This is a genomic window from Massilia aerilata, assembly GCF_042656905.1.
In the GTDB taxonomy this organism is placed as follows: Bacteria; Pseudomonadota; Gammaproteobacteria; order Burkholderiales; family Burkholderiaceae_D; genus Telluria; species Telluria aerilata.
The window spans coordinates 1-111,457 of sequence record NZ_JBHSMZ010000014.1 but is presented as its reverse complement, the minus strand read 5'-3'; the positions used below and the strand labels follow the sequence as shown (position 1 = coordinate 111,457).

Annotated in this window: 124 protein-coding genes (1 of these 124 cut by a window edge); 92 read left to right on the top strand and 32 right to left on the bottom strand. The window is 57.9% G+C overall.

The features are described from left to right. A protein-coding gene (locus tag ACFPO9_RS17335; protein ID WP_379772642.1) for a M74 family metallopeptidase crosses the window boundary here: on the bottom strand, window positions 1–339 show its 5' portion. 192 nt of this gene lie to the left of the window's left edge; the window shows 339 of its 531 coding nt (coding positions 1–339); its start codon is at window positions 337–339; its stop codon lies off the left edge, out of view. Between the two features lie 10 nt (window positions 340–349). Next, window positions 350–841, bottom strand: coding sequence for an Hcp family type VI secretion system effector (locus tag ACFPO9_RS17330; RefSeq protein ID WP_379772639.1), 492 nt, complete (start codon window positions 839–841; stop codon window positions 350–352). A 286-nt stretch (window positions 842–1,127) separates the two neighbouring features. Between ACFPO9_RS17330 and ACFPO9_RS17325 the strand changes: the two genes are divergently transcribed. From ACFPO9_RS17325 to ACFPO9_RS17300, 6 genes are all read left to right on the top strand, one after another. Beyond that, the gene (locus ACFPO9_RS17325) at window positions 1,128–1,691 is read left to right on the top strand and encodes a hypothetical protein (RefSeq protein WP_379772636.1); all 564 of its coding nucleotides are present in this window, start codon (window positions 1,128–1,130) and stop codon (window positions 1,689–1,691) included. Between the two features lie 130 nt (window positions 1,692–1,821). Further along, a complete protein-coding gene (locus ACFPO9_RS17320; RefSeq protein ID WP_379772634.1) occupies window positions 1,822–2,115 on the top strand; it encodes a hypothetical protein in 294 nt (97 codons plus the stop codon). A 55-nt stretch (window positions 2,116–2,170) separates the two neighbouring features. Continuing rightward, window positions 2,171–2,521 (top strand): hypothetical protein, encoded by a 351-nt coding sequence (locus ACFPO9_RS17315; protein WP_379772631.1) that lies wholly within the window; start codon window positions 2,171–2,173, stop codon window positions 2,519–2,521. A gap of 9 nt (window positions 2,522–2,530) precedes the next feature. Then, window positions 2,531–2,995, top strand: coding sequence for a hypothetical protein (locus ACFPO9_RS17310; RefSeq protein ID WP_379772629.1), 465 nt, complete (start codon window positions 2,531–2,533; stop codon window positions 2,993–2,995). A gap of 248 nt (window positions 2,996–3,243) precedes the next feature. Next, a complete protein-coding gene (gene parM / locus ACFPO9_RS17305; protein ID WP_379772627.1) occupies window positions 3,244–4,398 on the top strand; it encodes a plasmid segregation protein ParM domain-containing protein in 1,155 nt (384 codons plus the stop codon). Between the two features lie 12 nt (window positions 4,399–4,410). Continuing rightward, window positions 4,411–4,842: a hypothetical protein gene (locus ACFPO9_RS17300; protein ID WP_379772625.1), complete on the top strand. Its 432-nt coding sequence runs from the start codon at window positions 4,411–4,413 to the stop codon at window positions 4,840–4,842. A gap of 607 nt (window positions 4,843–5,449) precedes the next feature. Here ACFPO9_RS17300 and ACFPO9_RS17295 read toward each other — a convergent pair. Then, the gene (locus ACFPO9_RS17295; RefSeq protein ID WP_379772623.1) at window positions 5,450–6,352 is read right to left on the bottom strand and encodes a ParB/RepB/Spo0J family partition protein; all 903 of its coding nucleotides are present in this window, start codon (window positions 6,350–6,352) and stop codon (window positions 5,450–5,452) included. Continuing rightward, window positions 6,345–7,142, bottom strand: a complete 798-nt coding sequence (locus tag ACFPO9_RS17290) for a ParA family protein (RefSeq protein ID WP_379772620.1) — start codon at window positions 7,140–7,142, stop codon at window positions 6,345–6,347. The genes ACFPO9_RS17295 and ACFPO9_RS17290 overlap by 8 nt, the downstream gene beginning before the upstream one ends. 617 nt (window positions 7,143–7,759) lie before the next feature. On the opposite strand from ACFPO9_RS17290, the gene ACFPO9_RS17285 reads away from it, so the two are divergent. Further along, window positions 7,760–9,049 carry a replication initiation protein gene (locus tag ACFPO9_RS17285; protein ID WP_379772618.1) on the top strand — a complete coding sequence of 430 codons (1,290 nt, stop codon included), beginning with the start codon at window positions 7,760–7,762 and terminating at the stop codon, window positions 9,047–9,049. Window positions 9,050–9,096: 47 nt separating this feature from the next. Here the strand turns inward: ACFPO9_RS17285 and ACFPO9_RS17280 are convergent, their stop codons facing one another. Both ACFPO9_RS17280 and ACFPO9_RS17275 read right to left on the bottom strand, forming a co-directional pair. After that, a complete protein-coding gene (locus ACFPO9_RS17280) occupies window positions 9,097–9,981 on the bottom strand; it encodes a hypothetical protein (protein WP_379772615.1) in 885 nt (294 codons plus the stop codon). After that, window positions 9,978–10,979 (bottom strand): tyrosine-type recombinase/integrase, encoded by a 1,002-nt coding sequence (locus ACFPO9_RS17275; RefSeq protein ID WP_379772612.1) that lies wholly within the window; start codon window positions 10,977–10,979, stop codon window positions 9,978–9,980. The genes ACFPO9_RS17280 and ACFPO9_RS17275 overlap by 4 nt, the downstream gene beginning before the upstream one ends. A 489-nt stretch (window positions 10,980–11,468) precedes the next feature. Between ACFPO9_RS17275 and ACFPO9_RS17270 the strand changes: the two genes are divergently transcribed. Both ACFPO9_RS17270 and ACFPO9_RS17265 read left to right on the top strand, forming a co-directional pair. Next, window positions 11,469–12,956 carry a hypothetical protein gene (locus ACFPO9_RS17270; RefSeq protein ID WP_379772610.1) on the top strand — a complete coding sequence of 496 codons (1,488 nt, stop codon included), beginning with the start codon at window positions 11,469–11,471 and terminating at the stop codon, window positions 12,954–12,956. Between the two features lie 292 nt (window positions 12,957–13,248). After that, a complete protein-coding gene (locus ACFPO9_RS17265) occupies window positions 13,249–13,515 on the top strand; it encodes a hypothetical protein (RefSeq protein WP_379772608.1) in 267 nt (88 codons plus the stop codon). Here the strand turns inward: ACFPO9_RS17265 and ACFPO9_RS17260 are convergent, their stop codons facing one another. After that, window positions 13,516–13,770, bottom strand: a complete 255-nt coding sequence (locus ACFPO9_RS17260; RefSeq protein WP_379772606.1) for a hypothetical protein — start codon at window positions 13,768–13,770, stop codon at window positions 13,516–13,518. A 155-nt stretch (window positions 13,771–13,925) separates the two neighbouring features. Here ACFPO9_RS17260 and ACFPO9_RS17255 point away from each other — a divergent pair, with 155 nt between their 5' ends. From ACFPO9_RS17255 to ACFPO9_RS17180, 16 genes are all read left to right on the top strand, one after another. Then, a complete protein-coding gene (locus ACFPO9_RS17255; RefSeq protein WP_379772604.1) occupies window positions 13,926–14,618 on the top strand; it encodes a hypothetical protein in 693 nt (230 codons plus the stop codon). A 57-nt stretch (window positions 14,619–14,675) separates the two neighbouring features. Then, window positions 14,676–14,834 carry a hypothetical protein gene (locus ACFPO9_RS17250; protein ID WP_379772601.1) on the top strand — a complete coding sequence of 53 codons (159 nt, stop codon included), beginning with the start codon at window positions 14,676–14,678 and terminating at the stop codon, window positions 14,832–14,834. A gap of 31 nt (window positions 14,835–14,865) precedes the next feature. Then, window positions 14,866–15,030 (top strand): hypothetical protein, encoded by a 165-nt coding sequence (locus ACFPO9_RS17245; protein ID WP_379772598.1) that lies wholly within the window; start codon window positions 14,866–14,868, stop codon window positions 15,028–15,030. A gap of 143 nt (window positions 15,031–15,173) precedes the next feature. After that, on the top strand, window positions 15,174–16,469 hold the full coding sequence (locus ACFPO9_RS17240) for a metallophosphoesterase family protein (RefSeq protein WP_379772596.1): 1,296 nt from the start codon (window positions 15,174–15,176) through the stop codon (window positions 16,467–16,469). A gap of 66 nt (window positions 16,470–16,535) precedes the next feature. After that, complete coding sequence (locus ACFPO9_RS17235; RefSeq protein ID WP_379772593.1) at window positions 16,536–17,024, top strand: hypothetical protein; 489 nt, start codon at window positions 16,536–16,538, stop codon at window positions 17,022–17,024. Window positions 17,025–17,054: 30 nt separating this feature from the next. Continuing rightward, window positions 17,055–17,651, top strand: coding sequence for a hypothetical protein (locus tag ACFPO9_RS17230; RefSeq protein ID WP_379772591.1), 597 nt, complete (start codon window positions 17,055–17,057; stop codon window positions 17,649–17,651). A 190-nt stretch (window positions 17,652–17,841) separates the two neighbouring features. Beyond that, entirely contained in the window at window positions 17,842–18,324 is a 483-nt protein-coding gene (locus ACFPO9_RS17225) for a hypothetical protein (RefSeq protein WP_379772588.1), read from the top strand. An 81-nt stretch (window positions 18,325–18,405) separates the two neighbouring features. Next, the gene (locus ACFPO9_RS17220) at window positions 18,406–18,798 is read left to right on the top strand and encodes a hypothetical protein (protein WP_379772585.1); all 393 of its coding nucleotides are present in this window, start codon (window positions 18,406–18,408) and stop codon (window positions 18,796–18,798) included. A 195-nt stretch (window positions 18,799–18,993) separates the two neighbouring features. Further along, on the top strand, window positions 18,994–21,423 hold the full coding sequence (locus ACFPO9_RS17215; RefSeq protein ID WP_379772583.1) for a hypothetical protein: 2,430 nt from the start codon (window positions 18,994–18,996) through the stop codon (window positions 21,421–21,423). A gap of 206 nt (window positions 21,424–21,629) precedes the next feature. Then, window positions 21,630–22,487: a hypothetical protein gene (locus ACFPO9_RS17210; protein ID WP_379772581.1), complete on the top strand. Its 858-nt coding sequence runs from the start codon at window positions 21,630–21,632 to the stop codon at window positions 22,485–22,487. A gap of 17 nt (window positions 22,488–22,504) precedes the next feature. Beyond that, complete coding sequence (gene ssb / locus ACFPO9_RS17205) at window positions 22,505–23,083, top strand: single-stranded DNA-binding protein (RefSeq protein ID WP_379772579.1); 579 nt, start codon at window positions 22,505–22,507, stop codon at window positions 23,081–23,083. Between the two features lie 141 nt (window positions 23,084–23,224). Then, a complete protein-coding gene (locus ACFPO9_RS17200) occupies window positions 23,225–24,364 on the top strand; it encodes a DUF7146 domain-containing protein (protein ID WP_379772576.1) in 1,140 nt (379 codons plus the stop codon). 270 nt (window positions 24,365–24,634) lie between these two features. Next, window positions 24,635–24,937: a hypothetical protein gene (locus tag ACFPO9_RS17195; protein WP_379772574.1), complete on the top strand. Its 303-nt coding sequence runs from the start codon at window positions 24,635–24,637 to the stop codon at window positions 24,935–24,937. Between the two features lie 133 nt (window positions 24,938–25,070). Beyond that, window positions 25,071–25,199 (top strand): hypothetical protein, encoded by a 129-nt coding sequence (locus ACFPO9_RS17190; protein ID WP_379772571.1) that lies wholly within the window; start codon window positions 25,071–25,073, stop codon window positions 25,197–25,199. A gap of 125 nt (window positions 25,200–25,324) precedes the next feature. Next, on the top strand, window positions 25,325–25,588 hold the full coding sequence (locus ACFPO9_RS17185) for a hypothetical protein (RefSeq protein WP_379772569.1): 264 nt from the start codon (window positions 25,325–25,327) through the stop codon (window positions 25,586–25,588). Window positions 25,589–25,653: 65 nt separating this feature from the next. Beyond that, the gene (locus tag ACFPO9_RS17180) at window positions 25,654–26,151 is read left to right on the top strand and encodes a glycine zipper 2TM domain-containing protein (RefSeq protein WP_379772566.1); all 498 of its coding nucleotides are present in this window, start codon (window positions 25,654–25,656) and stop codon (window positions 26,149–26,151) included. A 387-nt stretch (window positions 26,152–26,538) separates the two neighbouring features. Here the strand turns inward: ACFPO9_RS17180 and ACFPO9_RS17175 are convergent, their stop codons facing one another. From ACFPO9_RS17175 to ACFPO9_RS17165, 3 genes are read right to left on the bottom strand one after another with little or no spacing between them, the layout of a single operon-like run. Further along, window positions 26,539–27,093, bottom strand: a complete 555-nt coding sequence (locus ACFPO9_RS17175; protein ID WP_379772563.1) for a hypothetical protein — start codon at window positions 27,091–27,093, stop codon at window positions 26,539–26,541. A gap of 7 nt (window positions 27,094–27,100) precedes the next feature. Next, window positions 27,101–27,454, bottom strand: coding sequence for a hypothetical protein (locus ACFPO9_RS17170; protein ID WP_379772560.1), 354 nt, complete (start codon window positions 27,452–27,454; stop codon window positions 27,101–27,103). 8 nt (window positions 27,455–27,462) lie between these two features. Then, the gene (locus ACFPO9_RS17165; RefSeq protein ID WP_379772558.1) at window positions 27,463–28,455 is read right to left on the bottom strand and encodes a hypothetical protein; all 993 of its coding nucleotides are present in this window, start codon (window positions 28,453–28,455) and stop codon (window positions 27,463–27,465) included. A gap of 633 nt (window positions 28,456–29,088) precedes the next feature. Here ACFPO9_RS17165 and ACFPO9_RS17160 point away from each other — a divergent pair. The 4 genes from ACFPO9_RS17160 (at window position 29,089) to ACFPO9_RS17145 (ending at window position 33,572) form a co-directional block, all read left to right on the top strand. Then, a complete protein-coding gene (locus ACFPO9_RS17160) occupies window positions 29,089–30,354 on the top strand; it encodes a TraI domain-containing protein (protein WP_379772555.1) in 1,266 nt (421 codons plus the stop codon). Between the two features lie 33 nt (window positions 30,355–30,387). Then, a complete protein-coding gene (gene traD, locus ACFPO9_RS17155; RefSeq protein ID WP_379772552.1) occupies window positions 30,388–32,265 on the top strand; it encodes a conjugative transfer system coupling protein TraD in 1,878 nt (625 codons plus the stop codon). A gap of 166 nt (window positions 32,266–32,431) precedes the next feature. Next, a complete protein-coding gene (locus ACFPO9_RS17150; RefSeq protein ID WP_379772550.1) occupies window positions 32,432–32,953 on the top strand; it encodes a hypothetical protein in 522 nt (173 codons plus the stop codon). 4 nt (window positions 32,954–32,957) lie between these two features. Beyond that, on the top strand, window positions 32,958–33,572 hold the full coding sequence (locus tag ACFPO9_RS17145) for an IncC plasmid conjugative DNA transfer DtrJ family protein (RefSeq protein ID WP_379772547.1): 615 nt from the start codon (window positions 32,958–32,960) through the stop codon (window positions 33,570–33,572). 32 nt (window positions 33,573–33,604) lie between these two features. Here the strand turns inward: ACFPO9_RS17145 and ACFPO9_RS17140 are convergent, their stop codons facing one another. Then, window positions 33,605–34,060, bottom strand: coding sequence for a hypothetical protein (locus tag ACFPO9_RS17140; protein ID WP_379772544.1), 456 nt, complete (start codon window positions 34,058–34,060; stop codon window positions 33,605–33,607). 29 nt (window positions 34,061–34,089) lie between these two features. Further along, window positions 34,090–34,707, bottom strand: a complete 618-nt coding sequence (locus ACFPO9_RS17135) for a hypothetical protein (protein WP_379772541.1) — start codon at window positions 34,705–34,707, stop codon at window positions 34,090–34,092. A gap of 386 nt (window positions 34,708–35,093) precedes the next feature. Here ACFPO9_RS17135 and ACFPO9_RS17130 point away from each other — a divergent pair, with 386 nt between their 5' ends. From ACFPO9_RS17130 to ACFPO9_RS17050, 17 genes are all read left to right on the top strand, one after another. Then, window positions 35,094–35,561, top strand: coding sequence for a hypothetical protein (locus ACFPO9_RS17130; RefSeq protein WP_379772539.1), 468 nt, complete (start codon window positions 35,094–35,096; stop codon window positions 35,559–35,561). Window positions 35,562–35,573: 12 nt separating this feature from the next. Beyond that, the gene (locus ACFPO9_RS17125) at window positions 35,574–36,008 is read left to right on the top strand and encodes a hypothetical protein (RefSeq protein WP_379772536.1); all 435 of its coding nucleotides are present in this window, start codon (window positions 35,574–35,576) and stop codon (window positions 36,006–36,008) included. Between the two features lie 21 nt (window positions 36,009–36,029). Continuing rightward, entirely contained in the window at window positions 36,030–36,989 is a 960-nt protein-coding gene (locus ACFPO9_RS17120; protein WP_379772533.1) for a DUF932 domain-containing protein, read from the top strand. Between the two features lie 209 nt (window positions 36,990–37,198). Beyond that, the gene (locus ACFPO9_RS17115) at window positions 37,199–38,623 is read left to right on the top strand and encodes a recombination directionality factor (protein WP_379772530.1); all 1,425 of its coding nucleotides are present in this window, start codon (window positions 37,199–37,201) and stop codon (window positions 38,621–38,623) included. A gap of 543 nt (window positions 38,624–39,166) precedes the next feature. Then, window positions 39,167–41,047 (top strand): PRTRC system ParB family protein, encoded by a 1,881-nt coding sequence (locus tag ACFPO9_RS17110; protein WP_379772528.1) that lies wholly within the window; start codon window positions 39,167–39,169, stop codon window positions 41,045–41,047. Window positions 41,048–41,117: 70 nt separating this feature from the next. After that, the gene (locus tag ACFPO9_RS17105) at window positions 41,118–41,624 is read left to right on the top strand and encodes a PRTRC system protein E (RefSeq protein ID WP_379772525.1); all 507 of its coding nucleotides are present in this window, start codon (window positions 41,118–41,120) and stop codon (window positions 41,622–41,624) included. Window positions 41,625–41,636: 12 nt separating this feature from the next. Next, complete coding sequence (locus tag ACFPO9_RS17100) at window positions 41,637–41,846, top strand: PRTRC system protein C (RefSeq protein WP_379772522.1); 210 nt, start codon at window positions 41,637–41,639, stop codon at window positions 41,844–41,846. 311 nt (window positions 41,847–42,157) lie between these two features. After that, window positions 42,158–43,276, top strand: coding sequence for a hypothetical protein (locus ACFPO9_RS17095; protein WP_379772520.1), 1,119 nt, complete (start codon window positions 42,158–42,160; stop codon window positions 43,274–43,276). 3 nt (window positions 43,277–43,279) lie between these two features. Then, window positions 43,280–44,053 (top strand): PRTRC system protein B, encoded by a 774-nt coding sequence (locus ACFPO9_RS17090; protein ID WP_379772518.1) that lies wholly within the window; start codon window positions 43,280–43,282, stop codon window positions 44,051–44,053. Beyond that, window positions 44,050–44,652, top strand: a complete 603-nt coding sequence (locus ACFPO9_RS17085; RefSeq protein WP_379772515.1) for a PRTRC system protein A — start codon at window positions 44,050–44,052, stop codon at window positions 44,650–44,652. The genes ACFPO9_RS17090 and ACFPO9_RS17085 overlap by 4 nt, the downstream gene beginning before the upstream one ends. Window positions 44,653–44,656: 4 nt before the next feature. Beyond that, window positions 44,657–45,463 (top strand): PRTRC system ThiF family protein, encoded by an 807-nt coding sequence (locus ACFPO9_RS17080; RefSeq protein WP_379772512.1) that lies wholly within the window; start codon window positions 44,657–44,659, stop codon window positions 45,461–45,463. Window positions 45,464–45,599: 136 nt separating this feature from the next. Beyond that, a complete protein-coding gene (locus ACFPO9_RS17075; protein ID WP_379772510.1) occupies window positions 45,600–46,634 on the top strand; it encodes a phosphoadenosine phosphosulfate reductase domain-containing protein in 1,035 nt (344 codons plus the stop codon). A 376-nt stretch (window positions 46,635–47,010) separates the two neighbouring features. Next, complete coding sequence (locus ACFPO9_RS17070) at window positions 47,011–47,265, top strand: hypothetical protein (RefSeq protein WP_379772507.1); 255 nt, start codon at window positions 47,011–47,013, stop codon at window positions 47,263–47,265. Window positions 47,266–47,275: 10 nt separating this feature from the next. Further along, a complete protein-coding gene (locus ACFPO9_RS17065) occupies window positions 47,276–47,407 on the top strand; it encodes a hypothetical protein (protein ID WP_379772505.1) in 132 nt (43 codons plus the stop codon). A 164-nt stretch (window positions 47,408–47,571) separates the two neighbouring features. After that, window positions 47,572–48,543 carry a hypothetical protein gene (locus ACFPO9_RS17060; protein WP_379772502.1) on the top strand — a complete coding sequence of 324 codons (972 nt, stop codon included), beginning with the start codon at window positions 47,572–47,574 and terminating at the stop codon, window positions 48,541–48,543. 119 nt (window positions 48,544–48,662) lie between these two features. Beyond that, complete coding sequence (locus tag ACFPO9_RS17055; RefSeq protein WP_379772499.1) at window positions 48,663–51,770, top strand: SNF2-related protein; 3,108 nt, start codon at window positions 48,663–48,665, stop codon at window positions 51,768–51,770. A 10-nt stretch (window positions 51,771–51,780) separates the two neighbouring features. Further along, window positions 51,781–52,032: a hypothetical protein gene (locus ACFPO9_RS17050; protein WP_379772497.1), complete on the top strand. Its 252-nt coding sequence runs from the start codon at window positions 51,781–51,783 to the stop codon at window positions 52,030–52,032. 289 nt (window positions 52,033–52,321) lie between these two features. On the opposite strand, the gene ACFPO9_RS17045 is transcribed toward ACFPO9_RS17050, so the two are convergent. The 4 genes from ACFPO9_RS17045 to ACFPO9_RS17030 form a co-directional block, all read right to left on the bottom strand. Beyond that, window positions 52,322–54,262 carry a cold-shock protein gene (locus ACFPO9_RS17045; protein WP_379772494.1) on the bottom strand — a complete coding sequence of 647 codons (1,941 nt, stop codon included), beginning with the start codon at window positions 54,260–54,262 and terminating at the stop codon, window positions 52,322–52,324. A 63-nt stretch (window positions 54,263–54,325) separates the two neighbouring features. After that, window positions 54,326–54,856, bottom strand: a complete 531-nt coding sequence (locus tag ACFPO9_RS17040; RefSeq protein WP_379772491.1) for an AAA family ATPase — start codon at window positions 54,854–54,856, stop codon at window positions 54,326–54,328. A gap of 3 nt (window positions 54,857–54,859) precedes the next feature. After that, a complete protein-coding gene (locus ACFPO9_RS17035) occupies window positions 54,860–55,057 on the bottom strand; it encodes a hypothetical protein (protein WP_379772488.1) in 198 nt (65 codons plus the stop codon). Between the two features lie 208 nt (window positions 55,058–55,265). Further along, a complete protein-coding gene (locus ACFPO9_RS17030) occupies window positions 55,266–55,736 on the bottom strand; it encodes a hypothetical protein (RefSeq protein WP_379772486.1) in 471 nt (156 codons plus the stop codon). Between the two features lie 224 nt (window positions 55,737–55,960). On the opposite strand from ACFPO9_RS17030, the gene ACFPO9_RS17025 reads away from it, so the two are divergent. The 20 genes from ACFPO9_RS17025 (at window position 55,961) to ACFPO9_RS16930 (ending at window position 78,568) form a co-directional block, all read left to right on the top strand. Further along, window positions 55,961–56,755 carry a hypothetical protein gene (locus ACFPO9_RS17025; RefSeq protein WP_379772483.1) on the top strand — a complete coding sequence of 265 codons (795 nt, stop codon included), beginning with the start codon at window positions 55,961–55,963 and terminating at the stop codon, window positions 56,753–56,755. Next, entirely contained in the window at window positions 56,752–58,560 is a 1,809-nt protein-coding gene (locus ACFPO9_RS17020) for an ATP-dependent helicase (RefSeq protein ID WP_379772480.1), read from the top strand. The genes ACFPO9_RS17025 and ACFPO9_RS17020 overlap by 4 nt, the downstream gene beginning before the upstream one ends. Window positions 58,561–58,735: 175 nt before the next feature. After that, entirely contained in the window at window positions 58,736–59,722 is a 987-nt protein-coding gene (locus ACFPO9_RS17015; RefSeq protein ID WP_379772477.1) for a CpaF family protein, read from the top strand. Between the two features lie 43 nt (window positions 59,723–59,765). Continuing rightward, the gene (locus ACFPO9_RS17010; protein ID WP_379772474.1) at window positions 59,766–60,080 is read left to right on the top strand and encodes a hypothetical protein; all 315 of its coding nucleotides are present in this window, start codon (window positions 59,766–59,768) and stop codon (window positions 60,078–60,080) included. Beyond that, entirely contained in the window at window positions 60,077–60,406 is a 330-nt protein-coding gene (locus tag ACFPO9_RS17005; RefSeq protein WP_379772472.1) for a hypothetical protein, read from the top strand. Before ACFPO9_RS17010 ends, ACFPO9_RS17005 begins: the two co-directional genes overlap by 4 nt. Window positions 60,407–60,410: 4 nt before the next feature. Beyond that, the gene (locus ACFPO9_RS17000; protein ID WP_379772470.1) at window positions 60,411–62,879 is read left to right on the top strand and encodes a VirB4 family type IV secretion system protein; all 2,469 of its coding nucleotides are present in this window, start codon (window positions 60,411–60,413) and stop codon (window positions 62,877–62,879) included. A 27-nt stretch (window positions 62,880–62,906) separates the two neighbouring features. Next, on the top strand, window positions 62,907–63,638 hold the full coding sequence (locus ACFPO9_RS16995) for a hypothetical protein (RefSeq protein WP_379772468.1): 732 nt from the start codon (window positions 62,907–62,909) through the stop codon (window positions 63,636–63,638). Between the two features lie 58 nt (window positions 63,639–63,696). Then, a complete protein-coding gene (locus ACFPO9_RS16990; RefSeq protein ID WP_379772466.1) occupies window positions 63,697–64,839 on the top strand; it encodes a hypothetical protein in 1,143 nt (380 codons plus the stop codon). 30 nt (window positions 64,840–64,869) lie between these two features. Next, window positions 64,870–65,745, top strand: a complete 876-nt coding sequence (locus tag ACFPO9_RS16985; protein WP_379772464.1) for an OmpA family protein — start codon at window positions 64,870–64,872, stop codon at window positions 65,743–65,745. A 116-nt stretch (window positions 65,746–65,861) separates the two neighbouring features. Then, window positions 65,862–66,575 carry a VirB8 family type IV secretion system protein gene (locus ACFPO9_RS16980; RefSeq protein WP_379772462.1) on the top strand — a complete coding sequence of 238 codons (714 nt, stop codon included), beginning with the start codon at window positions 65,862–65,864 and terminating at the stop codon, window positions 66,573–66,575. Further along, on the top strand, window positions 66,572–67,393 hold the full coding sequence (locus ACFPO9_RS16975) for a TrbG/VirB9 family P-type conjugative transfer protein (RefSeq protein ID WP_379772459.1): 822 nt from the start codon (window positions 66,572–66,574) through the stop codon (window positions 67,391–67,393). The genes ACFPO9_RS16980 and ACFPO9_RS16975 overlap by 4 nt, the downstream gene beginning before the upstream one ends. 3 nt (window positions 67,394–67,396) lie before the next feature. Next, complete coding sequence (locus ACFPO9_RS16970) at window positions 67,397–68,863, top strand: TraB/TrbI/VirB10 family type IV secretion system protein (protein ID WP_379772457.1); 1,467 nt, start codon at window positions 67,397–67,399, stop codon at window positions 68,861–68,863. A gap of 204 nt (window positions 68,864–69,067) precedes the next feature. Continuing rightward, window positions 69,068–69,859 (top strand): toxin co-regulated pilus biosynthesis Q family protein, encoded by a 792-nt coding sequence (locus ACFPO9_RS16965; RefSeq protein ID WP_379772455.1) that lies wholly within the window; start codon window positions 69,068–69,070, stop codon window positions 69,857–69,859. Between the two features lie 3 nt (window positions 69,860–69,862). Beyond that, window positions 69,863–71,647 (top strand): hypothetical protein, encoded by a 1,785-nt coding sequence (locus ACFPO9_RS16960; protein WP_379772453.1) that lies wholly within the window; start codon window positions 69,863–69,865, stop codon window positions 71,645–71,647. A 7-nt stretch (window positions 71,648–71,654) separates the two neighbouring features. Beyond that, window positions 71,655–72,938, top strand: a complete 1,284-nt coding sequence (gene pilO2 / locus ACFPO9_RS16955; RefSeq protein WP_379772451.1) for a type 4b pilus protein PilO2 — start codon at window positions 71,655–71,657, stop codon at window positions 72,936–72,938. Window positions 72,939–72,949: 11 nt separating this feature from the next. Continuing rightward, window positions 72,950–73,393, top strand: coding sequence for a hypothetical protein (locus ACFPO9_RS16950; protein ID WP_379772448.1), 444 nt, complete (start codon window positions 72,950–72,952; stop codon window positions 73,391–73,393). Window positions 73,394–73,445: 52 nt separating this feature from the next. Continuing rightward, entirely contained in the window at window positions 73,446–75,269 is a 1,824-nt protein-coding gene (locus ACFPO9_RS16945) for a GspE/PulE family protein (protein ID WP_379772446.1), read from the top strand. A gap of 111 nt (window positions 75,270–75,380) precedes the next feature. Further along, window positions 75,381–76,481 carry a type II secretion system F family protein gene (locus ACFPO9_RS16940; RefSeq protein ID WP_379772443.1) on the top strand — a complete coding sequence of 367 codons (1,101 nt, stop codon included), beginning with the start codon at window positions 75,381–75,383 and terminating at the stop codon, window positions 76,479–76,481. Window positions 76,482–76,503: 22 nt separating this feature from the next. Then, complete coding sequence (locus tag ACFPO9_RS16935; RefSeq protein WP_379772440.1) at window positions 76,504–77,079, top strand: type 4 pilus major pilin; 576 nt, start codon at window positions 76,504–76,506, stop codon at window positions 77,077–77,079. A gap of 79 nt (window positions 77,080–77,158) precedes the next feature. Next, window positions 77,159–78,568 (top strand): hypothetical protein, encoded by a 1,410-nt coding sequence (locus ACFPO9_RS16930; protein ID WP_379772438.1) that lies wholly within the window; start codon window positions 77,159–77,161, stop codon window positions 78,566–78,568. Between the two features lie 1,642 nt (window positions 78,569–80,210). Here the strand turns inward: ACFPO9_RS16930 and ACFPO9_RS16925 are convergent. After that, on the bottom strand, window positions 80,211–81,254 hold the full coding sequence (locus tag ACFPO9_RS16925) for a CAP domain-containing protein (protein WP_379772436.1): 1,044 nt from the start codon (window positions 81,252–81,254) through the stop codon (window positions 80,211–80,213). A 181-nt stretch (window positions 81,255–81,435) separates the two neighbouring features. On the opposite strand from ACFPO9_RS16925, the gene ACFPO9_RS16920 reads away from it, so the two are divergent. The 3 genes from ACFPO9_RS16920 to ACFPO9_RS16910 all read left to right on the top strand — a co-directional run bounded on the left by ACFPO9_RS16920 (window position 81,436) and on the right by ACFPO9_RS16910 (window position 84,148). Further along, complete coding sequence (locus ACFPO9_RS16920; RefSeq protein ID WP_379772434.1) at window positions 81,436–82,809, top strand: hypothetical protein; 1,374 nt, start codon at window positions 81,436–81,438, stop codon at window positions 82,807–82,809. A 109-nt stretch (window positions 82,810–82,918) separates the two neighbouring features. Next, window positions 82,919–83,635: a DsbC family protein gene (locus ACFPO9_RS16915; protein ID WP_379772431.1), complete on the top strand. Its 717-nt coding sequence runs from the start codon at window positions 82,919–82,921 to the stop codon at window positions 83,633–83,635. 63 nt (window positions 83,636–83,698) lie between these two features. Further along, a complete protein-coding gene (locus tag ACFPO9_RS16910; protein WP_379772806.1) occupies window positions 83,699–84,148 on the top strand; it encodes a lytic transglycosylase domain-containing protein in 450 nt (149 codons plus the stop codon). Between the two features lie 82 nt (window positions 84,149–84,230). On the opposite strand, the gene ACFPO9_RS16905 is transcribed toward ACFPO9_RS16910, so the two are convergent. From ACFPO9_RS16905 to ACFPO9_RS16890, 4 genes are all read right to left on the bottom strand, one after another. Continuing rightward, window positions 84,231–84,644 (bottom strand): hypothetical protein, encoded by a 414-nt coding sequence (locus ACFPO9_RS16905; protein ID WP_379772428.1) that lies wholly within the window; start codon window positions 84,642–84,644, stop codon window positions 84,231–84,233. 76 nt (window positions 84,645–84,720) lie between these two features. Next, window positions 84,721–85,329, bottom strand: coding sequence for a hypothetical protein (locus ACFPO9_RS16900; protein WP_379772425.1), 609 nt, complete (start codon window positions 85,327–85,329; stop codon window positions 84,721–84,723). Window positions 85,330–85,331: 2 nt separating this feature from the next. Continuing rightward, window positions 85,332–86,051 carry a nucleotide-binding protein gene (locus tag ACFPO9_RS16895; protein ID WP_379772422.1) on the bottom strand — a complete coding sequence of 240 codons (720 nt, stop codon included), beginning with the start codon at window positions 86,049–86,051 and terminating at the stop codon, window positions 85,332–85,334. Window positions 86,052–86,060: 9 nt separating this feature from the next. Beyond that, the gene (locus ACFPO9_RS16890) at window positions 86,061–86,429 is read right to left on the bottom strand and encodes a hypothetical protein (protein WP_379772420.1); all 369 of its coding nucleotides are present in this window, start codon (window positions 86,427–86,429) and stop codon (window positions 86,061–86,063) included. A gap of 1,031 nt (window positions 86,430–87,460) precedes the next feature. Between ACFPO9_RS16890 and ACFPO9_RS16885 the strand changes: the two genes are divergently transcribed. Continuing rightward, a complete protein-coding gene (locus tag ACFPO9_RS16885) occupies window positions 87,461–88,687 on the top strand; it encodes a phage integrase N-terminal domain-containing protein (RefSeq protein ID WP_379772417.1) in 1,227 nt (408 codons plus the stop codon). A 64-nt stretch (window positions 88,688–88,751) separates the two neighbouring features. On the opposite strand, the gene ACFPO9_RS16880 is transcribed toward ACFPO9_RS16885, so the two are convergent. From ACFPO9_RS16880 to ACFPO9_RS16870, 3 genes are read right to left on the bottom strand one after another with little or no spacing between them, the layout of a single operon-like run. After that, window positions 88,752–89,867 carry a type IV pilus twitching motility protein PilT gene (locus tag ACFPO9_RS16880; RefSeq protein WP_379772414.1) on the bottom strand — a complete coding sequence of 372 codons (1,116 nt, stop codon included), beginning with the start codon at window positions 89,865–89,867 and terminating at the stop codon, window positions 88,752–88,754. A 49-nt stretch (window positions 89,868–89,916) separates the two neighbouring features. After that, the gene (locus ACFPO9_RS16875; protein WP_379772412.1) at window positions 89,917–90,291 is read right to left on the bottom strand and encodes a hypothetical protein; all 375 of its coding nucleotides are present in this window, start codon (window positions 90,289–90,291) and stop codon (window positions 89,917–89,919) included. A gap of 2 nt (window positions 90,292–90,293) precedes the next feature. After that, complete coding sequence (locus ACFPO9_RS16870; RefSeq protein WP_379772409.1) at window positions 90,294–90,806, bottom strand: TraR/DksA family transcriptional regulator; 513 nt, start codon at window positions 90,804–90,806, stop codon at window positions 90,294–90,296. A gap of 158 nt (window positions 90,807–90,964) precedes the next feature. Here ACFPO9_RS16870 and ACFPO9_RS16865 point away from each other — a divergent pair, with 158 nt between their 5' ends. Then, window positions 90,965–92,230 carry a DUF1173 family protein gene (locus ACFPO9_RS16865; protein WP_379772406.1) on the top strand — a complete coding sequence of 422 codons (1,266 nt, stop codon included), beginning with the start codon at window positions 90,965–90,967 and terminating at the stop codon, window positions 92,228–92,230. Between the two features lie 114 nt (window positions 92,231–92,344). Here the strand turns inward: ACFPO9_RS16865 and ACFPO9_RS16860 are convergent, their stop codons facing one another. Continuing rightward, a complete protein-coding gene (locus ACFPO9_RS16860; RefSeq protein WP_379772404.1) occupies window positions 92,345–92,515 on the bottom strand; it encodes a hypothetical protein in 171 nt (56 codons plus the stop codon). A 65-nt stretch (window positions 92,516–92,580) separates the two neighbouring features. Between ACFPO9_RS16860 and ACFPO9_RS16855 the strand changes: the two genes are divergently transcribed. Further along, on the top strand, window positions 92,581–93,132 hold the full coding sequence (locus ACFPO9_RS16855) for a DsbC family protein (RefSeq protein WP_379772401.1): 552 nt from the start codon (window positions 92,581–92,583) through the stop codon (window positions 93,130–93,132). 6 nt (window positions 93,133–93,138) lie between these two features. Here the strand turns inward: ACFPO9_RS16855 and ACFPO9_RS16850 are convergent, their stop codons facing one another. Next, complete coding sequence (locus ACFPO9_RS16850) at window positions 93,139–93,825, bottom strand: EAL domain-containing protein (protein WP_379772399.1); 687 nt, start codon at window positions 93,823–93,825, stop codon at window positions 93,139–93,141. A gap of 129 nt (window positions 93,826–93,954) precedes the next feature. On the opposite strand from ACFPO9_RS16850, the gene rnc reads away from it, so the two are divergent. Together rnc and ACFPO9_RS16840 are read left to right on the top strand one after the other, a co-directional pair. After that, window positions 93,955–94,623 (top strand): ribonuclease III, encoded by a 669-nt coding sequence (rnc, locus tag ACFPO9_RS16845; protein WP_379772397.1) that lies wholly within the window; start codon window positions 93,955–93,957, stop codon window positions 94,621–94,623. Then, window positions 94,515–95,210 carry a YcbK family protein gene (locus tag ACFPO9_RS16840; protein ID WP_379772394.1) on the top strand — a complete coding sequence of 232 codons (696 nt, stop codon included), beginning with the start codon at window positions 94,515–94,517 and terminating at the stop codon, window positions 95,208–95,210. Before rnc ends, ACFPO9_RS16840 begins: the two co-directional genes overlap by 109 nt. Before the next feature lie 98 nt (window positions 95,211–95,308). On the opposite strand, the gene ACFPO9_RS16835 is transcribed toward ACFPO9_RS16840, so the two are convergent. The 3 genes from ACFPO9_RS16835 to ACFPO9_RS16825 form a co-directional block, all read right to left on the bottom strand. Continuing rightward, on the bottom strand, window positions 95,309–96,307 hold the full coding sequence (locus ACFPO9_RS16835; protein ID WP_379772391.1) for a hypothetical protein: 999 nt from the start codon (window positions 96,305–96,307) through the stop codon (window positions 95,309–95,311). A 213-nt stretch (window positions 96,308–96,520) separates the two neighbouring features. Beyond that, on the bottom strand, window positions 96,521–97,078 hold the full coding sequence (locus ACFPO9_RS16830; protein WP_379772389.1) for a hypothetical protein: 558 nt from the start codon (window positions 97,076–97,078) through the stop codon (window positions 96,521–96,523). After that, the gene (locus tag ACFPO9_RS16825) at window positions 97,075–97,650 is read right to left on the bottom strand and encodes a hypothetical protein (protein ID WP_379772387.1); all 576 of its coding nucleotides are present in this window, start codon (window positions 97,648–97,650) and stop codon (window positions 97,075–97,077) included. Before ACFPO9_RS16825 ends, ACFPO9_RS16830 begins: the two co-directional genes overlap by 4 nt. A gap of 443 nt (window positions 97,651–98,093) precedes the next feature. Here ACFPO9_RS16825 and ACFPO9_RS16820 point away from each other — a divergent pair, with 443 nt between their 5' ends. The 17 genes from ACFPO9_RS16820 to ACFPO9_RS16740 all read left to right on the top strand — a co-directional run bounded on the left by ACFPO9_RS16820 (window position 98,094) and on the right by ACFPO9_RS16740 (window position 108,393). Next, the gene (locus tag ACFPO9_RS16820) at window positions 98,094–98,372 is read left to right on the top strand and encodes a hypothetical protein (protein ID WP_379772384.1); all 279 of its coding nucleotides are present in this window, start codon (window positions 98,094–98,096) and stop codon (window positions 98,370–98,372) included. A gap of 141 nt (window positions 98,373–98,513) precedes the next feature. Next, window positions 98,514–98,951 (top strand): hypothetical protein, encoded by a 438-nt coding sequence (locus ACFPO9_RS16815; protein ID WP_379772381.1) that lies wholly within the window; start codon window positions 98,514–98,516, stop codon window positions 98,949–98,951. A gap of 108 nt (window positions 98,952–99,059) precedes the next feature. Continuing rightward, a complete protein-coding gene (locus ACFPO9_RS16810; protein ID WP_379772378.1) occupies window positions 99,060–99,314 on the top strand; it encodes a hypothetical protein in 255 nt (84 codons plus the stop codon). A 7-nt stretch (window positions 99,315–99,321) separates the two neighbouring features. Continuing rightward, entirely contained in the window at window positions 99,322–99,717 is a 396-nt protein-coding gene (locus ACFPO9_RS16805; protein WP_379772376.1) for a hypothetical protein, read from the top strand. Further along, window positions 99,671–100,108, top strand: coding sequence for a hypothetical protein (locus ACFPO9_RS16800; protein ID WP_379772373.1), 438 nt, complete (start codon window positions 99,671–99,673; stop codon window positions 100,106–100,108). Before ACFPO9_RS16805 ends, ACFPO9_RS16800 begins: the two co-directional genes overlap by 47 nt. A gap of 116 nt (window positions 100,109–100,224) precedes the next feature. Continuing rightward, complete coding sequence (locus ACFPO9_RS16795; RefSeq protein ID WP_379772371.1) at window positions 100,225–100,437, top strand: hypothetical protein; 213 nt, start codon at window positions 100,225–100,227, stop codon at window positions 100,435–100,437. A 220-nt stretch (window positions 100,438–100,657) separates the two neighbouring features. Next, a complete protein-coding gene (locus ACFPO9_RS16790) occupies window positions 100,658–101,839 on the top strand; it encodes a hypothetical protein (RefSeq protein ID WP_379772368.1) in 1,182 nt (393 codons plus the stop codon). 18 nt (window positions 101,840–101,857) lie between these two features. Then, window positions 101,858–102,100 carry a hypothetical protein gene (locus ACFPO9_RS16785; RefSeq protein ID WP_379772365.1) on the top strand — a complete coding sequence of 81 codons (243 nt, stop codon included), beginning with the start codon at window positions 101,858–101,860 and terminating at the stop codon, window positions 102,098–102,100. Between the two features lie 84 nt (window positions 102,101–102,184). Then, complete coding sequence (locus tag ACFPO9_RS16780) at window positions 102,185–102,994, top strand: hypothetical protein (protein WP_379772363.1); 810 nt, start codon at window positions 102,185–102,187, stop codon at window positions 102,992–102,994. A 100-nt stretch (window positions 102,995–103,094) separates the two neighbouring features. Beyond that, complete coding sequence (locus ACFPO9_RS16775) at window positions 103,095–104,294, top strand: hypothetical protein (RefSeq protein ID WP_379772361.1); 1,200 nt, start codon at window positions 103,095–103,097, stop codon at window positions 104,292–104,294. Window positions 104,295–104,345: 51 nt separating this feature from the next. Further along, window positions 104,346–104,567: a hypothetical protein gene (locus ACFPO9_RS16770; protein ID WP_379772359.1), complete on the top strand. Its 222-nt coding sequence runs from the start codon at window positions 104,346–104,348 to the stop codon at window positions 104,565–104,567. 71 nt (window positions 104,568–104,638) lie between these two features. After that, window positions 104,639–104,899 carry a hypothetical protein gene (locus ACFPO9_RS16765; protein ID WP_379772356.1) on the top strand — a complete coding sequence of 87 codons (261 nt, stop codon included), beginning with the start codon at window positions 104,639–104,641 and terminating at the stop codon, window positions 104,897–104,899. Between the two features lie 31 nt (window positions 104,900–104,930). Next, window positions 104,931–105,902, top strand: a complete 972-nt coding sequence (locus ACFPO9_RS16760) for a deazapurine DNA modification protein DpdA family protein (protein ID WP_379772353.1) — start codon at window positions 104,931–104,933, stop codon at window positions 105,900–105,902. A 172-nt stretch (window positions 105,903–106,074) separates the two neighbouring features. Further along, complete coding sequence (locus ACFPO9_RS16755) at window positions 106,075–106,587, top strand: hypothetical protein (protein WP_379772350.1); 513 nt, start codon at window positions 106,075–106,077, stop codon at window positions 106,585–106,587. A gap of 78 nt (window positions 106,588–106,665) precedes the next feature. Continuing rightward, window positions 106,666–106,848 carry a hypothetical protein gene (locus tag ACFPO9_RS16750; RefSeq protein WP_379772348.1) on the top strand — a complete coding sequence of 61 codons (183 nt, stop codon included), beginning with the start codon at window positions 106,666–106,668 and terminating at the stop codon, window positions 106,846–106,848. A 596-nt stretch (window positions 106,849–107,444) separates the two neighbouring features. Further along, window positions 107,445–107,831, top strand: coding sequence for a hypothetical protein (locus ACFPO9_RS16745; RefSeq protein ID WP_379772346.1), 387 nt, complete (start codon window positions 107,445–107,447; stop codon window positions 107,829–107,831). A gap of 37 nt (window positions 107,832–107,868) precedes the next feature. Next, window positions 107,869–108,393, top strand: a complete 525-nt coding sequence (locus ACFPO9_RS16740; protein ID WP_379772344.1) for a surface-adhesin E family protein — start codon at window positions 107,869–107,871, stop codon at window positions 108,391–108,393. Between the two features lie 138 nt (window positions 108,394–108,531). Here ACFPO9_RS16740 and ACFPO9_RS16735 read toward each other — a convergent pair whose 3' ends face one another. Together ACFPO9_RS16735 and ACFPO9_RS16730 are read right to left on the bottom strand one after the other, a co-directional pair. After that, entirely contained in the window at window positions 108,532–110,214 is a 1,683-nt protein-coding gene (locus ACFPO9_RS16735) for a hypothetical protein (protein ID WP_379772342.1), read from the bottom strand. A 44-nt stretch (window positions 110,215–110,258) separates the two neighbouring features. Further along, entirely contained in the window at window positions 110,259–110,582 is a 324-nt protein-coding gene (locus ACFPO9_RS16730; protein WP_379772339.1) for a hypothetical protein, read from the bottom strand. A gap of 25 nt (window positions 110,583–110,607) precedes the next feature. Here ACFPO9_RS16730 and ACFPO9_RS16725 point away from each other — a divergent pair, with 25 nt between their 5' ends. Next, window positions 110,608–110,970 carry a hypothetical protein gene (locus tag ACFPO9_RS16725; RefSeq protein ID WP_379772337.1) on the top strand — a complete coding sequence of 121 codons (363 nt, stop codon included), beginning with the start codon at window positions 110,608–110,610 and terminating at the stop codon, window positions 110,968–110,970. Window positions 110,971–111,156: 186 nt separating this feature from the next. Here ACFPO9_RS16725 and ACFPO9_RS16720 read toward each other — a convergent pair. Continuing rightward, window positions 111,157–111,457: transposase (locus tag ACFPO9_RS16720; protein ID WP_379772334.1), on the bottom strand; the 301-nt coding region annotated here is incomplete at its 5' end.

Sequence of the window (111,457 nt, the reverse complement as noted above, 5' to 3'; positions counted from 1 at the left end):
CGAGCAGCGTGCGGCCTGGCCGGTGAGCTCGTCCTTGCGAACAGGCCGGCAGTCCACCTCAATCCCCTTCTGGTGCGTCTTGTGACGGTCAAACTCGTGCCCACCGTCGATGCTGATATTCCCGATCCCGAACTTGCGGTCGCATAGAGCTTGCCATTCGCGTTCGATCTGGAAGATCAGGGAAAGTAAGTTTGGATGCGCATACTGGGCTAGGTGGCCCGTTCCGGGCACGCCATGCAAGTTACCATAGACGTAGTAGCCGGCGTCTTCTGGTGCTTGCGGCAGCATGAAGTAGCCGCGAGAGTCCTTGGGCTGGATTGGAATGCCATTGGAAGCCATTTGAGGGCCTTTACGCGCACTTCTTGGAGGCGAGGTCCCATCCACCCGACGAGTTGCCACTGGCGCCGCCAGCGATCTTCTGCTGCGTGTACGTCCACTTCACTTTCGAGAAGCACAGGCCGATTTCGTCGTGCAGCTGGCCGCCATCGTGCATTACCTGATCCATATGGGACAGCATGACGTTCTCGAGCTCGACCTGGTAGAACTTCACCGGCTTCCCGTCGCCATCGGCTCGCATAAACTCCAGCTTCGCTTTCGGCATGGTCTTGCCCATGGAGCAGTGCTGCATCAGGACTGGCGAAGCGATATCAACCAGTTTGGACAGGATTAGCGTGCGGTGTTCGCAATGGCCTGCAGTATGGCCCCCGCTGGTCGACACGGTCGCGCTGCGCGGCTGGGTGACGCCCCAGTGTGCCGAGGTAAGCTCGATCCATCCAGCATGCGCCGAGTCGGCGGACTCCCCTTTTATGCCTTCGATCTGGAGGTATGCGTCCGAAGCCATCTTTCTTCTCCTAGGTCTGAAATAGCCTCAAGTTTGCATGGAGAAGGCTGAGCAGACCTTGTATATGCGCAAGCCAACAGGCGTTGCCATATTGCACCTGATATGAAAAGGTGCAATACTTCGGTGTCGCCATGCGGCATTGTTGTACCCGTAACCCGAATAAGCCTGCGCCGTTTTGTACGGCCGCGTAATCCTCAAGCATTTCCACTCGTCCGAGCGCCCTGCTCCAGCGAGTCCTCACCGACTCCCTCTTTTTATCGTCGATCCTCGACATCAGGGAGAACCTATGAACATCATCCATGAAGCCGTAATCGAATCGGCAGTACAGTCGACTCAAGGCACACGGAAAACATCGATGCTCAGCGAGCAAGCTGACAGCGAACCAAGCCAAGCCGAAAAGCTCGGCATTCAGTACGTCCAGTCGTTTCCTTTTGCGCCGGACGCTCGCATCGCAGGGTGTCTAACGAAGGCCGATATCGGCCCGACTAGCTACGGGTTCCTGCACGGCGCAGACTTGCCACCGGGCGAAAACTTCGTAACTTTTGAGGCCATTGGGGTCGACTCTCGCGGGGGCTATGAGATTGTTCGCTCCGCAGCTGGAGTAGCGTACGTCATCGTGACTTACGCACCCCACGCACGTGCACGTGGACTGCATCACTTGAAAGATCACATAGGAGCGAATCCAGACCATTACGCCGCTCGCGCGCTGATTCTCGACAGCCCTTGGCCACACACGCAAGAAATGATTGACCAGCTCGAGGTTGGCTGGAAGCGACGCCTGCAGCCTCATCAGGCTCAGCAACGCCTTGAAACTCTTCATAGGGCACTGGCCGATATGAAGCTGACCTAAAGCAACTTCGCGCCGACTGAACATCAGTCGGCGCCCTTCCCCCCTACCGGTTCACGACATCGAATGTCGTAAGCCCTCCCCGGCCGCCCCATTTTTCAACGCCGATTCCCGGCAATGACTGGAGCGCACAATGAACGCAAATTCCAAGCAACTTCAATCCGGCGATGCGCAGCAACAGCACGACATCGCACTCGAGATGGCCGCGGTCGAAACCTGCCGGCGCTCGCCCAATCTAGATCGCCTCGACACTAGCTTGCTGGTAGCTAAGCTCCACGCTAAGCGCAGTGCCGACGAATTCTGCCTGCCGCAAACCATCTTCCGCACGAGTGAGTCGGCCGGCTGGTGGCACACCAACAGCCTGGCCCGAGTGCTCGAAAAGGCTGAGGTCTTCGCCACGATCCTGCCCACTCGCTACTTCCAATAAACCCATCAATCCCGGGATCGATTCGATCCGTTCGCATCAATTGGGAAACCCAAATATGCAAAACACGCCGCCGGCGTCCACGCCCATGCCAACCCTAGACACGCCACTTTGCGCCCGAGAGTTCCCGGGCTTCGAGCTCGACTTCAAGCTGCCCGAAGGGTTTGAAGACACCTCCTGGCACAACGAGGAAATGCCCTCTTTCGACAAGCCACAGGCGAACGGGACTGTCTTGCGGCTGTGGGTGGATTATGCCGACCGCAGCAAGTCGAGAGCGACCGATGACGAACCCTACTTCCGTTTTTCGCTCGCGCGCTATACCGCGGACATGGACTGGATCGGCCATACCGGGTTTGCCTCCACGCCGGATGAAGCGCTTGAGTTGATTGCGCAAAATGACATCGTCTAGGAGGTAACGATGAGCACCAGTTTCACTGCAATTCGCGCGGACCATGTAGGCGGCCACGTCGCTATGGCGCCGGTACCCTACTTCCCGAGCTGGACCGTGCCGATCGAGGCTCGGACGCGCTTTCAACCCTGGGCGTGCACCTTTCATACAGGCGATGATGGCCCGAGGCCGTTCGTCGCGTTTGGTGGCCAGGCAGGCATGCTGGATGCCGTGTACGCCCTGCTGGGTCCACTGCTGCTCAAGATGCATGGCGGCCTGTTTGAGACGTTGGCCGAGCGTGTGGACTTCGAGCTCGACGCCACACCGCTGCAAGGTGCAAGGCTCGCCTCCGTCGCTCACGCGCTCGAGGCGTTCATATCCGAGCCCTCCTTCACCGTCGACTGTTACCTGGTCGGCGTAGATCCTCACAATGCACGCCTCCAGCTGGCGGCGATGCAGATGGCCATTGAGAGCTATCGGAGTATTGTTCTCTGACGTATCTCGCTCAGCCCGTCCGGGCTGGGCACCCTTCCCTACTCGTTTCTGCTTCCTCATCCGGTGTGGTGCTGCGCTCGTTACAGCAGGACCTATTAGGGACCGACAGACCCTTGTTAATTCCCGTTAGTCCCTAATAGTCCCTGACAGACCTTGATAGGGACTTGCATTTCGGGTAGAGTTTGCTCGTAGTCAATTCAGTGTCCGCGGTAGGCAGGCGGGAATCTTCATATAGAGGGATGGGCAAAATGGGTATCAATTCGCAGAATGAAACGCAAATGGTTGTTGGCGCCGACGACGGTCACGATACGATCAAGCTCTGTTACGGCTGGGACAGCAAGACAGGCGCTTGGCGCTACGGCTACCACAAGTCCCGCGCCGTCGAAGGACTGCAACAGGTGATGTCGATCGGCAGCCCGGCCAGCGCCGGCGGCGCGTATGAAACGGAGGGCAAACGCTACACCGTCGCGGGCGCCCAGAATCTCCTGCAGGCCCTCGATACCCGAATGGAGGGTTACCCACTGTCGGATCTCAACCGTACACTCGTCGCCCACTCGCTGGCCGCGTGCGGGCTGGGAGATACACCCGTCTACCTGATCACCGGCCTGCCTGTCGACCAGTACTACAAGAACGGTGCGCCGAATCAAGAGCTGATCGGTAGAAAAATCGAAAGCCTGGCGAAGCCGGTCAAACGGATCGGGAAAGGCGCGGTGCTGGCGCTGGTCGGCGGGCAGAGCGTGATCAGCGAAGCGATCGCCGCGTTCTACGATGCGCTCATCCAGCCCGATGGTGCGTTCGATGCGGATATCGAGGCCCTGATTGCGCGCCGGCCGGTGGCTGTCGTCGATATGGGTGGGAAGACCACTGACCTCGTCGTCGTCGCTGAACACGTCAGCTCGGTCTACAAGGACCAGAGCGGCACCAAGGATATCGGCGTCCTCCAGCTGCTCGACCAGGTAGCCGAACAGATTAAATCGGAATTCGGCTTGAACGACAACCCCCCGCTCCCTTACGTCGAAGAAGCCTGCCGGACGAAGAAATATGAGCTGTTCGGTGAGGACGTCGATGTCTCCCATATCGTCGAGGCCGCCTGCGAAGCGTACCTTGAGCGGGTCAAGAATTTCTTCGTCTCCAAGCTTCGCGACGGCTCAACCGTTGGCGCCGTGGTGTTCGTCGGCGGCGGCACGGCCTTGATCCAAAGTGCGCTGGGCGAAGAGGCGTTCGCGTCGATCTATAGGGGCAAACGCTTCATCCCGAGGGAGCCGGAATACGCCAACGCAAGGGGTATGTGGAAGTTCGGAATGTACGTGCTGGATCCGGCTGAGCGTACAATTCAGGCTCCGGCCGCGATCAAAGGCGCTCAAGCTAATCTTCCGCGTGTCAGCACGGTCGAACCTGTATAAAAGGATGAGGTAATGGCGAAGGATAATTCCCAGGGCTCCGGGGTACAGTACAAGGTACTGCTCAAGCCCACCGATGTTGGACTGCTTGTGATGAAGCGTATGGAGCGCCCGCATCTGGACAAGAGTGCCGAGCTGCGACGGTTGATCGAACTGGGGTACGCAGCTGAACAGGCCGGGTTCATCCTGGACGGAACGATTCTTCGCCACGCTGGCCGTATGTGGGAAACACAGCCGGAATTCGCCGGTGCTGGCCGGCATGTCGCTCACGCCGAGGTGCCCGTGCCCGTAAGACCGCATCCGGGCGAGCAGCCTACGGCCCAAGGCCAACAAGATGAGGTCGTCGGGAGTGGGGGTGGGGGAGACCGACCGGAAAAACGGCCGGAGGATAAGGGCGCGACAGCAAGATCCACTCTACAGAACAACCTGCGCGGACTATCCGGATAAGGAATTTCACCCCTATTCGAAAGGCGGCTTCAGTGCCGCCTTTTTCTTTTGGTGCGAAAGGTGAGAAGATTTGTGAACGTTCTTGAAAGCTTAGCGTTAGGGAATCAATGTACAAAAACCGCCTTTCTGGCGCCCAAAAATGCCCGTTTGTTGGGTAATTAGCGCGGTTTTTGAGCTAAATGAAGCGTCGAAGGAATGCCTAGAAGTTAGTTTCGGCGCGGAAGGTGAGAAGATTTGTGAGCGATGGCGGGCCTTGTCGGCGCTATGGTGAGAAGATTTGTGATCGCTACTAAGCCGGTGGCCGCAGGGAGACGCGACTTACAAGAATGCTAGTGTCAAATTTTGACACGCCGAATCGGCCGAAAAATGGCTGTCAAAAAATGACGCAACTGGATGTTCCGCATGCACCTAGTGTCAATTTTTGACACCTCAAAACGGCGAAAAAAAGGGTGTCAAAAAATGACACCCTGTTTCGCTAGATCACGACATCGCACCCTTAGCTGCGTCGTCAGCTACCGCGCATCAACCCCGACGGACCCAGTGTCAATTTTTGACACCCCTAATCGGCCGAAATAGGGGTGTCATTTTTTGACACCCACTGGTCGCGCTATGCTTTCCGCAGCATAGCCAGGTTGTCTTGGATGAGCTTATGAAGCTTTTCGGAATCGAACTCGCCGGAAATCTTGGCAGACGACGGGCCCAGGACTACCTTAATGTTCAGCCCTTCTTCCTTGAACGCATACTCCTTCTTGCTACTTGCAACCGGGCCTTCGAGCTTTCGTTCGATCCAGCCCTTTACGCCGGTCTGCTTCAACTTCTTGGCTTCGATCAGGCGGAAGGCTTCCTCCACAAGTAACTTTGCGCTCTCTCCTTTTACCGGATCGTCGAGCAGCGGCTTGAGCGCGTAGACTAGGCCCGCGCCAATGATCTCTGGCGACTCGTTGAGTAAAGGATGAACCGACTCCGGCAGGCTTGCGAACGCCTCCAGGTTATAGATTTGGGTTCTGGAAACCGACATAACCTCGGCCAGCTCCGTTTTGTTCTGCACCGCGTCCTGTTCCTGCAGCATGACCATGTGCTTGTACAGCTCCCAGTCCGACAAACCTTTTCTTGCCGTGTTCTCGGCAGTAAGCGCTCGCGCGGCCTGGGCATTGCTCAGCCGCCTTACAATGGCCGGAATCGTGGTCTGCTTGAGCCGTTTGAATGCTTCAAGCCTGTGATGTCCAGCGACCAGTTCATATGGTTTGTCGCCTCCTTCGACCGGGCGCACCAGGATAGGCGACAATAAGCCGCCTTTCTGGATAAGCGCCACAAGCATTTCCACATGGTCCAGATCTAGTTTGACACGCGACTGGAATGCAGAGTCGGCGATCTGCGAGACTTCGATCGGCTTCCCGAGCTGGGCTTCGTTTGCTGCGTCGCCAAAGATCGTAGACGCTACTTCTTCCTCGATATCGCGTGGCGGGCGCCGGCGGCGCATACTGTCTTCAAGTCCTTTGTCTTTAGACACCGGCCTTCTCCTTCAGCGGGAGACTGGCGATTGCGGCTATCTCACGAGCAATAGCAACAATCTCGCGCGATGCGTTGTGATCACGGTCATACTGCAGGATGGTCTGACCGCCGGCCTGCGATTTGTGGATGTCGGTAGTGGATGGCAGGCTAGCGGTGAGCACGTGGTCATAGTAGTCACGGACAGCGCCCGCTGTGATCTTGCACATCTTCTTGCGAGCGTCGTGCTTGGTAAGGATCGCACCGCCAAACTTGAGCTGAGGATTCGCCATCCTCCCTTGCTTGATGAACTCGAGCATGTCGTCGGTGCCCAGCAGCGAAAGTTTCGACCCGGACTCGATAGGCACCATGACGATGTCCGATGCCGCGAGCGCGTTGGCAGTCAGGAAATTCAGGGCAGGTGGCGTATCGAGAATGATGACGTCGTATTCGTCTGCCACCAGGGCGAGCTTCTGTCGCACAAGCGATGTGGAAGAGAAAGGCGTTTGTTGCAGTTGACGTTCCAGCACTGCGAGCTTCAGCGTAGAGCCGATCAGGTGGACGCCTTCGATGTGGGTGTTCTCCACAATAGCAGCAGCGATCGATTCGCGGCCGTCCAGGACCTTTTCGATTGTCACCGCGGGCGACTCTTCGAAGTCGTACACCAGTCGAGTGGCGTTGGCCTGGGGATCGAGGTCGACCAGCAACACATCCAGACCTTCTCGCGCGAACGCATCAGCAATGCAAACCGATAGCGTCGTCTTGCAAACTCCGCCCTTGTGATTTGCCAGACATATGATTTTTGCAGGCACAGCTTTCTCCACGTTTTTATCGATCGAGAAATGTTAGAGCAAAAATCGGTAAATGCCTACAAAAATGTAATCGAGGTAAGAAAAACCGAGCGATTTCCGGAAACGCTCACAAATCTTCTCACCTTTCGTCGCTGGATTGCCTCTAAGATGTGATTAGAGAGCCCTGAATCCGAGACGTAGTGGTCGAAAAGCCGAGTTTCAGAGATTGACAGGGCCCGGCTGGTAGCTTCACGTGAGTGCTGCGACGATTTCTTCCTGAAAATGCTCTCAACGAGCGATGCATTGAGGGTTTTTTGAGTAGTAAACCCTTGATTATGGTTAAAACCAGTTTGATGCTTGGCAAGAGCTAGTATCCATGCGGGTCTCAAGAGATTTAGGTGAGAGGATTTGTGAGCGCAGGTGAGAAGATTTGTGAGTGTAGGTGAGAAGATTTGTGAACGATCAACCGGAAAGGTGAGAAGATTTGTGAGTGCAGGTGAGGGGATATGTGAGAGATTCGGCTAAAGGTGAGAGGATTTGTGAGCGCTTCGCGGTTTTCGACCTCTCTGTTGCAAGTTTTCCCGAAAGGTGAGTTTGGCATTTGATCTTTTTCACCGTTCCATGTACGCTTCTCATCCATGGAACTTGTCAACAACACAGCGAACGCCGTCGAAGTCCTGCGGCAGCCGAACCAGACACTCGCAGTCCTGCCAGTGAGCGGTCGAATTACCGCAACTATGCGGAAGCTGTTCGCGACGATGTTGTTCTTTTCCCAGCAGGATGGCAGCAAGGATGTGTATCGGCGCTCTTTCGGTGAGCTGATGAACCTCGCCGAGTACAATAGCCGGAATACGCTCGATCTCAGGGAACAGTTCAGGCTGCTGCAGAGCATCCAGGTCGAATGGAATACTCAGGCCTCCGATGAGACGCGCTGGGGCGTATCCGGAATGATCGCCCAAGCCGAAATCGTTGAGCACAAAGGCCATGCAACGTATGTCGAATGGTCGCTCCCGCCACGGATACGCCAAGAGCTACTTGACCCGACGTCCTATACGGCGCTGCTGCTCCATATGTCGACCGCCTTGCGAGGCGGCTCGTCGATCGCCTTGTATGAGATTTGCAGCCGCTACAAGACAAGTCCGAATGGCCTCACGATGCGTCAGCACTGGGAATGGTTCTGCCCGCGCATCACCGGCAATCCGGGCATCGAAGTCACCGAATACAAGTACTTCAAGCGAGACGTGTTGAAGCGTGCGATGGCCGAGGTCAACGCCATGACCGACATCGAAGTGACGCTCATCGAGCATAAAATGGGGCGGAGGGTCGAACAGATTCAGTTCAAGGTCTCGCGCAAAGCAAACCCGTTTGTGGCTTGGTCCGACACATCCGCAAACGGCGGCACGGTCGATATGGACCTGCTCAACAACATCGTCGCGTTCGGCATCAAGCCGAAACAAGCCAAGATCTGGTGTGAGGAATACGACGAAGACTTCCTACGCAAGACTGTCGCCCTGGTGCGCCAGCGTGACGCGGCAGTGGGCTTGCCGAAGCTAGGGTCGGTAGCCGCTTATTTTCGTACCGCACTCCGCGACCGCATTGCTGAGCAGCCCGAGAAGGCCCCGGCGAAACCTGCGGCGCTCCCGCAAGGTGCCCTTCCAAAACCGCCAACTGCGGCTGAGGCGGCACAGGTCGACCGTATGCGAATGGCTGACGAGGCCTACCGCGCGATGAGCATCGAAGACCAAGAGGCAAGGCGCGACCAGTTCATCAAGGCTACCCCGATCGCGGCGTATGCGAGAGAGGTCAAGAGGCATGGGCTGGGTAGGTCACAGGTGGCAAAAGCCGCGTTCTGCGAGTGGCTTGCGGATTCCCTCTGGGGGAATGCTGATGCAGCCGGCGCCACGCCGCCCGAGGGTTCGACCAACTGATTGGAGGCTGTCTGGGCCGCGCTACAGGGCCGCCAGGGCGTCTAAAGTCAGTTTTGCTTGCGTGGGGTGCTCATCGAAGCCATTCGCGCCACCAGCGCCCGAATATCCTCGATTCTTAGGTGCTGATCGTTTCGAAGCATCTGCCTGTAAAGCAGCGTGACAATCTGGATCGAATCGACAGCACGAACCGGTAGCGCCACCGCCGCGCGACCGCGCTGGATCACCTTCACGAAGTAGTGCGAATCCTGAAAGTCGATATGGAGCGACTTGTCGTGTCCGCGGCCGTGGCCATCGAACTTCACGCTCGGGATCAGGTTCTCAAACAGGGCGAGGGCCATGTACGCCTCCTGCACCGTCAGCTGCACAATGATCTTGTTCTGCCAGTCGAACTCTCGGCGGCCGCCGCCGCCGCCCAGCGCCAGCGCACCTTCGATCTGGATCGTGCACTGGTTGCCAGCGCGCGTGCGCGCCTCGCTCACGCACAGCGCTGCTGAGCTGCCGAATATTTTGAAGGAGAAGTAGGGCGGCTCGATAGGCGCGGCCTGTGCCGGCGCCACCGTCGCGCTGCGGTTTGCTGCCTGCAGTCCAGCGCCCTGGAGGTAGGCGATAGCCCGGGCCCGGTTGCCCGGATTTGCGTTCGCAGCCTTGATCGTGTCGATGCCTGCCGAACCGTCGACCTTCGCCGCGGCGATGATGGCGAGGAGATCGAACTGGAAGCCCAGCTGCTCGACCGCGCGGCGCACGCCTGGCGCCAGCGCGTGCACCACGGCCGCCAGCTTCTCGCGGCGCTTGGTCTCGCCAACGGCGAACCATCGCAGGTCGTCCGCGAACGCTTTGCCTTCGGCGGTGCCGACCAGCTGCTGCAGCTGCTCGCTGGTCACGGAGGGCAGGCGGGCGGCGGCGAGGGTTTCGAGGATCGTGGACAGCTTCATTTCGGGTCGTCTTTGATGCGCGTGAGTTTGTAGTCGGCGGCTGAACGCTCGAGCGCGAGGCCGAGAACGCCTTTCAGTTCGTCGGGCCTGGCGCCGTTGTCCAATTGTCCCTTCGCGAACGTGTTGCGCAAGGTCCGGCCGCCAGCTCGGGCCGTGTCCAGGCCTGCGCGCTCGAACGTCGCGCGGATCTGCTTATAGACCGTTTTCTTGGTCATCTTCTCGCCATCGACGTTAGCGGGGAAGACGAAGTCGCCAACCATCGTCTTCTCGTTCACCATTCTCGCGCGCTCGTCCAGCCACGGCCGCAACTCGGCGACGCCTTCGCGGGGCAGGGGAGCGATGTGCTCATGGCTGGTGTCGTGCTTTTCCGCCGGCGTGATGGTCAGGTCAATCGAGCCGTCCAGCGCCACCTGGTTGCCGACTTCGTGCACGAGCAGTCCGATCGCCTCGGACACGCGCAGGCCCGCCAGCGCCATCACGACCTGCATGGCGCGATCGCGCCGGCGCTTCCAGCCATCGAACGCCGTCACGCGGCGCCGCCGCGGTGGATCCGCCGGCAGGGCGTCGAAGAACCGCTGCAGCTGCTCGGGGGAGAGGGCGCGGCCAGGACTGTCTTTCGGCAGGTCCTTCCGGTCGGTGGCAAGGATCGCCTGCTTCGCTGGATTGGGTACGACGCCCAGGTGTTCGTAGCAGCGTTCCAGCAGGCGCAGGTAGCGGTACCCGATCTTGCTGTTGAGGACCGGCTTGCCGCCGTCGACGCGCTGGACGAAGCGCACCAGGTCGCGAGGCGTCACGGTGGAGAAGGTCTTGCCCTGGCCAGCGATCCACGTGGCCACGTTCGCAAACATGAACATGTACGTCTTGGCCGACTCCGTCGACACGAGCTTGACCGTGCCGTCGGCGCGCAAGCGCCGACCGGTCTTGGCGAAATCGAGGGTGGTGACGAATTTCTCGAAGGCCTGTACCGGGTTTGCGTCCCACGAAGTCAGGTTTTTCATGAGGTGAAGGGAGTGTGGAGTTGTCGCCAAGTGTATCATAAAAGGTAACTAACCAACGGATACTTACGCGCCCCCAAGGGGTATGCGACTGCCACTGACTCCGGCGGGACCGGGGGGCTCTCTCTGCTCTCTTTCTGCTCTTTGCTCTCTCTCGGCCCTCTCAGCACTGGGGCCGGTCGAGCCGCCAGGACGTTCGGACGTAGAACAGCCCGGGACGTATCTGGAGGGTAGGGGTAGGGTTTCTATAGGTGGGTTAGTTACCTTTTGACGCGCCCGATAACCTGCCCTGCTGTGAAGGCCGGAAGAATAGTGCCGGGCATGGCGAGCCCTGATCGCTTAAATGAGGAGGGATATCGGAGACGATTTGCCCGGCCAGTGCCCGTAGCCGATTTCATACTTTCGGGATGATCGCGATGACGCGACTGCGGCACGTTACGCACTGGCGTGTTGCTGAGGAAAGCGAAAGCTGCCGGGGTACATGGAGGGTTTATGGTCACAAAGCGCCAGTTCAGTCACATTGAGAAATCCGCCATGCGGCACTTGAATTTCATGTCGCCTCAAGCATTCCAGGTGTCGCGCGATACTTGGCGAAAAGTGTGCTTCGACACGCTGCAGGCCGAGTTGGCAATGGAGTCTCAAGGTCATGAGATTGGCCGGCCCGGCGCCCGCGCCATTGCAGCGATTCAGCGACGCTGCGAACCTCTAGTTAAGGGGCAGAAGGTCCTCGAAATGGGCATTCGGACGACAGCCGGCTGGGACGCCTACACCGCTGATTTGAGAGAGGTGTACGCTCAGGAAAAACTGCTTTATACGCAGTTACCCCAGTTCGTTTGGGAACAGGCGAACGAATGCGTGTCGGCAAGCATACCCGCGGCCGTGGCATGGATACAGGCCGGTGGATACGAGTTGCTTCGTCCGGCAGTGGATCACATGACGGCCATCGCCATGGCGAGCAAGTTTAAAAACCCGGCTGCACGCTACAAGAGCGCTGCAGCCCACAGGCACACCGATGCTTTCTGGCGCCCGCTGATCCGCACTGGCGGGGGCGCCAAGTATTTCCTGTGTTATGCCGTCGCGGTTGCGATGGCCGACCAGTTCATGGGCGTCGCCTACGCAGTGCAAGGCAGAGCGAACAAACTCGATCCATTCGCTACGCCTCCATTTCTCGACCTCCTGACAACGCCACGCACGCTCTGGACGGATCGCTATCAGCCGATGGTGACAGCGCTCGCATTCATGCCGGCAGATCAAAGGGGGCACTTTGTGGCCGCGATCGCCGCGCAGCGGCAGGCGATGCAGCGTACTTTCGAAGACGCACAACGCATGAGCAGTGGATTAGAACGGCAAACAGGGCTGCTGGAAAAGCAGGCATCAACGCTTCGCAAACACCTGACAAGGGCGGAAGACCGGGCTACGCAGCTCCAGCATAACAACCTGGCCTTGATGGAAACGCTGCGCACGGCCACCTCGAAGGCCGCCGTCCGTCTGGCGCCAGCAGAGCATGCACGGGAAATTAACGGCTATGACTTGGCGCTACGCGAAAAGGAAACCCAGCTCGGGCGGCTCCAAACATCGCTTTCCGAGACGACCGAGCAATTGGCGCTGACACGTGAATTGCTGACCGTCTTACTGGAGCCGGCGCCTGGAGTGGGTGCCAAGCCTGTTCATGCCGGCCAGGAAACGGACCCGCAACAGTGGAGAATAGTATTCGTCGGCGGCCACGAAAGGCTGCATACGAAATTACGGAAGCAGATGCGCCGCGCGATTTTCCTGCATCCCGATCAAAGTCGGTTTTCGTCGGAAGCGTTCGATGGTGTCGACGCGGTCGTGTTTTCGATAGGGTATTGCAGTCACGCGCTGGCCTATCGTGCCGCAGACGAAGTGCGCCGGCGCGGGCTGCGCGCTGGATACAGCAACTGCACAAACGTGGAACTGGTGCTCGATGAGGTTCGCGCGATCTTGTACCAGGGACAGTGAAGATGTCTTCGCTCGCATGAACACGGTGTCCATCCGGTTCCAGCTGTAAGCCTTTGTAAACGCTCAGATCGAGGCTCCGAGCACGGCAAAAATGGGGTCGAGTTTTTGCCGTCCGCGACACGCAACATCGAGATGCTAGACTTCCTACGAAAGTTGCTGTAAATTAACGCTGTCGGCCTCCGGCATTTTTGTACCCCGCTCTCGCTTCTCTATGTCTCCATAGACAAGTGACGCACCTGTCACTTACTCCTTTTTTAACCCGCCTTGCGGAATTTATTAGGAGTAGTGCACCATGAAAACCATCTTGACCCAATCGGCAATCGCAGCTCACCAGGCCATCCTGGCACAACCTCAAGACGGCCAGCGCTACTCCCTTTACCCCGTGCATGAGCTGGAGTTTTGGAATCGTCTGTTCGCCTTCGCAAAGCAGCCCGCCACCGCCCAGCAAGTGCTGGACGAAATCGGCGAGATTGAAAACGAACCTTGCATCGAAAATGACCGCGTCTTCCGCAATGTGCAGCAGGCGCGGAAAATGGCAAAGCTCGCTTTGCTGAACTGATCAGTGCAGGTCGATAATTAAGCATTTGGCGACAGGAACCTGGGAACCCAGGGTCTTGTCGGCCAGTGCCAGCGCCATGTTGGCCACGTCGACCAACCCCTTTGCACGTGCTTCTGGGATCGTCTCGCGCAGCGTGTTGCTGAAGAGGTTCACCAAGTTTTCTTCCGTTGGACTGTCCGGATCGCTCACCCCTCCCGCCTCACGCAACCAGCGCTCGTAAGTCTCGTCTGGAACGCTGTTCAAATCAGTAGCCATAAAATTCCCTCAAGTAATAATGTCCCCATTGTAGGCGCGCGATAGCGCCGCGCAAGCTACCCTCTCCGCATCTCTCGTATCTGCCCTGGCCAAGCGCAGATCCTTCTCAGGACACCTCTTTCTATTGCCGCCCTGCGGCATTTACTGGAGGTTCTATGTACCCTACAAACCCAGTCGCTACTCTCAAGCCGGCTGTGGTCCATCAGCTGAACATCTTCGGCGACGTCGACGAAATCCCTGTCAACCCACCGAAGCCCGGCAAAGCGAAACCACCCGGTCCCGCACCGTTGCACGACGCGCCAGCGCCGGCGACAAAAGCCGCCAAGCCTGTCAAGTCCGGATTGGACAACCGGCCCGTTCCTACCCCACCGGCTCCCGCGAAAGCGCTGCCGGCCGCCGACGAGCTGCTTGTCGATCCTGACGAGCCGGTATCGGTCGACCTGGAGGCCATCGAAACCAGCGACACGCCGGAAACGATCTTGGCCAAGCGCATGTTCCTGCGAATGATGTGGGACATCGAGGGCAAGTCGGAAGACGTCGAGCCTGACCTTTTCGGCCAGGCCTCGGTCGCCAGCGACAAAACCAGCCAAGCCGACCTGAACCGTCTGGATGCGCTGATCTGGCTCTACAGCCTCAATCCGGACGGAGGCCTGGTCACCGTCGAGTGGGTGTGCGATGTGCTCGGGTTCGACCCGCATCGTGTGCGCCGTATCGTAGGTCGCAGTCTTCGCAAGGAACTCAAACGCGTGGTGCACCTGCTGTCCACGATCGTGGGCGCACAGCACGCCCAGGTCTGCGAGGACAAGATCTCCGACTACCTCGACATCTCCAACTGGAGCTTCAACTAAGCCGAGCGTCCTGCTCCCGGTTCTTCCTCCTGCAATTCATCACTCCGAAAGCACCCTATGAACGACCCGTTCGCATCGCTGTTTGGGCAGGCCCCTGGCCTGGCCAGTTCCTTCAACGACATCTTCAACGACAAGGCCGCCGTTCCGGTGGCGCCGCCGACGCCTGCACCACTGCCGGCGCCGCACTCGATCCCTTCCAACAAAGCTGGCGAATAGCCGCATCCCCTTTTCCAAACGAGGCACTACCATGCAAGCATACGGACACAAACGCAGCTACCGCGTCGAGACTGACGCTATCCACGCTGGCCAGCCGGAACCGCGCAAGCAGGCCCCGAAAGGCTGCGACAGCGCGCGACGCAAGTCGGCCCGTCAGGCAGCGCGCACCGACATCAAGACGGCGATCTTCCACTGATCCTGCCGACGTACTCTCGAATTTACCGCCGCCCCTCACAAGGGGGCGGCAACACCCCCACCGTTCATCATTGCCCGCGGCATCGATGAGCCTTCGCGCTCTCCCCATTTACACGCCGAGCTTCGGCATATTTGGGAGAATCTATGTTGAAAATCCTGCACGCCTCGGACCTGCATTACAGTCCGGGCAATCTGGTGGAAGCTGATCGATGCTTCGGCCATGCAGTTGAACAGGCAATCGCTCACGACGTCGCTGTTGCGATGCTCACTGGCGACCTTACAGACCACGCACTGGACGGCCACTCGCCGGCATTGCTAGCGCTGGCAAAACGCATCAAGCAGCTGGCGGATCACTGCCCGGTCTTTCTGCTGCAGGGCACCTTCTCTCACGAGCCGGTGGGCCTGCTCAAGATGCTGGAAATGATCGGTGCGCGTCATCCAATTATCGTCTCGGACAAGATCGGAATGATCGGCCTGTCGGAAGGGAAGTGGCTGGAATACGACCCGACCTACACCGATGTCAAATACGACCTGGTCATCACTAGCGTGCCGACCGTGAACAAGGCGGAACTGGCCCTCGTCGTCGGCGCCGACAACGCAAGTGTCGAAATGGGCAATCACCTCGCTGCGCTTCTCGGGCTGTTCGGACCAGCTAATGCTGCGCTGCGCCGCCGGGGTGTTCCTACGGTACTTGCCAGTCACGGCACCGTCGACGGTTCGCTCAACGAATCGGGTGTTCCGATGGCAGGCCTCGATCACGAGTTCTCACTGGGTGCGCTGTTCTCGGCGCAGACCAGCGCGACGATGCTCGGCCACATTCACATGCACCAGCAATGGACGCGTGAGCATGACGGCCGCACGCAACGCATCGCGTATCCGGGCTCGATCGGGCGCTATCACTACGGGGAGTTGGGGGAGAAGTTCTGCCTCATCTGGAACGTCTCAGCCGAAACGGCCGACTTCACCCCTGTGCAAACGCCGTCCAAGCGCATGATCGAAATCGCGTTCGACGGAGTCCCCAACCTGGACGAGCTGGCCACCGTTGCGGAGCAATGCCGCGATGCCTTCGTTCGGGTCCGGTACTCGGTAGATGAAGAGTTCGTCAAGACCGTCGATCGGCAAGCGATCAAGCAGATCCTGGGCACGGCTGCGGAAGTGAAGATCGAGGGCGAAGTGCTCACGATCCAGCGCCAGCGCTGCGCCGGTATCTCGACGCTCACTTCGGTCGAGGAACGGTTCATGCGGTGGTGCGACTTCACGAACACGCCCAAGGACGGACTGGCCGAAAGGCTCTCCATGCTGCAAACGATGGCGCCGGAAGATATCGCAAGCGCCTTCGCCCTCACCAACAAACGCCCCGGGCTTTCAGCACCTGAACCATCGGGCCAGCCTGCCCAAGCAATCCAGCCAGAACCAGAATTTGAAGATATCGGTTTTTGACTTCACCCAACTGCAATTTATGACGCGGCCGCCTTGAGCGGCCGTTCGTCCATCAGGAGAAAAAACATGGCAATGCATCGCGTAATTTTCGAAGACGAAGTTGAAGCTGACTCGCCGGAGGACGCCGCAATTATCGTGCGCGACATGCTCAAGGCGGGTTCGCCATCGAGCATCTTCATCGTAGACGTCGCCGGCGGCAAGGTCGTCGTCGACACCGAGGATGGGAATGAAAGCGTGATCCGCGACGATCGTAATCGTATCGGCCCCGTGGTTATGCGCCGCGAAGGCCCGACCGGTGTCGTGACCTCGCCAGTGATGGCGAAGTTCTGCGATCACAACAGCATGGAAAGCAAAACCGACCTCGAACGGATCGACGACAAGTGGTTGCGGTTGCGGGGTTTTGGCCCCGAAGCCTACTACGTGATGGTCGGCCCCGATGGTAGCGAAAGCGAGCCGTTCGCGGTCATCACTGTTCAACGTTGCTTCGCTTCCGACGACACGCATCCGGCGACGCATTTCGCGCTGGCCGCGTACGCACAAAATTCACAACACTAAAGGCCGCGCTGCGGCATCTACGAGGGAATCATGATCAAAGCAATTATCGAAGCGATGAAGTTCGAAATCGCAAAGTACCACCTGGAGCTGCTGCAGCGCCATCCGAAAGATCTGGACATCGACATGGCGATGTTGGAGCGTTTCGTCTCCCCCGGCCTGAAATACGCCTGGATGGTTGGCGACAGCCACACGCATGCGGCGGCGCTCGGGATACATCAGAACCTCAACGAGCTTCCGACGTACGTTACCCGACTTGCCAACAACGATCGCTTCTATCTGCTGACGGTCGGAAAGGCCCCGGAGCAATTCACTTTGAAAGAAGTGGATCGCGTAGCGTTCGCAGCGCTGGCCAACACGCCGATTCCCTACCGTATGGTCGGGCCGGTTGACTCCTTCTGGCTGTATCGGAACGAGTCGCGCGTCGGCACCTGTGTCGTTACCCGTGAGGGGACGTTCGAAAAACCTGTCTACAAGATCGCGCTCACGCCGATGGCCGGCATCGGCAAGATCGATCGCGAAGCCCTGCAGGAATGGGGGCAGCAAGCAGTCACCAAAAAAGCTGGCTCGCTTTTCGCGCGCAGCCAGGTGGAATGGCTGGATCCGATCAAGCTGGCGCTCGCCGCTTAAACCGCCTCCCGACACCTCTCCTTCCGGGGATTGGTGCTCGGGCGTCGTCTTCAAAGTTACTTGCTTTTCGATGCCTCGCATCGATGAGCACAGCTCAAGCCTTTTCCCCGCCGATCCTCGGCATCCATCTACGCCTCGCGCGTTTCCCCCTGCAACTCGCCGTCCTACGGCAGATCCTTGGAGCAAACTCATGTTCGACAAAAACGATATCGACCTCATCGCTGCTGTTATTGGCATGGTCACTACGATCTTCACCGCGCTCGCTGGCCAAGCAATCCTGGGCCGCAAGCGTCTGCAAGAAAAGCTGGACATCGCATATGCCGACATCGCTTACCTTCTGGCGGTCGAGGCTGCGCATTGCGACCGGCACAAGGAGCTGAACCAGGCCAGTTTCAAGCTGCGCATCCGAAAAGAAGTGAACGCGACGGGCCTGGCCTGGAGCGGTCGTTTCACGCCGGGCCGGGTTCGCCTGAACCGCCGCGGCCGCGCACTTTCGACCACCATCAGCGCACGCCTCATCGTGCTGACGAAGATGATTCTGCGCGCGACGCTGCATGCGATCGCCTACCTGTTGGACCGCGTACCGCGCTGGTTCGACGTGGCCTTGGTCACGGTCGAAAACGGCGTAGCGAAAACGATCGCTGCGCGCTTGGCGGCGAAGCGCAACACCTGATAGTCCCTGCAACTGATTGACCCTGCAACGGCCCGCCTCGCGCGGGCCGATTTCATTCACCGTACCCACGGAATCTCCAAGATGAACAACGCCCTTCAACTCGCAGCGCCAGCTGGCGCCAACCTGCAACCTGCGACGCAAGCTGCTGAACCGCCTGTCGAAATCTTCGACAGGTATGCCGATTCGGTCATCTCGTGCTACGCGCACCATTACGAAGCCATCGAAGTGCATGGCGTTCGCAACCTCGCATCCGGTAGCGACGACGCGACCTGCTACGAAATCGATAACGTCACACCGACGTCGTTCTCGGTCTATGTCCACCTCAAGGAAGGGGGTCTGGATTGTGTGGGCGACTTCGGCAAGTACGCTGATGCCGTCCAATACGGCGCGGAGGTTAGTGCCGAGTACGGGTGGCCTGTGCGGAACCATGTCCTCGACCAACACCGCACGGCGACCCTCGCGAAACTGCAATGACCCGCTGCCCGCCGACCTTGTGTCGGCGGGTGTTGCGGGCTTTACTTGATTGAGTGCAATAACCTGCTATCATGGCGTGGTCGCCCTGCGGCATTGTTGTGCCTTCCTGATTTCCCTGCTTCCCGATGCCTTTCATCGGCAAGCTGCTCGCCAGCTGACTCCATTGTTAACACCGCTATGCGGGATGGAGCCACATTGAAACCCCTGAAATTAACGCTGCAAGGCTTTACGGGCATCTTCGCGGCCTTTGGCCGTGACAGCCTGGTCCTCGACCTTCAAACGATTCCTCAAGACGCGGCACTCGTCGCGCTGGTCGGCCCGAACGGCGCCGGCAAAAGCACGATCCTAGACTCGCTCCACCCTTACCGCGTCATGCCTTCGCGCTCGACTACGTTGGGACCGGGCGGCTTCTCGTACTGGACGCAGATCAGCGGCGTCACTGCGCTGAAGGAACTGGTTTGGGAAAACGATGGGGTCTGCTACCGCACGGTGCTGTCCTTCAAGACCACTGGCAAAACCCAGAAGTCCGACTGCTACCTGTATCAACTGGACGCCGGCGGCGATTGGAAGCCCGTACAGCTCGCTGATGGCACGCTTTCCGATGGGAAGTCGTCCACCTACGATCACCTTGTCGACACGATCTTGGGCCCGCCTGAGAAGTTCTTCACGGCGCACTTTTCGGCTCAAGGCAGGAAGACTATCGCGTCCTATGGGGCAGGGGACATCAAGTCGATTCTGGCTTCGGTGCTCAACCTGCAGGGCTACCGCGAACTGGCTGCGAAAGCTGCCTTGGTCGGGAAGTTCATGCGCCAGCAGCTCGAAGGCCTGAACGGCGACTTGGCCGAGGCCCGCAACCATGAAAGCACCGCTGCCGTTCTCCAAGGTGAGGTCGCCGCGGTCGACGCACGGATTCGCGCCGGCGGCGCCGATGAGGTCACGGCCCATGCGAACGTCGACCGTGCGCGCGAGGCCTTGGCCGGACTTCTGGCCAAGCGCGATGCACAGGAGAAGAATGCCGAGGAAGTTCGTTTCCTGAACGAGCAAATCGGCGCTGTTGTGACGAAGGCTGCCAGCAGCAAGGCAAGCGTCAGCACTCAGTTCGACAAGGAACGCGAGCGTCATCAGTCCGAGGCCACCAGCGCCAAGGCTGCGATCGCAACTGCGCAGAACAGCGTGCAGTCCAGCGAAGTGGAAGTGCGGCGGCTCAATGCCATGCTCGCGGCGAAGGACGCGATCGCGCAAGCGGTAGAGCGCCTCCCGGAACACAAGTGCCTTATCGAGCAGATCGACAGTTCGGTCGATGCGGACCAGACTATTTTGGCTGGCGCTGCCACGCTGCGTAGTGAGCTCACCAATCTCGTCGCCCAAAAGGCAAGGCTCTCGTCCGAAGGGCAGGCAAGGACCATTGTCATCCAGAACCTCAAGGCTACTGCGTCGCTCGTCGACCAGGTGCCTTGCAAGGGTTCCGAGATGCAGTTGGCGTGTCCGTTGATGGAACAGGCAAACGCGGCAATGCGCGACGTCCCGGCTCGTGAAGCGGAACAAAATGCAAAGCGCTCAGCCTACGAGGCACTGGCCCTGCAGGTGAAGGATCTGCAAGCGAAGGTAGCCGGCTTCGACACCATCGAGGCGGAAGTGCGTGAGGCGCAGAAGAAGCGAAAAACCGCTGCTGCTGCGCTGGACGCCGACAACCGGCTGGCCGCGCGTGCGCCGCTCATCGCTGACGCTGAAACGCGCCTACCGGTGCTGGCCCAGGCAATCGAGGAACAACGGCAGGTCATCGCCAGGGCTACCGAACGCCTGACGCAAGCAACGACCGCGCTAGCGGCAATCGATTCGGAGAAGGCGCAGGCACTGGCCCTCATCGAGACGAATGCACAGGCCGAAACGAAGGTGCTCGAAGACCGGCTGGCGAAGCTGGAGAAGCCTGTGAGCGATGCTGAGGTAGAGGCTTACCAAACTGCTGTCTCGCGCGCTGGCGCCGCACTGGTCGAAGTTCAGGCCAGGGCGAGTGCCCTCACTGAGCAAAAAGTAACTTTGATGGGCAAGCTCGAGGCCGTGCGTGCACTGGCTGCGCGCTCCGGACAGGTAAAGGAGCAGGCCGAACGCCTGCAGGAAGAAATCGCAAAGTGGAAGCTCGCCGAAAAGGGTCTGGGCAATGATGGCTGCGTGGCGTTGAGTATCGACGACGCGGGGCCGGAAATTGCCGCGATCTGCAACAGCCTTCTCTCGGACTGCTTTGAAGGGCGCTTTGTCGTGCGCCTCGACACGCAGAGCGAGACGAAAGCCGGAACGATGAAGGAGACCTTCGATGTGAAGGTGTTCGACGGACACCGGGGCACTGAAAAAAGTTTGGGCGATATGTCGGGCGGGGAAGAAGTGCTCGTCAACGAATGCCTGACCCGCTCGGTGGCGCTGTACGCATCGCAGTCCTGCACCACACGCTGCGAAACGCTGTTCACCGACGAAACAGACGGTGCGCTCGATCTGGACGCCAAACGCACGTTCATGCAGATGAAGCGTGCCGTTCTCAAGCAAGGCGGCTATGGCCGAGAATTCTTTATCTCCCACACGCCGGAATTGTGGGAGATGGCGGATTACAAAATCATGGTTGCTGAACTGTAAAACCAACACCCTGGCGCGAAAGCGCCGGGGTTTTCTCAGCATGTCGAACAGATCACTTCTGCTTCGCAAAAATTTCCTGTAAGATATTTCTGTCGGCCTCCGGCATTGTTGTACACCTTCCAGCTTTTCGATACGACCGTATCGGAGAGCTATCAAAAAAGCTCACTCCTTGATACCGCCGAACTTCGGCATCCCAGGAGAATCCCATGAGCCTTTATCCTCAGGCCCCTAAAAAGCCCGATGACTTCGCATTCAAACTGCTGAGTTTTCCGTTCGACACCCTCGAAGCAATTGGCAGCCGTATCGCCAACGCCTTCACCAGTATCCCAAAGCAGCAACCGAAGGAACCCGCGCCGGCGCCAGTCGCCGAACGCATTCCCGACATCACCGCCAACCAGCAGTACATGGTCGCCGATCGCGTCTACCGCACCGAAGTGTGCGGCCGCAATGTCAGCTTCTACCAGTATCACGCCGCTCAAGTAATTCGCATCTCCTGCCGGGAACTGCGCCACCTCAAACCGCTCGAGTTCACGCCTGCCATCGCCGAAGGCGCTGCGCTGGTGTACGACATCGACGGTGCGATTCAGTGGGTGCGGCAAACGGGCCTCGACTCGAACTCAGCAAAGCACGCCGCATCGAAAGCCCCGGCCCGCCCGGTCAAAGGTGCGGCCAAAACGCAGTCACCACCTTGGGACGTAACGGAGGAACCAGTAAAGGCCAAGCCGGTAGTCCAGGCTGCGGCCAATGCTCCCCTCAAAATCGTCCCGGCCAATGGCAACAAGAGCGTCCCTTTCACCGGCAAGATCGTGTCGTTCGGGACCACGCGGATCGGCGGCGATGGCCGCAAGCCCTACTGGACCTACGCGATGACCTTGCGGTCGGAGACAGGTTCGTACGAAAAGCAATTCATCGGCGAGCACCTGGCTGACCTGGTAACCGACCTCGGCCTTCAAGAAGGCCAGTTGGTCCGCCTGCAGCTGCTGGGTAAGCATCACTTTGAAGTGGAAGTGAACGGCAAGATGGAAGAACGCTGCCGCAATCACTACGCAATCGACACCCTCTAAAAATCTAGGAAATCAGAATGGCATCAGTCAACAAGTGCATCATCGTCGGCAACCTCGGCCGCGACCCGGAAATCCGCTACCTCCCGAGTGGCGACGCAATCGCGAACATCGCGGTGGCGACCTCGTATAAGTCGAAGGACCGCAACAGCGGCGAGCAGAAAGAGCTCACCGAATGGCATCGGATCTCCTTCTTCGGCCGCCTCGCTGAAATCGTGGGCCAGTACCTCAAAAAGGGGGCCTCGGTCTACGTTGAAGGCCGCCTGCAGACCCGCAAGTACACGGACAAGGACGGCATCGAGCGCTACGCGACGGACATCATCGCTGAGAGCATGCAGATGCTTGGCGGTCGTGCCGGCGGCGATGACAGTGCAGGGGATCACGACGGTGGCTACGAACAGCAGCAACGTCCGGCCCCGCGCCGAGCGCCAGCAGCACCGGCGCCAGCAGCCCGTCCGCAACCGCGGCAGGGCACTGGTGGTGGCGGTGGTGGCTCGCCTCCGAACCCTGGCCCGCGCCCGGGTTCGCAGCACGACGAGTTCGCGGACGATATACCGTTCATCGGCCGATTCGACGCAATGCAAGTAGTCGAGTTTTAACCTGCAAGTACCTGGTGTCGCCCTCGGGCGGCACCAAGAAAACCTCCCCGGTTTTCTTGAGATGCCCATGTCTCACGAAAGCCTCTATCGACAGAGTGCCTGACCCTATTTTTATTCGCCACATCGTGGCAGTGAGGGCATATGGGAATCGACTTTGCAAAGGTGGACTGGGCAGTAAAACTGGCCGCCGCAGGAATTGACAGTAATTGCTTGAGGTTGAACAAGGCAGGCCCGTGCCCGCTTTGCTTCGACGGCAAACACGGGGGCAAGCGCTTCCGCTTCGACAACAAGGGCGGCCTGGGCACCTGGTATTGCCAGCAGTGCGGCGCCGGCAACGGCTACACGCTGATCGAGCGCTACACAGGCATGTCCAAGGTCGAAATCCTCAAGTTCCTCGACGATGGAACCTGTGGCCTCAGCTCGGACACGCCAGTAAAACGCTTCACGTTCGAGGACACCGACTTCAGTCCAGAGCAGGTGAAGAAGAACCGCGCCAATCTGGTGGAGGTCTCTGCGGGCAGCCGCTCGCTGACCGGCAACGATCCAGTCTCGCTGTACCTGCGCAAGCGGGTACCGGGCTGCGACCTGAGCAAGATCAGCCAGGATATTCGCTTCCATCCTGGGCTGAAATTCTTCGAAGAAGGGGAGAACGGCCGATTCATCTACCGCGGCACCTTCCCCACGATGGTTGCTCGGGCCGTAGACGCAGCTGGTCAGCCGATCACGCTCCATCGCACCTACCTGACCTCGAAAGGGGAGAAGGCGCCGCTCGAGGATCCGAAGAAGCAAATGAAGGGCATTCGCAAACTGGATGGCGCTGCAATTCGTCTCGTTGAGCTGCCGGAAAGCCGCACGCTTGGACTGACGGAGGGCATCGAAACCGGGCTGGCTGTCGCTACCGGGTATCGCTACCGCATCAACGTCTGGTCGCTGCTCAACTGCGGCAACCTGGCGCTGGCCGACATTCCAAAAGGGCGGTTCGACAAGGTCATCATTTTCGCGGACCACGACCGTACCGATGTGAAAAAGAAGTATCGGCCCGGTGAACATCACGCTCTGCTGCTTAAAGAGCGGCTGGTGGAGTTGGGCTTCGAAGTTGAAATCAAAATCCCGCCAGAAGAGGGGACCGATTTTGCCGACGTCTGGCTCGCGATACAGAACCAGGAGCAGGGGAAATCCCTGCAAGCTGCGAAACCACAGGTCCCGATCCGGCCTACCGTGCAACCCCGGCCGCTCGTTCGTCCGCCATCGCGGCCGTACGTCCAGAGCCAACAACTTTAAACCAGCGGACAGGCCCTCTTTTTGGGGGTCTGCCTGTTGCCTTGAGGAATATTCGGTGTACAATTCATATCGTCGGTTTTCGGCATTTTTGTACAAGTTCCCGGTGCTCTCGTCAGCGCCTCAAGAATTGCAGCGTCCGCTGGAGTTCTTTCTACAATCCCCGCGCCTTCGGGCCGCCAAAGTAACTTTCCGCTTACCGGTTTCCATCGGCAAGCCTATCGTGCTTACTCCTTTTTCTCACCGCCCTGCGGGATTTATTAGGAGCTTTTCATGAACAATTATCAACTGGCCAGCAATCTGAAAACCACTGGCTGGAATCCGAACTTCGATGTCAATGCTAAGAACGACTATGGCATGACTCCGACCGAGGTAGCGATGCAGGCGGGTAATCTGGGCGAGTTCGTGGAAATCACCTCGCACCCGGAATTCCAACCGACCAGCATGGGTCGTGTTGGCCTGTTCCTGGATATCTGCCGCCGCGAGTCCGAAAGCCATTACAAAGCACTCAAGCAGTACCTCGATGCGAACTTCACGTTCGACACCGCGGTGCGCGCTTTCGTCAAACTGGCGTAATCGTCAGGCTGGTGCATCACAATGCGCCAGCATCCTCCCCAACTTCCTTCCGCTTTCCAGTCCAGCTGGAAAGCCGTTCCGGCTTACTCCTTTTATCACCGTCGCTTTGCGGCATTCATTAGGAGTAGTTCACATGTACAACGCCCTCGACCTCAGCAATGAGCAAGACTTCCTGCAATTCTGCGATTCGATCGACCTGACCCAACACGTTGGCGCCACCTTTCAGGTCGGCTCCGAAGTCACCGGCGTCGTCGAAGCGTAATACCCCTCCGCAAGACCACAACGAATAAGCCCACCAGCTCGTTCGCGCTTCAACTGTAAGACCTCAACAAGACACCGCCTCTGGCGTCCTGTCACCTTTGCACAACTAACCTTTTTAGGGAAATTATGAAAAAGCCAGCAAGCAATATCGAGCAACGTTACAGCTCCATCCTCTCCTTCGTCCTCGCGCTGCCACTCTGCGCTGTGATCTGGATTTCGATGAAGATCGTATGGCCGATCTTGCGCTTTTGTGCAAAGTTGGCCTGGAAGCAGATCGTCAAAGCACTGTCGAAATCGAAGGTTGTAAAACCGCCGAAAGCGACTTTGTACACCCCCGACTGCTTCAAGGGCGCTCCGAACCTGGCACCCGCCAAGTCCGTTCGCTTCTAAGCCCTACGCCACTGCAAACGGCCCACCCTCGGTGGGCCGATCTATTTACCCAGAAAGGCAACACCATGAAAAAAGCTCTCTCGCTGGTATTTTTCTTCGCAGTCGCTGCAGCGGCTACGTTCGGCGCTAACGCAGCAGAAGTGATGGCCACCATCACCAACGTGTCCCCGGTCTACTCGGAGCGCGTGCAGAACCAGCAGGTCTGCGACATGGTCTACAACGACCAGGCGCAGCAGGCTGGTGCGGTGAACCCGGGCAGCGTGATCGGCGGCATCGCCGGTGCCCTCCTGGGCAGCCAAGTCGGTGGTGGCAACGGAAAAGTGGCCATGGCCGCGCTCGGCGCTGTCACCGGCGCAATTTCCGGCGATCGCATCGCACAGCAACAGCGCAGCAATCCGCAGCAAAACTGCAGGGTGGTGCAACGCATGGAGCAGCAAATCAGCGGCTACCGTGTGACGTACCAGTACCTGCAGGAGACGTTCCAGTCGTTTTTGTCCTATGACCCCAGCAGGGGCGGGGCAGTGACCACTGTTCCGGCACAGATGAGCTTGAGTTTGCGGTAGCATGCTCGGCACTTCAGCCGGTTTGAATTTGCCCGACCTATCCCGCAAGGGACGGTCGGGCATTTTTCGTTTACGGGGTCCTTCGTCGTTCGTGCTTACGCAGCGTACCGACCTGCTGCGAGTCTGGAACGTGGCAATTTAATGTGATGCATCACAAATTTAAGCTGGGCGACTACGCGATTTCGGAGACGATGTACTCACGAGCTTGATGCGTCGTGGCAACAAAGATGTAATTTTGTGAAAGCGTAATATCGCGCGCTACACTTTCCTGTGGGAATTGGTTAGAATCTCACTCACGCGATTCGGGCAGTGCACTGCGCGATGAGCGAGCAGATGTAAAAGCCCCTGGACACGTCCAAGGGCTCGGCGAAGCCAGTTAAAGATGGGCTAGCTGAGGCATTCGGTGCAGGTGTGGCTTCGGAAATGTGCCTCGATTAAGTGAGGAACACGGCAGCGTCTGCAGCGCACCACTTTTACGTTATCGTGGGGGAATTTCGATGCGCCACCGCGGGGAATGTCACGCCATCCTATGCTAAAGCCGTTGCCGGCCAAGAGGGCGAATCGCTCGGGGCTGATCAAGGCTTTGCCGCAGCAGACGCCCAGGTAGTTGTTATAGCTCAGCGTGAACGCAATCCCGTGGGCATCGGGCAGCGGCTCATGCTTTTCACGGTATGCCGCGTACATGAGCAGCAGCATTGCAGAGTGGAGGCGCAGCGTGCGGTTCCCCAAGAACCACTCGTGGTTGGTAGGAGTCTGGCCTGACTGTGACTGTGTGCCGGTGATCGTCTTGACGATCGCACGAGAGTCGGCTGGCTTGGTACGGGCTACGGTGGTCAGCGTGACTGCGCGTGCACCGAAGCTGGCCAGGGCCTGAGCGATCGCCACCTTCGACGCATACGAAACGCTGGCCTTGTGATCGAGATTGCCTGTCGTATTTTGCATGATCGGATTACAGTGACGTGATCGGAAGCTGTTCGGAGTAGGACTCGAGCAGGGCGCGGAGCAGCGCATCTTCGCTACCCGACCCCTCCAGCGCCGCTTGGAACTCCGGGCTGGCGACGCGCAGCAGGAAAATCGGCAAGCCTGTCATCATCAGCGCGTTGATCTTGGCCTTGTCCATGTTGGCCAGCTTCTGCAGCGTTTCTGCACTGGCGCCGAACACCGCCGGCGCAAGAGGGTCCTGCAGCTCGGCCATCGCGACCACGGCATCTAACACCGCGAAGTTGGCGATCTCGATCTTCTTTCGCGCCCTCGCGGTCGTGTCGAAAATCGCTTTTGCTACTGGAATGTTGTTGTCGTTCACGATAGGTCCTATGCTCCTGCCTTGCTCAGCTGTTGGCCGAACAGGACGAAGGTCTCGCCGAGGGATGCGATAGCAGCCTTCACGGTTGGGTCCTTTGCGGACAGTGATTTGAGCAATGCGATTGGGAATTGCGCGATCAGCGCGTCCGTCTGCTCTTTCATCGCTAGGAACTGCGACGCGCTGGCGCTGGTCTGTTGCACCGCATCTTGCAGGCGCTGCTGCTGCTCGGTCAGCGTCTCGATTTCGCTAGAAACGGCCTGGCGCTTATTGGTCAGCAGTTCCAGTTCGCGGGTCTTCGCACTGATGGCTTCTTCGACGCTCGCATACCCCGGCGGCACGACTTCCTTCTGTTCGAAGCGAACCTGCGTCTCCTGCGAGCGCAGCTTCGCAATTTCGTTTTCGAGGTCGGAGCGGCGCTGCTCTGCACGGCGAAGCATCTCGGCCTGGCTGTCCAGTTCGCGCTGATTGCGGGCGCGCTCCAGTTCACGCTGCTGGTTGATTTCGGCGATCTGACGCGTCTTGGTCGTCAGGTCTGCCTGCGCGCTGGCCAGCTGCGCGACCGCATCGGCCTCCGACTTGTTCATCACCTCGAGGACAAGGTTGTGGTCGATGGTCGTCCCCTTGGATGCCAGTTCGCGAAGTTCCTCGACAACGTGGGTATCGGTGGTCGGCGACAGCAGCCCAAGTGCTTTCTGAGTGAAGAGGTTCGCTTCCGTCAGGTTGACCTGGCCGTCGGTCGAAAAGTGCGTCGACAGCACTTTATGGATATGCATATATCGAGACACCGTGCGAGGGGCAAGGTCCAGCTCGGCCTCAGCGAAAGAACGGAAACGCTCACCCAGGATCTCCTTCATCACGCACAGCTGGGTAGTCATCATGTACAGCTCGCCGATCAAACGACGGCCCGCCGAGCGGAATTCGCTCACGGACATGTGAAGGCGAGTCATGTGTTCCGGCGACAAATCACGCAGGTCAAGCGCGGCCGGATCCGTGCGCAGCATGAGCATATCAGGAGAAGATACTGCCGAATTCGTAAGTAGCATTGCGAGTCCCAGTTAGCAAATCGAGTGACGTAAAAAATTATGCCCGTTTTCCATGCGGCAACAATTATGAAACGATTGAACTTTTCTGTAGGACTCGCTGAAGAGCGCAGTTACATCATTCCCGGAGAGGGAATTCCATCATTCCTGCAAAAAAACGTACTCGAATCTACGTTTTTTCTAAGCCGCAAGGTTAAATGTCGAGGCTGTCACCGTCAACACCAAATGTATCTCCATGGAAATATTGTTTCAGAAAACGTCGTATTTTAGTTACTCATTATAAAAATACTATCAATCACCCGAACCAGTTGCAAGTAATCGAACAACAATGTCTGAAGATACATTTCTTAGCACCATACAGCAAAAAGTCGACCCCGAATTTGCCATCCTCAGAGACTGAGCTCGTTTATATTCAATAACTTACACATTCGCGACGATGGACACCGTGTCCATCGGGACAGCCGTCGCTAACGCCAGTTGCTGAAATCGACATACGAGCCACTAAGATGGCGCAACCGTCTGAAAACCGACTGGTTCAAATAATTCGTTCACATTCGTTACGAACCCATTGAACACGGACAAGATAATTTCAGCATGGAAAACATGCTACTCCCTGTTTCGAGCAGTGAACTTATCGCCAGTTCGCCTGACGCCGTAGACGCGATCAGGACTGCGGCCGGCTTGGCGGACGCGCAATTCACCGCACTCTGTCTCCCCGTTATCCGCGCATACGCGGACCATGTCCAACGGCTTCCGCTAACCTCCGCGGCATTCGGCTCGCCAAAAGGCGCTTGGGACTTCGGTCTCGCAGCCGCGATGGTGGCGTACCGATATGCCGGGACCGTCATTTTCTTCCCGACTCTTGGGGCGGAAGAGCGCCGATCGCTTGAACCGCAATGCCGCTATATGGCCTTTCTTGCGACTCTTGCGACTGCCGTCGCTACCGTTGCAGAGGCAAGCGTCGTGGTATCTGGTGACGACGAATATCATCCCTTGAGCGTGGAAGGCACATTGGCCACTTGGCTGGCCGCGCATCCATCGGCCCGGTTTTCCTGGCGCGTTCCTGCTGCGCCGCTGAGCGCACAGTCGGGCGCCGCTATCGCGGCAAACTTCATCCCAAAACGCCTCCTGGGAAATTTCGACCTACGCGCGATCCTGATGATGTACGAAGCCATCAATCCACGGACGACGATGAACGGTGTCGAATCAACTCTTGCTCGCGTCGTGCGACTGGCCGTACAAGGTGTGCTGGACCACTATAAGGCAAAACAAGCAGGCACCTTCCACATCGGCGCAAGTGCCGCATCCATCGCACCGGCCGAGGTGGAGAAGCTTGCCAGCGGCATGATCGCTGCAGCCAATCCTACTATCCTCGCGAACCCGCTCGAGACGCCGGCGCCAGCTCCCTCCGCCTCGCCAGCGGCGACGACCGGGCCTGCGGCCAACAACAACAGCGGTTCCGGCACCGCGCCGGCGCAGGATCAGATCGCAGCGCAGACCGCGGTCCAGCCGCACCAGGTCGCTGTCGCCACGCCGTCGGTCGTTACACAGGGCGCCGAAGCGCCGACGCCGTTCGGTGCCGCCCAGGACGGAGAGGAGAAACTCGCACGCGGCCATAAGGTCCTGCGCGAGTGGTTCAGCGCGCTCGCCCAGCATCCACAATTCCACGTCTTGAAAGACCAGCTCGTTATGAACGACGCGGGAATTGAGGTACCCGTTTCCATGCTCGGCATGTTCGGTGTCTCAGGGGCGACGATCCGAAAAATGATGGATGACGCTGGACTGATTCTCGGGCGGTCAGCCAACGCACGCGGCGTGATCCTTCACCCAGGCCTGCGTGACCGGTTCATCACCAAGTAAAAAAGTAACTTCTAATTCGACCATACCTACCCTATGTCCCGCACCTACCACGACATGTTCCGGCCCGTGTATGAGCTGCCTTCCTGCCTTACCTGGGCAGCGTCCTCGGTTCTGCTGACTGCGCTCCACCCGCCGATGTGGCCAGTGGCCGCAGCCGCCGTCGTCGGCGCCTCGGCGTTGCGCGGCAGGCAAGCGATTGACCTTTACCGTTTCCGCGCTTCGCTGTCGGCGCTGCGCGTCGAGACAATCACGGTTGGGGATGCGCTCGCGATTTCAAAGCGTCACCTCAAACTGGACGGCGCAAAGCGTAAAGAAACTGATGGCAAGGGCGGCTTCTGGCTAGGCCGCGGGTTCCGTTGGACCCAGCAGCACGCCGAAATCTCCCGCCAGATCATGTTCCGCAGTCCGGAGGAGATTCAAGGCCCGCCGAGCTGGCTTCCAGCACCTATTCTCAAGTCGATTCAGCCCAAGAACTTTGTTCCCTTGAAAGCGGATAGCGTGGGCGTATCATGGATACACGGGATCAGTCCAGACGAAGAGGAGCTGACCCTGCCGATCGAGGCATTGCCGGGCCACACCCTTGTGGTGGGCACCACGCGCGCCGGCAAGACCCGACTATACGAATTGCTGACTACCCAGATCGTCCACGCAAAAAAGATTCTCATCATCATCGATCCGAAAGGGGACAAAGACTGGGAACAGCGAGTGCGGAAGGAGTGCGAGCGTGCCGGCCGCAAGTTTCTTTATTTCCATCCGGCCCATCCGTCGAAGTCGATCCGCATGAATCCGCTCGCCAACTGGAATACGATCGCAGAAGCCGCAACGCGCATTGGCCAGCTCGTCGACGCCGAAGGCACGTTCGGCGCCTTCGCGTGGAAGACGCTGTTTCGCGTGATGCGTGCCCAGGTGGCCGACGGCATGCGCCCGAACATCAGGACCGCAAAGGAATACGTCCAAAACGGCGTAGAGCCGCTTCTGGAAAGCCTCTTGAAGAAAGCCCTGTACCAGCGCCTCGGCGGCGCATGGGATCAGGACCTCGATACCTTCGTCGAAAAGCAACCACGCGGTAAAACCTCACCGTTCAAGTCCGAACGGCTGGAAGGCATGGCCGGTAAATTCCTGTCCTTGAAGATCAGGGATGAGGCGATCGAGGCGTTGATCGCGATGGTGAACCACAGCAAGGAACACTACAGCAAGATGATTCAGGTGCTTGAACCGATCCTGGAAATGCTCGGGTCCGACGAACTCGGCGCCATGCTTTCTCCGGACCCGCTCGACCTGAACGACACGCGCCCCATCTACGACACGCAGAAAATCATTGAAGAAAACGCGGTCCTGTACGTCGGCCTGGACTCTCTGTCGAACAAGATCATCGGCTCGGCAATTGGCTCGATCCTGCTAGCGGACATCGCCAGCGTGGCCGGTGCCATCTACAACTTCAACGACAAGCCAGAGGACATCTACCTTTTCATCGACGAAGCCGCGGAGGTGATGAACGAGCAGGCCATCCAGATCCTCAACAAAGGCGGCGGCGCCGGCATCAAGGCGTTCATTGCGACGCAGACCATTGCCGACTTCGACGTCGTGTTCGGCTCCAACGCCAAGACCGGGCAGGCGCTGGGTAACCTGAACAACGTCCTGTGCCTGCGCGTGAAAGATCCAGCCATGGCCGAGTGGATCGCGACCTCGTTCGGCAAGACAGCGGCCCGCGACGTGCGCGTGACGCACACGACAGGTTCCGGTTCATCGAAATCGTTCACAGAATTTAGTGGTTCAACAGCGCGGGCGTTGAGCGAAGTCGAAATACCATTCGTAAGCGCGGACTTGCTCACACGCCTGCCTGGCTTGCAGTACTTCGCATTTTTGGCTGGAAGCACGCTCTACAAAGGACGCCTGCCGTTGCTGCAATAAGACGCCACGGTCATAGGGAGCTAATCGGCCCAATTTCGTACATACAATCTGACAACAGACGTTGTTAGAACAATACGAATATGAGTAACAGCAACCGTACGGCATAATTTCCTACAGACAATTTGGAAAGAAAATGCAATCATTAGTAAAGTGTAAAGAGACTCCGATGGAGGCGCAGATGGATAAAAAACAATTATTAGCTGAGGCTGTAAAAGCGGCTGGCGAGCAGTCGAAGGCAAAGCAGCTGTGGGTCATCGATTCGATGATCGAGAACATCGCAATGGCGTTTGCTGAGTACGTGGGCATGGTCTCAATCGACGAGAACGGTAAGCCACTACTTGTCGGAGCGATCAAGCGCGCAATGGCCGCATACGAGGCTTACGAGAACTCGCCCCGCGCGGCCCGCGCTGCGTTCGTGCGTTCGCTCCTGTCGAACAGCCAGGACGTGTTCGCCCAGCAGGTATACGTGGCTACGCCGCGGGGCGACATCGCATGGATGCCGTTCGTCTCCAGCGTCACCGAATTCCTGGGACATTACCCTGGTGCGCAAGTCGACGTGGAACGACAGGAATGCAAGATCGCCGAGCCGATCACGAACACGTTTCTGATGACGAAGATAATCCCGGCATCACTGCTCGATCAGGCATCTCTACTCGAGCTGATTGGCGACCCTAACCAGCTCGCGTGAAGTAATGGCTATTCATCCGGTAAGCGTCAAAAATACGTTCGGCAGCCATTTCATTTTGTGGTCGATATTTCTGCCATTGCTGGCGCTGATCTTCGTTCCGCTTTTTATGCCGGATCAAACCTTGACCCAGCCAGAGGTTGAAATGGTCGCGTCCCTCGGTGTTGATACCGCCGCGATGACGCAGAATGTCGATACGCGTTTTGCGTCGATGTTTGTCGAAAGCGGAATCATGGCGAAGACACAGGAATTCTTCGGCACAACAAAAGGGGGAGTGCTCGACTTCTCCAATGGCTGGATTCACGGCGTCTGGCTTATGTTATATAAGGCGACCTGGCGCTTCTTCGCCCTTAAATCCATTTTCCTCCTTCCGATCCTGGTGCTGAGCATTGCTGCGGCTGTCGATGGCTTCACGGTGCGGGCAACGAAAAAATATCGGTTTGAAAATTCGAATCCGGTATTCTTTTACTCGTCCATGCATATCATGGTTTTGATGTTTGGACTTTTCGCCTTCCTGCCATTGGCGCCATTTAGCCTTTCGGCAATGGCCTTGCTCACCATTGTTCTACTTCTCGTGGGTGGTATCTGGCTCACAACATCCAACTTCCAAACTGGATCGTGATAAAAAAAGGCGCCGGACAACAGCGCCTTTTTTTATTCTGCCGCGATCCTTCGTCGCGCCACCGCATTCCTCGCCGCCTCCGCAAACGATAGGTTCGGACTGACCGCGATCTCGATCGCGATCAAGCGATCCGATTCGCTCTCGGCCTCTTGGCAGAGAGCCCGTAGCTCGCTTAGAACTGCCAGCTGCTCTTTGGCTGAAATGCTTTCTGCCGCGCGACCAGCCGCAGTTTCAGGCATATCCAAAGCGGCAACCTCTGGCTCGACGTCGGTTTCGCCATTCTTCGAAATGCCCCGGATACGGCCCCAAAAAACATATAACAACACACCAATGACGAGCACTGCTGTCGCGACATTATTTGTAAAAGAAGCGTTATCAGCAGAACCGACCAACTTGGCTGCTACCAGGCCGGGCAGCATGCAAACGATCATCCTGAACCAGAGACGCTCGTCCATCATGGAGATGAATTCAGCAAAGTCCTTTGGCATTACAACTATCCTTCTCGGTCGTGCGTCCGTTAAGCGACGCGGGTTTTTCGTGATTTCTTTATACTAAAATTTAAAGAGCCAGCATATCTCTTCAATTCCTCGTCAGAGAGGGACGAGGCAAGGTAAGTTACCTCGGAATGCGGGATCTTTCCTGTGCTGGTCACTACGGTAAAAATCCGAAGCAGCATCGAGGCTAGTGCGTCGGAGTTCATATTGTATGTTCGCTGCAGGGCCTCCCACATTGCCTGTTCGCCTCCAGTCAAGGTAAGCCTTTTCTTTTTTTCCGTTGCCGTAGCCTTTGCCCATTTATCGGCAAAGTTCGTTTGCAAACGCTCTAGTAAGTCTTCTCTGAACGGTCGGCTTGACTCTAAACCAGAAGCCTCTAAAGCCACCGCTATATCTCTTGGCTTAGGCTGTCGCTCAAACTTTCGTGCCAGCTGATCGGCAAAGCTCTGGATTATTCTTTCGTGTTCGAGCGGTATGAGACTGCGGATTTCCCGCATAACCTCGCGATCTGGAACAATAGACGTCACCACTGCAATTGCAGTGGTTATTTCGCTATCCTTGATACTGTACCGAAGATTGCGATTTAATTTGTCCAAGACCTGCTGATACTGCCCGGCCGTAATGCCGCGAAAATCTCTCATCTAATTAAAGTAGTAAATGGCCACAACGCGGGTTTTTCAATATTAACCTGCGTTGATTCAGGCGCAAGCTGGCGTGTCCTACCGCCAGTGCCCGAAACCGCTCATGCGCAAGCGAGTAAGCGATGACTCGTAGGAGGAAAGGGCGGCAACAGGTTCTTGCCGTGCCGTAACTGTAGCGGTTCCCGATCCGGTATGGGAAGCGTTCGCTTAAAAAAGTTGGCATGAGACAAGAAAAAGCGTTACAGTAGCGCTGTCGCCATGCGGCATTGTTGTTCCCCTGCGTCACCCCATACTCTGCAGTTCCGCTTCCCTAATGCCCAGCCATTAGCGAGGCCTTCACATGGCCTAGCCCATTTCACACAGCCGCACTGCGGCAAGGAAATGGCATGCTTCCCACCCTTCTCAAGTGTCCGAGGGTTGGACACAAAACATTCGAAAACTCCCTTCCAAGTATCACCGTTGGCGATGCCAACACCCCGAATCAAATCTCGAAAGTCATCCGGCCGCATTCCTGTGTGCTCGATGAGATGCAGATGCAGTACCAACCCGGCGAGCTTCAAAAAGCAGACCTCGTCGCCGCGGCAACGATGTTCACGCACCGTCGCTGGGTGCTGCTGACTTTCGATCAGCACAAGCATTTGTTTCAGCACTCTGCGTGCTGCGTCTTCCAGTTTCAAACCACCACCGCCTCCGGTGAGAACTTCGTCTTCGGTATCTTCATCACCGACGGCGACCGCAACCTAATCGACTACTGCGTTGACACCGCGCTTGCTCACAAGCGCCGGCCAGTCCTGCATCGCCTCATGCGTGCAGTCTGCACCGCCACGTCCGTATCTCGTCGCCTCGACCATTGAAAGCTTCACATCATGCAAATGCACTCCCTGCAATCCCAAGGCCTGACCCTGGCCGATATCCCGATGGGCTTCTTCCCTGACGACGCTCTGGACGCACCTGTAACGCCCCGCGCGGCCACCGCGCCGGCGCCGTTCGCAGACGCGGCCCCAGCGAAAGCTGCCGGTCCGGCACCAAGCCGTGCGGTCAAGCTCGCTCGCGCCAAGACTGGCGAGAGTGAACTGCGGCTCCTGGCCGAACAGGACGGCGACGCAATTCGCTACGTCCTGGTCAAGTCGACCATCGCACCCTACGCCGTAAAGCGTGAAGTGCTGGTCGATGCCGAAAAGAAGATCCCGCTGAACTACCTGCAAGCGACTGAGGAATTCGACCGTCGCGTTGCGCTCGCCTATCCGGTGGAGAAGCTGCGCAATGGCAAGACCGTCGAAACCCACCTGAACCTCCTCTAAAACTTACTTCGGAAAATCATCATGGCTCATCAACTCACCATCACCAACGGCGGCATCGCGGAAATGGCATTCGTCGGCGAAACGCCGTGGCATGGCCTCGGCCAAGTTCTGCTGCCTGACGCTTCCATCGATGAATGGCGCCTCGCGGCCGGCATGAACTGGGACATCATGCGCACGCACGTTCAGTACACGAACGGCGAGCTGCACGATTGGAAAGAAAACCAAGTCCTCTACCGCAGCGACACGAACAAGCCTCTGGCGATCGTCTCGCCCAAGTACAAGGAAGTGCAGCCGAAACAGGTTCTGGAATTTTTCCGCGACCTGGTCGAAGTCAACGGCTTCTCGCTGGAGACTGCAGGAACGATGAAAGGCGGCCGCCGCTTCTGGGCGCTTGCCAACACCGGCCTGGGCGGCGAGGTCGTCGACGGTGACAACGTCAACAGCTACCTTCTGCTCGTGACCAGCTGCGATGGCGGCTTGGCCACCACCGCGCAGTTCACCAGCATCCGCGTTGTGTGCAACAACACGCTGCAGATGAGCCTGAACGGAATCCACGGTACGCGTGTCTCGGTGCGTCACAACACCGAATTCAATCCGAACAGCTTCAAGGCTGAGCTGGGCTTGAACGCCACCGAGGTCTACACCGACTTCATGGACCGCATGAAGGGCTACGCAAATACTTCGCTCTCCGGCGCCCGCGCCGAGGAAATCATCGAAGAGATGTTTGCGAAGAAGGGCGTCACCGTCCCGATCCGTGCAACGAAAGGCTTCAAGACCGTGCTCCAGCTGTTCAACGGCGTGGGCAAGGGCTCGCAGATCGATGGCGTCGCTGGCACTGCATGGGGCCTCGTGAACGCCGTGACGGAATACTCGGACTTCCACATTCGTGCGAAGAACCAGGAATACCGTCTCGACAGCGCGTGGTTCGGCGCCGGCCGCGCCCTGAAAGAAAACATCCTCGAAATCGTGGCTGAAGTTTAAGCCAGGCCTCACGGCCAAAACCCCTCTCACCGGGGTTTTCTCATACGGTGCGTATGCGAAAGCCCAAAGTAAATTTTCGGTACCAATCTGCCCGGCAGATTTGTGCCACAAGCACGCGACCTTCTGACGCCTCGAACGAGGCATTAAGTGGATTGACAGGCATACGCCTGTCACTAACTTGCAACGGCGAACGCCGCGAAGGAACCGCAATGAACGCACCAATGAAACTCTCCGTCCTTTCGACCAGGGCGGCAAACAACGACCAGCAAATCCGCCTGGGTGGGAAGATCCGCGCCGGCATCAAGGTTTTGACCAAGGCCGCGCAGAACAACCCCAAGGCAGTCTCCCTCTACAACGACGGCGTGGAAAAGCGCCACAAGTTCACCGACATCGAAAAGCGCATCAAGGATGCGACCGGCATTGCCAACCCGATGTTTCCTCGCAATACCCCGTTCTTTAACGTCGCAGCCTCCGATTTCGGTATGCCTGAAATCGCCGCGCTCATCGTCGACACCTACGGCGAAGTCCGCACCGAGCACAGCCCGAGAAAGCAGCTGTACCGCTTTCCTGTCGTGTTTCACTCGGACGACCTCAACGCTGTCTATCCCAACCAGTTCAAGCGTCACGGGATGGAACCGCATTACGAGTCGCACTACGGCGAAGATGGCGAACGATACTGCCGCTACCTTCCGCCTGTGTCCGACCAGCAGGCTGCCGAAGTGCGTGCACGCCGCATCAAGAAAGTAATGCGGCGCGAGAAAGTCGTGCGTGGCCGCTGCGATCCCGGCTCGTGCCATGAGTTCGGCCAGGGTCAATGCAAATTCCGAGGCCGCCTGCTGTTTTACGTGCCGGGCATTCCGACCACTGGAATGCTTGGGATGGAGACCAGTTCGGAGTATGCAGCCGAGGGTATCTGGTCCGACCTCGAGCGAATCCGCGATGCGCTCGGCACGATCCCGCGAAGCAACCCCAACAAGCCTGGTGCCCCGATCTTCTGGATCACCAAGTCGCTCGAACCGCGGACGTATTTCGACGAACACGGGAAGAAGCAAAGCGGCTTCCAGTGGGTACCGAAACTGCAGGCCGATATCGACATCGGGGCGCTCCTGAGTAGCGGCAAAGTCTTAGCCTTGCCGTCGGCACATACGCCGGTCGCATGGCTCTCGCAACCGAAGGGAATGCCAGATGCGGTGCTGCTTCCACCGGCAGATGCCACACCAGTCCAGCCCGAAGGGCAGGGCGCTCCAGACGTCAACGACCAACTAGACCAGCTGATCGAGGAGATGGGCCTCGACCAGGACACGGTGATGCAGTATTTCGACGTCAAGATCGCGCAGTCCTGGGAAAACGACCCGGCGCACGTCGAAACCGCGATCAAGATGCTCGAACCCCTCAAGCGTCTCGGCAACGAATGCGCGGCCAAGTTGATCGGCCTGTCCGTTCGCGTCTCGCAGATAGGCATCGAGCCCCGTGACTTCAACGCTTACGCCTTCGCCCGGTATGGCAAGGGCTACACGGCGAAGATCGATGTGCTCTCGCGGATCGAAGCGGAAATCGAGGCACTGGCGAAGCTGCCTCGCGAAGCCGCGATCGCACAGGTCAGGCAAATCGACACCGCTGCGCAAGCAGCATAAGCAACAGGCGTTCGGAGGATAGTCCACTCGATGGCGTCATCGTGCTCATGCACGGTGACGTCCTTCGACGCCGCCTTACAGAATTCAGAAAACATGTACACGCAAATCAAACCTACCCCGAAACCATCCATTCCCGTCTTCGTTATCTCGGGAGACCCAGAACCTTCCACCTCCTTCGTCGCCGGCCGGTGTGTCTGCAAGACCTGCAAGTCGACCGACCTGGACTTCTACCGCTACCTTTCCGACGCGAAGTGCGCCGAATGTGGTCAGTGGCAGAACGAGGATCCCATACCCGAGTGACCGAACTACAATCCCTTGAACTGATCCGTTGCTGTGGCTCCAACCACAGGAACGGATCAGTTGCAAGTGGTCAACTTTTCGGTTAATCTCCTGTTGTCGCCCTGCGGCATTTTTGTACCCAGTTCCCCGATAGCGCATAGCCGCTTACCAATACTGACTTTCTCGTGCCCCTTGGCATAAGAAAGTGTGTGTCACCACTCCAGATTTCCCTCGCCGGTTCCCGGCATAATTTGGAGACTTCCCATGCAAGTATCTGGCCACATCCAGAGCAGCGTCGCACCCTCTATCGTTGACGCATCCCTCGCAAACATCGAAAGCAGCCCCCCCGTATCCGCAGTCAAGCCGCTCGTTGCAGCGCTCGCAGCCGCCGCTGTCGTCGACGCTCCTGCCACTGCACCATCGGCCGCTCCGCTGGAGTCGACCGTGGCCGCAGCACAGGGCGATGCGCCTCCACGTGGCCAGCCTGGTTTCGTGAAGGTCAAGTTCCTCGTGCGTGGCAATAACCCGCGCGAATACTTCGACCCGAAGGAACTCGAGGACCTGACCGCATCCGTGCGCGAGCACGGCATCAACCAGCCGATCCTGGTGCGCTCGATCGGCGACGATCAGTACCAGATCATCGCCGGCGAACGCCGCTACCGCGCGGCCCTGGCCGCGCACGGCGAAGAGTACGACATGCCTGTCCTGATCCGCGAATGCAGCGATTCGGAAGCCCGCATCCTCGCCAACATCGAAAACACCTTGCGTGCGGACATGTCGGCAACGGAAGAGGCCCGTTCCGCGGCGATCATCGTCGGTGAAGTGAAAGGCGATCGCGACGAAGCTGCGCGTCTGCTCAGCTGGTCGCGCTCCAAGCTCGATTCGCGCCTGGCGCTGATGAACTGCTCCGAAAGCGTCCGCAAGGCGCTGAACGAACGGACCATCAAGCTGGGCCACGCCGAGCTGTTCGCCTCGCTCTCGAAAGAGAACCAGGACAAGATCCTGTCGGCCGTCATCGAACGCAGCCTGTCGGTCGCCGACCTCAAGTCGCTGATCGAGAAGGCAGCCGCGAAGTTGAGCGCCGCCATCTTCGACAAGGCGGACTGCGCGGCCTGCCCGCACAACTCCAGCGTCCAACGCACCATGTTTTCCGAAAGTGTCACGGACGGCAGCTGCACCAACAACGCCTGCTACAAGACCAAGACGGAAGCTGCGCTTGAGATTACGAAGGAATCGCTCAAAGACGAATACCCGGTCATCCGGATTGTTCGTGCCGGCGACAACTTCGCTCAAGTGAAGCTCCGTGCTGACGGTCCGACCGGCGTCGGTGAAGCCCAAGCAGAAGCCTGCCGCGGCTGCGCTGAATTCGGTGCAGCAGTCAGTGCGCTTCCCGAGCGTATGGGCATGGTTTTCAAGGACCAGTGCTTCAACACTGCCTGCAACCAGGAGAAAGTCGCCGCCCGTATCCGTTCGGAGAAGGAGGCCAAGGACGCACTCGCAAAGGCAGCTACTGAAGCCGCTGGCACCAAGGACGCACCGAAAGGGGCAACCGAGGCCAAGGCAAAGGAAAAGCCGGCCGAGGTGAAAACCACGGTAAGCGAAGGCGACAAGGTCAAGGCGTACCGCGAGCAGGTTTGGCGCGTCGCGATGAAGAAGGAAGTCGGCGCCTCTTACGAGCTGTCGGTTCGCTACCTCATCGCACTGGCAGTCACCGGCAACATTCGTCACGTCAATCAGACTGGCATGACGAAAGTGTTCGAGAAGCTGCTCGGCGCCAGTAAGGCGAACGATCTGCAGAAGGTTGCAGAGCAAACGCAGCAGATGTCGCCCGACCACATGGACAGCGCCATGCTGATGCTGGCCGTGTCGGCGATGGAAGAACTGCCTGTGCCTGAACTGACGCGTCTGGCCAAGCATATCAAGCTCGACCTCACGAAGCACTGGAAGATGGACGCGACGTTCCTGGCCTTATTCACCAAGTCCGAGATCGAAGTCATCGCGAAATCGGTCAAGCTCGACAAGGCTCTCGGCGACGGCTTCAAGAAGCTGTTCACCGAAAAGAAGGAAGTGCTGATCGAGAAGCTCCTCGCCGTCATAGGCTTCGACTACTCGGCCGCAATTCCTCCGGTCCTGATGTACAAATAATCCTCAATCAATCGACTCAAGAAAGCGCCGTTCTCGGCGCTTTTTTTACAACCATATCCAAGGAAATCCCATGTTCGTAGCCCTCGCTTCGATTCTCTCTCCAAACCAGACGCTGGACCTGGCGGTCACCCTCGCTGCCGACGGCAGCATGAAAGTGGTCGTCAAGCCCCAGCTCGTCAAAGGCTCCAGCGTGTCGCTCGCGATTCCGCTGGCGCTGTCGGCAACCCCGCAAGAACTCGACACCGACTTCGTCGGCGCCCTGATGCGATACGCGGGCGACCGCGCTTCGTTACAGCAGCAAGTCGATACGACGGCACTGATCATCGCGGAAGCGAAGAAATCGGAAGTCGGCAAAGCCTCGAAAGCCATCAAATCCGGCGCCAAGCCTAGCGACTACGTCGCCGGTAAAGCTGCAGATGACGCTGGCGACGAAGGTGAAGGCAGCAATGCGATCGACGCGGATGACATCCTCGACGACGCACCGGCAGCCAGCACGCCAGCCGCATCGGCGCCAGCCGCTCAAGCAGCCCCGGCCGCGGCCGGTACCGACGACCTTCTGTCCCTGCTCGGCGCATAATCGGAGAATCAAATGGCAATCCAAGTTCGAAAACTCACCCGCAAGTTCATCTTCAACGGCGCAAACCTTCCCGAACCTGGCGAGGCGTTTTCGCCCGATGAAGTGAAGGACATCTACAGCAACCAGTATCCGGACCTGAGCACTGCGGTCGTCGGCGAACCGTCCATCAAGGACGACGTCGCGACCTACACGTTCACCCGTAACGTCGGTACGAAAGGCTAACAGCATGGACAGGACCCGCATCGAAGCGATCCTGTCCGGCCAGCCTGCCGGCGGACGTAAGGCTCCGGCCCCACGGCCAGTGTTCAAGCCCTGTCCGCAAATGGAGCAGTCACTTTCGGCACTGCGCCGTCTGCGGACCGCGCCTTCGAATGGTGACCGTCGTCTGGAGCTCACTTCTTCGCAACTACCGCCGATTTTCTAGGCGTTACAGCCCCCGCAATTTGGGGGCTTTCTTCTGCACCACTGCAGACGAAAGCCCTAGTGGCCGACTCCTTTCTTACCGCTCTGCGGAAATGCACAAGGAGTAGCACATGCAACTCAACATCAACGAACTGCTTCACCTCAAAAAAGCGATTCCGTCGCTATCCCTTCCAACCAACTTTCAACTGCCGGCCCTGCACGAGTCGATTCCGCGTAAGGCGCAGCAGATCACCTACGAAACCGATTTCGGCAGCCTCGGCCATCAGCTGCTGGCGGCCGGCATCATCGAGCCCGAAGCCATTTCGGAAGACGCGGCCAACGCAAAGCAGATCGTGGAGCAAGGACTTAGAGCCTGGTTCATGCACCGCATCGGTCGGCTCCAACACATGCGCTTCGATGTGCGCGTGCTAGACGCTGAGTACGCCAACGTGGCCGCAAGGGACGGAGGATGGGAAAACCTTACATTCGACAACGCTACCATCGCACTCACGGGCGACGTAACTGAAATGCGGTTTGTGAGGGACATCGCGCATCACGTCGAAGCCCTGGTCCCCGAGCTTTTCCTGACCGCCTATACGGAGTTGGCTGAGGCAGGCTACCGCACCGTCGAAATACAGCAGCCCATTCGTATCCTCGAAATGGAAGCGGCCTATTCGCTTTGGGGAAACGACCTTTGGTCAGTTACCGACGAAGAGGCTCGTGAAGAACTCCTTGAGCGTTACGGTGAGGAAGAGACGACCGATTACTACATGCCTGATGACATGTTGAAGGCGTACGGACATGGCTTTTGCTTTACGGGTAACCGCATAGGCAAGCCGGTCAAAAAGCGTCGGAAGTTCCCGGACCTCAAGCTCAAGAAACTGGCGAGACACAAGGATTCAACCGTCGCAGGCATTGCCTCGCAACTGTTGAAGCTTCGCCAGGCACGCAAGCGTGTTCGCGAGCTGGGCGCGTCATTCAACCAAGCAGACGACTGCGGCACACGGCCGATGTACGTCGGCTGCATCTTGCTGTTCAGTGGCGACGATCGCGAAACTCACTTCATGGACGACGAGAGCCAGCACCTGATGGAAAGCGGCGAAGGGACGGATATCTACACCCTCGACCAGCTTCCAGTTACAGCCGCCGAGCTCAAAACTCACTTCCAAAAAATCGACGCGCTACTCGATCTGATTGCTCAGATGGACGCGCTGATCCCGAAAATTTCCTATGCCCCTGGCGCGGAGTAAAAAATGAACCATACCCTCAACAACTTCGATATGAGCACTGGCGAGACCAACATCGCCCTATCTCAAGCAATTCTTGTCTATTCGGACGAGTCCAAGTCCCATTCGGGTAGCGTGCCGGCGGCGCTGTATGCAACGGTCCATCCGGTGCAGAACTTTGGCACCGAAGCCAAGCCGGACTTCCAGATCGCGCCTGGTCGCCCGCTCACGCGGGAGGCGCTGCAGGCGATGTTCGAGGATATGGCAAAGCGCCACTCGCTCAACACCGACATCATCCCTGAGAACGTGCTGAGCATCTCGGCCGATCACATGGTCTGGTGGATGCCGGCCGGCGAGCGCAACGTCTTCTTCAACAACAAGGAGTTGGGCAAGCGGGGCGCGAAGGTGCCGCATCCCGCGCTGTTGTTCGCCGTCGTCAAACACCAGTGGTATGTGTTTGCGCTGGCGAAGAACGAACGTCCGGCCGCGGAAACGGCGCTGCAGTTCGCACCGTACTTCAACGTCTACGACTCTTGCGCAATCTGCATTGGCTCGGCCCAGGTCCCGCGCGGGATCTCTGCCTATGCCACGGCACAGTGGGAGAACGCGTTCTTCGATTCGGAGTTCACGCATATCAACGGCAAGGAGAAGAAGGCAACCCATCCGCGCGGCGAATACGCACTGTGGAAGGAGCTGCTGGACGGCGTCTATCCGACTTTCCCGGTCGAGTTCCTGGCGCCGACGAAACTCACCCTGACCACGCTTATGGTCTCGGTGAAAAAAGCACTGGGAGCGCAATGATGGACAAGCGCGACCTCGCACTGCAAATGTCTTGCCCTGTTACGAGCATGCCGATGTTTTCGCCCCTGCCTCCTTTGGAGCAGAGCGGCGAAAGGCTGATCGTCGGACGCAACGGCACTTTCCTCGAGGTGCGCCGCCCCTGGGCGCGCATCGTTACGCAGGTGGGCCCGGCACTGGCTACTACCGTTCCTTTCGGGACGGTGGAAGAAGCTGTCGAGTACACCGCGGGGAAGCTGCCTCGCTGGATGCTCGGCAAATTCGTCGAGTGGGCGCAGGAACAGAGCAACGTCGAAATCGGGGCGGTGCTCACCTGGAATGAATTGACCGGTGAGTATCTGCTGCGCCGCTCGAAATCGAACCACGCGACGTCTGGTTCGCTCGACTATGAACTTCCTCAGCTTGCCGAGGGAGAGCACATCGTCGTGGACTGCCATTCGCATAGCCATCACGCGGCTTTCTTCTCCAAGACCGACGATAGCGACGACTGCCACGCGGTCAAGTTCGCCTTCGTGGTCGGCAACTGCAACACAGCCAATCCAACGACGATGACGCGCCTTTGCGTCCGCGGCGTTTTCAAGAAACTTAACTGGGCATTCTAATCCTATGAAAATCACTCACAACATCCACGCACCCTTACTGAGAAATAAGGTCAAGGTCGTCGTGGTCGGCGCCGGCGGCACCGGTTCGGCGCTCATGCCGCGCCTCATGCAACTGCACTTCGCGATGAAGGAACTGGGCCATCCCGGTGGCCTGCACGTGACGCTATACGACGACGACATCGTGTCGAAGGCGAACATCGGCCGGCAGTGCTTCTTCCCGCAGGACGTCGGCCAGTACAAGTCGATGCTGATCGTGAACCGGCTCAATCAATGCTGGGGCACGGACTGGGAGGCGGTGCCGAAGAAAGTGAAGAAGTCCGATAAGATCAACGCGGACATCATCATCGGCTGCGTCGATTCCCGTAAGGGCCGGGCCGCAATCATGGGCTGTGTCAGCAGCTACCACTGCTACTACATCGACAGCGGCAACAACGAAAACTCTGGCCAGGTCGTCATCGGTGAATTGATCAATCAACCGCGGAAAGCTATTCGCCTTCCTACGGTCGCCGATCTGTTCCCGGATATGGTCGATGCGTCGCTGGATGCAAAGGACGACAGGCCAAGCTGCTCCGTCGCAGAAGCGCTGGCCAAGCAAAGCCTGGTCATCAACAACACGATGGCCAACGAGGTCTTCAACCTGCTGTGGATGCTGTTCCGCAACGGCAAGCTGACCTACTCCGGTAAGTTCGTGAACCTGGAAACCGGCGTCTCCCGCCCGATCGCTCTCGACACGCAAGTGTGGAAGAACTTGGGGTACGAAGCGCCGCAACCCGAAAGTGCAACCGAGGCGACTGAACCAGTCGCCGCGTAATACCGCGCCGCTCCCGAAAGGGGGTGGCGCCGGTCCTCCAGTTTCTCGCCATCTCATTGCGACCGCCGCATCGAGATGTCCATCGCGACACGCTCCGAATTCTTAGCCGGCCACCGGCATCTAATTGGAGCTACACATGCGTGACTGCAATGTAATTGAAGACAACCCTGTTCGCGTCGACGTCACGAGCGCGTTCAATCTGCAAGACCTGGATCTGTTGAGCTATGACCTTGCACTGATTTGCCACTCGGGCGGGAAAGATTCGATGGCCGCGATGCTGTGGCTTCTCGAAACCGGCTTCCCGAAAGAGCGGATCGAACTGCATCACCAGCTCGTCGATGGGACGACTTCCTCACTAATGGACTGGCCGGTAAGCCGGTCCTATGTTGATCGCGTCGGCGAAGCCTTCGGCATCCCCGTTTTCCATAGTTGGAGAGAAGGGGGGCTGGAACGGGAGATGTGCAGGAACGGAGAACGTACTGCTCCTGTCTCGTGGCAGACCATTGAAGGCCCGATTCGTACGGCCGGCGGTGATCGTGGCGGAGAGTCAACGCGACGAAAATTCCCGCAAACGAGCGCCAACCTTTCAGTTCGCTGGTGTTCGGCTTATCAAAAAATCGACGTCTTTGCTCGGGTCCTGACGAACGACGAACGCTTTCAGGACAAGCGCGTCCTGGTCATTACAGGGGAGAGGGCTGAGGAGAGCGCATCACGCGCGAATTACCTCGAGTTCGAACCCCACCGTACCGACTTGCGCAATGGGATCAAGGTGCGTCGACATGTCGATCACCTGCGTCCCATTCACAAGTGGCCGGAGTCGAAGGTCTGGGAAATCATCGAAAAATGGCGTGTGAACCCACATCCGGCATATTGGCTTTTTTATAATCGGGCTTCATGCCGAGGCTGTATTTTTAACGGCCCGGATGAATGGGCAACTCTTCGCACGCACATGCCGGACGCGTTCTACCCGATCGCAAATTACGAGGCTGAATTCGGCGTTACGATCCACCGTCATCTGACGGTGAACGAGCAGGCTGACCGCGGAGTTCCTCATCCGTGCACGCTTGAGATGCTGCTGCTAGCCGAGTCTACGGACTACTACGCGAGCATCATCGTCGACGACTGGAAACTTCCACCTGGAGCTTACAAACGGGGCAACGGCCCTTCATAAAACGCGAGTCTGTCCGAGAGGGCAGGCTCGTTTTTCTTGCCCATGTGCAAAGTGTGCATTACAATCCCGAATGTCGCTACGCGGCATTTTTGTACCGCAATACCCCACTATCTCGCCGCTCTGCCGGTAGCCTGCCCCAGCATGTCATCCGCTCGTCACGCCTATACGGTGTCGATGACGCGTCTCTACCATCTATCCGCTCATCCTGGTCATTCCCGATGAGCCATTGCTCAATCCTTTAATCGTCGCTCTGCGGCATTGATCTGAACGCCTTCGGGCTTCTGCAAACACAGTTTCGATCCCCTGGATTCGAGACTTCAATTCAACTCACTGAGCCCGGACAACCGGAGGAAGGATTTTTAAAGGAAGTAACAAAATGAGAAAAATAGAAGAAAAAAAATGGTATGTCGAACTTGGAGAGCTTGCCGTGGACGTAGTCCTCGGCCTGGCACACTTCTTCGCCTTTGCGATTCCCGCCATCGCCATCCACACGTTTATCGAGTGGCTGACAAAGCTTGGCTACCATGGTCTCGTGATGACGGCGCTGCGTGGGCTCGAACTGGTTTTCATGGCGGTTGACATCTACGCCACATGCAAGTACATTTACCGCAAGGTCAAGAAAACCCACTAAGGAGTAGGCCATGAGTATGAAAGAGTTTCTTCAGCACATGAAAGAGGTTGCGATTGCGGACAGCAAGCTGTTCATCGAACCCTATGTTGCGATTTACAATTTCATCAAACGTGACTTCAACCGCACTGCGGTGAAGAACTGAGGTAATAAAAAAGATATCGAGACCATCGTCTCTATGCTTGTAAACGGCCCCTTCCAAGGGGCCGTTTGCTTGTGACCTTCCGGTTTCTCGCACGACTGCGACAAGCCCACTTCGGGCACCTCCATTTTTCCCAGCCGCGCAGCGGCATGAACTTGGAGATGCACATGCAACCACAACAACCACCCCGCAGCTCGAACACGCTTCGCTCGGGGTTTCGCAACGAAGCCGAACTGGATCAGCTACTCGACCTGGTCGTCACGGCGCGATCGCGTTCGGGATCACCTGCAGCGCCTGCGCCGGCCCAAGCCGAGCCAGCCGTTGTCGAGCAGCCGAAGTCGCTCAACGATTTGTTCACCAGCTATCTGAAATACGAGCGCGATATCCGCGACCTGTTCATCGCCCAGAGTAAGCTCGAAAAGTTACTTTTCGGTGAGGACTGGTCCCCGCGTGTCGATGCCCCGAGCACGCAAGGCATCTACCGCATCGCGACGTCCGCCGTGACCAACCTGATCTACCTGGCGCAGCAACGCTTCGCGCCCTCCGGCGGCACGCTTGAAATCAGCGAGCATCGCAGCCTGGAAGCCGTGGGGATGCAGAACTGGCGGGACGAATATGACCGCCACAACCGCCGCAGCGATGAAGCCATCGTCCCTCCTGTGGATCTTGACAAACTGTGGGCGTATTTGGAAGCCACCTACGGCGGCGACTCCGGTATCGAGGAAGCTCACCGGCAGAATGCCAAGCTGCTCATGAAGGAGTTTCGCCTTGACGAGAACAGCGAACTGAAACGCACCGCCAGCTCCGTAACGTTGATCAGGCGCCTGTGGGGCACGAAGATCGACTACGGCAACAACAAAGGGCTGTACGAGATTGGCTATAACTCCCGCGACGATCTGACCAAGCTTTTCAAAGGCTTGGCCTGTGCATTCGAATGGGCAGAGATGGATCAGCTCTCGATCGAACTTGCGCCGGCACGCCATCGGATGTGCGACTACAACTTCGCATACAAGCCGCGCGACCGCACCAGCTTCACCGGACTGGACATTGTCTACTTCACCCAGCAATGGGAATTTAAGTTCAGCCACGCGGCAGCGGAAAAGCTGATGCTGTACCTCGGCACCTACGGACAATCCTAACCTCAACCCGCATCGTTCGATGCGTTCCAAGCCCTTCGGGGCTTTCCTATCGCTCCATAGGAAAGCTCTGCGCCTGCCAGATTAAACCGCCAGCGACTGGCACTGACAGGAGAAATAAAATGCAATTTCAAACGCAAGACTGGTATGCCCCGCTTCGCCAACTGGCAAGCCTCGGGAGCCTCCGTAGCAAGATCCGACACTTGGGCGACCTGGCCGAGCAGCGCCGGCAAACCCTTTCGCAATACTTCACGCCTGACGAAGTCGCAGCCTGGATGTGGAGCTTCATCGCCCATCTGGACATCACGACGGTCCTCGATAATTCTGTGGGCTCGGCCCGTCTGCTTCAGTTCGCAGTACCAGGACAGCACAAGCTGTTTGGTGTCGACGTCCACGCTGCCACCGTCGATGAAGTCAAGCGCGTCGTGTCGGACGCGGGATTCGAGTGCGAGATCCTCTGCACTGGAATGGAAAACGTGCGCCCGGTCGGGATGGATGCCGTTTTGTGCAACCCGCCCTTCAGCATTACGCTTGAGTCGGTCGGGCTGAAGGCCCATGAGGGTTTTACACGCATGGGACGCCTCGGACCTGACACGAACGCCACATCAGACGAGTACGCGGTTATTCAGGCCCTTACGGCTGCCCGCGTCGTGGTCGCACTCTTGCCACGATCCAGTGCTGACGCTATTCGCGCTGGCACCGGCTGCTGGGCTTCCAAGAAAGTGCAATCGCGACTGCGCGGAGTCTTCGACCTGCCGGCCGCGACGTTCAAAGACGAAAACGCAACGGTCCACACTTCGGTCGTAGTGTTCGGTGAGGGCGCCAGCAAGCGCCAGCCTGTACACCGTGCTGTGGAATCGTTCGATGAACCAGCGCCCGACCTAGACCTGCTGGATCCAGAGTTCAAGAAGACCCGACCGGCCGACCTTCGCTATCAGTTGTTCGATGCGACGGAACCGACGATCACGCTGCCTGTCACGGGAAACCGTTCTGTTCAGATAGCACTCGATGGTCGAAAAGTCCGACTGCGGTATTTCTGCGGCCTGACGCAAGCAATGGTGGCGAACGCGGTACTCGACAAGAGGATCTTCTCGACACAGCATCACAGGCTCCCAAAAGGCGTGCAGTTCAACGGACAGGGCAAGCTGGACGTTGAGGCATATCTCGCCCAGGAACAGCCTGTAGCTGCTTTTAAGGGCTTTGTTGAGGCTATTCGTGAAGCCGGCGGCGAACCAGTCTTGCAACCGAGCGTCCTGGAGACACTCGAACGCAAGGTCCGGCGCCACCGAAGGGCGGCGATGGCCTTGAAGCATACGATCTGGACGAGAGGTGCGTCGAGCATGGCCAGCATCATCGGCATCGCAAAACGCACACACAACGTCGATCCGACGAAGTGGCTTTCCCCCGTAATTAAAGAAGGGGAGGCCGTCGAATTCACGCGGGCGGAAGAGGGAGGCTATCGCTACCAGAAGAACGGTAAAAACTACCTGATTCAAACCGATGACCTCGAAGCCGACTTCGTACTGGAAGGCGCAACGGAAGGCTGGCAAATCGTACACTCCGGGTTGCTGCAAGCTTATCCAGCTGAAGCATCGCGGCTGCGCAAACGTGCAATCGAACTTGGCATCGACAAATGGCTGACATGGGCGTACCAAATGGACGACCTAATCGAGCTGACGATGAAACCTACCGGAGCAATTGCGGCGTGGCTTCAAGGTCTGGGCAAGAGTCGCTTAAACGTGGCGCTGATCCTGCTGTCAGGGGTGAAGCACGGCCTAATCGTGGTCGAGTCCAGACTGATCGATGAGATGCTGGCTCAGATGCAGCGTATCGGAATCGGAGGCGACAAGGTCTGCGTGATCGACTGTCCTGAGAAGCTCAAGCAGCTTGCTCAGATCAATCTGATTTCGTACGAGCGTCTTCGCATGCTGGTCGACGCGAATGCTTCGCACCGTATCACGTACGCGCACCGACTGAGACGCCGCATCGGACTGGTTTGTGCCGACGAAGGCGAGCGCCTGGCCAATTTCGACAGCGATCAATCGAGGGCGCTTTTTCAACTCGCTGCGCGCAAAAGGTACATCAGCACCGGCACACCGATAGCCAACCTGCCGAGGGACATCCATGGTCTGCTGCTGTTTACGGCGGGCGATGGAACAGCATGCCAGCCGTACGGACACAGGAATGGGTACCTTGAAGCGTGGTGGACGCAAGGGATGAAGCACGCGTCGCGTGGCGTCGATATGATCAAGGACCACTACGTGACGATCGAATGGTGCACGCATGCGTTTTCCGAAACGCTGCGTGAAGGCGCAAAGCGCGAAATTCCGAAGCTGGCAAACGTCGAGCGATTCCGAGACTGGCTGGCGCCGCACGTCAAGCGCCGCATCACGAACGAACCAGAAGTAGCGAAGCATATCAAGCTACCCGAGGCGCAGTTCGAGACCAGGATGGTGGAGTGGGACAGCAAGCATCTCGCTTACTACCTCCGAGCGGCCGATGACTTTGCACAGTGGTACCGTGACCGGAGCGACGACGAGAAGCGTAACAACCTCGCAGTCCTTTTAGCCAAACTCCAAGCAGTCCAGATTGCCCTCAACATCCCGCAAAAAGGTGTTGAAGGCTTGGGCACGTACGGGCCGCTTACCTCCAAGCAGCGGGCGGTCATCGACTACCTGGTCGAGCTGTCAGCCGAAGGGAAGAAAGGGCTGCTGTACTGCGAAAATCCGGACACCTGCAAACTCATCTGGAGAGAGCTGGCGGCCCGCGGTATCAAAGCAGTCCAGTTTCACGGAGGTATAAGCATCAAGAAACGTGTGAAGGCGAAGGACGAGGAATACGTCGCCGGCGACGCGGATCATTTGCTGGCAACCAAGAGCTGCGCCAAAGCTGGCTACAATCTTCCGGTCAGTGATGTTGTGGTGTTCTACGACCGCTCGTGGAGTGCCAAAACCGAAGGCCAAGCGATGCACCGTCCTATGCGTGTGGAGCGAAAGGAACCGGTCAAGGTCGTGTACTTCCACGTCCCGGGCAGTCTTGATATCTACCAAGCGCAAATGGTCGAATTTAAGGCGGACTCGGCTCGAGCCGGCCTCGACTGGGCGACACCTGAAAAAGAGGACGATGAGTTCATGCATCTGTCCACCGTCCTTCAATCGTTCGTCGATGACCTCGCGAAGCTCAACAACATATCCGCGCACGACATGCGGAGACTACTGAAAGCAGCATAAGGAAAAATACATGGAAACTACTACCGAGGCAAATGTCCACCTGGGTGACGGCATTGTCGTCGTTCGAAGGAAGGGTTCCAGTTCGCCGGCAATCGCCAACGTCTTGGGCAGCGTCCCTTTCGATGGCGGCACCAGTCTTTATCTCGACCGCCTGATTCACAAGCCATATGAAAGTGAACTTGGCGGCTACGGGATAATGGGCGCAATCTCGAGCATCCTGATCGTGCCGCAAGCACAGTCCGCCCCGGTGGCCGATGCCTAAATCGGCACCGAAGATCTACGCAACTCTCCCGCGCCGCTTTGGCCGAAACGAGCTTGTTTTGCTGGGATTCCAGCAGAACGGCTCGCAGATGGTCAAACGTGGCGCAGGTCGCGTTCTGCACGCGACGGCCAGCTCCCTCGATGGAGCCTCATGGCGGGTTACACCATTGGTACGCCGCTGGCGCTAAAAAATCACTGCCTTCGTTTCGGCAGTCCGTCAACACAAAGGCCCGCTTCGCAGCGGGCCTTTTTTTTGCCTTCATCGCCCGGTGATCCCGGACCAGGCGTGCTTACACAGTGGCGCCCACGACGTGAACGTTCTTGGCGATCGGGCCGCGGCTCGACTGCGCGGCCTCGAATTCAACCTCCGCGCCAGTCATCGCCGCTTCGCCCTTCACGTAGTTCGCATTGAAGAAGAAATCGTTACCATCACGGTCCCTGATGAAGCCGAAAGCTTTTTCGACGTTGAAGAACTTGACCTTGCCGGCCTTCCGCGTCGAGCTCCCGGCCAGGTGCTGGGCAGTCGCCGGCTGGCTCCGCAACGCTGCACGTTGGGCTTCTTCGACCTGGGCCGCGGCCGTCGCGCTGCGCACAGCCGCATCGAGAACACCGATCGACTGCGCACGTTCAAGATCGCGTGCCGACGTCGGCGTGGCGACCGAGCTTTGATCAGCTGCGAAGGCCTTGAGACGGTCGGCGATGCTTTTGGCGACGCCATCTGCCGATGCCATTGCGATGATGCTGCGGTGTCCATCCTTGCCGAACACGACCGAGACTATATCAGCCACCCACACACGCAAGGTGGCGTCCTCGATGCGGGTCAACGTCGAACTGGACTGGGTGTGGCCCTTGAACTGGTTGCCGATGGCGATCTGGCTAGTTTGGAAAGTGCCGCTGGTTTCGATCCAGAGCAGACGCGACTTGAACTGCATGCGCGACCAAAGGAGGTGCCCGGTCTTGTGGCTCAACACAACGACCATGCACAGGGCGATCACGACGAGCAGGACGCGGCTGATTTCCATGCGCTCCATCGATGCGAACTCCGAAGCGTAGTAGGCGCCGATGATGCTGGCGCTGGCGGCGCACACGACGCCCCATGCGTCCAGCGCCAGCAGCAGCCGCGCCGAAGTTACTTGTAGTGCCTCGCCCCAGGTGCTGTATTGCGTGGTGCTGGTCGGCACCGGCTGGGTTTCCTCGACGATGTAGCCGCCGAACGAACCGCGTTCGCCTTCGGAGACGTCAGGCGGGATGTTGGCGTAAGCGCGGTTCGGAATCGAGCGCTCCCACGACGCCTGGAAATCGCGGCTGATTGCGGTCCAGAGCTGCGCCGGGGCGCAGTTCATGGCGATGGTCGTCTGTTCGCAGGAAACGTCCGTGTGCGAAGCGCGATCGAGGCGCGCGATCAAGGCGCAGAAAAAGATGATCGAGGCGACGAGCGACCCGGTCAGCAGCAGGGCAGGGGCGATCCACAGCGGAGGGACAGACAGCGCCGGCAGTACGCGCGGAATCACAACTGGGGCCATGATCGAGAACGTCACTAGCCCCAGAAGCTTCCAGAACGCTCCGTTGGCGGTGCTGGCCTGGGCTTGGGCATCTGGCGCCGCGTCCATGCTCAAGCGGCTTTGCTGAAGGAACGGGCTGAGAAGAGACAGCCCGCTTGCCGGCAGGTAGAGCCAGCTTGCGACACCTTCATGCGCGGTGCCGGAGAACACGAAGAACGACACGATCAGCGATACCAGAAGCGCGGCCATCTGCAGGATCGAGTGGAAGTGCAGCACGGCTGCGGCCTGGATCGGCGTTGGTGAAGTGATCAGGTCCTTGACCAGCGAGTAGAGGACGCCGTTCAATGCGCCTTTCGGCTCGGGGAAATCGAGGGCGCGGTGACGCATTGTGTCGAGCAGGTCCTCCGTGCCAGCGCCCACACCACATGCCTTCACAGGCAGCTCGGCGCACAGGCCCAACGGACAGCGGCGGCCAAGCCAGAAACGGACCTGGCCGAGGGCCTTGATTAGCGTTTTCATGGACACGCCGCCCAGGAGCATAGCGAGCGACAGCGTCACGGCCGCCAGCTTGTCGTTGTGTTCCTGGAACAGGGCCTTCGCGCTGAGGATGACGGCGATCGCACCAGTCATCGTAACGGCCGCGGTGACGAACAAGAAAATGTTCTGAAACCTGTAGGGATTGGGAAAGTCGTTGAGCAGACTGTCCGCGCTGTTGAATTCGTAGCTCATGAGGTATGGTCTTTCAGTGGTTAATACTATGACCATTTAACCATTGAAATTCCACAATGCAACTCAAGTTGCGCCGAGTTTCTCCAACATTTTGATAACAGCGTCGCGCGGTGTGGACGAGTTGGACACGAAGATGCACCGTCTGGTCCTACGCAGCGTCCAAAGCAGGACGGGCAAGGTCGCTTCGCGCTCGGAATGCAGTCCGGGGGTCCAGACGCGCTTTGTGGTGTCGCTGCGGTGCTTGAGGCGCTGCAGGCGCAGCTTTGCAGGCGTCCATACGACGCAGAACACGGTATGGGCCGGCAAGAGCGCGAGGTGCTCGACAGACGACGGAAAGCCGTCCAAGACAGCCTTCGGTGAGGCGGCGGCGTGATCGACCAGCTTTTGAGCGGTGAGAGCGCTCATTGGGCTGCCAGCCCGCTCCCGACGCATCGCCATCATCAATGCAGCAGGGACGTCGACCGGAAATTGCGACGCCTTGGCAAGCCGGCGCAGCACTCCAACGCTCGTGTGCTGGAAGCCGTGTGGTACCAGATCCGCGCCGATGGTGGACTTCCCGCTACCATGACGGCCGAGAAGACAGACCAGTGTCATGCCTTACTTCGGCAGCCGCTGGCCGGCGATCTGAATCTTTTCCCGGGCGGAGGTCAGATGTTCGGTCGCCTCCTGGAGGTCCGGCGCGAGGTCCGGGTAGCTCTTCTGGACACGCTGGATCGTCTTGAGCGCCTCCTTGATGTTGTCCTGACCGTCGCCCAAATGTTCTTTGGCGACCTGGGCGCTGATGTTGCTCGTCATTTCGGTGTTCCTGCACTTTCGGTTGAGGGTTTCTCGCTGGCGCTGACCAGCGGTTCTATGACAGCGCCGAGCTTTCTAAGGCCGTCGAACGCCATCTGAAAAGGTTTGATCGTATCGGTCGTTGCGAGAACGTAGGTCAGCCCGACCACAAATGTAAGCGCCCGAAAGCCCAGGACTCTGCGAGGCATCGACCTCAATCGGCGGAATCTCACTTCGATTCCCCTATCAGGCGCACGTCGATCTTCGGACCATCTGCTGGCTTGGCTGTCGCGCTCGACGCGGCCGGGGCCTTGGCATCGCTCATCAAAACAACGTTCACAAGGCTTTTGGTTTCGTCGCTAGATTGCGCTTTAGGGCGCGGCCGGGCCGGAGCGCTGGGTAGGTCCAACGTTGGTGCCATCGGTACCGGCAGTGGTACGGGCAGAGCGGCAGGGATAGTGGGAGCGTTCATGACCACGGGCGCGGCGACAGCAACCTGAGGCTTCGCGGCCACCGGGCCGTTATCAAGCTGTACCTGAAGGACGTAGAGGTCGCGCTTTAGCTGTGCGATGTCATGCTTGGACTGGTCGACGGCGTCGATTAGGCTGCGAACCCGTCGATAGCCCTCATTCGTCACCAGTACCAATGCGACGATCGCCACCGCGCCTAATGCGCGTGGCCAAAACCGCTCTTTATTCACGACGCCTCCATTTTCGAAGATCAAACTGTAGCAGCTGCGCAAAACATTGCCGCAGCGAAATGTCGTGCAAATTGATACGGAATCGCTTTCGTTGCCTCAGCAGCCGGCTTTCGGCCGGGAGCCTCGCACGGAGTCCTTCTAAAAATCGTGGGGGTTTCGCCAGAAGATAAAAGGAAACGCGGGGCAGCATGTTGCTTCCGAACACTTTTTTACCCGAGGCAAAAATGCAAATCGAAGAAACTGGCTTGAGCACCACCGAAGCGCGCACCGCGATCGCCGAAGTCGATATGGCCGCGAACATGGCCGAACAGGCACTGGACGATTCGCGTCCGGCACCGGCCGCGAACTCGGTCGACGAGCAAGTCCTGGGCGCCGTTTCGGCGGTCAACGTCGACATCCTGCGCAACAAGGCCAAGCGCCAGCGCGAGAAGGGCATCGAGAATCTGGCCAAGCGCCACGACGGCGTCGCGTCCATCATCGCTCGCGCGCAACTGAACGAGCGTGTCGTCGCCTCGGCGTTCGAGCGCTACTTCGCCACCATCGAGACCGGCATCCACGTCATCAACAAGAGCGGCCCGATGTTCGTTGGCGAAGCTGCCGCTGCCAAGCTCGAGGCGTCGATCGTGGAGCGCATCGCCGCTATGGAAGAACGGATCGACGGCGAACTGGTGCGTATTCGCGTCGCGCTGGACGTCCACGGCTCGCGTCCGGACTGGATCCAGCCGGTCTATACCAAGCCGGCGGCCGATCACGAAGTCCAGCTGCGTACGCGCCTGGCCAACCGCGTGCTGGCGGTGTTCCGCAAGCAGGACGAATTCGTCGTGGCGCTCAACAAGCTGTGCTGGAACGACGAAGCCGACGCCGAAGCGATCGAGATGGAAGAACTGAACATCAAGAAGGAAATGCGCGGCCTGGCGCAGTTCATCAGCCGCACGCTCCGCGGCATGCGCAACAAGGTGGCACCGAAGGCAGTTGCCGCAGTCGCAGCCCCGCAAGAAACCGAGGCGCTGGCGGCGTGAACGACATCCTTTCGGAACTCAATCCCCAGCAGCGCGAAGTAGCGCTGCATGTGGGACACTGTCTTTCGATCGCATGTCCGGGGTCAGGCAAGACAAAAATGCTGGCGACTAAGGCCGCTACGCTGCTGAACGAAGGCGAGAAAGTCTGTGCCGTGACGTTCACGCGCGACGCGGCTTTCGAGCTGCGCGAGCGCATCATGAAGCTCGCTGACCCCCGCACCAAAGCCAACCTCCTGGTTGGCACCTTCCACAGCGTTTGCATGCTCATGGCATCGCCCCAAAAGCACAAGGGCGAATTCGGCAGGGCCATCCTCGAAAAGATGCAGTCCCCGTTTTCGACGCCGTGGAATCTCGTGAAGGAGGGCGTACGCGTCGGCTACGTGATCCGTGCGATCCGCGAAAGCTGCGCCAAGATTCAGCTGCGTGACGCTACCCCGCTCATCGAGCTCGCGAAAGAGGCTGGCCAGATCCCGGAGACCCTCGATCCTGAGCTGCAGGAGATGGTGCGCATCTACATCAAGCTGATGGAAGAAGCGCATGTCATCGATTTTCAAGACATCATCCTCAAGACGAATCTGGCGCTGCGCGACAAGTCCATGACCACGCTGCCGGTCGACCACCTGCTGGTGGACGAGTATCAGGATACCGACAAGGCGCAGTACGAATGGTCGGCGCACCACGGCCGCGCTGGCGTCGCGCTGACTGTCGTCGGCGACGACGACCAGTCGATCTATGCGTTTCGCCGTGCCCTCGGCTATTCAGGCATGGAGCGGTTCACGAAAGAGTTCGGTGCCTTGCAAGTCCAGCTCGGCACCAACTACCGCTGCCGCTCCGAGATCCTTGGGGCAGCCGAGACGCTCATCAGCCGCAACACTGAACGAATTCAAAAGCGCCTTTTCGCCCATAAGGGCGAGGGCGGGGTGGTCACCTGGGAACGCTTCAAGGACGCTTCGACAGAATACGCCGCCGTCGCAGAAGAAGCCGCGGGCGCACTGGCGGAGGGCGCGTCGTTCGCTGTCATCGCGCGGACCAACGACGAACTGACCCTGCTGCAGGCCGCGATGCACACCCGCGGCGTGCCGCATCGGAAGACCGACGGCCGCAGCATCTTCGACTGTCCGGAAGTCCAAGTCTACGCGGCGCTCCTTCGCTCCCTCATAAAACCAGTCAGCAACGACCTCGACCAGGTTCTCGCGTGGGCTGGAATGGACAACGACGACGCCGGCAAGATTCGCAGGCTGTTCGGGTCGAGCATCATCATCGGCAGCAAGGACGACTTTCAGAACGCCGGGATATCCGAGCGCGGTATCGAAATCTGGCGCACCTTTGCCAAACGCCACGCGCAATGGAGCTCCCAGAAACAGCAGGGCCACATGGCGACGGTCAACTATGGCGTCTACGAGTGGCTTGCGGAGACGCTGCAAAAACCTCACAACCCCGCCGTCCTAGACGCCGCGCACCAGATGTATGAGGTCGATGACTGCTCCCTGGAAGACCATCTAGCCAAGATGCGTGCGCGAGAGCTGAGCCAAAGCGTCGCCGACAAAAAAGACGCGGAAGCGGAGCAGACCGGGCCAGTAGCGATGCTGATGACTGCGCACGGGTCAAAAGGCCTGGAATTCGATCGCGTGTGGATCGTCGGCCTGCAGGCCGGTTCCTTCCCTTCCGAAAAAAGCTCGCTGGAAGAAGAACGGCGGCTCATGTTCGTCGCCATGACGCGTGCGCGAGAAGCGCTGTTCATTTCTGGCACTAGAGACAAGAAGCCGAGCATGTTCGTTATCGAGGCTGGCCTCGAGCCCGGCTAAAACTCGACCCCATTTCTGCCAGGCATCTAATCGAGTCTACTTTCTTTACAACGACTTACGAGACGGAAGCGCTGGCCACCGTGTCCATCAAACCTTTTCCTACGGCAACAAATACTCTCCAATTTCGCGGTGCTTTTGCGAAATCGCAACTCGGCTCCTGCCCGACAATCTAGCAATGCTCAAAATAGACGAAATCCAAGCCGTACTCGCTGACCAGCTGCGCCCGGTTAAGCCGTACCTGGAGCGAAATGACGTAACGGAGTTGATGATCAACCCGGGCGGCCACGTCTACGTGGAGGCGAAAGGCGTCATCACCTACGAAGGCCAGCTTCTGACCTCGACCGCGATCGACATGGCACTTACCGCCGTGGCCAAGTTCGTCGGGCAGGACGCACTGGCCGGATCGAAATCGGCGCTTGTCGGCGCGAGTATCGAGGACATGCGTATCGCCGGCGCCAAAGCGCCGACCTGTCCCGATGGCTCCTTCCTCACGATCCGAAAACACCAGGACAAAGGCGACCGTCCGACCCTCGAACGCCTGATCGAGATGAAGGCGCTCACCGCCGAGCAAGCGGAAAAGTTAGTTGACCTCATCATTCGCCAGCGCCTCAACTGCATTGTCGCCGGCGCCACCGGATCAGGCAAAACGACGCTGCTGAACGCGCTGCTGAGTCGCATCCCGCCGAACGAGCGCCTGGTGACGATCGAAGACTCCCGCGAAATGCAGCTCGCGGTACCGAACGTGATCAACCTGCTGTCGAATCCGTCGAACGACATCCACGCACGCGATCTTGTCCAGTTGGCGATGCGGCTCCGGCCTGACCGCTTGATTCTGGGCGAGACACGCGGGCACGAGACGTACGACCTGATCAGGGCGTTCAACTCCGGCCACCCCGGCTCCGTATCGACCATCCACGCTGACTCGGCCGAGCAGGCGCTGGATGCTTTAGAAATGCTTTACCAGATGAGTCTTCCGGCAAACGCATCGATGCCGCCTGATCTCGTCAGGCGGTATATCGCCAAGTCCGTGCACCTGGTCGTATTTGCCGGAAGGCGCAACGTCCCCAACGGGGAAGTGACAAACGTGGTTCGACGCATCGAACAAATTTGCTTAGTTAAGGGAGTGGAAAATGGAGAATATGTTTTCGAAAATGTCATCTAAAGCGCAAGCCACGCATGAATACTTGTCGGAGGCCTACCAAGGTATGTCCCCGAAAAGTAAATCGATCATCCGCGGCGTCGCGATCGGCGCGGTCCTGATGACGCCTCAGCTGGCGTTCGCCGCTGACGACGGCACCGGCTTCTTCTGCGTCGTCGCGAAATACTTCAAAGGAATCGTCGGCGGCGCCGCGCTGGTGGCTCTGCTGATGTGGGCGATCGAACACATTCTGGGTGTCGCTAAGCTGCACGACGTCGTCATCAAAGTGGGCATCGCCGCGCTGATCGTCATCAGTGCTTCCACCGTCATCACGAAAGCCGGCCTGGCCCCTCCGGGCTGCGAGACTGGCGTCATGCTGTGAGGACTTCGGTCGTCAACCAGGCGCTGCTCGCCCCGCGCCTGAATAACGGCGTCACCAACAAAGCCCTCGGTTTGTGCTGGGGGCCGGGCGCCTTCATTGCGCTGTTGGTCGCTACCGAAGCGAACCCATGGTATGCGGTAATCCCGTTTAGCCTCTCTTTTGCCGGCCACGCAGCGCTTCGCTGGGCATTCAAAAAAGATCCTTTGATTTTCGCCATGTATACCCGGTACGCGATGATGGCCAAACGCTACCACCCCGAATCGAGAGAAACGCTCCCTGCACCATTCGAGCGACCACACAAGGTCGGTCGCGGTCTGCGAATGTAAAGCTATGCTGAAAATTAAATTTCGTGAAGAGGACGAAGCCGACGTCCACCCCTTGCAGGCGCTGTGCCCATGGATCAACCATGTGACGCCTGGACTGGTCCTGAACAAGGACGGTTCGTTGCTCGCCGCGTTCCAGTACCGCGGCGTCGATCCCGACGATCTGTTCGACGCCCAGGTCGATTCGTACACCGAGCAAATGCAGAAGGTCTTCTCGCGATTTGATAGCCGTGTCACCGCATGGTGGATCGTCGACAAGCGCCGCGATACGAGCTATGTCCCTGGCGACTTCCAGAACGACACTGCAGCCGAGCTGGACGAAATCTACTCCGAGCGGTTCAAGGCTGGCCGGCATTTTTCGACCAGCTATACGCTCTACCTGCTCTTCACCGGTAGCACCGGCACCGATAAATTCTTCGACCGCGTCGCTCGCATCCAGTCGGAGACCGGTGTCGCCGTCACCTCGGCTTTGATGTCGGCCTTGAAGGAATCGCTGTCTGGTCGACAGGCCTTCGCGCGGGACGTCGGAACGCTTCGTGACAACATCATCTCGTTCGAGCGCCTGATCGCCGGCTTCAAGAACGCGGTTCCGCTCAAACTACAGCGACTGGAAGACAACGACTTCACCTCCGCCTTGGGTGCGGTATTGAACCGTGCGAGCAATCCGACAAAGATGCAAAAGCCTGCAGGTGCACTGCTCGACGCGTACCTGCCGCGGAACTATGTCGCAGCAGGACCAGACCTCATCAAATTCGAGGGCAGCCAACGCTCGACCTTCGTGGGCGTCATCGGCATCAAGGGATGGCCATCGGTCACGACGCCGATGCTATTCGAGACGCTGGCGGCGATGGATATGGAAATGACGATCTGCCAGATCGTTCGCTTCCTCGACCCGGGCGAGAGCGCGGCCACCATCGATCCGGCAATCGCGTATTACCACCTGACGCAATACGGCCTCATCACGCATGCTATCGCTAAGGCAAGCGGCAACGAGCCCGAGACAAAGCCAGGGAAGGAATCGATGTTGTATGCCTGCCGCGAAGCCCAGGAGCGCATTGGCGCCGACGGCATCACATATGCGTATTTGGCGATGTCCGTGTTCGTGTATGGCGACACCAAGGGCGACCTCAAGCGCAGCTGCGACCGCGTCGTGACGAACTTGGAAAATAACCAGTTCACCGCCGATCGCGAGAGGATTAATGCGATGCCAGCGTTCGCGGCGCTACTGCCGGGTCAGTGGGCAACGCAGTCCCGCTATGACCTGGTGTCAGTAGAGAACGTCGCGGACGCGTGCCCGATCTACACGATGGATGAAGGACGGCGCGAACATGCATTCTTCTCGAAGCAGGTATTCCGTAAACAGGTACCGCAAATGGCCGTGTTCGGAAACCGATATGGCGGGCGTTTCAATTTCTCCTCACACGTCGACCAGGTGGGCCACATGCTCATCATCGCGCCGACCGGCAACGGCAAGTCGACTTTCGTGAACTTCTGCCTCTCGCAGTTTCAGCGGTATGGCGCAGGCGTCCGAACCATCGTGTTCGACCGCAATCGAAGCTGCGAAGTCGTAACGAAACTTCACGGCGGCCAGCACATCGACTTGAAGAAGCGGAGCACGCGCCTGAACCCGCTCGCCATGATGCGCGATGGGACCGAAGATGGCCGCACCTGGGTCCGCGAATTCATCTTGCGGCGCTTTGCCGAAGGCGGCTTCGTCGCGAGCACCGAAGATCGCCAGAACCTGGACAATGCGCTCGAGCAGCTGTCGCTCGGCGACGGTCCAGTGAGCATGAGCCGGCTGGCCGTGCTCGTGTCCAGGCGCCTTGAGGCCGAGCTTGCGGAGTGGCTGCAGGGTCGTCCGTACGGCATGTTCGACAATGAGGTGGATGACCTGTCGCTGTCGACCTGGACGACGATCGAGATGTCCTCGATCCTGTCGGTCGACCGTATTGCACGCGCATTCATCGACCTCGTGTTCCGGAAGATCTTCACGCAGCTGGACGGCACCCCGACATTTATCTACATCGAAGAAGCCTCGTTCCTCGTCAACGATCCGCGGTTCGCCCCGATCATCGACGAGTGGCTCAAGGCGATCCGCTCGCGCAACGGCTTCCTGTGGATGTCAATCCAGTCGCCAGAGTCCGTGACGAATGCTGAGATGTCGGCGTCGATCCTCGACAACATTTACAGTTTCCTCCTGCTGCACAACAAGAAAATCGAAACGCACCGTCACCACTACCGCAATAACTTCGGCTTCGAAGATCATCAGATCGACATGATCGCTGAGTTGCAGCCGAAGCGTGATTACCTCTTGGTGCAGGACGGCCACACCCGCGTGATGACGACCGAATTTACGCCAGCGGCGCTGGCATACCTGCGCTCGGAAAAAGCCGTGCTCAACGTGTTCGACAAACACGCTGCGGCGAACGAGCCTGGCTGGCAAAAGGATTATCTGAACGAAGTGCGGTCGATGTAACGAATAACCGAAAAGGAGCAGACGAGGATGAATAAATACATCAAACACCTTATTGTGGCCGCCGCGGCATGTGCAGTTACCCTGCCAGCCTCGGCCCTATTCGGTATCGGAGACATTACGTTCGACCCGACAAACTGGATCCAGAATAACTCGGCCGCACTTGCGGGCGTCAGAAACGAAGTCAACACGGCGAAAGCCCTGATCCAGCAAACCCAGGCCGCAATCAACATGGCCAAGTCCGTCAAGGCAATAACGGACATGGATCGTCTCGCCCAGGTGAAGGAGGCGCTCGGCCTTTATAAGCAACTGCAATCTGTAGATGGACGGCTCGAAAATGATTTCCAGCAGTCGGCCGAGCTGACCGAGCGTGTCAAGGCTAAATATGGAGCATCGAATATGTCGTGGGAAGAATACGTGACCTCGCGCGACCAGCTGGAGCTGCAGCAGCGGGAAACCTCGGCGCAGCGCTACCGTGCGATTAACGCCTCGATGCAGCAGACTGCAAGTCAGCGACAAGCCATCGTGAATAGGCTGAATACTGTTGGAGGTCAGACCGAAGCAATACAGGCCTTGGGCGCATCGATTGACGTCCTGATCGGCCAAAATCAGCAGATCATTTCCATCCTCGCAGCCAACCAGCGTATCGCCGATACGAAGAGGCAAGACGAAGTAAGGGACGAAAACAAAAGTAGCGATGAAACCATCAAGCTACTGAACGCTCGACAGCAACGCCTGCGTGACGCTGCAGCGAAATATTGACCTATTGATGTGGCGTTGAGCCATCCATCGCCCGACTCATGCCATCCCAAAGCCACTAATGAACTTCCTAAAATTTATCACTGTCGCCTTCCTTCTCGCGCTGATGACGCTACAGGGTGCGAACGCAGCCGAGACCCCGGCCGAGACCACGGCTCCAGTCGTAGCTGGCAGTTTCTTCGATAAGATGGACGGTGCTGTACGGGAGGTTGGCCGGAAAGCAGGGCGAGAACTTGGCGAGACACTCGCCACATCGGGCTACTCAATCGCTGCGACAGTGACCACAACCGCGCTCGGAATCGCCGGCGCCCTCGCCGTTGTCTACCTGTTCTACGAGGTGCTGCAGTTCCTCAGTGGCCGGACGACGTCAATGCTGCAGGTACTCTTCGACGTCGGTATCCCATGTATTTTTGCAGCAGCTTTCATTAGCCAATACGCTATGTTGCTGCCGAAATTTGAAAAGCTTTTAGATGTATTCCGTCACCTTGGGAGTGGCGGCCAAGATCCCTTTAATGCAATCCTCGACGTATATACAGTGGTGATCGGGAAGGTCACGTCGGCTGTCGGCACTGCGTTTAAGGACATGGGCAAGGCTTTTTCGTTTAGCAAAATGCTGACCGTTTCGCCAAATTTCATGCTGGCCCTGGTCGATCTCATTGCAACTGTATTCTTTGCGTTGGCGGTTCTGGTGTTGCTACTGATCGGCGTGGCCGAAGTTCTTGGCCTTCTGCTGATCGGTCCCTTCCTTTTCGCGGTGGGCGTCGCCTTTGGTCCAATCATGATCGCAGGCTTAGTGACACCCTGGACACGCGACTACTTTTCGAAATGGTTGCAATTTATCGTCATTTCTGCGGGGCTCACCGGCGTAATTAACGTTATCTTCATCATCGCTGCTGGATTGATGAAAAGCGTGGGTGTCGCACAAAACACCAATGAGCCGACTGCTGTTGGCTTGGTGATCATGGCAATCCTCATGTTGACGATTAATAGTATGGTCAGCCAGGCGCCGAGCATTGCGAGTGCACTGTTCCCAGGACATGTGGGCGTGTCGAAGAGTAGCGGCGGCGCGGTCGTCGCTGCTGGCAAGAAAGCTGCGGAAGGTACGAAGAATCTGGGCAAGGGTACGCGTGGTACCGCCAACGGCCTCGTCGGGGCCGGGCAAAAGGCGTTCAGGTTCGCCAAGTCAAGGATGGGCAGCAAGTGAAAACCGTTATAGGGAAATGTATTTAAGACCATGAAGAAATTCAGACTGGCTATTCTGATTTGCTCAACGGCCGCGATGCTGGCCTCGTGCACGACCGCACCTACTACGGGGATCGGTTTCAACTACGAGGTCGACAACGCGAAGGCAAACGGCATCGTCCAAGTGTTCGACCTGAGCGGAAATACGGTCGTGCAGTTGCGGGATATGAATCTGAAAACGACCCATTTCCTCGACGGTAAGAACGCCCCTATCGTTTTCAAGATTGTTGGACAGAATGCCGTCTTGGCTGGAATGTATTCATCCTTCACCGTTTCGAGCCCGGCAGCCGCCTCCCGCGTTATCCGCAAGGAGCCGGCGCCGAACGTATTGCCTGCGCCGGTGACACCTGCGCCGAGAAGCGTGACCACCTTGGCTGGAACTAAGTTGACGGCTGCCGACTCGGATGAAGCAATCGCCGCCGAGATTGCCCGAATGCGAAAAGAAATAGCTGAGCTGAAAACGATGATCGCGGCAGCGGCTCACGAGCCCGCTCCCGACAGGCCGGCGAGTGCGGTCGCCGATGCTGGCCGTGTCGATGCGACTGAACCGAGCGTCGTTATCGTGTCATTCCAGAATAACAGCCGTCAATTCAATCCCGCACATGAGCAACGCACTCAACTGCTCGCTCTGTCACACACTGCACAGAACATTTCCGTCCGCGGCTTCACCGATAGCGACTTCGCGACGAATGGAAGTGTTGCGCTGGCCAAGGCGCGGGCGGAAGCAGCGAAACGCTATTTACTCTCGATGGGCGTGGCGCCGGCCAAGATCGTGGTGAGCTTTGACGGTGCTGGAAAGTTCATTGCCGACAACCGCTCGCCAGCTGGCCGCGCAGCCAATCGTCGAGTCGAAATAGTCGGCACCTGACCGACCTACCTGGACCGACCCCGCCCTGGCGGGGTTTTTTTTTGACCTACAAATCGCATCGATTTCTTATAACCAATCAGGGCTTGTCGGCGGGAAACATTAGAGAAAATGGAGGGATGAAAAATCAGCCTGTCACCACCAAAAAGTCGGCCTCCGGTGCAACGCCTCCGGACTTCGCTCCCGGCCACCTCGCCAAGGAAACCGCGTTGGAGCACTTCGAGCGCGGCGCTCGCCCCACCCTCGAACGCAACCGGTGGTTCCTGATTGCCCTTGTGCTGGCCGCCGGTCATGTTGCGAACGGCATAGGCTGGAACATTGCATTGCCGCTCAAGACTGTGCAGACCTTCCAGGTCAATAAAGTCGATGGCGGCCGACTCGTTGCTGATGGCACGGCAGTCGGAAACTGGGCACCCGATAGTGACTCGATCGCGTACTTCATCAACAAGTGGGCCAACAGCGTGTTCGACGTGAACCGCGCCACCATCGATGGCACCTTAACCGAATCAGGCGAGCTGGTAATCGGCACTGCAAAAGCACAGTTGCAAGAGATGCGCCGCAAGGACAACCCGCTCATTTCGATGCGTGATTATCCGCAATACAGCCGAACCTACGAATTCACCACGATCAACTTCATCAAGGATGATGTGGCGCTTGTCCGGTTCCGTACGATCACGCGCCTGACGCCGGAATCTACGCCAATGGTTGTGACGTACGCGATGACGGTCTCGTTCACGCGCGTAAAGCCAACAACCCGCGCAGAGGTCATGAAGAACCCGGCTGGACTGTTTATCACGAACATCAACCTCACTGAGGAATCCGTCACAAAATGAAGCTCAACAAGATTGCCGCGTTCGTGGCGTTGATGATCCCTGTATTGGCTATCGCGGCTCCGGCACACAAGACTGTGGCGGTCGCTGTTACCGAAGACGTTTCAGCACAGCCCATTCCCGCGCCGAAAGAAAACCGGATCGTTCGCTACACCTATTCTCCCGACGTAATTTTTCGCATCTTGGCACTTCCGAATCTGACGACGCATCTGGAGCTGGGCGAAGACGAAGGTGTAAAGGAAACGCCTGCAATCGGCGACCAGGCTCAGTGGATCGTCACGGGCGGCCCCCGCAACCTTTTCATCAAGCCGCTGCGCTTTGACCTCGAGACCTCGCTCACGATCGTCACCAACAAGAGGACTTACCAGTTCCAGCTGATCGCTGGGCGCAGCACTTCGGCACAGGTCTTCCAAAAAGTTAGTTTTTTCTATCCTGACCGCGAGATGGAAGTGAAGCTGCGCAAGGAAACGGAAGTCGCTGCCGTTGAAGCCGAGCAGAACCGCCTTTCGGCCCAAGTAGTCACGACGAACGTCGATCCGGCATCGCTGGACTTCGGTTTCAAGATCGAAGGGGAGGCGCCGTTCAAACCGACGACCGCATACAGCAACGGTAAGTTCACGTTCCTCATCATGCCAAACACCCAAGACAGTCCGGCGATTTTCCTGCTGGACGGCGACAACAAGCCGTCCCTAATCAACTACCAGGTCAAGGGCAACATGATCGTAGTCGAGCGCGTGGCGACGAAGCTGCTTCTCAAGCTCGGCAATACTGAAGTGCGGATCACCAAGCGCAGTGCCTTTGAGCCGAAGTGGGGGCAATAAGCGATGGCGAAAGATCCGTTTGCTAACCTTCCGCCGATCGATCCGGAGGACCGTGCGGAACCAGAAAACATCGTTGCAGCCGACCATGTCGAAGCTGCAGGCGATGTGTCAGCCGGAAACCCGCCGCGCACCTTGCTCAAGAGCGCTGGCAAGTGGGCAATGCCCCTGATGGGCTTAGCTGTTGGAATCTGGTTCTTCATGCCGGATGACCATACGGCAGCGCGTCGCGCAACGACTGGGCCGGTCGAAGTCGACACTGCTCGCCAGGCTGACGAGACCTCCGCGACGATTAAAAGGATGCGAGAGGAAGCAGCGAAAAAGCCACCTGTCGTCGTTCCGGTCATGCCCAGCTACGTGCCGGCCCAAGGACCGGCAGTCGCTACCGCTGAGAGCCCGGCGTCGTCTTCGGTAGCGGCGCGTCCAAGCATGGGCGCTACAAGCCAGGAAAGCAGCTCTTATACGCCAGCTTCGGCACGGCCACCTCTGCCGCCGAACTACTCTGGCGCCTCCCAGGCACCGTATCCGACTCCGGCCTCACATGTGGACGACAAGGCATCTGAGCGCGCAGCTCAAGCATACGCAGCAGCAGTTGCGAGACAAGAAGAGATTCGCGCCTCGGCGATTGAGGTGACGAAGGTCAAGCTCATGGGCCAAACGAGCAGTGAAGCTGCCCAACCGTCAGTACTGGCTGGCCTGCAAGCCGACATCGCCGACGCCACCCGAAGCGAATCGGAGCGCTCGCAACAGGCAATGCAGGAACGTCTTCTGGCTGCGATGGGCCCTAAAGAGCCGGTCAAGAGCAAAGGCGCAAACGAAGAGTTCTTGGCCGCGAATGCTGCAGCTGCGAACAGCGCCCCCATCCTGACACGCCAGATGGCGCCGCAAGCTTCAACTATCGTCAACGAAGGCCATGTGATCCGCGCGGTCCTCCTGACGCGGGTCAACAGCGATCTGCCGGGCCGCGTGCTTGCCCGCGTTACCTCGGACGTTTACGACAGCAAGCAACGGTTCGTCGTCATTCCGAAGGGTAGCCAGCTGGTCGGTGTGTATAGCAGCCAGGTCGTGGTCGGGCAGGAGCGCCTGCTCATGGCGATGAACCGCCTCATCCTCCCCAACGGTAGCTGGGTTTCGCTCTCTGGCGCAAGCGCTGCGGATATGACTGGCATGTCTGGCGTAGAAGCGGACGTGAACAATCACTTCATGAAAATGTTTGGAAGCAGCCTCGTCCTGGGAGCGTCGACGCTCTTATTACCACGATCGGATACGACTGTCAGCACGCTGCAGAACTTGTCCGGCCAAGCTGGCGGTGGCGGCACGGCCGGCTCAGTCTTCGCTATGTCGCTCAACGAAGTGCTTAAGACGCTACTCGAAAGGAACCGGCAGATCCCGCCAACGCTCAGCCTGCGGGAAGGCGAAGAGTTCATTTTCATGGTCGCCCAGGACATAGCAATGGTCCCTTATCGGCCTTGAAATGACGGACACAGTGTCCCCAGGGTATGCCTTGTAACTCATTGAATACAAAAAGATCACGGCTATGAGCTCGGCAAAAACGGGGTCATGTTTTTGTCTTTCGCCTTCATAAACGTGCGAATCCTGAATTAAATCGGCTCGATATTGATGTCAGGCAACACATGATTTGGCTGACAATTTAGTCGCACAACCTAACGTCCAAAAATGAAACTATTACCTTTCGCCGCCATCCTGACGCTTGCAGTAGCCATGTGTTTTTCTGCCTCGGCTGCGCAAGCTGATCGCAGCTACTACGTGACTGAGCTCGCAGCCCAGCAAAAGTTCGATGTCTACAACGACGGTCACAATACCTATCTCGAATCGATCCCTGGCCTGGTGGTCACTGGAGCAACAGCAGAGGGTGAGCGGTTTATCGTGAACGGGGTCCCGCAGCAGATCCGCGGTTTCATGAACGGCAAGCCAATTACCGTTGTGCGGGGCGTGCCACCGGCACCGAAACCAGCTCTTGTACCGAAAGCTGAGCCAGCGACGGTTAGCTCCGAGCTCAAGCGCTTGAAGGATGAACTTGCGGAACTGACTTCTAAGGTTCCCGCCCGCGTCGCTACCCCAACACCGACGACGACGGCCGCCAATGGCCCGGCCTCTAAGAAGGCGACTGGCGCGTTGAGCGCTTCGCATGTGCCGCCTGCAGCGGCAGAGAAGGCCAAGTACATAACTGCTTCAGACGTCATGGTGTACCAAGTGACTCCCGGCCAACACGACTTGCGTACCGTGATCGACAGCTGGGCAAAGGTTGTCGGCTGGTCCGCCGTATGGGATATGGACCGTGACATCCCGATCAACATGGCCGATGCAAAAGAAAACGATTTTCGCTCGGCGGTACGTCGGCTGCTGGCTGCGACGGAATTTGGCGACCTTCCGGCCAAGCCGTGCTTTTACAGCAACAACGTCATCCGTGTCGTTCGTAAGACGACGAAGTGCAACCCCAACGAGTAAATCATGAAAAAGCCTGTCCTCTATCTTTCGGTCCTCTCGACCGCGCTGCTCGCCACTGGTTGCGTATCTACCCAGCTTACGAGTAATACCAAAGCGAGCATCACCACGGCCAGGGCAAGCGCCGATCTGACCCTCGCGCAAGCGACTGCACCGACTACGTCCAAAGCTGCATACGAAAAGTCCCAAGAAGTCGACGCTCCTTGGATTGTCGGCAAATCGGTCCCGCTCGCCCGTTCGGTAGCGCTCCCGCCTGCGCTTCAAAAGGATGTGAAGACCGCGATGATGTTCGATGGCGACAGCTGGGTCAGCCTCAGCGCCGCAGCTGAGCGCATCATGCTGGCCACCGGGATGGTCGTCACGATCCACCCTGACGTCTACCTAGATAGCGCCGCGCTCCAGCGCAAAGCAGTCAAGGACGCGAACACTGGCAGTGCCACCAATAACGGCCAGTCAGCCTTCGCGGCGATGCCGGTCGGGATGCCTGTCGCAGCCAACGTTGCGCCAATTCCGCTACCGCTGCCATCCGCGTACGGGAAGGCGCCGGCCGCGGCGCCTGTCGCAACTGGTGGCGCAGGCAAAGGCCACCGTCCGCCCGAGTCAGCGAACGGCTTCGACTTCCCGCGTGTGAATGCGCCGTTGTCGCAGGTGCTCGATATCATCGCCACGAAGCTGGGGATCAAATGGAAGTATGACTCGGCATCGAACAGCATTCGCTTCTATCGGATGATCACGAAGACCTGGGAAACGCCATTCATGGTGTCCAAGGCGAGTTATAAGTCCGCGCTCGAAGGCGAGACGACTAACTCGACGAACCAAAACGTCGTGACCAATCGGAACACTACTTCGCCTGTTGGCGACGAGTTGAAGGACCTGGTCGAACTGAACTCGATGCGCGACAGCCTGGAGACAATCATGACCCGCTCGGGTCAAGCGTTCGCGAACCCGGCTACCGGTGCAATCACGCTCACCGATACCCCTGATGCTGTCGATGCAGCCGATGAAATTATCAGGAACGGTATCAAGTCGCTGTCGCGCATTGTCCGCATGCGCATGCAAACCATCAAGGTCAGCTCGAAGACCAGCGGCGAGGCCGGCGTCGACATGTCGGTCGTTGTCGCACGTGCCCTACAAAATCTACCCGACTTCCGCATGTCGTTCGGCACGCCGACCGGGATTAACTCGAACAGCGCCGGCGCGATCGGCGCGCAGGTCTTCTCGGGATCGGCCGCGGGCAGCCGCGCAATGATCACGGCGCTGCAAGATATCGGCGACGTCGATGTCTCCAACGAGATCCCGCTGTCCACCCGTAACCGCCGTGGCGTCACCTACACCGTGCGCAATACCTTCTCCTATGTGGCATCCACAACCCCCGCTGCTGCGACGACGGGGGGCACGGGCGGCACGCCAGGCATTACGACGGCGCAGGACACGGTCGGGCTCAAGCTTTTCTTGGTCCCCGAAGTCAACCGCGATACCGTCACGGTCAACATTTCGCTCGACCAAAGCACGCTCAAAAGCCTTGAAACCTTCACCTCGGGCAGCGGCGCCAACGCCCAGTCAGTCCAACTCCCGAACAAGGATGGAGAAGGCTCGTCGCAGGTGGTCCCGATTCGCAATGGCCAGACGATTCTGCTGACCGGCTTCGATACCAAGTCGAACCAGTACGACAAGCGCACTCTCGGCGCGCACCTTCCGGTTATCGCTGGCGGCGGGCTGCGCGCGGCCGAAAGCCGGTCCACGACCATCGTCCTGCTGACGGCGGAAGTCGTCGACGGCACCAACGACTGAGGCGGCGATGATTTTTGACGTAAGTGGCAAGCGCCTCGTCTTCGGCATGCAGTGGGAAGCACTGTTGTCCGAAGCCGATGTGCATAGAAAGGCCCGAGCCGCCAAGTCGCCATATGTATGGACGCAGGATAAGACTTTCTACTACGGCGTGCTCAAAGCCGTGGACCGCGAAGAGAAGTTGAGGAAGCCGCTGTATTCCGGCGCTATCGTGCTGCAGCATCGCTACCATGACGTGCCGAACCTGATGCTCATCTTGGAAGTCCCGGATGGCACCTTCATCGCATGCGGCTTGCACCAGGGTCGGCCACGCAGCGGGTTCGACACCATCGCCCCGGACAGGGAAGCCCTCGATGCGCTGCTCAAGGCATTCAAGGAACTGTGTGGTGCTGCCTCCTTCAAGATTTATGGCGACGCCAAGGTTCCGGGCATTGAACCCGCCACGATGGCAGATATTGTGGGGAGCATCGACAACACTGCGCAGCTGCGCCGTGTAAAAAGTGCTCTCGTCAATCCGATGGCTGCCGTCCTCGTCGGCTCGGCAGTTATCGCCGGCGGCGCCTACCTGGTTCACATGTACAACCAGTACCGTACGGCCGAAGCGCAGCGTCTCGCATTGGCGGCGCAGAAATCCTCGCAAACTCTCTACACTGAGGAACTGGCCGCACGACGAAACGACGCGGCGCTACCGGCGCGAGCGGTAGCGGAAATCCTCACGCCAATACGTGGATTGGGCCTATCCATGGGCGGCTGGCCTCTCGGCAAAGCTACATGCAATGTGGCGATCGAGAAGCAGTTTGTCTGCACGTTCGAGTACTCGCGTCACCAGGAGAGCGCGGCAACATACAAGACCTTCGTCGACGCGGCGGGTAAAACATTCGACAGCGTTGAGTTTGCTGGCGACATCATCAAGGCGACGAAACAGTACAAGTCGAGTGCGCTGGTGGAGCAGGGCAAAGCCATCGACGCGGCCAAGGCGCGGCGAGATGAAACTATCGAATTTGGCTCGGAACTGCAGCGGCTCGCGAAATTCGGCAAGCGCAAGCTCGAAGACCACCAGCCCTTCGCAGTACCTGCAAACGCTGTTGTCGGAGAGCTGACGACGCCTCCCGTCGGCGCAGCAAACTGGGAATTCGCGGGGCCGGTCCGTAGCTTGAAGGGTCTGGCCAGTTTCCCCTCGTACGCCACCATTTCGAAGATCGTTGTGATCTTCGGCGACAAGCCCGCTTATGACCTCCAGCAGTCGATGGCGATGGCCACCGTATCTGGCCGGATCTTCTCGAAACCTAACTGACCTCTAAAACAATGAAGCGCTTCTTTTTCCTCCTTTCGTTTTTTGCCATCTCGTCCGCCGCGCTCGCGCAAGATCAGGTGAGGGTAGGCGACGTCCTTGACCTGGAAGAACGAATCATGGTCAAGAAGATGACGGATGAACTGTCGAAGCCAAATCCGAACGCGCCGCCGGCACCGCCGATCGTGATCACGCCTCGGGCTCCGAAGATCGTGTACCCGACCGAAACCCTCGCCGTCTACGGCACGAGCGCCACCTTCTATGAAGGCCAGCTTTCGATCGGTGGAAGGACCTACACCGTCCGGAATGGCTCACCGGTCCAGGAATACACGGTCACTGCGATCACGCCAGAGGGCATCGTGCTGAGCAAGCTGGTCGCGCCGAAGAAAGTCGGCAAGAAGTCACGGGCGGCTGAGCCGCAAAAAGTTACTTTGTTCGCGCCACTCGCCGCGCACTGATTTCCCGTAGCGACAAGCGGCGACCGAATCGACCTCGTAGAGAAAGCACACCATGTTCCCTTGGCCAAAATCCGAACCATCCAACACCCAGCCGCCGGCGGCCGCGTCTTCCGCTCTGGCGCCGGTGCAGACAGCAGGGCTCGCTACCGTGACGCCGATCAGTACCTATGCCGACCATACAGTGACGGTCGAACATCCTGACGATTTGCCGGTGTTTTCCCGAAAGCTCTACGATGTCGTGGCGCTGGCGCTGTCCCTGAAACATCGTGTGTGCCCGATCGATGTAAGCACCGAATCCGAGCCTAAGCGGTTTGCCGTTGTGCTGCTCCAGAGCGAGCGCAATTCAGACATTGCTGATGCGCTCGTGGCAGGGCTCCAAGAGAAGGGCTGGAAGATCGCCGAGACGGGGTACTACATCGCTTCGCCATCCGTCATGGACGAGCTGGCCCGCGACGGTATCAACGCGAATCGCAAAACCGGCAAAGGCCTCGAGTCCAAGAAACAGGACAGCGCCCTTTGGGGCCTCTTCCAGAGTGCAGCGAGATTCGCGCTCGACAATGGCGCGTCCGACATTCACATCAGGATCAACCGCACGCAGGCGAACTCGCAGATCATGTTCCGTATCGACGGCCGGTTGACGAAGCCACGCGAGTTTGCGATTGCCACCGACCGCCTGCTGGACATGACCGCCTACGTCTACAACATTCACGGGCAGTCGGGCAGCGAGAACATCTTCAACGAAAACGCGCCGCAACAGTGCCAGGTGGCTGCGACCATCAATGGAGTAAAGGTCCAGTTCCGCTGGGCGTCGAACAAAACGGCCAGGGGAACAAAGGTCGTTATGCGGGTGATTGTGCAGGACACGGAAGAGAACATTCGCACGCTGACCCAGCTGGGCTACCTGCCACCGCAGCTTTCGATCTGGTCCCGCGCCATCTCCCGCCTGGGGGGCGGAATTCTCATCAGCGGGGTGGTGAACTCGGGTAAGTCTACCTCACTGCAGTCAGTCCTCGCGACCATGCCGGACTGGATGGAAATCATGACGATCGAGGACCCGGTCGAAAATCTCATCCCGAACTCAGACCAATTCTCCGTATCACGTTCCCTGACGAGCGACGCCGACGATCCGTTCATAGCCGCAAAGCGCCAAACGAAACGAATGGATCCTGACGTCGTGATGATTCAGGAGATTCGCGACAAGGAGAGTGCCGCGCTGTTCCGGGACATCGCCGAATCCGGCCACCGGGCGTTTTCGACGATCCACGCGCCATCGGCCACGGACATCATAACGCTGCGCCTGTCCTCGAACGAGCTGGGTATTCCGCGCGACGTAATTGCCACCCCTGGCTTCCTGACGCTACTTGTATATCAAGCGCTTGTGCCGAAGCTGTGCTCCTGCAAAAAGCACGCAGCTGAGGTCTATGACGCCGAGTACCTTGAACGTATCGAGCGCCTCTTCCAGATCGATCGCAGCCGGATCAAAGCAGAAAATCGGGAAGGCTGCGAGGTATGCCTGCGCAAAGACCTTCCGGAACTTGCGGGCACCAAGGGGCGCTTGATGGTCGCCGAAATGATCGAACCGACGGAAAAAATGCTGCTCATGTTCCGCGACGGCAAGAACCTCGAACTCAGACGTTATATCCGCAGCCAGCGCATCGCACGTTTCGACGAGCCTGATTCCACCGGCAAGAACGCCTTGGAGGTGGCGATGTATCACGTCTCGCACGGCCATCTTGACCCGAAAGAAGTCGAACGCAAATTCGGCACGTTTGAGCAGTACGAGCGCGAATTCGGGAACGAGGGCGGAATCGCTTCGCGGAAGAAGCGCCTCGGCAGCTTTGCCTTGCGAGGCGCAGCGCGTCTGCGTCGTCATTGAAGTCCTTCCAAAACCACATGTGCTTTTGAGCAATAACCGAGAGCTACTGATTTTATAGTTGCTCCATTGCGTCGGGCTGCACCAGCGGCCCGACAGGGACAGGATAGAAAAATGGCGCAGGCCCTCAACTTCACAATTAAAAACGCGGCGTTCGATTTCAAAGGTAAGAGGGGCAACTTTTATTTGGACTTGGCCAGCGTCATGGAAGCCAGTCCAGGCGAATCCATTACGAAGATCCTTGCGCGTTACGCCGAGCGGTACAAAAGGAACTCGGTTGGTATTCTGTGCCGCTATTGGCTGGAGCGGTTTGCGCAGGTCGGCACCTTTACCGAAGCGCTCCGGGGCACGATCCCAGACGAGGACTTAACGGCACTCGCTGCATCGGAACATACCGGTGACCTTCGCCTTGGGTTAGAAAAGCTCGGTACCAACATCCTTGCGATGCAGGAGACGCGAAAAGAAATCAGCAAACTAATGGTTTCTGCGCTTGTCATGGTTTTTGTATTCCATGCCTACTTAGGAGTCCAGTCCTTTGTCGTCATGCCCAAGCTCGAATATGCAGTTCATGCGGCGCGAGTCGACTTCGCGCAACTCGGACTAATCGGAGCAATTCTCTTTGGTGGTGCGGAGTTTATTCGCCACTGGTGGTGGGCATGGCTCATCCTGGTGTTCGGTGGGATTGGTGCTGTCCTGTGGGGACTGAAATTCTACGTGGGCAAACATCGGCGCTGGCTTGACGATCACTTTCTTCCATTCCAGATGGCCCGAGACTTCAACTCGGCAGCTTTCTTTGCGACGGTCGGGATGATTACTACGGCTCGCAACAACAACACTGTGCAGCTGCACGATGCGTTGGTTCAAACGAGACAGAACGCTTACCCATGGCTTCGCTGGCAAACGACCAAGATCCTCGACAACCTCGCCGCAATGCCAAATGGGAAAGGTGAAATTTTTAACACAGGGATAGCCAACCAGACGACGTATTTCCGAATTCTCGACATCTCGGATTACGCCGACGTGCCTGTGATGTTGAAGAAAATCGGAGAAATCATCCTCAAAACAGCTCCGCAAGAAATCAAGGCGAACGCGAGCACCATACGGATCGTCCTGATGGGGCTATGCCTCGCGACAATGCTCGGCGTTTATGCCGGCACGATCGGCCTCGTCGAGGCTTTTAAAACCGCAGTAACAATGAAAGCAATGCTTCATTAATCCCAACCAGATAGGAAAAACCATGAAAGAGATGACCCCAACCAATCCAATGAAATCGGCGCAACGAAAGCGGACAATCGCCCGTCGCGCCAAGGAGGCCGGTATGTCCATGGTCGAGATGAGCCTGGTGCTCATCATCGCCCTCGGCGCCGTGGCAGCCGCAGTGTCTTACTTCTCGAGCAACAACACGAGTTCTCAAGCCAACCAGCTTGCGACCGACATGAGCATGCTGATCGGTAAGGTCAAGAGTGCTTATTCCGGACAGTACGGGAGCGTGAGCAACACGAAGCTGAACACTGGCGGCTTCTTCAGTGGTTATTCGGCCCTGACAAATACTGCTGGCGTCGTCACTACTGCTATGGGCGGCGGCACCCTGACCGTATCGCCGGGCACCGTAACCACAGCGAACGACAGCGTGAAATACGTTATCACTCAGATGCCGGATGCAGCATGCCAACCGTTCGTAACTGCGATGGTGAAGACCTCGACGACGCTGGATGTTGGCGCGAACAAGGTGAAAGCTGCAGGCGCCGTGCCTGATCCATCGAAAATCACCTGCTCGGCCGACAATAACACCATCACCTTGCAGGTCCAGTAATCACCGAGCCCCGGGCCGCCTTGCGACCCGGACTTCCTCCCGGGGGCGTTCGCACCCTGAACCCACACGAGACTCATCGATGTTGCGTAACTCCCTCAACGCGTCACGACCACTCCGAACGAAACTTCGCACTCGTCAGCATGGCTACTTGCTCTTGGAGCTGGGGCTGGTCCTGATTATTTCCACTATCCTGCTGGCGGGCACCTTCAGCAAGATCGTTGATTCCGTCGACCAGCTAAACGCGGAATCGACCAGCGACTACTTGAAGGAGCTTCAGGGGGGGGTGAATCGCTATATCGAGGAAAATGCGGTGGCGCTGAAAACCGGTAATGCAATCACCGGCTTTACGGATCCAATGCGGCCGACGATCACTGAGCTTAAAGCGAATAAATACTACCTGGACCCTTCGTTCGGCCAAACATCCGCGCTCGGTCTTTCGTTCGCCGTATGGTTGGTAAAAACCCCAGCTTGCCCAAGCGGAGCAGGCTGTGTGATCACTGGCATTGCCTATTCAACAACGAACTACAAAGATCCGAGCGGTAACGTGCGTATCGACGTGCTCGCGAAGGCGTACAACTCCTTAGGCCCAGACGGTGCGATGTCCTTTGTAGAAGCGCCTGGCCTGCTTCGCTTCCCAGGCGGGGCAAGTTACGGCAACCCCGTGAATAGCGCAGGAGTCCTTGGGATTCGCGTAGGCAATGGTTCAGGCCTCTCTAGTTTGTTGAGTCCGTACTACCGGCTAGACGGCAGTAAGGCTCTCACCGGTGCAATGGACGCCAATAACAATGACATTAAGAACGTGAACGACTTACAGGTAGCCGGCGGCGTCACAGCCAAAAATGTCGACGTCACTGGCTCGCTCACAATGATCGGCGTGAGTGCAACACCTGGCAGCGCCTGCGGTCCTGATCAGATCGTGCGTAAAACCCCGAACGGCGACTCAATGGCCATTTGCGCAGGCGGTATATGGCAAAAGATAGGTAGCGCCATTCCTGGTGTTGGGGAGGGCGTCCCATGCTCGTCGCCAGGTCAGCTCGGTAGCGACGCGACCGGAATTTCATACGTATGCAACGGGTTCGTCTGGAGTTCGATCAACACTACGGTAATGCCAAATAGCGCATGTACACCGGATGGCAGACTGGCCGTGAGTTTCACGAAAGAACAGCTAGTGTGCAAAAACGGTAGCTACATCAAGCTGCTGAGCCTGCTCGGCAAGAGCGTAGAGCTTTACCTCAGGTCGGTAACTGATGGCACGGCGGTGGCCAAGCCTACGTGTGATACCGGCGGGACGGCAGCCTACAAATTCCTTCTTACCCAAACCGTTGTGGATGTCTCCGTCACGCCTCCTCGCCAGGCAATGTATGTTACCGCCATTGATAACGGCTCGACGTGGACTGTGAAAATCAAAGTAAAAGACAACACTGGCGCTGAGTTCACGGCAAACAACTACTCAGTCTCGGCCATTATGAAAGTGGAATGCGTGTATTAACGCTTAAGGATTGTCGAGCGAACCCCGCGAAAAGCGATATAAATTGACGCAGAGCATCGGCCGGCCCGACTATTTGGGGCGGCCCCATATTAACCCTCGAATTTCAAAGGGAGTCTCCTTGAAGATATTAGGAAAAGTCCTTGCACTGTTCGCCTTGTGCACGGCCGCGAACGCGTCCGCGCAGACAGTCCCCAGTGCGATATGTATCCCCTACAAAATGGCTATCGAGTCTACAATTACCGTTTGTGGACCGGGCCTCATTGGATCAAAATTTAGAACGGCCACGAAGGTTTGCCCGAGCGGAATCATTACGGAGTCGCCAGATTACGACACAAGCGGTTGTATTCCTGCGCCTGCGCCTCCCCGTGCAGTCAATAACACCAACAGATGCGCCCTGATGCCAGATGCCTGTGCTGTCGCGCCAGTAGCGCAGAACTGTCCTAGTGGAGCACATTGGAGCCTGCTCGGTTCCAGCATTGCGCATTGCGTCATGGACGATCCATCCTGCCCATGGGGTACGTCGCTAAAGCATGATGCGATGGGTAACCCGAGCTGCGAGCAAAACACCTGTCCATCCGGGCAAGTGCTGCAAGGCGATGGTATCTCGTGCGGTTGTAGCGGCGGCCAAGTCTGGAATGGCACAAGCTGCGTTCCGCCGGCGCCAACCTGTGTCGAATCTGACGTGACGAACGGCTATATCCTAGCATGTCCCGACAGTCCAGGAAATCGTCATCAGCACCTAACGGTTTCGTGTCCGAGTGGCCCGTATGGAGCCCCTGTAAAAGGACGATATTGGAATGATTCCGAATGTGATGTTTATACTCCGCCCCCTTCGACTGGCTGTACTCCGGGCACTGTTTATGAGGAAGCAGCGTGCGATTCTGGCTCTGGCACGAAATGGCGCGGATTAACTACGTACTGCCCTAGTGGTGCGAGCGGCCCACCAGCGTCCTACTATAGCGACTGGCATGAAGAAAGCTGCTCGTCTACTTCGGCACCACCGCCTACAACGCCTACGTCGCCAACTGAGCCAACCACGCCAACCACGCCGACCGAGCCAACGACGCCAACCGAGCCAACCACGCCACCCACTCCGGCGTGCACACAAACGTCTTCGACGTCGAGTACCGCATGTGGATCTAGCTATACCGGTACGAAATACATTACGACAAACCAATTGTGTCCTAGCGGTTCTTCCACGTCTACGGATACGAGTGGATGTGGCTGCGCCAACGGCGGCAATGATTACCCGACCTGCACTCCACCGGTCCCCATACCACCACCTCAACCACAGCCCACCGTCACGTGTGGCCCCTGGCAGTATGAAGACAACAAGTTAAACTCGTGTTGGTGGGCAGAAATGCAACAGCATGAGAAGACCCGAACCTGTTCCGATGGTTCCGTCGAAACCGATACCTACTTTGATAATAAGGGACCTTGTACCTGGTAGTACAGCAAGAGTCGCGGTAGCACATCCTTTGCGCTGACGCGACAAACTAACTTTATGGCCCGCGTTTAAGCGGGCTAATTTTTTCCGAACAATTTTTTGAAATTCGCTGGCATCGTTGGATGCCCGAAAAAAAGCCTGGCTATGCCAGGCGTTAGAGTTAGAAAGACCGGGCAATAGCCGCGGTCCAGTCGATCAGTTGCCGGTGGTGAACTTCCAAGTCTTGGTAACAAGCGCGTTATTCACCCGGCCAGAGAACGCCACGGTATAGGTAGTATTCGGCTTCAATGGCGCTTTGGCGACGAGGAACGCGATGTTCGAACCCAAGAACTTGTTTGGATCATTATCTTTAGTCATCAGCCGTGCATCGAGGGGAGTGCTGCCACTGGCTTCCGTCAGGGTGAAGGTGATAACTTCCAGCGTCGCAAATTCCTTCGCTACCACACTCACCGGATAGCCGGTCTTAGTAGGAAAGTCAGCATTACTGGTGGAGAGATCGGGGAACGGGTTCGGATTCTCCACGCCGGCAAACAAGCCCACACCAGTTTGGCTATCCGCTGGATATGCGCCCAAGTAGTCGCTTGCATTCGATTGGGCTTTCACGTTGCCATACTCGATAACGAACGTCTGCGAACGATCTTTACCGACCGCGATGCCGACGTCAGTCGGGCCTTGGAACAGCAGACCAGCGCGGTGGTAGACCGTACGCACCAGCGATTCGAATGCAACTGCTGCGCCCTTGCCACCACCAAATGTGCCTTGCTCGGCAACGTAGGTCGCTGCATAGCCGACAGCCTTCGCACGATCGAACGGGACGGTGCCAGTGAAGTAGGCATTCGCAGCGGCCTCGACGTGAAACGTCGGCAAGCCAGTAGCAGCGTCGGTAGTGTTCATGTTCACGGTGCCGCCATTGTTAACGTCGTTAGCCAGTACATACTGCAGGTGATTCTGAGCCGACTTATCCAGCGCAGCATTCTGCGCCAGCAGACCCAGGCCCATCTTCTGGCGGAAGTCGTTGAATGCAGTGACGAAAACGAACTCTTCACTGCCGGCTGCGTATGTGAGAGCCGGAACACTGGTTTGGAGTTGGCCCGGGACGACTGCCGGCGTGGTCGGAGTAGCCGGGGTGGTCGGCGTCGTAGCAACAGGAGAGCCCGACGTGGAACCGCCGCCGCCGCCGCAGGCGGTAACGAAGATAGCGATTGCGGTTGCGAAGAGGGTGCGATTAACGTTTTTCATAGTGTCCTTGAGAAGAAATTTATTTCCGATCCGAAACATAAATCCATGATATCGCATGAAACCTACGACGCAAGCTGAGATTGTCGCGAGAAATCCTGTCAATTTGAGATTCGCTTTCAGCGTAGTCACGGCAACGAGTATTGGTAGAGTGCAACAAACACACCATGAAAGCGAAATCCTCATGAAATCCAATGTCTTTCCTAGCACTCGTCTGCGCTTCACACAGTTGACCGCAGCAGTAATTGCGGCTGCAGCGCTGGTCGCGTGCGGCGGCGGTGGTAGCGGCAATACCGTTGTCGACAAGCCTGGTTTGGGCCTCTACACGACGGCACCCAATCAGCTCAGCATCGCTGCAGGCACCAGTAGCACCTACACGGTTGGCGGCGGGGGCGGTACTGCGGGCTTTGTGAGCTACAAGGCTTCCAGCAGCAATGAACAGGTTGTGACCGTCAAGATTGAAAAGAACAGCCTCATCATCACGGCTCATACCGGGGGAACCGCAGTCATCCAGTTGGTCGACTCGGCCGGTGCCAACGTCGTTCTCAACGTCACCGTCCCTACCAATCCAGTTTCCAGCTTGGCCGTCGCAGCCCCGCCCTCCGTGACGCTCGTCCCAGGCACTACCACGCAGTACAAGATCAACGGCGGTGTCGGCCCGTTCACGGCAGTCGCAAGCAGCCCCAATGTGGTTGCCCTGTCTACAGGCAGCGACACTCTCTCGGTGACAGCCGCAAATCCTGGCACGTCGACGATCGTCGTCTACGACCGGACTGGGGTTTCGACGAAATTTGAGCTGACCGTTTCTGGCAGCAGCGATTCCGGCGCTCTCTACACCACTGCACCGGACGGTCTGACAATGCCAGCCAACGCTTCTGCCACCTACAAAATCGCGGGCGGCCTTGGTCCTTACACCGTTTCCAGCGCGAACACCTCCATCGTCGAAGCGACCGTCGACGGCGGCGCCTTGAAGGTCAACGCGAAAGGACAGGCAGGGCGAACCACCCTCAACGTCCGTGACGCGAAAGGCGCACTGATCGTCGTGAGCGTCGATGTGACCGCGGATTCGGCCGTTGCGCTGTACACCACAGCACCGTCGACGCTCACCATCGGAGTAGGGGAAGCGCCTTCATACATTATTCAGGGCGGGATCGGGCCGTTCACCGCGACCAGCAGCAACACGAGTGCGGTGAAAGCGAGCGTTACCGGCAACACGCTGAGCATGGCGGGTGCGGCCGCCGGCCTCGCAGACGTTGTCGTGTTCGACTCGACTGGCACATCTGTGAAGATCTCCGTAACCGTACCAGGTACCCCTTCGACTGTGCCCCTGTATTCGACGGCCCCGGAATCGATCACCGTCGCGGTTGGTGCCTCCCCGACCTACACCATTGCCGGCGGCGCCGCGCCGTACAGCGTAACGAGTAGCGACGTCAACGTCATCACCGTGACCCAAACCGGAACGACTTTCACTGCAACAGGTGTGAAGGCCGGCCTGGCGACGATCGCTATCCATGACGCCAGCGGTACCGTCGTCAACATCATGGTGACAGTGCCATAAGCGCTGGAGGAGCCCACGCCTTAGGGTGTGGGCTTTTTTCTTCCGCTATTCCGTACAGGTCGCAACTCAGCGTCCCGCCTTTGTCCGCTTCTTCCGCCATCGAAAATTCATGAAACGCATCATCCTAAAAACGGGCATCACCACATTGGTTCTTGCCGCCGGTATCGCTAAAGCAGGCACCACCGAAAGCGAAATCGCCAGGAATGTCAGCCCGTTGCTCAACAATGTTCCGATCGAGAAGGTGAGCCCCAGCGACCGCGCTGGCCTATACGAGATTATCACTCCTCGCGGAATCCTCTACACCGACAAGACGGGCAGCTTCGTGATCTTCGGCGCAACCCTCGTCGACTCGAAGACTAAAGCCAATTTAACCGAGCAACGCCTGGCGCAGCTGGGCGCTTTCAAGTTTTCCGAACTGCCGCTGCAGGACGCAATCAAGACGGTAAAGGGTAACGGTAAGCGAGTCTTGGTGACCTTCGAGGATCCGAACTGCGGCTACTGCAAGCGCCTCATGTCGGAAATCAACAAAATCGACAACGTCACCGTGTATACCTTCCTCATCCCGATCCTCTCGCCGGACTCGGAAGTGAAAGCGAAGGCGATCTGGTGTTCTCCGGAGCGTGCGCGCACCTGGGTTCAACTCATGAGTGGCGGTGGTGGAATGCTGCAGCCCGCGGCGCCCGACTGCGACACGCCGCTGCAGCGGAACCTCGCCCTGTCTCGGAAGCTGCGCATCACCGGCACGCCGGCATTGCTTTTCGCCGACGACACCAAGATCAATGGCTACAAGCCAGCGGCTGAAATCGAAGCCAAGCTCGGCGAATAACGCCGGAGGCAGCATCAACCGTAGCCAGTTTTGAAAACACTTAATGTCCCTTCGCTTCGCTGCATGCTTGCGCCCTGCATCGTTATCGCAGCACTGTCCGTTTATGAAACGGCTCGAGCTGACTGCTTCGACGACGCGGCACAGTACCACCAGGTGAACCCGTGGATACTGCGCGCGATCGCTGCACAGGAAACCGGCTTCAAACCGAACACGGTGGCACGAAATTCGAACAATACGATCGACCTCGGAATGTTTGGAGTGAACAGTGTACACCTGGCCGAGCTGGCGCAGTATGGGGTGAGTCAGGCAGACTTAATGGATGGGTGCAAGGCAGCGTTCATCGCAGGCTGGCACCTCGGCAAGCAGGTGCGGAAGTTCGGAAACAGCTGGGTAGCAGTTGGTTCGTACCATAGCACCACGCCGCGGTATAGGGACGAATACGCTGCTCGCATTAAGCGGATAATCGACTTCTGGGTATCGCAGGGATTGATCCCACAACAAGCCGCCGGCTGACCCGTCCCTGGTGCGAAGCGGACGACAAAAAGGAGACTGTGTCTCCTTTTTTCTTTTTGCGCTCCGGGCGCTCGAATGCCTCTTAACGCTCCGTGGCGGCAACGCTGTTGCGCACGGCAGTGACAATGCCGTCGCGCTCGAGATCAGCGGCAGTCGCGCTTACTGCGGCAGCGAACGTCAGGCGCCCAATCGTCAGGGCGTGATGGAAGCGGTGAAACGCATACATGGCGTGAGTAAGCGTCGCCGCCGGAACAACGGCCATATACACGGCGCTGAACAGGTTCCACCACGTAGCGCGTAGGTCGCCCTTGCCAGCGAGGTAAGCGCGGACAGAACGCGGGTCGTTGCCAGTGACGTCGGTGGCCCAGCCGCTCGATGCTTGTCTCGGAGCGCGCGGGGCGGAGGCGGCGTGAAGCGACCGGAGCATGGTCGCGCGATCGCGGCGGGCCCAATCGAGCTGGTTGATGTCGGCGTTGGTGAATTTCCTGTTGAGCATGCTGTACTCCTGTGGTGGTGTAAGCGAAGAGTAGCAACGGAAATCGGCGGCGCAAGTCAGCTTTGCGCCGCCGTGATCAGCCAGAGTTTTTACTAAGGTGCTCCATCAACTCCTGTCGGAGTTTGGGATCCATCGTCAGCACAGCTCGAGCGAATGACCGACCCACTGCAGCATCCTCGGCCTGCGCTGTGCCACGCTCGACGCCGATTACCCATGCAGATGCAAGTGCAACTGCGCCAACCAAAGCTCCGATAACGGCAAACCAAGCAGGAACGTACCGAAGCGAAAGCGGACCTGGTTGCCCGTTGGCTGTGGCCTTCGCGCTTTTTGCACTGGCCTCGACCAATTTCAACAACTGGGCTCGGTCCGCCGCCATGCGCTCGATTTGGCCCGCGGCCGCACGAACAGCGGCTTCAGCCTTAGCTGTAGTCGCTGCCGATTCAACCGCGCGGCGCTCGCTTGCCTTATCGAGCACCAGTGATGCTTCTTTCGCAGCCTCATGGAGTGCCGCCGCAGCGAGCCGGCCGGCTGCCCGCATTTCTTCGGCTGAGAGTTTCGCAACTTCGTTAAGCTTGTGCGAGAAAATGATGGCGCCAGTGACGATAGGATCATTCTCTGGAATGCTTTCTCCAGTAGCCGCGAACAATTCCAACACTATCGCCTTTCTCGCAGCAGGATCGCTCATCGTTACAGTTCAATCTTGTTCAAATGCCCAGCGATCTCATCGCGCATGATCGTCAGGCGGTTACGCTGCATGGTCATGAAACCAGGGTCGTTAATTGCTTCATCCCACGTCAAGCGGCGAGCATGCATCGCACGAAGATCGGCCTCTGCGGTTTTATGATTCTTTTTATCGAGGGGAACCAGACCGAGGACACGCTTCTTGAACTGCTCATACCCGGCGGTTTGCACGAATCGCTTTCCGTTCATTTCGACAGGGCCGAAATATTCGTTCTCCCACACCACGACTGGACAGTCGCTCATCTGGAGGATAGCTTTTAAGCCGCTGACGGTTTCGCCCATTGCAACGCCACCGACCAAAGGCGAATGAATCACGACACGGCGTCCCGACGCCACTAAGAACGAAAATACCTGGTTTTCCGCCAAGTAATTGACGAGGGGAAGAAAGGTAGGGGCACCAGTGTCGATAACCCAATCGGTATCCGATGCCAAAATCTTTTCCATCAACACGTCGAAGCGTGTGGGGTCGATATTGCATTCGCTGTCAGCAATATTGATGTGCTCGACGGCAAGCGCACCGAATTGTTTAAAAGTCGGACTGGTCGGATCGAGGTCGATGCAATTCAAAGGCCGGTCTAAGCTGCGGAGATATTGAGCGAGCGTGACCGCGATCAGCGATTTACCGACGCCGCCTTTACCCATCATTACAAAGTGAATAGTGTTCATTGCGTTTCCTTATGAAAAAAAATCATCGACCGGTTCGCCTAACGCCGCTTGCAATTTACTTGTGGGGGCGTCATTCGAGTTTCCTGGTCTAACTGCTATAGCTGCCTGCGGAATTTGGTTTCGATCCACGCCCGCTTGAGGTCTCGGAGTCACCTTGTTCTTTGCCGCCTTTCGCTGTCGGAGCCTGTGTAGTGTATTTTCGTAATAGCCAAAAGAAAGTTCGAGTCCTATCTTATTTTTGATCTGTTCGAAGATCGTCAGGTGGCTGTGTCCTGCAGCCAGCGCCTCCTCAATTTCCGGTAGCAGCTCGGCTATCTGAGCGGCCTTTGATTTCGCTTTTGGCGCAGGCTCGATTAAGGATAGGTCGAGTCGCGTCATTTGATGATCGGAATTGCCGCTAAGTGGACGACTGATTGGTAGATGCCCATAAATTCGAAAGTGCTAAGTCAATGCTAAGTCGATGCTATGTTGATGCTACGCCGACGCTATGGGAATGCTATGCGCCGGATGACCGATACCTTACACAGCGGCAGGACTCCAGCGACAAGCGAAAGCGAAGTGTTTTTCGTAAGGATTGCATTGACTTTTAGCCGCTCGGGGCACTAAGATTCTCGGGTCGCCATGCGGCATTGTTGTAACCCTCTACCTTTTCTGTTCCGTTGGAATCGAAAAGCACCAATTAGCACCGCCGCCTCAGCGGCACACCTCCTGACCAGGGAAGTTTGGCCTGGCACTATTCCTTCAACACGTTCCTCTCCTGCACCTCATGGCGTTCTTGCGCCGCTTTTTTTGACAGTGTGCCGGAAACAATGAGGAACACTGAGTGACGGCGAAACCCTGGCTACATCGGGGCTCGTCGGCGCTTAGGAACGCTGATTTCCCACTAATCGTGTTTTTCCTGCACTGTTTGCGGGGAGGTTTTCAGGGATTTCGGTGCACAACACCAGCAGCTCAAGCAGCTGCGCCGAGGGCTCCGGTCTGAGCCATGACATTCACATTGAGACGTAGACAGGCGGATATCGGGAAGCTCCCCGACGCAGGAATCGCTGGCCGAGTGCCAGTGCCAATGCTGCCTCCGCGACGCTTTAGGGCGTGAGTAAGACCATCTGGTGCTAGCGCCACCAAAGACCTGCCCATTGGGGCGGGAAGCGCTACGCGAGAAACCGCGTGAGAGTTCCAGGCCTGGCAGCGGTAAGTCAGGTAATCGGTAGCCGAAAGGTGCCGGCATGTTGTCTCTTTGCCAAGAGGGGAGACAGGGTGAAATTAGCGTGCTTACGTTTGGGTCCCTCTCCCCGGCAAGTTAAAGCAGTACCGATTATGTGGCGAGGCCGCATCCCTATACGCGTACCAGATGGCGTGGCGTGTATACGGATGCGACTCTCCCACGCGTCTTAATTTATGGAGGAAGTATGGACTCAGTCATTACCCAACTTAACGCGATCCTGCAAAAGCATTCCGGAACGAGAACCAACGGCAAGGTCGCCAGCGAACGCACGAAGTCGGCCATTGGCGAAGCGTTGCGGGCGGATTTCCGTAGGCTCTCGACGCTGGGTTTCAAATTGCAAAAGCCGGAAAACCTTGGCGAGAAGCACGTCGAGGCGCTTTGTAAGTCCTGGTACAACGACGAATTCACCGTTAAGACGATTCAAGTCAAACTTTCGTATCTCCGCATCTTCTGCCGCTGGATCGGCAAAGGCGAAATGGTGAAGGACGCGCCGCATTATCTGCCAGACGTACCAAAGGCTGAGCTGAAAGTAACAACGGCGGCCGCGTCGAGCAAAAGCTGGGCCGCAAATGGCGTAGATATAGCTGAGAAGGTGAGAGAGGCCGATGCTTTGGATCTTCGCTTTGGCGCGATGCTCCGTTTGGCTGTCGCATTTGGCCTGCGCAGACATGAAGTGCTCGAATGCTATCCCTGGAAAGTCGATAAAGTGACCTATTTCGCCGCGTATAAAACAAAGGGCGACAGGCCGCGCAATATCGATATCGACACGCCGGAACAGCGAATCGTTTTGGATCATGTTAAATCGATGGTGAAGAAAAGCGAGCACCTGGGCTGGACCGCTATGCGCGATGGTAGCGCAGCCACGATTGAATATAATCTCGCGAAGTGGCACAAGATGTTGGCAAAAATCGGCATCACCAAAGCGATCAGCAAAGTAACTGGACATGGATTGCGCGCGCAATATGCTGAGAATGCCGCGTTAATTGTTAATGTGATTCCACCTACTTTGGGCGGCACAACCGGCCAGATGGCGAAGGATGATTTGGACCTGAAACGCGAGCAGGTGAGTGAACTTCTGGGCCATTCACGGAAAAGCATTACCTCGGCGTATTTCGGGTCTTTCGACCGGAACAGCAAACCCGATGCGGCCGATAGGACCAAACTGGCTATTGAAGCGGCCGTTGCGGCTTTACCGGCGGAAAAGATCACGGACATCCCGCCTGAACGAATGGATGACTGCATGCGCCTTACAACCGAGCTTACAACGGTGCGTGCTTACGTCGAGCCCCGTATTACACAAGCCTTGTGGGAGCATCACAGTAGCCGCCATTGCACGCCGTGGCTGCGTCCTGGGGAGTCCAATATTGCGGCACTTGAAGCGGCCGCCAACCACTTCGCGGTTCCTCGATAACGTAACGGTAAAAAAAATGCCTGGTGGTCAGCCAGGCATTTTTACGTGAAGGTGGATTAGTTCATCATTCGAGATGCGACAGGCCTATCCGGTCGGTCGTCGCATTACGAGCGTCCTCGAGGCTGATTTGACGGTTGGCGAGCATTCGCTGCAGCGACGAGTTCATCGTGTAGCTGCCGTACGCCTTGCCGCTGTTCAGGTAATCACGCAGGCCGCTGAGGTCGCCGGATTCAACGAGACGGGCGACGTCCGGGCTGGCAGTGAGGCATTCCGTGGCCAAGTGGTAGCAGTTCGCGTCGAGCGACGGCAACAAGGCCTGGCACAGCACGGCGCGCAATGCGTGTGCGAGCGCCTGCGACTGCGCCTCGGAATTGCCAAGCAGGCGGAGCATCTTCTGCAAGCCCATTTCGGTCGAACGCGCGTGTAGGGTGGCCAGCACGAGTGGGCCCGATTCGGCCAGCGCCAGTGCTTCCTGCGCGGTCTGCGCATCCCGGATCTCGCCGATCGCGATCACGTCCGGACGCTCGCGCAATGCGTCGAGGGCGCCCAGATAGTAGCTCTCGACGTCGCCGTCCATGCCCACCTCGCGTTGGGTGATGATGCAGTTACGCTGAGGGATCAACGTCTCGACCGGGTCCTCGATGGTGATGATGTGGCCTGAACGGCGCTTGTTGATGTCGTCCAGAATTGAGGCGATCGTGGTCGACTTGCCTTGGCAGGTATCGCCAATAATCAGGACCAGGCCGCTCCGGAACTCCGCCAGTGCTTGCGCATCTGGTTCCATACCCAAGTCCTTGAGCCGCAAAGGCTCCTTCGGGAAGCGGCGAATAACGCAACCGAGACGCTTTTTGCCCTGGAAGGTAAAGCAGTTGGCCCGGATGCGAGCCGTGTGAAGGTCGATCGATCGGTCAAATGCGCGGTCAGCAATGCGCTCGGCCCAGCTCGGCTCAACCACTTCGAAGAATTCTTCGAGTTCTTCCCGGGTGATTGGCGAGTCGGTCACCGCGACTAGCCCTTTCGGCTGGCGCAGCATCAAAGGGCTGTTCTGATGGATGATAATGTCTGAGAACACCAGGCGCGAGTTCAGCAGGTGCAGGATCTGCTCGACCAGTGTGCCGAAGACCGGGTGGTCCTCGTTTTCCTCAAACGACAGTGTCGGAATCTGCGAAGTCGGGTTCATATATTTTCTTAACGAGTTGGAAACAAACAGGCTCCGACGGGGCACGCCGTTAGGCCGCAATGCGTGTGGATCTGGTTGCGCCGGCTTGGTGAGTCTGCAGCGGACGCAAACCCTTTAGGTATTGAAGCTGAGGCAGGGTGGGGTGCTTCGCGCTGGCGCCACTATGCTCGCGGTAGTCACCCATCAAGGCGCGCAGCTGGCGCAGGCTGAGGCCAGTTTCTTCGTGCATGCTTATCAAAAGGGCGGGCGCCACAGAGACGCGGCGCTTCCTTACCTTGCAAATCTGCGAGGGCTGTACGCTCAAAAGTCGCGCGAGATGCCGATCGTTCCTGGCGCCGAGAAGACGCGTCAGCGTATCCAGCAGAGTATCGGGATCGTAGTGGGGATTATCCTCTTCCACGGCCTTGGGCATGAACTTGTACATGATCAGCTCCTCTGGCGGGTGGCTTTGCTCTCGCGGCGCTGCTGCGCTTCGACGCACAGAGTCGCGGTCGGACAGATCAGCAGGCGGCCGACTCCGATCATGTCGCCAGTCTCCACGCACCACCCGAACTCATCGGCCTCGATTCGCTTGAGGGCGGCACGAATCTCGATCAGCTGCGCGGCGTCGCGAGCCCGGCCGGCGATCGCCAGTTGGTGTTCTTCCTCCGCACTGGCGCGGTCGACCGGATCAGCCCCGGCGCTCGTGATCGCAATCTCCGCGGCGGAGGCACGCGTCCTGGCGTCGAGCATTTCTTGCTGGGCGATGAGTAGCGCACGGAAAAACTGCTTTTGCGCTTCGCCCATGTATTGTTCATCGCCCATGCTGCGGATCTGCGCTTCGATGAGCAAAGAAGGTTGCGCGTGGATGCGCGCCTGGACTGCGGTTGCGACATTTTGTTGTGCGGCCAATTTATCCGTCCAAGAGTGATAGTTTCCGAAGTACAAGAATTGTCCCATTTGGATTTACGCTGGCACTTCTTAAACACATTAAAAAATGCGACGTTTTGCCGTAAATGCGGTAGCGAATAAGAGAGTCCTAATTCAAGTTACTTTTCTTCCTACTGCGTCCGCGCAGCGTGGGAAACTAGGAGCTCGACAATTACAGCTTCGCGACCATGAACGACGTCCACCCAGTCACCATTACGCTCAACGAGAACACACGGACATATACCGCTGTCTTCCAGACCGGGGAGCATTTCAAGATCGGCTGGCAATCCGTATTGAAGTCGGCATACGGCCGCGCTGATTTGCGTTGCGGGTGTAAGGGAAGGGGAGAAAAGCGGTTGGCCGTGAAGTACTACGAGGGGAGCGACAGTTACGCGCTCGCACGCTTTAGTCTAAGCGGCGGCCAGCACGCTGCTGACTGCCAATATTACAGCGCCAGCCCTGTGCAATCCGGCGAGGGCGGAAGTACAACCGGTGTAATCGACCAACGCCCTGACGGATCGATCAAGATCCGCCTGGAGATTGCGATGCTTGAGCGAGGCGATGTGGACGCGCCAGCCGGTCCAAGCAGGCCTCCGGTCAACCGCGCACCGTCAATCAGGCAAGCATCGATGAAGCTGCTCGGGCTGCTCCATTATCTCTGGGAGGAGGCAGGCCTGAATCACTGGAAGCCTGCGTTCACCGGCAAGCGTAAGGCGTCGCTCGCCTACTGGTGGATCAACAACGCGGCCGACGACCTGTGGGCTGGCCAGGTGAAGCTCGTCGACAACCTCCTGCTACCAGCTTTCGGCGCGGAGACGAGGGAAGCAGAACGAAATCGCCTGCGTGCAGCCGCCGCCCTTGCCGACAAGCGCCGATTGATTGTGATCGCGCCGCTAGCGAGCTTTACGCAGGAACGCTTTAGCGAGATGGGCGAACGGTTGAAGATTAGTGGCTTTCACGGCATGCCGAGTGCGTACATGAAGACCGGCGTATGGGACAGCACGGTCCGGCGCTTTGCGAACGCGATCGCGGCCTGGCGTAGCGGGCACGGAACAGTTGCGATAGCCCAGGTCGAGATTAAACAGGGGCAGAAGAGCGTGTATGCCACCGTTATCGACATGGCGCTCATGAGCATTACCGCGGAGTTCGTACCAGTGGACTCCAGCTACGAACGGGTCGTGGCCGATCTTCTCGTGGCGCAGGGCAGATCGTTCGTCAAGCCGATGCGCTATGACGCCGGCGCCGACCTGGTGCTGCCAGATTTCATCTTGACGGATACGACGCATGAAATGCCCATGGAAGTCTTCGGGCGAGCGGATGAGGGATACCTGCAGCGACAAGTAGAAAAAAGCGCCTACTACGATAACCGGTATGGACCGGCTGGGTGGTGGAAATGGGAGGCCGCGGCCAACGGTGATGCCTCGACCGTCCCGCCGTTTCCAGCGGCACGCTAAACCGGCGTCTTGTTCAGAAAGCAAAAAGCCCGGCAATGATGTCGGGCTTTTTCTATGGGATGGTGCTTATATCCCGGCGGTGTCGTCTGCCATGCCGGCAGCAGGCTTCGGGGATCAGCCATTGTAGTTCACGCTGCTCGGGTTCCAGCTCGCGTTCTCGTAATCGCTGTTGTCGTCTTCCACGACGCCGCTGGCGCCGCCGCTGCATACGGCAAATACGGTGCCGACGGCGAGAAGGATGTGGACCGGGTTGGTATTCATGAGAGTGTGGAAAAATTCAGTCATTTTGCGCTCCAGTAAGGCTGTTCAGTAAAGTACGATCTATGTGTCTATAGTAACCCTCGATTGTCATGGCGCAAGCTAAGAACTCCCTCCCTCTGAAAAAGCTCGTCGCTGGCGCTGTAGTGCTGGCAGGCGCAACAGTTTGCGTCAACTTACTTTTGGCACCGACATCTGTTACCCAGCTCGACTCGTCGGCGGTGGGCGCGATCACCAACGAAGCTACGTTCAAGACCACCCTGGGCGACGGTTCGCGTGCGATCCACGTTTTCTTAAGTTCCGAATGCACGTTCTGCCGCAAGCTCGAGCCCGAGCTGGCCCATCTGGAAAACGTGACCGTGTACCGGCACATGCTTCCCGGCCGCACCGAAACCAGCCGCCGTTTAGCCGTAGACGTGTGGTGCTCCAAGGATCCAGCGGAGGAGTGGCAGAGGATCGCTGCCGGTCGGCCAGCAGGCTTAGCAACCTGTGACGCAACCGCGTTGGAAAAGAACCAGGCACTGGTCCAGCGCTTGAAACTGACATACACGCCGAGCATCGTCTATGCCGATGGGCACGTCTCCACTGGAATGCTTTCGTCCGGCGAGATTGCCGAGAATATTTCTAAAGCCGGGGCGCGGTAAGCGCACTCAAGCGGCGTTGCCGAGCAGCTGCATCGCCACCAGGCTGTCGACGAACCAGCCCTGCACAAAATCCACCTCGATCGCTTGAGCGAAGGCGAACATTACATTGTCCTCGACGCCCTCCGCGATCGACCTGACTCCCTCTTGTCGCCACTGAGCGACGAGCATGCATAGCATTCGGCGGGCATCCTGCCGGCGCATACAGGTGAGGAGGAATTCCCGATCGATCTTAATGGCTGCCACGTTGCCAATCGCGTACAGACGCTGCAGTCCATCCCGGCCGGCGCCAAAGTCGTCGAGCGCTACCCGCACGCCCGCGCCAATGAGTTCGTTCACTTTCGAGGCGATCGCCGCGCGGTCGCCGTAACCCGACACAGCTTCGCTCAGTTCGAACGTCACATCGTTCGCCGTCGCTACCCGGGCGAGCTCATCGGCGCCCCGCGACATGAGGATGTCGTTCGACAGGTTGACGTAGACCGGGGGCAAACCTGGCCTCGGCACGCTCAGGAAACCGAGCATGGCTGCATCGACCGACGCCCAGTCTGCAGGCCTCTGGCCGCGATAGAGCAACTCACATGCTTTGACCCGGCCGTCGGCGAGCTGGACGATCGGCTGCATTTCAAAAGGGATGCTGACCCCACCTTGGGCGCCAACCGGAACGTCAAGACGTTTGAAAATGGGTCGTTTGGTCATGCAGGCCTCCGAAACTGAAATGGCGATATACCGGTCATTTGAGCCGCAATTGTTCAGGCAAATGCTCAACCTTTCCGCAGTATTTCCTCGCGGCAAAGCCCTAGAATGCGACTTCATGGAGAATAAAACATGCATGACCAGCCATATATTTCATTGCAAACCAATTTAAGGCACGTTTTCACAAACGTGAGTCTCCTGCACCAAGCCTTGCGCCACAAGAGCATGGGCGGCACCTCAAATGAGCGCCTGGAGTTCATGGGCGACGCGATCCTCAACTACGCGGTCGCCGAAATGCTGTACCAGCGCTTTCCTACCCTGTCAGAAGGCGACCTGTCGCGCGTGCGCGCGGCGATGGTCTGCCACGAGTCCCTGGTCAAGATCGCGAACCGGATCGGTGTCGCGCCGGTTCTGCAGGTCGACCAAAATTACCGCGTCGAGAAGTCGAAGGATTCGATTCTGTCGGACGCCCTCGAAGCGCTGTTCGCAGCCGTGCAGCTCGACGCCGGCCACGAGGCGGCGAAAGCCATCATCGTGCACCACATGGTTGGCCTGCTCGAGCGCGGCGAAGCGCAGCTGGGGAAGGACGCCAAGACCGCTCTACAAGAGCACCTGCAGGCACGCGGAATTCCGGTGCCGACCTATTCTGTCCTCAGCCAGGGCGAGCCAGGCGCCCGCACGTTCGAAGTGCAATGCAGCGTCCCAAAGCTCAATATCGCGATGACCGGCAAAGGCTCAAACCGGAAACTGGCCGAGAAGGATGCCGCTGCAAAGGTGTTAAAAAAGTGCGCGACGGTTTAGAGCTCCTCCCAGTGGCCGGCGAGTCCAACCTGTTGCTGCCAGGCCGCCGCCGCTTCCTGCAGCAGGTGGCCGGCGCCGCCGCGTGCGTGGCAGCGCCAGCGTTCGGACAGTCGTCGGATTTTTGGTCCCTTCCGCGCGAGTTGTGGCTGTACCGTCCGGCAGGAAAAGGCCAGCCGCGTGATGAGCAGGTAAGGGTGGTGTATTGGGCCGATGGAAAGCTCATTCCAGAGGGGTATATGCAACTCTGTTATATCCTGCGAGATGTGCAGGCTGGACTGGCTGTCCAGTTCGACCTGGTGGCGCTGGACATCGCGCGTGGTGTGTATGGCTGGCTGCGAGCGAACGGGATCGACAAGCCGCTGATTATCAACAGCGGCTACCGGAGCCCTCAAACAAACGCGAACGAGGGTGGGGTGCGCAACAGCCTTCACATGCGGGCGCAGGCACTTGACTTGCGGATCGAGGGGGTCAGTACCGACGCGTTGAGCAGGTTCGGGCGCTACTTGGCCGGGGGAGGGGTGGGCTACTATCCGGGGAAGAATTTTACCCATCTGGACCGCGGCAGGGTGCGGCATTGGGTCGGCTGAGGCGCTGACTACTTCTTCACAGCTTTTGTGGATAACTCGATGTCGTGGCCCTTACGCTTCATAGGTAAGGGCCACTGTTTCATCGGGGCAAATAAATATTAGGCAGCGGCCTTCTCGCCCTGGTCGCCGGCGGCGGCGTCGAAGATCGTCGTTTGCTTCGAGTGGTCAACCGCGCCATCGTCCTTGGCCTTATCCAACGTCGCCATGATCTCAAGCAGCTTCTCGCGCGTGTCCGTGTTCAGCTGAGCGAAGGCCGGGTCCTTCTTCACGATCGCAAGGGCGTCGTACATTGCGGGCGCCGAGCGCTTGACCGCTTTCGTGAACGGGCTGTTCGGCTTGATGTTCTTCTTCGTGATCTTGACCGGCTTACCCTGCGCTTCCTTTTCGGCCGCGGCTTCTTCGACCATCTCGGCTGCGTCGTCGCCATACTCTTTTAGCAGCTCGACCGCCAGCGTCACCTTCAACGCCTCGGTGGCGACCCGCTCACGCAGTTCCTTCGGCGCCTTCATCAGCAGCAGCAGGCTCTTGACCCATTCGGTAGACAGCGACAGTCGTTTGGCGATCTCGCTATTCGGGATCTGTTCGTCGGCCAGACGCTGGCAGGCGAGCGCAAGCTCATACGCCGTGTGTGGGTTACTCATGTTGGCCTGGACCATGGCCACGGTCAGGTCGGCGGTGCTGATCGGCTCCTTGCCGTTTTTCTTGGACGGGATGCCGATCACCGTCACATCCGAAATCAGTGGAAGGCCACGGGCCGAGCGCTTCGCGTTCGCCGACGGAAGGGCGAGCAGTCGTGTGTGTCCATCGAAGATGTAAATCCGGTGCTCGCCGGTCCCTTCGTCGTGCTGCACCAGCCCTTTCATCGGCGCGTGGTTCAGCCAGCCCTCATTGGCCAGCAATTCGGCGTACTCGTCGATCTTGGCCTGGTATTGAGGGGTGCGAACGCGCAGGTTGAAGCCCTCGATGATGTGCAGCTTATAGAACGGCAGCTTCCAAAGGTCGCCGGACGATGCCCCAGCGGCCTTCATGGCCTCCTTGAGGTTGCCCGGTTTGATCTGGCCGTTTACGCCGGCTTCCAGCTGATCCATGTTGTGCATATAAATGCTCCTGAATTTGGTCTACGAGTAGGTTACCGCCGCTTGAAGGCTTGGCAAGCAGGGTAGCGGGGGAGCACGGCAAAAACACGACCCCGAAATTGCAGGGGTGGAATAGATGTTTTCCGCGAAATCAATAAGTTAGACGGAATCGAGGGCGGACACCGTGTCCCACGGTCAGCTGGCGCTCGGTATCCACGAACAGCGCAGCCTTGATCAATCCTCGGAACGGTCCGGTGCTGCAGGCTGCTGGGGCTGGTCACCCTGGAAGCCGAACACCGCCTTGCGCAGCGTCGTGAACGAGCGCATGAATGGCCCTGCGTTTTCTTCCACGACGTCCGCCAGTGGGCTATGCATCAGCTTGTACAACGCGCGATCCGCCGTAATGAGGGCGCCGAAAAGTAAGTCTGCCTCATCCGAAATGATTCGCATGGTGCATGTGGCCGCTGGCCCGGCATGAGGCATCTCATAAGGACGCGCCATATCCTCAAGGCTACCGGCCTCGTCCACCAGATCCTGCAGCATCCTGCGGGCGTTCTGGCGCCTATTGTAGCCTTTGGTGTACCAGTACAGCTTCACGCTGGTGAGATTGAAGTCCCGACGCATGACTCGGCTGATGTGATGCGAGAATAGCTCGGCGTCACGGCGAACATCGTCGCCTGGAATGTTGACCGCCTCAATGCGTTCCACTCCCTTGATGACAAGGGGGTTGCCTAATTTGCTGCGCTCCTGGGTGGTATAGGTCGGACCTACGCGAACCTGGCCCTCCATCATGCGATCCCTTCGGCCTTGGCCAGCTCAAGTGCGGTCTTTTCCTGCTGGTTCCTGGTCGAGCAATACATCTTTAGGTCGGAGAAGGCTGATTCGAACGGATGCGTATAGCCGTGCACCTGGTTCTCAGCGAGCTTGCGCGACTCAACCGCGTAATTCAGCTTTGCATAAGCCGCGTCCGCCATCTGGAAAGCCCTGAACAGGCTTGCGGCATTGGCCGACACCAGTCGCAGCGGAACGACCCGAGCTACGCGTTCGACCGGCGCATCGAAGACCTCGCATTCGATCGCCAGCAGCTCGGCCTGCAGCCTGACTTCGTGCACAAGGCTGCGCACCTGTTCCGGACCGCCTTTGCGACGCTCGCGATGGAACATCTTGGCAGCAACGAAATTGAAGTCGCGGCGGATCAGCCGACAGGCCTGCCAGGAATAGAACACGCAGTCGGTTCGATTTTCGAGGCGAACGTTGATGATCTCGACCGCGTCGATGCCCTTGAGCGCCAGGCCATCTGCCGTGAGGACTCTACCGTTGTCGAGGACGGTGATGTCGGATGAGGGGGTCTGCTGAGGTTCCATAGGTGGGAGCATAATTCTGTGCAGCAACGGCAAAACGCCGAATGCTCGCAATAAAAAGTAACTTTTCCTGGGTGGCGATGCGTAACCAGGGAAAAGCGATTGCAAAGAGAGAGGATAAGTGTTGCTTAAAGGAACGCAAGTTGTGTTTTGTCATCAAAATCGTGCTACCATGGCTTGTCGAATTTTGACGTGGCCGGCTTCCGGCATTGCTGCACCCGCCCAGCGGGATATGTTCACGATTGGCCCCAGCCGTGAGCTACTATAGCCAGATGATTTTTAGCCGCTTTGCGGAACTCATCTCAATCACGCTCCGTGATTCCGAGCGCAATCTCCACTGCTCCGCGCAGCTGGATTGAACTGCTTTTAAGCCTCAGTGCTTAGAGGCGGGCTTCTGCCATTCCGTACCGATTTTTGCTTGCCCTGATTAGGACAAGCCGCCCCATTTGCGTCTGCTCGCGCGGCTGCAATTGGGACGGCTTGTCCAGACCTTTTTTCAGGAGCATGTGATGTTGAGTACCTCGACCAAAGACGATTCGTTGTGCTGGATGACCGATGTTGGCATCCCTCCAGAGGACGTGCAGTACCTGCGTACGATGGCCGCTTATCGCGACCATAAAATCGCTTCGGTGCGCGCACGGATCAAAGAGATTCAGGACGCGGCGTATGACGCGCTGCTCACCGTGAGCATGTCGCCCGGCCTGCCCCTGGTGTACCCGCAATGACCACGCGAATAGTGGCATGTCGCACTGGCATGCCACTCATTCCGCTGGCGCCGGCTGTCAACGACCGGCTGCCCGATGCCCTTCGGCATTGGAAAGCTTCATCTCCAGTTTTAACAGCCAGAATTGGCAAAGGAGAGCACAATGAATGTCCAACTGCACCCATCGCAACTATCGAGCCTCGTTACCCGGCTCAACTTCGAAATTCAAGAGCATCTCATCGACAGCATCAACGCCATCGCCGGCCCGGCCGTGGTGATCGGCTGGCGCAAAGTCGGTGACGAAGACCGCCTGGAAATTCGCAGAGAAACGAAGATGGTCGAACTTCTCTCGATCGTCGTTCCGGTGAAGATCATCGACAGCATGAGCCATTCGGTTCCGCTGAGCGGTGCGAGGCTTGAAGTGGTCGGCGCCTGGCGCGTCGATAGCGAAGCGCCTTGGCTGCGCAACCACTGCTTCGGTGACAACGGAACGCTTGTCCTGACACTTCCCTCGTTCGACCCCGAACACATCAAATGCACTGCGACCAACCTCGCAGCGACGATCGGCAAATACCTCGACACCCAGCTCGAGACCTGCTGACAACAACCCCTGAAAGCCGCAAGGCTTTCTCAATGTCGAACACATTGAGAAGGCATCAAGCCTGAAGCTATTTACTGACCGCCTCGCGGGATTTATTTGGAGCTTCACATGACAACGCAAGCACCGGTGCCGACCCTCAAGGTTGGAGACCGTATCTACAAACAGAATTTGACCTGGTCACGCCGGGATAAAATTTTCTTGGGTGATCGCTGCATTGGTATCATCAACTTGAAAAGCGACGATCGGGCTGGACACACCACCTCGCTCGTATCCCAAGCAAGACTCGCAGGCCGTCAAATCAGCTGGTGTGTCGAACAAGCGACCCTGGCCGAGCGACCTCGACAGAACATACTCAATCAATAGGAAATTCATGACCGAAGGCAAACAAGATAATCAGCTGGGGTCTACTTCCGTGGACACCGGCAACATCTTCAAAATCGAACTGGACCAGTGCAACAGCGCGTTCGGCATTTCTGCCGACACACTGCGCCTCCTGGCGGCAAGCCACAACGTAACCCCAGAAGCCTTGATCACCCGTGCGGTAACCATGTGGGCGCAAGCCGTGATTCCGGATCTCGATCTGGATTCGCCTTCGCTCACGCCCGCGCAGATCGAGCTTCTGCACCAGCGTCAGCAGACTGCAGATGCAAATACAACCCAACCACAACAAACACTCGCCGACGCTTTTAGAAAGCTTCTCGAGGGTACAGGAGAGAACCATGAAAATGCAGAATCCCGCCGCCCTCGCGATGGGGGACATTCTTAGAGCTTGGACACCGTTCGATGACAAGCCCAACGTAGCCGGTCCGAAGTTTCGACCGGTTATTTTTTTGGGCGAAACGGTCATCAACGACGTCACGCACTGGGTTGTCGCCTACGGCACTACTCGGATGCAGGCCTGCAAGGAATCGAAGAGCGGCACCGACTTCATCGTCCGCTGCATGAACGACCGCAGCATGGTGATGAACAGCGACACGCGGTTCGATTTCAGCAAGCTTTTCGCCATCCCAGCAACGACCGAGTTCTTCTCGGCGAACAAACGCAGCACCCTGGCCCGGATCGCCAAGATCCCGGAACAGGACCTGCCACAAGCAGCCGCCTGCATGCAGGCAGCGAAAGTCGGTCAGGCACTTAGTCGTTTAGGTGTCAGGCTTTAAAACGGTGGCTTAGTTCGACGACCTTCCCTTTTCGGGGCGGGTTGTCTCTTGTGCGGTTTCCTACGAGACCTCACCAGGGACAGCCCGTCCATCAACCTTTGAGGGAAATAAATCGTATGAACACTTCTACCGCTCCGAACCAACTTCAGTGGATGATCAACGTCGGAGTCAACCAAGCCGATGTACGTTGGCTTGAACGCATGGGCGGCTCGATCGAACTGCACATGCCTGGTAATCGTGAACGTATCGAGCGCATCTATACCGAAGCCTACTCTCGCATTTTGGAGAGCAGTACGCCAGAGCTCTACGTGAAACAAACACTGAACTGATGTACCCGGGAGGCGCTCAACGACGAGCGCCAACCACTTCCCGCCAGCCCCTCCGCACTGCTTCTCTCTGCCCTGCAGCGACGAGCATCCCGCTCAAGATTTTCTCTGCCTTCCTTGGCAAACACCTTCGTGCCGCGTTCTGCTGCACGCACCTCAAAAGCAATCCAGTCTGCAACTACCCATGCTCGCCACCGCGGCGACCTACCTTACGGGAGAACCTATGAAATTTACCGAAGCCGAGCTACTGGCCATCCAGTTTCCACGCTCGGAGCACTACGGCCTTTCGTCCACTTACAGCGCATCGCTCACGATGGGCAACTGCGTGAAGATCCATGCCGCGATCGACGCCCGGCGCCGCATCGACGGCACTGTGAGCGCTGCCGACGTCGAGGCCGTGTATAAGGCCGCGAACGTTCAGCTGGATGAGTGGGCGCTTGGCCCGGTCAACTTCGCTGAGATTGCCGACGACTTCAACGACGGCCGCGAGCCAGAGTCGATCCCCGATATGATCCGAGATAGCCTGATCACCATGACGGTGATCGGGAATTCGGCCAAGCTGTCGGCGCAGCTGGAGCGCGCTGATTACGCCAAGGTCAACAAAATCCTCGAAGCCCTCGGCGGCAAGTGGAACAAGAAAGCCGGGGCGCACGTGTTCGCTGGCTGCGATCCGGAAGAGGCCATTGCCAACTACCTAGAGACCGGCAAGCTGGACAAGCCGGAGAAGTTCGGGTTCTTCCCGACGCCGGCGCCGTTGGCACGCGAGCTCGTGAAGCTCGCCGGGCTGAAACCAGGCGACACCGTTTTGGAGCCGCAGGCAGGCGTTGGCGGCATTGCCAATATCTGTGCGGAAGTGGTGGGGAAGGGTAACGTCACCTGCTACGAGATCCAGCAGAAAAACTGCGACGTGCTACGAAGCCTCGGCCACCAAGTCGAGCAGGCCGACTTTCTTACTGTCGAGCCGACGCGACTTTTCTCGCACGTCATCTGTAACCCGCCGTTTGAGAAGCAAGCCGATATTTCGCATGTCTTGGCAGGCTTCAGGTTCGTAGAGCCAGGCGGCACGATGGCGGCGATCATGTCGATCGGCGTCACGTTCCGCACCAACAGCAAGACCACACAGTTCCGCGCATTCCTCGATTCGATGAAGGCAACGATCAAGGTCAACGACAAGGACGCCTTCAAGGAAAGCGGCACCGCGGCCCAAACCGTGTCCATCGTCTTCCAAAAACCGCATGACTGGCCCTTAGAAGCGCCTGCGCGCATCGAGGCCGCCCACCCAACCCCAGCCCCTGTGCTGGCGCTGGAAGCCGATCTGGAAGCCGTAGCGCCCGCCCTGGCCATCGTGGCGCGCATCCAGCCGAAATCAAAGCCGCAGCCCGCCCAAGGTTGCTTCGCCTTTTAAAACTAACTTTCTCCAACCATGACCATTCAAGCCTTCACCCAAGATCAGGTGCGCGCGTTGCGTACTGCCCGTTTCAGCGAACGTGCCCACGCGATCCAAAGTGGCCTGCCCACTGAACGAGTCCGCATTAAGTTCTTCACTGGCGCCTTCAATGCGTTCTTTCGCCGGAACGAATGCCTGTTCAACGTGTACGCCGGCGACGACGACACCACGCTGATCGGCACCTACTACCAAAACGCGCTGACCGAATTCAGGGAATAGCGCTTCATCACCACGAACCACCACCACGCCGAGCATTGCACTCGGCGTTTTCAATTTGCGGCCCCGCCGCCCAAGGACAAAATCATGTGGCCTATCAAAGACCCGACGCAACTCCCCATCCCCATGCGCAAGACCAACGGCTATGCCTACCTCAGCGACGCGTTCTTTCCGCTGTGGCTCGAAGGCCTGCGCGTTGCACACATGCTGCTCGACGACCACGAAGAAAAGCACGGTAACGAAACCTATTACCAGGACAGCTTCGGCGGCCACTACATCGCTGCGCTGGCGGATCCGCAGTTCGGCGACGCTGGCATTATTTTCGACGGCGTGACCGATCCGGCCATGGCACATCTCCATCGCAACGACCAGTCGGCGTGGCAGGCGTTCAAAGCGGCTCAGGAAGGCCTCAAATCGGCCCCACGCGGCGCGATCGCGCTGTTGTGCGATCAGGGACGCTGGCACATCAGGATTCACGCTGGCGCCGGCTATCTCAGCGAATGTCGCACGATGCGCAGCTCCGGCCCAAAGCCGAGCGTGCAGGAAATCCGCGAATGTCTGCTGTCGTATGAGGGCTACCTTGCCCGGTGCCATGCCAGGGTCGAGAGGACGATCCTTCGCAACTTCGCTCGCCTGCGCGAACTGAACCTGCAACCTGGCCTGATGCTGCGCGAGGTCGAGCTGCAGCACAAAGGCAGGATGTCGAAGATGAACTTCAAGATCCAGTCCATCTCCGAGAACGGCTACCTGTTCCTGACCGATGGCACGCTACGTGGCGCTCGCGAACGCTTTACCGCGACGGTTGCTGCCTGCGACATCAACAAGGACCAGGTGCACGTACCGCCTCCGAAAAAAGCAGCAGCCCCGGTCGACCACGACACGGCGCCGCTGTTCTAACACCCTCCCGGTCCCTGCTTCATGCAGGGCCGGGCAGGGCGTCACCCCTCCAATGGCGCTTGTCAGCGCCGCACGCTGTTCCTCCAACCCTCTGGATTGGATGAGCACGCCGCTCAAGTATTTCTCCCGCCGACTATCGGCATCGCAATGCGCGCTCTATTCGGGCCGCAACTTCAATCTCAACTACAAGCCCCGGCCTCGCGCTGGTGCATTTCATCTTGGAGCATTCCCCATGGGCGCAACCGTTGTAACCGGCAAGACCGTCGCTGCTTTCCGTCACCCGACTACTGGCGAGGTCATTTATCTTTGTTTCGAGCAAACCTTCGAGAAAAATTGCCACCCCCATATCGCAAATTGGAGCGTCCGTTGCATCGGCACCTTCGAGCAAGTCATGAAGGTGGTCTACTCGTCCGCGGCCGCATGCGAAGGCGGCGGGCTGCAGATCCGCAGCGGCAATACGAAGCCTGAGACTTACCTGAAAAGCTGGCGCCTCTGTTTCAGTGAGCCATTCCAGATGGCAGATCAGGAAATCGATCTGAAGCTGGGCGGCGATTCGCTGTACGCACCGATCCCAGACAATCACGTTGAGACTGCGCTCGCAACGCTGGAACGAATCGGCCGCCAGGACGTCGCTGATGCGTTGAAACGCGGCGGCACGGTAAAGGTGAACCTGCACAGGGACACGGACATCGTCCTCGGCCTTTACGGCGTGGGTACCGGCCTGTCGCTCTGGAAGGTAATCCGAGGCCTCTGGGGACTCGGCTATGCCGATGAGACGCTGGCGCCGCCAATCGCAAAGCGAGAGGTGGCGATGCCTACCGCTGTCGCTTTCGCGATCGATCCCGAGAACGTTGTCGTCAGCATCAACGGCGGTCCACTCAAGCACATGGGTTGGCGCTACAGCGCTGTTGGCCAGTACATCCGCGAGGTTGCCTATCCCATCGAGTTGCAGCGCAGTTTCAGTGCCTATCAGCTTATCCGCCAGTTCCGGGATATCTGCGACGATGCGCCGGAACTGCCTGACGACACGATCATTACCGTGACGCCGGCAAACACTGAGCATAGCTACTACCTAGGCAACGCGAAGAAGCTGGCTGTGAAGCTCAGCATCTTCGCATCCGTCGAGGACGTTCCTGAATCGTACGAGACCACGTTCGGTGTCGTGCGTGAGCTGAAGGAGGAGTACCTGCTCTCGACCCTCGAGGACGAACAGGTGGCTTTCGCGCTCGCGCCAAGCATCGATGTCAACACGCTGCGTCTGGCGACCAATGGCCAGGTCCTGCAGCAAAGCCTGTTCTAACCCTGCAAACCCGAACGCGCAGCTCGCTGCGCGCTTCCTTTTCTAAAACCTATGTCTCATACCCTCAACTTCAATTTCGACACCGGCACGTTCTTCGCGGCCCACACCACCACTGGTGGAATCCGCGTCGGCATGAACGGCATCTGCGCCATCGAGTTCCCACCAGGGCACGCGATGTTCGAAGAGGCCAACACGCTGACGCCGGCAACCGTGGAAGCGTTCATCGACGGACAGATCGAATCTGGCTGCATCGATATCCGGGCCTTCGCATAAAAACTAGCACCCTGCGGGGTGCACTCCCAGCATAGATCCGCGTCCGTGAGGACGCCTTACAAGGAAACGATATGAGCAAAAACCTCGGTGCGATGCTTGGCAAGCTGCTTCGGGCGCCGGCGCCACGAAAGCAGGACACACAGCGTAAAGCGCGCGAGCAGGCAAAGGCTCTCGCGCACACGCACGGAATCGAAATCGAGCGCCTGCGCGATGGAGGCTTCAACGTGTGGCCGCCGAAAGCCTTCGCTGGAGACGACCCGCACGATGGTGACCACTATGCCGCGGACTGGGAAGAGGCGCTTGCGCATGTGCGCGCATACGTGCCGACATGACGCTCCCGCCAATCCAATGAAGGAAATCCACATGTACAACGACGCACTCAACGAATTGCCGATCAGGCAGAAAAACGCTCACCTCTCGGACGATTTTGTGATGAGGGTGGGCTTACCCCACAGCGGCGGCCGGCTGGCCGCTCATGCCTTCAACGAGGATTTCAAGGTCATGGTGAGCGCTTCGGCGTTCTGGAATCGGGCGACACGCCAGTTCCACATGCCAAAGGCTACGGACCTGAGCGAGCTCGACTTCGCGCTCGATTCCGCTGGCTACACCGGCATCTTGAATTTCCAGCGAAACGGCCTGCAGGACGGCATGGCATGCGTGTTCCCGTGGGACTACGCGGCCTACATGGAATTCGCGAATCTCAGCGGTTGCAGCTGGTACAGCCAAGCAGACCTTTGCGTCGAAAATCAGGTAGCTCGTGACCGTGAGGCGATCGACTACCGCATTCGTGCGACTGCGACGCTCTTGGAGGGCATGCTGCAGATCCTCTATGCGTGGCAAAACGAACTGTCGCGCTCATGTAACTCGACCGTGGTGGCCAACCTGCTGCGCCCGCCTGTACCGGTTCTGCAAGGCCGCAACATCGGTGATTACCTGTTCAGTTTGGAGTTGCTCAATTCTGTATGGGACCGCTGGAACGGGTGGCTCGACACCCCTGCATTGATTGGGGTGGGAAGCATGTGCAGGCGGGATTTGCACGATCCGGAAGAAGGCCTCTATGCGATCGCTGAAGCCCTCGGCCGCAACTTCCCGAAAGGTTCCCGTGCGCATTTTTTTGGAGTTAAGAACCAAGCCTTGAACGAGATCCCGAAAATGGGGTTCATCGCATCTTCGGACTCGATGAGTTACGACTTCAATTCCCGCGTGAAGGCGCACAAGGCCCGCGCACCCAATTCCATGGAGCGCCGTACAAAAGAGATGAGTGAATGGATGAGCGCAGCTATGGCCCGCGTCTCGGCCAGCGCTCGACTACCAAGCACATTCCTCTGCAACTAATGCCGGCGGCCCCTGATTCTCAGGGCGCCGGCTTTTCCCTTCCACGCACCGGCTTTTTCGTGCTCGCACACCGAACAGCTTCTTCAACGGTTATCCCCGCCGACCTTCGGCACTTAACCGCTCCCTGACGACGTCCTCGATGTCGAACGGCGCTTACAACACCTGGAGAATCATGTCCCATCCCGCAAACCCGGCCCGCCCATCGTTCAAGCCAACGCCTGAGATGATCACTGCGGCAGAAAACGTATTCCTGGCCATGGCGATCGAGGGCGCAACCCGTCCTATCGTCGAAACCTATCAGAAGAAAGTACTTTCCGAGCGCGAGTGGCACTCGGATCCGGCTACGCGAGAAGCGCCTGGCATACCCGAGCGTGTCACCGATCCAAAGTACGCGTGGGTGATGGGCGCGGAGGAGTTCGCTCTGTACCGCAAGCGCTGCAACGAAGAACGCATCGCGGCGAAGCTGTCCGCCGAAACCGAAGACCACTGTCCGCTGCTGGTCGCCGAGAACACAACGCGCCTCGCCAAGACGGCCTTGCTCGACACGATGGCTGGCATTACGAAGATCGATGGCGCAACTGCTGCAGGTATGAAGCCTGCCGACTACGACAGGCTCATCGACGTCACGCTGCGTCTGCTGGCGCCGTTCGTCAAGAACGTGCTGGCGGAGCCGCAAGGGGTATGACGCAATGCCGGCGACCAGGTGTCCCCGGCGACCATCAAATGCTTCACCTTTCCGAAACTTTCATCAAGGAGAAACACCATGCGCGAACTCACCCCGAACGAAATCGATATGGTCTCGGCTGGTCCATCGGCTGCAGCACCGCTGGCGCTGGCCAGCCCATGCAACGGCGTGGCCGGGCTACCCGCACCGGCAATTCCTAGTCTCTACCCGGCGATAGGCGGCTTGCTCCTGCTGAACCCGCCCATCGAAAGCGCCAAGTAACTTTTGCGGCAGGTCCGACCCCATTCCGATTTCTGGAATGGGGTTTTTTTTCGCCTCCATTTTCGAAAGGCCCCGACGTCGCGCTCTGCACAGCTGGCGTGAGTTCGACATGAGCGACGTGCAGCTAATGTCAATTACATCAATTAAAGCGACTACACGTTTAAATACCCGACCGAGGTACCTAACTAAATTTGAAGCACTTTTAAAGGATGAGAGCTGGCATGCGAAATAAACACTGTGTTAGGAAGAGGCATGTCCCTGGAGAACGTAGGGGTGCCCAGGCTCAGCCTCAAGAAACAGTTTCCTGAAAGTAATCTTAAATTTGGCAAATCTCGACAATGGACTAAAAGATGTGTATCAATCGAAAAATCTCCACTAATAACGCATTGACGTCAAAAAAATTAACCCCTCGAAACAATTGAAATTGAACGGGATATTAAACCGAGGCGATTTCAGGAAAATTAATATCAATAGTGTGTCGTTGATGCCACTCAAACTCACCGTTTGAACTGTTAAACTCCAAGTTCCTTATTCTAAATTTAAAAGATTAATCTCCTTGTTGAGGAGTGATCTCTACGATAACGTGGGAGACTATTATGCCTCGGAAAATCATCTTGTTCGCTGTTGCCATCTGCTCGTCTCAACTACTTTCGGCTCACGACATGCGAGCCTACCCCGCTGCAGAGCAGAGTGCGCGCGATCAATCTGCAAGCGAACGCTCAGATTCATCCGGTAATTCACGTGTTGGGAAAGACGGGTCGGTTACGATGACTTTTCCGAAGGACATATCAAAACCGCCAAAGTCAGACGCTGCTCAAGAGCGGCAGGCTGCTGAGAATAAAGCCTTGGAAAAATTAGATAAAGCAAACGACCACCGAGACAACGTTTGGTCGACGAAGCATACTGCAAGGGAGCGCGGGCAATCCATGAAAGAAGCTGCTGACGCAAAAAACGCAGCTGAAAAGGAGTTGTCGAAACCGTAATTATCGTCCTATAGCACCGCTCTCGATATTTCCCGGAATGTTTTTCGAAGATAGTGGGTTCGTCGAACTTCTTGATACGGCGAGGCTGATTATGCTCTGGAAGCAACTGACGCTCCAAAATAAAGTTGTCGCTCGCTTGGTTTTAATATCCTCTGTTGGTTTCTCCCCATCGTTTTCTTCTGCGGCTGAGTGGACAAAGGTAGGTGAAGTCGATAGCCAGTTTGGGCCTTCAGTGGTTGAGCTCGATTCGAGTTCAATCCGAAACTTTACGAGCACCCCAGAGCAAGAAGAGCTGGAATTTCAACGATTTCATTCTAAAGTTAGGTCTGCATGGTTTCGAATCTCTTTTTCGCCCACGGAAGTCGAAGGGCAGACAATTTCATCAGGACTCATACGTCTTGCCGTCAACTGCGACATTAATCAGACGCAGACAGAGCAAATGATTGTGTATTCTGGCACCCGCGGTACTGGCAAGAAACTGGCTTCCACTCAAACTCGATCGCTTTGGGTAGATATCGTCCCGGATTCTCTTCCGGATCTTGCCCGGCGCGAATTATGTTGAGTTATGTCCACCGATAGGCGGCTCAACCATATGAGCCAATATCAAAGCGGCAGAGTGACCTGCTGCGACACACAGGTAACTCTGCCGCTCATCGTTTCGGCCCGTCAGCCACGGCGATGGCGCCGGGCGTGGCGCGCGTCAGGATTGGCCCAAGCTCTGGAAGAAGCTTTCGAGGTTGATGGGCCGCGGCTTTCTCACCAGCGTGAAGTACTCGGTCAGGTCGCCGAAAGGCGTGTGAGCCAGAACGGTACAGATCGCGTATCCGTCCAACCAGTGAACTGCCGAAACGTGCATCCGGTCAGGGAGTCCGCTGCAAAACTCGTCCATGCCCGCGATCTGATCGTGCGCATCGTCGTGAGGCACCTCGTCGAGCATATCGATGAGCGACGGCTCGAAATCGCCGGAACTTGACGGGCGCAGATAGTGGACACTCGATTCGAAGACGATGTGTTTAATAGCCGCGAGGACTTCGTCATAAGCAGCGTCCCCGTTCTCAACTTCCTCCGCTAGTTCTTCAAGTCCGGCCGCCCTGAACAGACGACAAATCTCTTCCTCCCATTTGTCCAGGTCGATATCGTTCTCATCCTGCTCCGGTTCGTCGCCCTCATCTTGGCGAGTGCCCTGGTCGCGCCAATCCGTGGCCTGGCTATAGGCGATGACCGCTTCCCGGTCTGGATTATCCGAGCGGGCGAAAATTGTCCGCACATCGAACTTGAGGTTGAGCCCTTGGATATAGCCGACCAAGTTCTCGACCGCGGTTTGCTTTTCCAGCGCCACCATCGGCGGGTCCACCCTCGACGTCCAGTTGGAAAACTGACCTGGCCGTGCATCGAACACGACCGTGCGAACTTTTTTGAAGCGGCGACGAAGATCATCCAGCGCCGCTGTAAGGCATTTGGCGCCGAGGCCTTTTGCGACGCCGGCGCGTCGGTCCCACAACCACACGAAGCACAGGTCACTTTTCTCGATTACGTCTTCGGCGTCGTCGTGCTGTGTGATGAACGACTTGGCCTGAATGACATCGCTATCTGCCATCGAGTCGGCCGCAATGATCAGATCCTGCAATCCACCCACCAGCTCGCCGCCTTCACGCTTGAAAACGTAGGTCATGCCGCATGCGGCCGCGTCCGGCTGTGCCGCGCCGGCCATCGTTAGCGTTGCTTCCCACTCATAGGCAGCGACATCGCATTCGACTTCCAGATATCGGAATACGCGAACAGAAACCGAATAACCGTCGCCCTCCACAATACGAGTTGGCAGCTCGCGCCCTTGCCCGGTGCTGGCCCAAGGGCCCCACATGGAGAACTCGCCTTCTACGGGCGACCGGATGAAGAACGAGATGAGGGGCTTTTCGGCGAAGGTCTTGACAGCTATCTCAGCGAACTCGGCCGCTAACCGTGCAAGATGGGGAGGCTGCGCCACAGCGCTTGCCCAATCGCGCCAGCCGGCTGCGCCAACCTCAGCCAGGGCTGCATTCGCCGCGGGCGTGCTCGGGCGCTCATGGGCTACAGCCATTACCATTTTCGATGCGATTTGCCTGCAGAACTGTTCACGGAATATCGTGTCGACCGGGAGATGCAATCCCTCAATCTGGACTGGCTGCCGCATGAACTCCGCGAACGTAATGTTCAGATTTGTCAGGTCGGGGAAACGCGCTTTATCGCTCAGCCCAAAGTGGCGCATCGCGACATTACCGACGGTCATCTGATCGATGAATTCGTGGATGGAAGCAGGCTCGTCCTCAATGCGAAAGTCCCCAAACCGGTCGTCTTCCAGACGCTGCAAAAAGGCCTCACGTAAGAGGCCGAATGAATGCTCCATTTCTTATTTCTCGCACGAGGGAAACCTGCGTCCTGTGTTGTCGATCAAGTGCGCTCCCGCGCAATCTGCTCAGCGCACTCCTTTGCGCCGAAATCTTGGGTCGCATAGTCGTCAACGATATCACGCTCGTCGGCGGTAAGGACAACTGGTTGACCCATATCATCCAGATTACGTTGGACTTCGGCGAAGAAGGCGTTCGATGCGTCGTTCATATTTATCTCCGATGTGGAAGTTGAATTTCGTCTGCCGCCCAATGCAGCAAACAGGAAAATGCTCGGGCAGCGTAGCAGTCCTTTCTCGGCGCGCAAGCCGCGGTAGTTGAGATGGCGCAGCCAGCAGGCCGATGTGACGCTGTCGGCTACAATCATGGCCCGAACTAAGAAAGGAGCATGTATGGTCAAAACTGCCTATCCTGGCACTCAGCTGCAGCCAGTGCAAACGCTGGACTTTATCCTTGAAAATGGGCTTCGGGCGGGTGCGGTTTTCCTTCCGCAGCCGGATTCGACGGGAACCCTGGTCCAGCATGTCGCGATCGCGTTTGTTCACGCCGGGTCACCGTTGGAAATGCCGGTTCCAGCGCAGCGCCGACCACAGACCATACTGGATGCCGCGACGCTTGCCTTCGCCTTTGCCCAGTCAGAATCAGCTCGTGTAGGATCAGCAATTTCGTCTGTGCGCCTGCTTGGACAAGAATTTCTCGAAGAATCAGACGTTCTGCAAATCACGAATGGCAAGCTGAAGGTTGACGTGGTCTGAGCGCGAACGCTCGACTTCGGTTGAGACTGGCGGCTAGGGGATGTTGATATATGCGCAACGCATGCCTGTCATCATGAGACACAATTGGATTTATATGCGGCAATGCAGCATTATGTTCATGTCTCCTCTACTTTCCTCCAAGAAAATAGATTATTGCCCGCTGCTAGCGGGCATTTTTTTGGTTCTTCACGGATTCCCGGGAAACGCTGCTTTGATCTTGAGGAAGAAGAAGGCGCTGTCCCGGTACCCATAGGCCATCCGCTTCATGACTTTGATGCGGTTGTTGATACCTTCGAGCTGGCCGGTGTGCATCGGCCAGCGCACCCGCGCCAGGATGCCACGCCAATAGGGCGCGAGTTTGTTGGCAAAGCGGGCCAGCGGTTCGACACCGCTGTCTCGGGCCATGGCCAGCCAGTTACGCCAGGCTGCTCGCCAAGTCCAACCGCCCTGGGTTTGCCATAGTTCCTTCAAGCTCGCTTTCATGACG

Coding starts and splice junctions, on each gene's coding strand:
- ACFPO9_RS17330 (WP_379772639.1), bottom strand. CDS start 841: ATGGCTTCGGACGCATACCTCCAGATCGAAGGCATAAAAGGGGAGTCC.
- ACFPO9_RS17325 (WP_379772636.1), top strand. CDS start 1,128: ATGAACATCATCCATGAAGCCGTAATCGAATCGGCAGTACAGTCGACT.
- ACFPO9_RS17320 (WP_379772634.1), top strand. CDS start 1,822: ATGAACGCAAATTCCAAGCAACTTCAATCCGGCGATGCGCAGCAACAG.
- ACFPO9_RS17315 (WP_379772631.1), top strand. CDS start 2,171: ATGCAAAACACGCCGCCGGCGTCCACGCCCATGCCAACCCTAGACACG.
- ACFPO9_RS17310 (WP_379772629.1), top strand. CDS start 2,531: ATGAGCACCAGTTTCACTGCAATTCGCGCGGACCATGTAGGCGGCCAC.
- parM (WP_379772627.1), top strand. CDS start 3,244: ATGGGTATCAATTCGCAGAATGAAACGCAAATGGTTGTTGGCGCCGAC.
- ACFPO9_RS17300 (WP_379772625.1), top strand. CDS start 4,411: ATGGCGAAGGATAATTCCCAGGGCTCCGGGGTACAGTACAAGGTACTG.
- ACFPO9_RS17285 (WP_379772618.1), top strand. CDS start 7,760: ATGGAACTTGTCAACAACACAGCGAACGCCGTCGAAGTCCTGCGGCAG.
- ACFPO9_RS17280 (WP_379772615.1), bottom strand. CDS start 9,981: ATGAAGCTGTCCACGATCCTCGAAACCCTCGCCGCCGCCCGCCTGCCC.
- ACFPO9_RS17275 (WP_379772612.1), bottom strand. CDS start 10,979: ATGAAAAACCTGACTTCGTGGGACGCAAACCCGGTACAGGCCTTCGAG.
- ACFPO9_RS17270 (WP_379772610.1), top strand. CDS start 11,469: ATGGTCACAAAGCGCCAGTTCAGTCACATTGAGAAATCCGCCATGCGG.
- ACFPO9_RS17265 (WP_379772608.1), top strand. CDS start 13,249: ATGAAAACCATCTTGACCCAATCGGCAATCGCAGCTCACCAGGCCATC.
- ACFPO9_RS17260 (WP_379772606.1), bottom strand. CDS start 13,770: ATGGCTACTGATTTGAACAGCGTTCCAGACGAGACTTACGAGCGCTGG.
- ACFPO9_RS17255 (WP_379772604.1), top strand. CDS start 13,926: ATGTACCCTACAAACCCAGTCGCTACTCTCAAGCCGGCTGTGGTCCAT.
- ACFPO9_RS17250 (WP_379772601.1), top strand. CDS start 14,676: ATGAACGACCCGTTCGCATCGCTGTTTGGGCAGGCCCCTGGCCTGGCC.
- ACFPO9_RS17245 (WP_379772598.1), top strand. CDS start 14,866: ATGCAAGCATACGGACACAAACGCAGCTACCGCGTCGAGACTGACGCT.
- ACFPO9_RS17240 (WP_379772596.1), top strand. CDS start 15,174: ATGTTGAAAATCCTGCACGCCTCGGACCTGCATTACAGTCCGGGCAAT.
- ACFPO9_RS17235 (WP_379772593.1), top strand. CDS start 16,536: ATGGCAATGCATCGCGTAATTTTCGAAGACGAAGTTGAAGCTGACTCG.
- ACFPO9_RS17230 (WP_379772591.1), top strand. CDS start 17,055: ATGATCAAAGCAATTATCGAAGCGATGAAGTTCGAAATCGCAAAGTAC.
- ACFPO9_RS17225 (WP_379772588.1), top strand. CDS start 17,842: ATGTTCGACAAAAACGATATCGACCTCATCGCTGCTGTTATTGGCATG.
- ACFPO9_RS17220 (WP_379772585.1), top strand. CDS start 18,406: ATGAACAACGCCCTTCAACTCGCAGCGCCAGCTGGCGCCAACCTGCAA.
- ACFPO9_RS17210 (WP_379772581.1), top strand. CDS start 21,630: ATGAGCCTTTATCCTCAGGCCCCTAAAAAGCCCGATGACTTCGCATTC.
- ssb (WP_379772579.1), top strand. CDS start 22,505: ATGGCATCAGTCAACAAGTGCATCATCGTCGGCAACCTCGGCCGCGAC.
- ACFPO9_RS17200 (WP_379772576.1), top strand. CDS start 23,225: ATGGGAATCGACTTTGCAAAGGTGGACTGGGCAGTAAAACTGGCCGCC.
- ACFPO9_RS17195 (WP_379772574.1), top strand. CDS start 24,635: ATGAACAATTATCAACTGGCCAGCAATCTGAAAACCACTGGCTGGAAT.
- ACFPO9_RS17190 (WP_379772571.1), top strand. CDS start 25,071: ATGTACAACGCCCTCGACCTCAGCAATGAGCAAGACTTCCTGCAATTC.
- ACFPO9_RS17185 (WP_379772569.1), top strand. CDS start 25,325: ATGAAAAAGCCAGCAAGCAATATCGAGCAACGTTACAGCTCCATCCTC.
- ACFPO9_RS17180 (WP_379772566.1), top strand. CDS start 25,654: ATGAAAAAAGCTCTCTCGCTGGTATTTTTCTTCGCAGTCGCTGCAGCG.
- ACFPO9_RS17175 (WP_379772563.1), bottom strand. CDS start 27,093: ATGCAAAATACGACAGGCAATCTCGATCACAAGGCCAGCGTTTCGTAT.
- ACFPO9_RS17165 (WP_379772558.1), bottom strand. CDS start 28,455: ATGCTGCGCACGGATCCGGCCGCGCTTGACCTGCGTGATTTGTCGCCG.
- ACFPO9_RS17160 (WP_379772555.1), top strand. CDS start 29,089: ATGGAAAACATGCTACTCCCTGTTTCGAGCAGTGAACTTATCGCCAGT.
- traD (WP_379772552.1), top strand. CDS start 30,388: ATGTCCCGCACCTACCACGACATGTTCCGGCCCGTGTATGAGCTGCCT.
- ACFPO9_RS17150 (WP_379772550.1), top strand. CDS start 32,432: ATGGAGGCGCAGATGGATAAAAAACAATTATTAGCTGAGGCTGTAAAA.
- ACFPO9_RS17145 (WP_379772547.1), top strand. CDS start 32,958: ATGGCTATTCATCCGGTAAGCGTCAAAAATACGTTCGGCAGCCATTTC.
- ACFPO9_RS17140 (WP_379772544.1), bottom strand. CDS start 34,060: ATGCCAAAGGACTTTGCTGAATTCATCTCCATGATGGACGAGCGTCTC.
- ACFPO9_RS17135 (WP_379772541.1), bottom strand. CDS start 34,707: ATGAGAGATTTTCGCGGCATTACGGCCGGGCAGTATCAGCAGGTCTTG.
- ACFPO9_RS17130 (WP_379772539.1), top strand. CDS start 35,094: ATGCTTCCCACCCTTCTCAAGTGTCCGAGGGTTGGACACAAAACATTC.
- ACFPO9_RS17125 (WP_379772536.1), top strand. CDS start 35,574: ATGCAAATGCACTCCCTGCAATCCCAAGGCCTGACCCTGGCCGATATC.
- ACFPO9_RS17120 (WP_379772533.1), top strand. CDS start 36,030: ATGGCTCATCAACTCACCATCACCAACGGCGGCATCGCGGAAATGGCA.
- ACFPO9_RS17115 (WP_379772530.1), top strand. CDS start 37,199: ATGAACGCACCAATGAAACTCTCCGTCCTTTCGACCAGGGCGGCAAAC.
- ACFPO9_RS17110 (WP_379772528.1), top strand. CDS start 39,167: ATGCAAGTATCTGGCCACATCCAGAGCAGCGTCGCACCCTCTATCGTT.
- ACFPO9_RS17105 (WP_379772525.1), top strand. CDS start 41,118: ATGTTCGTAGCCCTCGCTTCGATTCTCTCTCCAAACCAGACGCTGGAC.
- ACFPO9_RS17100 (WP_379772522.1), top strand. CDS start 41,637: ATGGCAATCCAAGTTCGAAAACTCACCCGCAAGTTCATCTTCAACGGC.
- ACFPO9_RS17095 (WP_379772520.1), top strand. CDS start 42,158: ATGCAACTCAACATCAACGAACTGCTTCACCTCAAAAAAGCGATTCCG.
- ACFPO9_RS17090 (WP_379772518.1), top strand. CDS start 43,280: ATGAACCATACCCTCAACAACTTCGATATGAGCACTGGCGAGACCAAC.
- ACFPO9_RS17085 (WP_379772515.1), top strand. CDS start 44,050: ATGATGGACAAGCGCGACCTCGCACTGCAAATGTCTTGCCCTGTTACG.
- ACFPO9_RS17080 (WP_379772512.1), top strand. CDS start 44,657: ATGAAAATCACTCACAACATCCACGCACCCTTACTGAGAAATAAGGTC.
- ACFPO9_RS17075 (WP_379772510.1), top strand. CDS start 45,600: ATGCGTGACTGCAATGTAATTGAAGACAACCCTGTTCGCGTCGACGTC.
- ACFPO9_RS17070 (WP_379772507.1), top strand. CDS start 47,011: ATGAGAAAAATAGAAGAAAAAAAATGGTATGTCGAACTTGGAGAGCTT.
- ACFPO9_RS17065 (WP_379772505.1), top strand. CDS start 47,276: ATGAGTATGAAAGAGTTTCTTCAGCACATGAAAGAGGTTGCGATTGCG.
- ACFPO9_RS17060 (WP_379772502.1), top strand. CDS start 47,572: ATGCAACCACAACAACCACCCCGCAGCTCGAACACGCTTCGCTCGGGG.
- ACFPO9_RS17055 (WP_379772499.1), top strand. CDS start 48,663: ATGCAATTTCAAACGCAAGACTGGTATGCCCCGCTTCGCCAACTGGCA.
- ACFPO9_RS17050 (WP_379772497.1), top strand. CDS start 51,781: ATGGAAACTACTACCGAGGCAAATGTCCACCTGGGTGACGGCATTGTC.
- ACFPO9_RS17045 (WP_379772494.1), bottom strand. CDS start 54,262: ATGAGCTACGAATTCAACAGCGCGGACAGTCTGCTCAACGACTTTCCC.
- ACFPO9_RS17040 (WP_379772491.1), bottom strand. CDS start 54,856: ATGACACTGGTCTGTCTTCTCGGCCGTCATGGTAGCGGGAAGTCCACC.
- ACFPO9_RS17035 (WP_379772488.1), bottom strand. CDS start 55,057: ATGACGAGCAACATCAGCGCCCAGGTCGCCAAAGAACATTTGGGCGAC.
- ACFPO9_RS17025 (WP_379772483.1), top strand. CDS start 55,961: ATGCAAATCGAAGAAACTGGCTTGAGCACCACCGAAGCGCGCACCGCG.
- ACFPO9_RS17015 (WP_379772477.1), top strand. CDS start 58,736: ATGCTCAAAATAGACGAAATCCAAGCCGTACTCGCTGACCAGCTGCGC.
- ACFPO9_RS17010 (WP_379772474.1), top strand. CDS start 59,766: ATGTCCCCGAAAAGTAAATCGATCATCCGCGGCGTCGCGATCGGCGCG.
- ACFPO9_RS17000 (WP_379772470.1), top strand. CDS start 60,411: ATGCTGAAAATTAAATTTCGTGAAGAGGACGAAGCCGACGTCCACCCC.
- ACFPO9_RS16995 (WP_379772468.1), top strand. CDS start 62,907: ATGAATAAATACATCAAACACCTTATTGTGGCCGCCGCGGCATGTGCA.
- ACFPO9_RS16990 (WP_379772466.1), top strand. CDS start 63,697: ATGAACTTCCTAAAATTTATCACTGTCGCCTTCCTTCTCGCGCTGATG.
- ACFPO9_RS16985 (WP_379772464.1), top strand. CDS start 64,870: ATGAAGAAATTCAGACTGGCTATTCTGATTTGCTCAACGGCCGCGATG.
- ACFPO9_RS16980 (WP_379772462.1), top strand. CDS start 65,862: ATGAAAAATCAGCCTGTCACCACCAAAAAGTCGGCCTCCGGTGCAACG.
- ACFPO9_RS16975 (WP_379772459.1), top strand. CDS start 66,572: ATGAAGCTCAACAAGATTGCCGCGTTCGTGGCGTTGATGATCCCTGTA.
- ACFPO9_RS16970 (WP_379772457.1), top strand. CDS start 67,397: ATGGCGAAAGATCCGTTTGCTAACCTTCCGCCGATCGATCCGGAGGAC.
- ACFPO9_RS16965 (WP_379772455.1), top strand. CDS start 69,068: ATGAAACTATTACCTTTCGCCGCCATCCTGACGCTTGCAGTAGCCATG.
- ACFPO9_RS16960 (WP_379772453.1), top strand. CDS start 69,863: ATGAAAAAGCCTGTCCTCTATCTTTCGGTCCTCTCGACCGCGCTGCTC.
- pilO2 (WP_379772451.1), top strand. CDS start 71,655: ATGATTTTTGACGTAAGTGGCAAGCGCCTCGTCTTCGGCATGCAGTGG.
- ACFPO9_RS16950 (WP_379772448.1), top strand. CDS start 72,950: ATGAAGCGCTTCTTTTTCCTCCTTTCGTTTTTTGCCATCTCGTCCGCC.
- ACFPO9_RS16945 (WP_379772446.1), top strand. CDS start 73,446: ATGTTCCCTTGGCCAAAATCCGAACCATCCAACACCCAGCCGCCGGCG.
- ACFPO9_RS16940 (WP_379772443.1), top strand. CDS start 75,381: ATGGCGCAGGCCCTCAACTTCACAATTAAAAACGCGGCGTTCGATTTC.
- ACFPO9_RS16935 (WP_379772440.1), top strand. CDS start 76,504: ATGAAAGAGATGACCCCAACCAATCCAATGAAATCGGCGCAACGAAAG.
- ACFPO9_RS16930 (WP_379772438.1), top strand. CDS start 77,159: ATGTTGCGTAACTCCCTCAACGCGTCACGACCACTCCGAACGAAACTT.
- ACFPO9_RS16925 (WP_379772436.1), bottom strand. CDS start 81,254: ATGAAAAACGTTAATCGCACCCTCTTCGCAACCGCAATCGCTATCTTC.
- ACFPO9_RS16920 (WP_379772434.1), top strand. CDS start 81,436: ATGAAATCCAATGTCTTTCCTAGCACTCGTCTGCGCTTCACACAGTTG.
- ACFPO9_RS16915 (WP_379772431.1), top strand. CDS start 82,919: ATGAAACGCATCATCCTAAAAACGGGCATCACCACATTGGTTCTTGCC.
- ACFPO9_RS16910 (WP_379772806.1), top strand. CDS start 83,699: ATGCTTGCGCCCTGCATCGTTATCGCAGCACTGTCCGTTTATGAAACG.
- ACFPO9_RS16905 (WP_379772428.1), bottom strand. CDS start 84,644: ATGCTCAACAGGAAATTCACCAACGCCGACATCAACCAGCTCGATTGG.
- ACFPO9_RS16900 (WP_379772425.1), bottom strand. CDS start 85,329: ATGAGCGATCCTGCTGCGAGAAAGGCGATAGTGTTGGAATTGTTCGCG.
- ACFPO9_RS16895 (WP_379772422.1), bottom strand. CDS start 86,051: ATGAACACTATTCACTTTGTAATGATGGGTAAAGGCGGCGTCGGTAAA.
- ACFPO9_RS16890 (WP_379772420.1), bottom strand. CDS start 86,429: ATGACGCGACTCGACCTATCCTTAATCGAGCCTGCGCCAAAAGCGAAA.
- ACFPO9_RS16885 (WP_379772417.1), top strand. CDS start 87,461: ATGGACTCAGTCATTACCCAACTTAACGCGATCCTGCAAAAGCATTCC.
- ACFPO9_RS16880 (WP_379772414.1), bottom strand. CDS start 89,867: ATGAACCCGACTTCGCAGATTCCGACACTGTCGTTTGAGGAAAACGAG.
- ACFPO9_RS16875 (WP_379772412.1), bottom strand. CDS start 90,291: ATGTACAAGTTCATGCCCAAGGCCGTGGAAGAGGATAATCCCCACTAC.
- ACFPO9_RS16870 (WP_379772409.1), bottom strand. CDS start 90,806: ATGGGACAATTCTTGTACTTCGGAAACTATCACTCTTGGACGGATAAA.
- ACFPO9_RS16865 (WP_379772406.1), top strand. CDS start 90,965: ATGAACGACGTCCACCCAGTCACCATTACGCTCAACGAGAACACACGG.
- ACFPO9_RS16860 (WP_379772404.1), bottom strand. CDS start 92,515: ATGACTGAATTTTTCCACACTCTCATGAATACCAACCCGGTCCACATC.
- ACFPO9_RS16855 (WP_379772401.1), top strand. CDS start 92,581: ATGGCGCAAGCTAAGAACTCCCTCCCTCTGAAAAAGCTCGTCGCTGGC.
- ACFPO9_RS16850 (WP_379772399.1), bottom strand. CDS start 93,825: ATGACCAAACGACCCATTTTCAAACGTCTTGACGTTCCGGTTGGCGCC.
- rnc (WP_379772397.1), top strand. CDS start 93,955: ATGCATGACCAGCCATATATTTCATTGCAAACCAATTTAAGGCACGTT.
- ACFPO9_RS16840 (WP_379772394.1), top strand. CDS start 94,515: ATGCAGCGTCCCAAAGCTCAATATCGCGATGACCGGCAAAGGCTCAAA.
- ACFPO9_RS16835 (WP_379772391.1), bottom strand. CDS start 96,307: ATGCACAACATGGATCAGCTGGAAGCCGGCGTAAACGGCCAGATCAAA.
- ACFPO9_RS16830 (WP_379772389.1), bottom strand. CDS start 97,078: ATGATGGAGGGCCAGGTTCGCGTAGGTCCGACCTATACCACCCAGGAG.
- ACFPO9_RS16825 (WP_379772387.1), bottom strand. CDS start 97,650: ATGGAACCTCAGCAGACCCCCTCATCCGACATCACCGTCCTCGACAAC.
- ACFPO9_RS16815 (WP_379772381.1), top strand. CDS start 98,514: ATGAATGTCCAACTGCACCCATCGCAACTATCGAGCCTCGTTACCCGG.
- ACFPO9_RS16810 (WP_379772378.1), top strand. CDS start 99,060: ATGACAACGCAAGCACCGGTGCCGACCCTCAAGGTTGGAGACCGTATC.
- ACFPO9_RS16805 (WP_379772376.1), top strand. CDS start 99,322: ATGACCGAAGGCAAACAAGATAATCAGCTGGGGTCTACTTCCGTGGAC.
- ACFPO9_RS16800 (WP_379772373.1), top strand. CDS start 99,671: ATGAAAATGCAGAATCCCGCCGCCCTCGCGATGGGGGACATTCTTAGA.
- ACFPO9_RS16795 (WP_379772371.1), top strand. CDS start 100,225: ATGAACACTTCTACCGCTCCGAACCAACTTCAGTGGATGATCAACGTC.
- ACFPO9_RS16790 (WP_379772368.1), top strand. CDS start 100,658: ATGAAATTTACCGAAGCCGAGCTACTGGCCATCCAGTTTCCACGCTCG.
- ACFPO9_RS16785 (WP_379772365.1), top strand. CDS start 101,858: ATGACCATTCAAGCCTTCACCCAAGATCAGGTGCGCGCGTTGCGTACT.
- ACFPO9_RS16780 (WP_379772363.1), top strand. CDS start 102,185: ATGTGGCCTATCAAAGACCCGACGCAACTCCCCATCCCCATGCGCAAG.
- ACFPO9_RS16775 (WP_379772361.1), top strand. CDS start 103,095: ATGAGCACGCCGCTCAAGTATTTCTCCCGCCGACTATCGGCATCGCAA.
- ACFPO9_RS16770 (WP_379772359.1), top strand. CDS start 104,346: ATGTCTCATACCCTCAACTTCAATTTCGACACCGGCACGTTCTTCGCG.
- ACFPO9_RS16765 (WP_379772356.1), top strand. CDS start 104,639: ATGAGCAAAAACCTCGGTGCGATGCTTGGCAAGCTGCTTCGGGCGCCG.
- ACFPO9_RS16760 (WP_379772353.1), top strand. CDS start 104,931: ATGTACAACGACGCACTCAACGAATTGCCGATCAGGCAGAAAAACGCT.
- ACFPO9_RS16755 (WP_379772350.1), top strand. CDS start 106,075: ATGTCCCATCCCGCAAACCCGGCCCGCCCATCGTTCAAGCCAACGCCT.
- ACFPO9_RS16750 (WP_379772348.1), top strand. CDS start 106,666: ATGCGCGAACTCACCCCGAACGAAATCGATATGGTCTCGGCTGGTCCA.
- ACFPO9_RS16745 (WP_379772346.1), top strand. CDS start 107,445: ATGCCTCGGAAAATCATCTTGTTCGCTGTTGCCATCTGCTCGTCTCAA.
- ACFPO9_RS16740 (WP_379772344.1), top strand. CDS start 107,869: ATGTTTTTCGAAGATAGTGGGTTCGTCGAACTTCTTGATACGGCGAGG.
- ACFPO9_RS16735 (WP_379772342.1), bottom strand. CDS start 110,214: ATGGAGCATTCATTCGGCCTCTTACGTGAGGCCTTTTTGCAGCGTCTG.
- ACFPO9_RS16730 (WP_379772339.1), bottom strand. CDS start 110,582: ATGATTGTAGCCGACAGCGTCACATCGGCCTGCTGGCTGCGCCATCTC.
- ACFPO9_RS16725 (WP_379772337.1), top strand. CDS start 110,608: ATGGTCAAAACTGCCTATCCTGGCACTCAGCTGCAGCCAGTGCAAACG.